95 protein-coding genes, 1 tRNA gene and 2 pseudogenes (2 of these 98 only partly in view) are annotated in these 115,343 nt (G+C 69.6%); 40 read left to right on the top strand and 58 right to left on the bottom strand.

Annotation, left to right across the window (positions count from 1 at the left end):
- Positions 1-917: the 5' portion of an McrB family protein gene (locus ASF28_RS21700; RefSeq protein ID WP_082476345.1), read on the bottom strand. It extends 901 nt beyond the left edge of the window; 917 of the gene's 1,818 nt are visible here — the first part of the coding sequence; the start codon lies at positions 915-917; its stop codon lies off the left edge, out of view.
- Positions 918-1,150: 233 nt separating this feature from the next.
- Here ASF28_RS21700 and ASF28_RS21695 point away from each other — a divergent pair.
- The 4 genes and pseudogenes from ASF28_RS21695 (at position 1,151) to ASF28_RS23285 (ending at position 3,155) form a co-directional block, all read left to right on the top strand.
- Positions 1,151-1,982: pseudogene (locus ASF28_RS21695) on the top strand (IS5 family transposase).
- Positions 1,983-2,077: 95 nt separating this feature from the next.
- The gene (locus ASF28_RS23295) at positions 2,078-2,290 is read left to right on the top strand and encodes a hypothetical protein (protein WP_244474943.1); all 213 of its coding nucleotides are present in this window, start codon (positions 2,078-2,080) and stop codon (positions 2,288-2,290) included.
- A gap of 21 nt (positions 2,291-2,311) precedes the next feature.
- A complete protein-coding gene (locus ASF28_RS23290) occupies positions 2,312-2,488 on the top strand; it encodes a hypothetical protein (protein ID WP_244474942.1) in 177 nt (58 codons plus the stop codon).
- 151 nt (positions 2,489-2,639) lie between these two features.
- Positions 2,640-3,155: a hypothetical protein gene (locus tag ASF28_RS23285; RefSeq protein ID WP_244474941.1), complete on the top strand. Its 516-nt coding sequence runs from the start codon at positions 2,640-2,642 to the stop codon at positions 3,153-3,155.
- A 403-nt stretch (positions 3,156-3,558) separates the two neighbouring features.
- Here ASF28_RS23285 and ASF28_RS22445 read toward each other — a convergent pair whose 3' ends face one another.
- The 7 genes from ASF28_RS22445 to ASF28_RS21690 form a co-directional block, all read right to left on the bottom strand.
- The gene (locus ASF28_RS22445) at positions 3,559-3,765 is read right to left on the bottom strand and encodes a hypothetical protein (RefSeq protein ID WP_157085457.1); all 207 of its coding nucleotides are present in this window, start codon (positions 3,763-3,765) and stop codon (positions 3,559-3,561) included.
- A 59-nt stretch (positions 3,766-3,824) separates the two neighbouring features.
- On the bottom strand, positions 3,825-4,040 hold the full coding sequence (locus ASF28_RS22440) for a hypothetical protein (protein WP_157085455.1): 216 nt from the start codon (positions 4,038-4,040) through the stop codon (positions 3,825-3,827).
- A 290-nt stretch (positions 4,041-4,330) separates the two neighbouring features.
- Positions 4,331-4,407, bottom strand: a tRNA-Arg gene (locus ASF28_RS09985).
- A 163-nt stretch (positions 4,408-4,570) separates the two neighbouring features.
- On the bottom strand, positions 4,571-5,527 hold the full coding sequence (locus tag ASF28_RS09980; RefSeq protein WP_082476097.1) for an MBL fold metallo-hydrolase: 957 nt from the start codon (positions 5,525-5,527) through the stop codon (positions 4,571-4,573).
- A 175-nt stretch (positions 5,528-5,702) separates the two neighbouring features.
- Positions 5,703-6,959 carry a L,D-transpeptidase family protein gene (locus tag ASF28_RS09975; protein WP_082476096.1) on the bottom strand — a complete coding sequence of 419 codons (1,257 nt, stop codon included), beginning with the start codon at positions 6,957-6,959 and terminating at the stop codon, positions 5,703-5,705.
- A 110-nt stretch (positions 6,960-7,069) separates the two neighbouring features.
- Positions 7,070-9,622 carry an ABC transporter transmembrane domain-containing protein gene (locus tag ASF28_RS09970; protein ID WP_056090904.1) on the bottom strand — a complete coding sequence of 851 codons (2,553 nt, stop codon included), beginning with the start codon at positions 9,620-9,622 and terminating at the stop codon, positions 7,070-7,072.
- A gap of 303 nt (positions 9,623-9,925) precedes the next feature.
- Positions 9,926-12,679 (bottom strand): hybrid sensor histidine kinase/response regulator, encoded by a 2,754-nt coding sequence (locus ASF28_RS21690; protein ID WP_082476095.1) that lies wholly within the window; start codon positions 12,677-12,679, stop codon positions 9,926-9,928.
- A gap of 855 nt (positions 12,680-13,534) precedes the next feature.
- On the opposite strand from ASF28_RS21690, the gene ASF28_RS09960 reads away from it, so the two are divergent.
- Both ASF28_RS09960 and ASF28_RS09955 read left to right on the top strand, forming a co-directional pair.
- On the top strand, positions 13,535-14,350 hold the full coding sequence (locus ASF28_RS09960; protein ID WP_056090902.1) for a class II glutamine amidotransferase: 816 nt from the start codon (positions 13,535-13,537) through the stop codon (positions 14,348-14,350).
- Positions 14,351-14,485: 135 nt separating this feature from the next.
- Positions 14,486-15,220: a NepR family anti-sigma factor gene (locus tag ASF28_RS09955; protein WP_056090900.1), complete on the top strand. Its 735-nt coding sequence runs from the start codon at positions 14,486-14,488 to the stop codon at positions 15,218-15,220.
- 364 nt (positions 15,221-15,584) lie between these two features.
- Here the strand turns inward: ASF28_RS09955 and ASF28_RS09950 are convergent, their stop codons facing one another.
- On the bottom strand, positions 15,585-15,878 hold the full coding sequence (locus tag ASF28_RS09950; protein WP_056090898.1) for a hypothetical protein: 294 nt from the start codon (positions 15,876-15,878) through the stop codon (positions 15,585-15,587).
- 304 nt (positions 15,879-16,182) lie between these two features.
- Between ASF28_RS09950 and ASF28_RS09945 the strand changes: the two genes are divergently transcribed.
- Both ASF28_RS09945 and ASF28_RS09940 read left to right on the top strand, forming a co-directional pair.
- Positions 16,183-16,593, top strand: coding sequence for a DUF1236 domain-containing protein (locus tag ASF28_RS09945; RefSeq protein WP_056090891.1), 411 nt, complete (start codon positions 16,183-16,185; stop codon positions 16,591-16,593).
- Positions 16,594-16,746: 153 nt separating this feature from the next.
- Positions 16,747-17,013, top strand: coding sequence for a hypothetical protein (locus ASF28_RS09940; protein ID WP_082476094.1), 267 nt, complete (start codon positions 16,747-16,749; stop codon positions 17,011-17,013).
- Here ASF28_RS09940 and mscL read toward each other — a convergent pair whose 3' ends face one another.
- The 7 genes from mscL to ASF28_RS09915 form a co-directional block, all read right to left on the bottom strand.
- The gene (mscL, locus tag ASF28_RS09935) at positions 17,014-17,436 is read right to left on the bottom strand and encodes a large conductance mechanosensitive channel protein MscL (RefSeq protein WP_056090887.1); all 423 of its coding nucleotides are present in this window, start codon (positions 17,434-17,436) and stop codon (positions 17,014-17,016) included.
- A 70-nt stretch (positions 17,437-17,506) separates the two neighbouring features.
- Complete coding sequence (gene pssA / locus ASF28_RS09930) at positions 17,507-18,379, bottom strand: CDP-diacylglycerol--serine O-phosphatidyltransferase (RefSeq protein WP_056091559.1); 873 nt, start codon at positions 18,377-18,379, stop codon at positions 17,507-17,509.
- 10 nt (positions 18,380-18,389) lie between these two features.
- Positions 18,390-19,100 (bottom strand): phosphatidylserine decarboxylase, encoded by a 711-nt coding sequence (locus ASF28_RS09925; RefSeq protein WP_056090885.1) that lies wholly within the window; start codon positions 19,098-19,100, stop codon positions 18,390-18,392.
- An 804-nt stretch (positions 19,101-19,904) separates the two neighbouring features.
- Entirely contained in the window at positions 19,905-21,530 is a 1,626-nt protein-coding gene (locus ASF28_RS21680) for a DUF2326 domain-containing protein (protein WP_200912652.1), read from the bottom strand.
- A gap of 224 nt (positions 21,531-21,754) precedes the next feature.
- Positions 21,755-22,714, bottom strand: coding sequence for an SMEK domain-containing protein (locus ASF28_RS21670; RefSeq protein WP_082476091.1), 960 nt, complete (start codon positions 22,712-22,714; stop codon positions 21,755-21,757).
- 378 nt (positions 22,715-23,092) lie between these two features.
- Entirely contained in the window at positions 23,093-24,982 is a 1,890-nt protein-coding gene (locus tag ASF28_RS09920) for an ABCB family ABC transporter ATP-binding protein/permease (protein ID WP_056090881.1), read from the bottom strand.
- Between the two features lie 175 nt (positions 24,983-25,157).
- Positions 25,158-26,669 carry a LysM peptidoglycan-binding domain-containing protein gene (locus ASF28_RS09915; RefSeq protein ID WP_056090879.1) on the bottom strand — a complete coding sequence of 504 codons (1,512 nt, stop codon included), beginning with the start codon at positions 26,667-26,669 and terminating at the stop codon, positions 25,158-25,160.
- A gap of 221 nt (positions 26,670-26,890) precedes the next feature.
- Between ASF28_RS09915 and ASF28_RS09910 the strand changes: the two genes are divergently transcribed.
- The gene (locus ASF28_RS09910; protein WP_056090877.1) at positions 26,891-27,493 is read left to right on the top strand and encodes a TIGR00730 family Rossman fold protein; all 603 of its coding nucleotides are present in this window, start codon (positions 26,891-26,893) and stop codon (positions 27,491-27,493) included.
- 59 nt (positions 27,494-27,552) lie between these two features.
- On the opposite strand, the gene cysS is transcribed toward ASF28_RS09910, so the two are convergent.
- A complete protein-coding gene (gene cysS / locus ASF28_RS09905) occupies positions 27,553-28,929 on the bottom strand; it encodes a cysteine--tRNA ligase (RefSeq protein WP_056090875.1) in 1,377 nt (458 codons plus the stop codon).
- Positions 28,930-29,250: 321 nt separating this feature from the next.
- On the opposite strand from cysS, the gene ASF28_RS09900 reads away from it, so the two are divergent.
- Complete coding sequence (locus tag ASF28_RS09900) at positions 29,251-29,610, top strand: hypothetical protein (protein WP_056090872.1); 360 nt, start codon at positions 29,251-29,253, stop codon at positions 29,608-29,610.
- Positions 29,611-29,677: 67 nt separating this feature from the next.
- Here the strand turns inward: ASF28_RS09900 and ASF28_RS09895 are convergent, their stop codons facing one another.
- Complete coding sequence (locus ASF28_RS09895) at positions 29,678-30,205, bottom strand: CreA family protein (protein ID WP_056090871.1); 528 nt, start codon at positions 30,203-30,205, stop codon at positions 29,678-29,680.
- A gap of 141 nt (positions 30,206-30,346) precedes the next feature.
- Here ASF28_RS09895 and ASF28_RS09890 point away from each other — a divergent pair, with 141 nt between their 5' ends.
- The 3 genes from ASF28_RS09890 to ASF28_RS09880 all read left to right on the top strand — a co-directional run bounded on the left by ASF28_RS09890 (position 30,347) and on the right by ASF28_RS09880 (position 35,029).
- Positions 30,347-31,378, top strand: coding sequence for a DUF2865 domain-containing protein (locus tag ASF28_RS09890; protein ID WP_056090866.1), 1,032 nt, complete (start codon positions 30,347-30,349; stop codon positions 31,376-31,378).
- A gap of 107 nt (positions 31,379-31,485) precedes the next feature.
- On the top strand, positions 31,486-33,573 hold the full coding sequence (locus ASF28_RS09885; protein ID WP_056090859.1) for an OmpA family protein: 2,088 nt from the start codon (positions 31,486-31,488) through the stop codon (positions 33,571-33,573).
- A 241-nt stretch (positions 33,574-33,814) separates the two neighbouring features.
- Positions 33,815-35,029 (top strand): MFS transporter, encoded by a 1,215-nt coding sequence (locus ASF28_RS09880; protein ID WP_056090857.1) that lies wholly within the window; start codon positions 33,815-33,817, stop codon positions 35,027-35,029.
- Positions 35,030-35,061: 32 nt separating this feature from the next.
- Here the strand turns inward: ASF28_RS09880 and lpdA are convergent, their stop codons facing one another.
- The 8 genes from lpdA to gloB all read right to left on the bottom strand — a co-directional run bounded on the left by lpdA (position 35,062) and on the right by gloB (position 46,287).
- Complete coding sequence (lpdA, locus tag ASF28_RS09875) at positions 35,062-36,462, bottom strand: dihydrolipoyl dehydrogenase (protein ID WP_056090854.1); 1,401 nt, start codon at positions 36,460-36,462, stop codon at positions 35,062-35,064.
- 113 nt (positions 36,463-36,575) lie between these two features.
- Complete coding sequence (gene odhB, locus ASF28_RS09870) at positions 36,576-37,889, bottom strand: 2-oxoglutarate dehydrogenase complex dihydrolipoyllysine-residue succinyltransferase (RefSeq protein WP_056090851.1); 1,314 nt, start codon at positions 37,887-37,889, stop codon at positions 36,576-36,578.
- Between the two features lie 65 nt (positions 37,890-37,954).
- Positions 37,955-40,927 (bottom strand): 2-oxoglutarate dehydrogenase E1 component, encoded by a 2,973-nt coding sequence (locus tag ASF28_RS09865; RefSeq protein WP_056090849.1) that lies wholly within the window; start codon positions 40,925-40,927, stop codon positions 37,955-37,957.
- Between the two features lie 180 nt (positions 40,928-41,107).
- Positions 41,108-41,992 carry a succinate--CoA ligase subunit alpha gene (gene sucD, locus ASF28_RS09860; RefSeq protein WP_056090846.1) on the bottom strand — a complete coding sequence of 295 codons (885 nt, stop codon included), beginning with the start codon at positions 41,990-41,992 and terminating at the stop codon, positions 41,108-41,110.
- 8 nt (positions 41,993-42,000) lie between these two features.
- On the bottom strand, positions 42,001-43,197 hold the full coding sequence (sucC, locus tag ASF28_RS09855; protein WP_056090843.1) for an ADP-forming succinate--CoA ligase subunit beta: 1,197 nt from the start codon (positions 43,195-43,197) through the stop codon (positions 42,001-42,003).
- Positions 43,198-43,296: 99 nt separating this feature from the next.
- On the bottom strand, positions 43,297-44,259 hold the full coding sequence (mdh, locus tag ASF28_RS09850) for a malate dehydrogenase (RefSeq protein WP_056090840.1): 963 nt from the start codon (positions 44,257-44,259) through the stop codon (positions 43,297-43,299).
- A gap of 372 nt (positions 44,260-44,631) precedes the next feature.
- On the bottom strand, positions 44,632-45,213 hold the full coding sequence (locus ASF28_RS09845) for a TetR family transcriptional regulator (RefSeq protein ID WP_056091556.1): 582 nt from the start codon (positions 45,211-45,213) through the stop codon (positions 44,632-44,634).
- A gap of 294 nt (positions 45,214-45,507) precedes the next feature.
- Positions 45,508-46,287, bottom strand: a complete 780-nt coding sequence (gene gloB, locus ASF28_RS09840) for a hydroxyacylglutathione hydrolase (RefSeq protein WP_056090838.1) — start codon at positions 46,285-46,287, stop codon at positions 45,508-45,510.
- Positions 46,288-46,482: 195 nt separating this feature from the next.
- Between gloB and ASF28_RS09835 the strand changes: the two genes are divergently transcribed.
- The 6 genes from ASF28_RS09835 to ASF28_RS09810 all read left to right on the top strand — a co-directional run bounded on the left by ASF28_RS09835 (position 46,483) and on the right by ASF28_RS09810 (position 51,345).
- Positions 46,483-47,217, top strand: a complete 735-nt coding sequence (locus tag ASF28_RS09835) for a class I SAM-dependent methyltransferase (RefSeq protein ID WP_056090835.1) — start codon at positions 46,483-46,485, stop codon at positions 47,215-47,217.
- A gap of 3 nt (positions 47,218-47,220) precedes the next feature.
- Complete coding sequence (locus ASF28_RS09830; protein WP_056090833.1) at positions 47,221-47,904, top strand: MarC family protein; 684 nt, start codon at positions 47,221-47,223, stop codon at positions 47,902-47,904.
- A 79-nt stretch (positions 47,905-47,983) separates the two neighbouring features.
- Complete coding sequence (gene dapB, locus ASF28_RS09825) at positions 47,984-48,781, top strand: 4-hydroxy-tetrahydrodipicolinate reductase (protein ID WP_056090830.1); 798 nt, start codon at positions 47,984-47,986, stop codon at positions 48,779-48,781.
- Between the two features lie 181 nt (positions 48,782-48,962).
- Entirely contained in the window at positions 48,963-49,601 is a 639-nt protein-coding gene (locus tag ASF28_RS09820; RefSeq protein ID WP_056090820.1) for a 2,3-bisphosphoglycerate-dependent phosphoglycerate mutase, read from the top strand.
- On the top strand, positions 49,601-50,284 hold the full coding sequence (locus ASF28_RS09815; protein ID WP_056090817.1) for an alpha-ketoglutarate-dependent dioxygenase AlkB: 684 nt from the start codon (positions 49,601-49,603) through the stop codon (positions 50,282-50,284). Before ASF28_RS09820 ends, ASF28_RS09815 begins: the two co-directional genes overlap by 1 nt.
- A gap of 101 nt (positions 50,285-50,385) precedes the next feature.
- Positions 50,386-51,345 (top strand): hypothetical protein, encoded by a 960-nt coding sequence (locus ASF28_RS09810; RefSeq protein ID WP_056090815.1) that lies wholly within the window; start codon positions 50,386-50,388, stop codon positions 51,343-51,345.
- An 81-nt stretch (positions 51,346-51,426) separates the two neighbouring features.
- Here ASF28_RS09810 and grpE read toward each other — a convergent pair whose 3' ends face one another.
- Positions 51,427-52,014 carry a nucleotide exchange factor GrpE gene (gene grpE / locus ASF28_RS09805; protein WP_056090812.1) on the bottom strand — a complete coding sequence of 196 codons (588 nt, stop codon included), beginning with the start codon at positions 52,012-52,014 and terminating at the stop codon, positions 51,427-51,429.
- Between the two features lie 103 nt (positions 52,015-52,117).
- Positions 52,118-54,907, bottom strand: a complete 2,790-nt coding sequence (locus tag ASF28_RS09800; RefSeq protein ID WP_056090809.1) for a [protein-PII] uridylyltransferase — start codon at positions 54,905-54,907, stop codon at positions 52,118-52,120.
- Positions 54,908-55,164: 257 nt separating this feature from the next.
- Here ASF28_RS09800 and ASF28_RS09795 point away from each other — a divergent pair, with 257 nt between their 5' ends.
- Positions 55,165-55,674: an OsmC family protein gene (locus ASF28_RS09795; protein ID WP_056090806.1), complete on the top strand. Its 510-nt coding sequence runs from the start codon at positions 55,165-55,167 to the stop codon at positions 55,672-55,674.
- A gap of 65 nt (positions 55,675-55,739) precedes the next feature.
- Positions 55,740-57,284 (top strand): cation:proton antiporter, encoded by a 1,545-nt coding sequence (locus ASF28_RS09790; RefSeq protein ID WP_056090805.1) that lies wholly within the window; start codon positions 55,740-55,742, stop codon positions 57,282-57,284.
- A 3-nt stretch (positions 57,285-57,287) separates the two neighbouring features.
- Here the strand turns inward: ASF28_RS09790 and gshB are convergent, their stop codons facing one another.
- Together gshB and ASF28_RS09780 are read right to left on the bottom strand one after the other, a co-directional pair.
- Complete coding sequence (gene gshB, locus ASF28_RS09785; RefSeq protein WP_056090802.1) at positions 57,288-58,244, bottom strand: glutathione synthase; 957 nt, start codon at positions 58,242-58,244, stop codon at positions 57,288-57,290.
- Between the two features lie 49 nt (positions 58,245-58,293).
- On the bottom strand, positions 58,294-58,569 hold the full coding sequence (locus ASF28_RS09780; RefSeq protein ID WP_056090799.1) for a hypothetical protein: 276 nt from the start codon (positions 58,567-58,569) through the stop codon (positions 58,294-58,296).
- 474 nt (positions 58,570-59,043) lie between these two features.
- Here ASF28_RS09780 and ASF28_RS22970 point away from each other — a divergent pair, with 474 nt between their 5' ends.
- Positions 59,044-59,271, top strand: a complete 228-nt coding sequence (locus ASF28_RS22970) for a hypothetical protein (RefSeq protein ID WP_056090796.1) — start codon at positions 59,044-59,046, stop codon at positions 59,269-59,271.
- Positions 59,272-59,311: 40 nt separating this feature from the next.
- The gene (locus ASF28_RS09770) at positions 59,312-60,127 is read left to right on the top strand and encodes a hypothetical protein (protein ID WP_056090793.1); all 816 of its coding nucleotides are present in this window, start codon (positions 59,312-59,314) and stop codon (positions 60,125-60,127) included.
- Between the two features lie 41 nt (positions 60,128-60,168).
- Here the strand turns inward: ASF28_RS09770 and ASF28_RS09765 are convergent, their stop codons facing one another.
- Genes ASF28_RS09765 through ASF28_RS09755 form a run of 3 tightly spaced genes read right to left on the bottom strand, consistent with a single transcriptional unit; the run spans position 60,169 to position 63,682 of the window.
- Positions 60,169-60,765, bottom strand: coding sequence for a DUF1254 domain-containing protein (locus ASF28_RS09765; protein WP_056091553.1), 597 nt, complete (start codon positions 60,763-60,765; stop codon positions 60,169-60,171).
- Entirely contained in the window at positions 60,762-61,457 is a 696-nt protein-coding gene (locus ASF28_RS09760; protein ID WP_082476089.1) for a DUF1214 domain-containing protein, read from the bottom strand. Before ASF28_RS09760 ends, ASF28_RS09765 begins: the two co-directional genes overlap by 4 nt.
- 17 nt (positions 61,458-61,474) lie before the next feature.
- Positions 61,475-63,682 (bottom strand): transglycosylase domain-containing protein, encoded by a 2,208-nt coding sequence (locus tag ASF28_RS09755; protein WP_056090789.1) that lies wholly within the window; start codon positions 63,680-63,682, stop codon positions 61,475-61,477.
- Positions 63,683-63,939: 257 nt separating this feature from the next.
- Here ASF28_RS09755 and ASF28_RS09750 point away from each other — a divergent pair, with 257 nt between their 5' ends.
- Positions 63,940-64,455, top strand: coding sequence for a YcgN family cysteine cluster protein (locus ASF28_RS09750; RefSeq protein ID WP_056090786.1), 516 nt, complete (start codon positions 63,940-63,942; stop codon positions 64,453-64,455).
- A gap of 13 nt (positions 64,456-64,468) precedes the next feature.
- Here the strand turns inward: ASF28_RS09750 and ASF28_RS09745 are convergent, their stop codons facing one another.
- From ASF28_RS09745 to ASF28_RS09735, 3 genes are all read right to left on the bottom strand, one after another.
- Positions 64,469-65,287 (bottom strand): creatininase family protein, encoded by an 819-nt coding sequence (locus ASF28_RS09745; protein ID WP_056090783.1) that lies wholly within the window; start codon positions 65,285-65,287, stop codon positions 64,469-64,471.
- A gap of 259 nt (positions 65,288-65,546) precedes the next feature.
- On the bottom strand, positions 65,547-65,951 hold the full coding sequence (locus ASF28_RS09740) for a CsbD family protein (protein WP_056090781.1): 405 nt from the start codon (positions 65,949-65,951) through the stop codon (positions 65,547-65,549).
- 96 nt (positions 65,952-66,047) lie between these two features.
- Entirely contained in the window at positions 66,048-66,260 is a 213-nt protein-coding gene (locus tag ASF28_RS09735) for a CsbD family protein (protein WP_056090778.1), read from the bottom strand.
- Between the two features lie 320 nt (positions 66,261-66,580).
- On the opposite strand from ASF28_RS09735, the pseudogene ASF28_RS23280 reads away from it, so the two are divergent.
- The 5 genes and pseudogenes from ASF28_RS23280 to ASF28_RS09715 form a co-directional block, all read left to right on the top strand.
- Positions 66,581-67,447: pseudogene (locus tag ASF28_RS23280) on the top strand (MFS transporter); the annotation flags it as partial.
- A 1-nt stretch (position 67,448) separates the two neighbouring features.
- Positions 67,449-67,895: MFS transporter (locus tag ASF28_RS23275; protein ID WP_244474940.1), on the top strand; the 447-nt coding region annotated here is incomplete at its 5' end.
- Between the two features lie 4 nt (positions 67,896-67,899).
- Complete coding sequence (locus ASF28_RS09725) at positions 67,900-68,664, top strand: fumarylacetoacetate hydrolase family protein (RefSeq protein WP_056090774.1); 765 nt, start codon at positions 67,900-67,902, stop codon at positions 68,662-68,664.
- Between the two features lie 34 nt (positions 68,665-68,698).
- Entirely contained in the window at positions 68,699-69,709 is a 1,011-nt protein-coding gene (locus tag ASF28_RS09720; RefSeq protein WP_056090771.1) for a ketopantoate reductase family protein, read from the top strand.
- Between the two features lie 30 nt (positions 69,710-69,739).
- Positions 69,740-71,272 (top strand): acyl--CoA ligase, encoded by a 1,533-nt coding sequence (locus ASF28_RS09715; RefSeq protein WP_056090768.1) that lies wholly within the window; start codon positions 69,740-69,742, stop codon positions 71,270-71,272.
- A gap of 471 nt (positions 71,273-71,743) precedes the next feature.
- Here the strand turns inward: ASF28_RS09715 and ASF28_RS09710 are convergent, their stop codons facing one another.
- From ASF28_RS09710 to ASF28_RS09685, 6 genes are all read right to left on the bottom strand, one after another.
- Positions 71,744-72,901: a sensor histidine kinase gene (locus ASF28_RS09710; protein WP_056090766.1), complete on the bottom strand. Its 1,158-nt coding sequence runs from the start codon at positions 72,899-72,901 to the stop codon at positions 71,744-71,746.
- 144 nt (positions 72,902-73,045) lie between these two features.
- Positions 73,046-74,965: a KUP/HAK/KT family potassium transporter gene (locus ASF28_RS09705; protein ID WP_082476088.1), complete on the bottom strand. Its 1,920-nt coding sequence runs from the start codon at positions 74,963-74,965 to the stop codon at positions 73,046-73,048.
- Between the two features lie 116 nt (positions 74,966-75,081).
- On the bottom strand, positions 75,082-75,768 hold the full coding sequence (bioD, locus tag ASF28_RS09700) for a dethiobiotin synthase (protein WP_056090763.1): 687 nt from the start codon (positions 75,766-75,768) through the stop codon (positions 75,082-75,084).
- 47 nt (positions 75,769-75,815) lie between these two features.
- Entirely contained in the window at positions 75,816-76,589 is a 774-nt protein-coding gene (locus ASF28_RS09695) for a ferredoxin--NADP reductase (RefSeq protein WP_056090760.1), read from the bottom strand.
- Positions 76,590-76,996: 407 nt separating this feature from the next.
- On the bottom strand, positions 76,997-78,613 hold the full coding sequence (locus ASF28_RS09690; protein ID WP_082476087.1) for a methyl-accepting chemotaxis protein: 1,617 nt from the start codon (positions 78,611-78,613) through the stop codon (positions 76,997-76,999).
- 251 nt (positions 78,614-78,864) lie between these two features.
- The gene (locus tag ASF28_RS09685) at positions 78,865-79,815 is read right to left on the bottom strand and encodes a ring-cleaving dioxygenase (protein WP_056090757.1); all 951 of its coding nucleotides are present in this window, start codon (positions 79,813-79,815) and stop codon (positions 78,865-78,867) included.
- Between the two features lie 136 nt (positions 79,816-79,951).
- On the opposite strand from ASF28_RS09685, the gene ASF28_RS09680 reads away from it, so the two are divergent.
- Positions 79,952-80,575: an FMN-dependent NADH-azoreductase gene (locus tag ASF28_RS09680; RefSeq protein ID WP_056090754.1), complete on the top strand. Its 624-nt coding sequence runs from the start codon at positions 79,952-79,954 to the stop codon at positions 80,573-80,575.
- A gap of 218 nt (positions 80,576-80,793) precedes the next feature.
- Here the strand turns inward: ASF28_RS09680 and ASF28_RS09675 are convergent, their stop codons facing one another.
- From ASF28_RS09675 to ileS, 6 genes are all read right to left on the bottom strand, one after another.
- Positions 80,794-81,405: a HupE/UreJ family protein gene (locus tag ASF28_RS09675; RefSeq protein ID WP_056090751.1), complete on the bottom strand. Its 612-nt coding sequence runs from the start codon at positions 81,403-81,405 to the stop codon at positions 80,794-80,796.
- 902 nt (positions 81,406-82,307) lie between these two features.
- Positions 82,308-83,603, bottom strand: a complete 1,296-nt coding sequence (locus ASF28_RS09670; RefSeq protein WP_082476086.1) for a M16 family metallopeptidase — start codon at positions 83,601-83,603, stop codon at positions 82,308-82,310.
- A 74-nt stretch (positions 83,604-83,677) separates the two neighbouring features.
- On the bottom strand, positions 83,678-85,054 hold the full coding sequence (locus tag ASF28_RS09665; RefSeq protein ID WP_056090747.1) for a M16 family metallopeptidase: 1,377 nt from the start codon (positions 85,052-85,054) through the stop codon (positions 83,678-83,680).
- A 127-nt stretch (positions 85,055-85,181) separates the two neighbouring features.
- On the bottom strand, positions 85,182-85,850 hold the full coding sequence (locus tag ASF28_RS09660) for a hypothetical protein (protein WP_056090744.1): 669 nt from the start codon (positions 85,848-85,850) through the stop codon (positions 85,182-85,184).
- Between the two features lie 210 nt (positions 85,851-86,060).
- The gene (lspA, locus tag ASF28_RS09655) at positions 86,061-86,555 is read right to left on the bottom strand and encodes a signal peptidase II (protein WP_056090741.1); all 495 of its coding nucleotides are present in this window, start codon (positions 86,553-86,555) and stop codon (positions 86,061-86,063) included.
- Between the two features lie 91 nt (positions 86,556-86,646).
- Positions 86,647-89,622 carry an isoleucine--tRNA ligase gene (gene ileS / locus ASF28_RS09650; RefSeq protein ID WP_056090739.1) on the bottom strand — a complete coding sequence of 992 codons (2,976 nt, stop codon included), beginning with the start codon at positions 89,620-89,622 and terminating at the stop codon, positions 86,647-86,649.
- A 323-nt stretch (positions 89,623-89,945) separates the two neighbouring features.
- Here ileS and ASF28_RS09645 point away from each other — a divergent pair, with 323 nt between their 5' ends.
- Positions 89,946-90,206: a hypothetical protein gene (locus ASF28_RS09645; protein WP_056090737.1), complete on the top strand. Its 261-nt coding sequence runs from the start codon at positions 89,946-89,948 to the stop codon at positions 90,204-90,206.
- On the opposite strand, the gene ASF28_RS09640 is transcribed toward ASF28_RS09645, so the two are convergent.
- On the bottom strand, positions 90,197-91,087 hold the full coding sequence (locus ASF28_RS09640) for a DMT family transporter (RefSeq protein WP_056090735.1): 891 nt from the start codon (positions 91,085-91,087) through the stop codon (positions 90,197-90,199). The genes ASF28_RS09645 and ASF28_RS09640 overlap by 10 nt on opposite strands.
- A gap of 837 nt (positions 91,088-91,924) precedes the next feature.
- Positions 91,925-93,556, bottom strand: a complete 1,632-nt coding sequence (locus ASF28_RS09635) for an alpha-D-glucose phosphate-specific phosphoglucomutase (RefSeq protein ID WP_056090732.1) — start codon at positions 93,554-93,556, stop codon at positions 91,925-91,927.
- A 211-nt stretch (positions 93,557-93,767) separates the two neighbouring features.
- On the opposite strand from ASF28_RS09635, the gene ASF28_RS09630 reads away from it, so the two are divergent.
- Positions 93,768-97,049, top strand: a complete 3,282-nt coding sequence (locus ASF28_RS09630; RefSeq protein ID WP_082476085.1) for a DEAD/DEAH box helicase — start codon at positions 93,768-93,770, stop codon at positions 97,047-97,049.
- 946 nt (positions 97,050-97,995) lie between these two features.
- Positions 97,996-100,197, top strand: a complete 2,202-nt coding sequence (locus ASF28_RS09625; RefSeq protein ID WP_056090729.1) for a TonB-dependent siderophore receptor — start codon at positions 97,996-97,998, stop codon at positions 100,195-100,197.
- 822 nt (positions 100,198-101,019) lie between these two features.
- Here the strand turns inward: ASF28_RS09625 and ASF28_RS09620 are convergent.
- The 6 genes from ASF28_RS09620 to ASF28_RS09595 form a co-directional block, all read right to left on the bottom strand.
- Positions 101,020-101,319: a hypothetical protein gene (locus ASF28_RS09620; protein WP_056090726.1), complete on the bottom strand. Its 300-nt coding sequence runs from the start codon at positions 101,317-101,319 to the stop codon at positions 101,020-101,022.
- Positions 101,320-101,458: 139 nt separating this feature from the next.
- Positions 101,459-102,283 (bottom strand): 3-methyl-2-oxobutanoate hydroxymethyltransferase, encoded by an 825-nt coding sequence (gene panB / locus ASF28_RS09615; RefSeq protein ID WP_056090723.1) that lies wholly within the window; start codon positions 102,281-102,283, stop codon positions 101,459-101,461.
- Between the two features lie 344 nt (positions 102,284-102,627).
- Entirely contained in the window at positions 102,628-102,813 is a 186-nt protein-coding gene (locus tag ASF28_RS09610; protein ID WP_056090721.1) for a hypothetical protein, read from the bottom strand.
- 96 nt (positions 102,814-102,909) lie between these two features.
- Positions 102,910-103,497: a rhodanese-like domain-containing protein gene (locus tag ASF28_RS09605; RefSeq protein ID WP_056090719.1), complete on the bottom strand. Its 588-nt coding sequence runs from the start codon at positions 103,495-103,497 to the stop codon at positions 102,910-102,912.
- A gap of 13 nt (positions 103,498-103,510) precedes the next feature.
- Positions 103,511-104,341 (bottom strand): quinoprotein dehydrogenase-associated SoxYZ-like carrier, encoded by an 831-nt coding sequence (locus tag ASF28_RS09600; RefSeq protein WP_056090717.1) that lies wholly within the window; start codon positions 104,339-104,341, stop codon positions 103,511-103,513.
- Positions 104,342-104,376: 35 nt separating this feature from the next.
- The gene (locus tag ASF28_RS09595; protein WP_056090714.1) at positions 104,377-105,342 is read right to left on the bottom strand and encodes a quinoprotein relay system zinc metallohydrolase 2; all 966 of its coding nucleotides are present in this window, start codon (positions 105,340-105,342) and stop codon (positions 104,377-104,379) included.
- Between the two features lie 118 nt (positions 105,343-105,460).
- Between ASF28_RS09595 and ASF28_RS09590 the strand changes: the two genes are divergently transcribed.
- Positions 105,461-106,048, top strand: a complete 588-nt coding sequence (locus ASF28_RS09590; RefSeq protein ID WP_056090711.1) for a TetR/AcrR family transcriptional regulator — start codon at positions 105,461-105,463, stop codon at positions 106,046-106,048.
- Between the two features lie 242 nt (positions 106,049-106,290).
- Positions 106,291-106,917, top strand: a complete 627-nt coding sequence (locus ASF28_RS22435; protein ID WP_157085453.1) for a sce7726 family protein — start codon at positions 106,291-106,293, stop codon at positions 106,915-106,917.
- Here the strand turns inward: ASF28_RS22435 and ASF28_RS23705 are convergent.
- Together ASF28_RS23705 and ASF28_RS21655 are read right to left on the bottom strand one after the other, a co-directional pair.
- Complete coding sequence (locus ASF28_RS23705) at positions 106,852-107,286, bottom strand: beta family protein (RefSeq protein ID WP_443189728.1); 435 nt, start codon at positions 107,284-107,286, stop codon at positions 106,852-106,854. The two genes, ASF28_RS22435 and ASF28_RS23705, sit on opposite strands and share 66 nt — an antisense overlap.
- A gap of 181 nt (positions 107,287-107,467) precedes the next feature.
- Positions 107,468-107,896, bottom strand: a complete 429-nt coding sequence (locus ASF28_RS21655; protein WP_082476083.1) for a beta family protein — start codon at positions 107,894-107,896, stop codon at positions 107,468-107,470.
- Positions 107,897-108,254: 358 nt separating this feature from the next.
- Here ASF28_RS21655 and ASF28_RS09585 point away from each other — a divergent pair, with 358 nt between their 5' ends.
- The 5 genes from ASF28_RS09585 to ASF28_RS09565 form a co-directional block, all read left to right on the top strand.
- A complete protein-coding gene (locus ASF28_RS09585) occupies positions 108,255-109,253 on the top strand; it encodes a CobW family GTP-binding protein (RefSeq protein ID WP_056090709.1) in 999 nt (332 codons plus the stop codon).
- A 150-nt stretch (positions 109,254-109,403) separates the two neighbouring features.
- Positions 109,404-109,769 carry a hypothetical protein gene (locus tag ASF28_RS09580; RefSeq protein WP_056090706.1) on the top strand — a complete coding sequence of 122 codons (366 nt, stop codon included), beginning with the start codon at positions 109,404-109,406 and terminating at the stop codon, positions 109,767-109,769.
- A 98-nt stretch (positions 109,770-109,867) separates the two neighbouring features.
- Positions 109,868-110,620, top strand: coding sequence for a ribonuclease HI (rnhA, locus tag ASF28_RS22430; RefSeq protein WP_056090702.1), 753 nt, complete (start codon positions 109,868-109,870; stop codon positions 110,618-110,620).
- A complete protein-coding gene (locus tag ASF28_RS22425; RefSeq protein WP_056090699.1) occupies positions 110,617-111,198 on the top strand; it encodes a DNA-3-methyladenine glycosylase in 582 nt (193 codons plus the stop codon). Before rnhA ends, ASF28_RS22425 begins: the two co-directional genes overlap by 4 nt.
- Positions 111,199-111,374: 176 nt before the next feature.
- On the top strand, positions 111,375-115,343 hold the 5' portion of the coding sequence (locus tag ASF28_RS09565; protein ID WP_056090696.1) for an NAD-glutamate dehydrogenase. 873 nt of this gene lie beyond the right edge of the window; only the first 3,969 of its 4,842 coding nucleotides appear in the window; its start codon is at positions 111,375-111,377; its stop codon lies off the right edge, out of view.

The following is a 115,343-nucleotide window of genomic DNA, read 5'->3' as shown; positions in this document are numbered from 1 at the left end:
CCATCGGCAAGTTGCCTTGCCTGATAAGTCTTCCCGGTTCCAGGAGGTCCAAAAAGAACTATTTGTTTTTTGATATGCAGCGCCTGGAGTTCGCTGATACTGTCGCTTTCTCCGTCTGCGTACCAACAAGCCCTGAGAGGCGGCCAGTAGAAATCCAGCTTCCTCTTAGGCAGATAACTTTCAAGGCGACCGCGAATGGCCTTAAGACAATCATCAACATGGCTGGGCTTTTCGCCTTCGATCAGACCGTCAAAAGCTGCAGCAATGCGCCCTTTGTGTCCTTCGCTTGCGATGCGCTCGTAATGATCTGGGAAAAGCAGGTACAGAATAATGTGCTTCAGTTGTGGTGGTCGACCAAATTCCTCGCGGTGTTGTTCCGCAAGTTTTTCGAGGATCTCGCGGACTGCAACATGGTCTTCTAGGAGTGCGGCTCGCTCTGCTGGGTCTCTGCCAATTATCTCGATCGCAGCACGGGTAAGGTATGTCAGCTCGTTCGGACGGCCGGTATTGTAGACGAGACCCGGATCACCGACGCCCGACCAAAACCCGCGGAATGCGGAAGAGCTGTCGTCTATGGCGATGTTTTTCCAGGAAGCCACCTCGCGTATCACGGCGAGCTTTCGCGCCCGAGAGACGCTAGTTGGGAATAAAAAATAAACGAGAAGAAGATCGCATGCGAGCCGTGTTACGTCTTCGCCGGCTTTTGCCAGTTGCTCTTTAAATTTTTGAGTGAAGTTCTTTTCAGATGAATAATCCGGAAGATCTATGAAAAATGTTTTGAAGCCGTTTAAAGTTTCAATTGTCCAGACGTTTTCGTTTGGCCATATTAGGGATTTATTGCCAGCCAAGCATTCCGATTTCCATTCTTTAGCTATTTCAAAAATTGAGGAGATATTCTGGTCCGCGTTTCGAGACATGAGTGGCCCTCCCCTAAATCCGACATGCGTATCCGTGTGTTATTCGTTCGGTTAGACAAAAAGCGATATGTCGGCACGGAACTTCGACTTTCGCCTCGCAAAGCTGTTGCCTACTAACCTAGGGTGAAGGAGGTAAAACCGCGTTTTATAATGGGCAGAACAGCTTAGCTATTGGGTAAGCGGCGAGCATCGCGGGCGTTGGGAGAGTGTTTGACGCTCACCCAGGAACCCCGATGTGGACGCCCGCCGCCCGCGCCGAGCTTGCGCGCGAAAGCCTGCCTTACGCAACCAATCTCAGCGATGCCGAGTGGGCGGTGCTTGCGCCGCTTCTGCCTGCGCCGTCCAGCACAGGCCGCCCGTGGCGCCGGCCACTGCGCGCAGTCTTTGACGGCATGCTGTTCGTGCTGCGGACAGGATGCGCGTGGCGGCAGCTGCCGCTGGACTTCCCGCCGTGGAGCACGGTGCATCGCTGGTTCTTGCGCCTCTCGCAGACAGGCGTGTTCGAGCACCTCGCCCGTGCCCTCACGATGGCTGACCGTGAGCGGGTCGGACGTGAGGCCTGGCCCGACCGGCTGCGTCGTCGATGTGCAAGCTGCCCGCTCGGGTGGCGTGGGGGTGGCCGGCAAGTGCGGTTACGATCCGGCCCGACGGGTCGTCGGGCGCAAACGCCACGCGCTGACGGATACGGACGGCCGCCTGCTCGTGGCCGGGGTCTCACCCGCTGACCTGCACGACAGCCACGGCGCGATTGCCCTGCTTTGAGCCTCGCGCGGACCGTTCCCCTTCTTGGCCCACTGCTTTGCCGACCGTGCCTATCGAGGCGAGGGCGCTGGCGTGGCCACGACCATCACGGTCGAGATCGTCGAACCCAAGGAGGGCCAGAAAGGCTTTGCAGTGCAGCCCAGGCGGTGGGTTGTCGAGCGTAGCTTCGGCTGGATCGCCCGCTGCCGTAGGTTGGCTCGCGACCACGAGGCTACCCCGTCCTCTGCGCTCGCCTTCTTCGTCCTCGCAGCAGCCATGATCCTCGTCAGACGGATTGTCCGAGCCTTATCAAACAGGGTCTAAACTCGACTCTGGCCAATTTGATGGACGGTTGAGGGATGGAGTGACGAAGCGGGCACGACGGGTAGGTTCGCGTCGTCCCGAGTAAGAAACACCTGATGCCTGATCTGCCCGCTCGCTTCGCCCACCTCATCCTGGCGTTCGCGCCGCTGTTCGTCCATCGCTCGTGGCGATACGCTCAGGTTCTACTGATCGGCGAGATCCTCACCCCCGGTCGGCGCACGGTGACCAGCGTCCTGCGGATCATGGGCCGCGCGCAGGAGCGACGGTTCGTGAACGTCCACCGCATCCTCAACCGCGCCGCGTGGTAACCGCGCACTGGCAGCCGCATCTTGCTCGGACTTCTCATCGATGCCTTCGTGCCGCACGGCCCCGTGGTGCTCGGGCTCGACGATACGATCGAGCTCCGCTGCGGCAAGCGGATCATGGCCAAGGGCATCTACCGCGATCCGGTTAGCTCGTCGGACAGCCCTTTCGTCAAGGCGAGCGGGCTGCGCTGGATGAGCTGATGTTGCTCACCCCAGTCCCCTGGGCCGAGCGGATCTGGGCGCTGCCATTCCTCACTACGCTGGTGCCGTCCGAACGTGCTGCCGCGAACGGGGCCGCTGGCACAAGCCACTGCTTGATGTCGGGCGGCAACGCGTCCTCCAGACCCGACGCTTGCTGCTGGAGCGCGACCACGTGGTGGTGGGCGACGGCGGATTCTCGACCTTGCTGTTCCTCGACGCCATGCGCCGCGGCGGCATTACGGCAATCACCCGGCTGCGGCTCGATGCGGCGCTATTCGAGGCCGCCCCGCCGCGGCCGCCCGGCACGATCGGACGCCCGCGGACCAAGGGAGCGCGGCTGCCTACGCTCGCCGCGGCCCTCACGGCCAAGGACACGCGCTGGCGCCGGCTCACGGTGCCGGGCTGGTACGGATCAGGCACGCGGGTGATCGAGATCGCCTCGGCGACTGCGGTGTGGCGGCACGGCGGCCTGCCCGTCGTGCCGATCCGCTGGGTGCTCGTCCGCGATCCCGAGGCGCGCTTCGCACCTCAGGTCCTGCTCTGCACCGACCTCGACCGCGTGCCCGCGCAGATCGTATCCTGGTTCGTGCACCGCTGGAGCGTCGAGGTCACTTTCCAGGAAACCCGCGCTCATCTCGGCGTCGAGACGAGAGCGGCAGTGGTCTGACACAGCGATTGCCCGCACCACCCCCTGCCTGCTCGCCCTGTTCTCGATTGTTACGCTGCTGGCCACACGGCTCTCGGCTCGCCAGTGGCGACGCGTTGCCTCCGCCACGTGGTACCCAAAACCGCGACCGACTTTTGCCGATGCCCTGGCTGCCGTGCGTCACGCGATCTAGCGCGAGCAAGGTTCTGCGACATCACCGCGCCGACACCCTCAAACAAAACCGCGCTTCCGCTTACCAGCACCTTGGGCCTATGCCCTCTGCCACGCAGTATGAATGGCCAAAGTCGAGCTAACGCGGCAGATGCCGTGACTGCCATTCGCTTTCCGCCTTGATGATACTTATCGCCTCGAGGTGCAGCACGTCGAGCGAAGTGGCATCGGCTGCCAACCTAACGTCAGGCGGTCAGCGCCAGTTGACGGTGTACTCAATCTTTTTTGGCTGCACGCGCAGGATGGTGAGCGTGCGTCCTTCCAGCGTTACAGACTGACCCTCCTGCACGGCGACCGGAATTGCAGGAGTTACCTGGGAGTAGCCTTGCGGAGTGTGCGGCTCAATAACCGAATAGCTCTGCGTGGTGGCGCTCTCGGAAACGGGGGTGGCACCAACCATGCCGGTCACCGTCGTCGTCTGCGTGTTCGGGATGACGATCGGCGCGCGTCATCGTCGTCTCATTGGTCTCGATAGGATAATTTTTTGCGGATCAGGGTCGCTTTTTTGGCCTGGCTGCTGGCGTACTGCGCGGTGACGCGGCCGGCGTTGGTAGTGCGCCCGAAAATGTCTGCATTCCCGAACACGTTCGGCAGGGATTTCGCCACCTCTAAGTCCATCAGCGTGTCGCCCGGCCTCGCCGACAACGGCTGACCCGGTGGTGATGAGCTGAGCATTTTCTTGGACCGGATTACGGGCCGCTAGCCCACCCTCTACCATGACCACCAAGGCCATGCGCATCGTCAGGCTATTCCCCCTTTTTGGGGAATTTCTGCCGTACGCTGACCAGACCTACCAATGTAAGATTGACGATGGCATAGCGATTTTACCTAGGGACGGCGTTTCGGTCACACAGACGTGATAGCCAATTCCCACTCAAGACTCTCCGCGGCTTCCCATGTGCTTCCCAATCGCACAATTTGGGAAGCAAGGATGCAGGATTTTTCAGCTAAGTTATTGAAAGGAATGGCGCGCCCGAAAGGATTCGAACCTCTGACCCCCAGATTCGTAGTCTGGTGCTCTATCCAGCTGAGCTACGGGCGCGTGCCGGGCCGGTGGGTCTCGAAGGAGACGTGCCGGCCGCGAGCCGGTGTTTAGAAGCTCCGTTTCCGGCTGGCAACCCCCTCCGGACAAGTTTTGCGGGCAAAGGGATCGGCGGGCGCGGACGGGGCGAAACGGGGCTGCCGGGCCCCCGCGGGACGCCGCGTCAGGGGAAGGCCAGGGCGGCGGCGGGCTGCGCGCGGGCGCGGGTGTCCACCGGGTTCGGGCGGGGCGGGAGGACGATCTCCTGGCGCTCGCGGGCGATGAAGCTCGTGGGCATGGCCGCCTGCATCTCGGCCTCCATCCGGCGCAGGGTGTCGTCGGTGTGGCAGGGATGGAGGTGGATGATGCCCAGGGCCTCGACGCCGGCGGCGCGGGCGAGCTCCATGCCCTTCTGCCAGGTCGAGTGGCCCCAGCCCCGGCACACGGGATACTCGCCCTCGGTGAACATGCCGTCGTAGATCATGAGGTCGGCGCCGCGCACGAACTCCCGCAGGGCCGGGTCGGGCCACGGATCGGAATGCTCGATGTCGCTGATCACGCACAGGCGCCGGCCGGCATGGTCGAAGCGGTAGCCCACGGACCCTTGCGGATGGTTGAGCAGGATGGTGTCGACCCGGGCGCCGTCGGCGAAGGTCAGGGTCTCGCCGGCGCGGAAGCCGTGATGGGCGAGGCGGCACGGCAGGATGTCGAGGCTGACGGGGAACAGGGGCGGCGCGAACAGCCGGTCGAGGGCGGGGCCGGCGCTCTCCCCGTCGAGGTTGCCGCACCAGGTGTTGATGGTGCGCTCCGGATCGAGCACCACCGGCTTGAAGAACGGCAGGCCGGCGGTGTGGTCGATGTGCAGGTGGCTGAACAGGAGGTCGATGTCGCGGGGGAGCGCGTCCCGGTGGTGCCGGCCGCAGGCGTTGAGGCCCGAGCCCGCATCGAGGAGGAACAGCCGCGTCCCGCAGCGGATCTCCAGGCACGGCGTGCTGCCGCCGAACTCGACGTAGTCCGGCCCGCTGACGGGGGTCGACCCGCGCACGCCCCAGAAGCGCAGGCTGAGGCCGTCGTCCGGCCGGGCCCGGCCGTCGTCGGCATGATCGAACCCGTTCGCGTGAAGCCCGTTCGCAAGTGACATCGTCTTACCAATTGCCCTGATCCGCCCGGGCCTCAGGGCCCCTCGCCGGCCCGCACGACGGCGTCGTCGCGCGGGGTGGCGGCCGATAGTGTGCCAGGATTGCAGTGGAACGAGTCTGAGGTAAGCAGCCCCCCGGACAACCGATGTGCGGGTTCGCACATGGTCACGACGGCCGTCAGCGCCGGGCGAGGCGCCCGGGACCGGTGAAACCCGCCGCGTCCTTGCCCGCCGCGTCCTTGCCCAGGACACCCTGGCCCGTGACGTCCTTGCCCGCGCCCCCCTGCGGCGCGAGCCCCTCGGGCACCGGCAGGGTGCCGGCGAGGCTGGCCCGCACCATGCGCGGCAGGGTGTCGGCGTAGGCGGTGAGCAGGGGCCCGAACCGCCCCGCCTCGGCCGGCCGCGACAGGTTGGCCGAGCGGGCGAAGGCGGTGCGCAGGGCCGGGCCGAGCCAGCGCGACCACACGGACTCGGCGACGACGACGCGGGGGCGCGCCGGGATCGTCACCACCTCCAGGCCGGCATAGGCCAGGGCCTCGGGCCGGCTGACCTCGCCCAGGGACCCGCCCCGCGCGGCGTGCGCCGCCCAGAACGCGTGCTGGCCGCCATCGGAATAGGTGGTGCGCACGGCCGCACTCCCGTCCTCCACCGCCTGGGCGATGCGGGCCTCCTCGTCGGCCCGATGGGCGGCCACCCGAGCCTCGCGGACGGGGTCCCGGTCGGGGGCGAAGGCGTAGCGGCCGGCGACCACGCTCACGGCGGGCTCCTCGCCCAGGGCCTCGAACCGGTCGGACCCGGCTTTGAGCTGGCGCCAGAACTCGATGTTGGGGTCGGTGCGGTGGCGGGCCATGTTCTGGGCTGTCATCCGGAACGGGTAGGACTGGAACTGGAACGCCGCCTGGCCGCCGGCGAAGGCCTCGCGGGCGATGGCGTAGATCTCGCCCACCACGGCGTCGGTCATGGCGAAGCAGCCCATGGACGAGCACACGCCGTGGACCATCACGGCCGAGCCGGTGGAGCCGTGGGCGCGGTCGTAGGCGTTGGGATAGCCGACGTCGAAGGAGAGGTAGTAGCTCGAATTCGGGTTCATCTGGCGCTGGGGCACCGTGTAGAACCCCTCCGGGGTCTGGCGGTCGCCGGTCTTGCGCTTGGGGCCGAGCTGCCCCGACCAGCGGCAGATGGGAAACGTCTTGACGAGGACGAAGCGGCCGCCCGCGGCGCGCTTCCACACCTCGATCTCGCTCTCCTTCTTATAGGCGCGGAACAGCACCGGGGCCTGGGCCGTGGTGCCCTTGGCCTGCATCAGCCCCAGGGTCGCGGCCGGTATCGGCGCGAACGCCTTGCCGGTGGCGGCGTCGGCGGGCGCGATGGCGCCACCCGCCAGGAGCGCGGCCAGGAGCGCGGCCAGGAGGAACGGTCGAAGGGGTGAGACCATGCGCGGCCCGAGGATGGAGCGACCCGTCCGGCGCGTCCGCCGTGCGATGCAATCGGTCCGGCTTATCGCATCCCATTGGGGCGGCAATAGGGGGATTTTTTTGGGGTCCCCTACTCCGCCACCACGGTATTCCGCTCCACCCGCAGCACCGCGTCGAACGGTGCCGCCCCGTCGAGGATCGCGGCGTCGGGCAGGCAGACGATGAGACCGCGGCCGGTGCGGGCGGCGCGGAGGGCCGCGAGGCGGGGGCGGATCTCCTCGGGCTTGCGGTCTTCGAGGGCGATGGCGACCACGGCGATGTCGGGGCGGCGCACGAGGCAGCGGGCGAGGTCGATGGCGATGCGCTCGCGCGGGCCGATGGCGTTCTCGCCGAGACTGGCGCCGCCGCCGCCCATCCCGGGCTCGACCCGGCTGTCGAGGCCGAGGCGGTAGACCGTGGGCTCCAGGCCCTCGTCGGCCAGCACCCGGCGCACCAGGGCGCGCACCCGCGCCTCGGCCCCGGCCTCCTCGCCGTTGATGCGGCCGAACAAAATGTTCTCCTCCAGGCTGGCGGCGGCCGTGAGGGTGGCGGGATCGTAGAACTCGATGCTGTCGCGGAGCGAGGGCGGCATCAGCCGGGCGAAGGAGTGGCGGGCGGCGACGATCCGGTCCTCGAAGGCGGCGTCGACGAGGCCGAAGCGGTGGCGGGTCTCGCTGTAGCGCAGGGCCAGGCCGATGAGGCGCTTGCGGTCGCGCTGGCCCGCCGGGCCGCGGCGCCAGCCCTTGGCCTCGGGCATGCGGGCGACGAGGTCCTCGAAGAAGCCGCGCTCGGAGGCCGGGAACAGGGAGAACGCGTCGAACAGGGAATGGTCGTCGGGGAGGTCGGCGAAGATCTCCACGAGGCTGCGGGCCACCTGCAGGCCGACCTGCGCCAGGGGCCGGGCCAGATCCTCGGCCTCCAGCACGGCGCGGAGATACGGATGGGCGGCGATGCGCTCCGGCGCGAAGGCCGGGCCCACGGCCTCGCCGAACAGAATGTTCTCGCCCACCGTGGCCTGGTGGTTGTAGCGGGCCGGATCGAACGGCTCGACGAGGCGGCCGGCCTTGTCGGCGGCCAGCGCCGCGCGCACGGCGTCGCGGGCGGCGACCACGGCGCGGGCGACGGCGGGTTCGGCGCCCGGATCGACGGTGCCCTCGAGGCCGCGGGCGTACACGATGGCGTCAAGGCCCGTGAGGGCGAGGATCGACCGGAGGTCGTCGGGCTCGCCCTGGGCCGCGTGGAGATGCGCCGCGCCGTACAGGATGTTCTGGCGCAGGGACCCCTCGACGAGGATGGCCTCGGCGCCGGCCAGCGCGATGCGGCGGGCCCGCTCCTCGGGCGCGAAGGCGCGCAGATCCGTTCCGCCGTAGGTGACGGACCCGGCCGTGGGTTCGAGCTGGCCGGCCAGGAGGGCGGCGAGCGCCCGCCCGCCGCCGCCGCGCTCGCCCAGGATGGCGACGTGGCCCGGCATGGCGAGGGCGACGTCGACCTGGGCGAGGCGCTCGCCCGTGACCGGGTCGTAGGCGCCGACCCCGTGGGCGTGGAGGGCCCCGGATTCGGGGAAGGCCGCGATCCGCGCCGGGCGGGGCGGGGTGCGGGCCTCCAGGGCCGGCAGGGCGTGGGCGATGGCGTGAAAGGTCGCCAGCAGGTCGCGGTGGACGGTGTGCAGGTGCAGGGCGACGGCGAGCGCCACCACCGCGAGGGCGAAGCCGCCGCCCGCCGCCACCAGGGCGCCGGGGGCGACGGGCGCCCCGTCGCCCCCGCGCCACAGGGCGACGGCGACGACGATGGCGGGCAGGAGGATGCCCAGCGCCAGGGAGGGGGCGCGGGCATAGGCCAGGGCCGATTCCGAGCGCTCCAGGGCCGTGCGGGCGGCCTGGCCCTTGGCGGCGAGGCGGGCGCGCTCGAAGGGGCCGGCCCCGTGGGCGCGCACGGCCGGCATCCGGCGGATGAGGTCGGCCAGCGCCCGCTCGAAGGTGGCGCCCGAGCGCAGGCGCAGGGCCGTGCGGGCCCGCATCCGCCGCTGGATCAGGGCGCGGGCGAGGCCGGCGGCCAGGAGCCCCACGGCCACGGCGGGCACGAGGCGCGGCGCCGCCAGCCAGGCGAGGCCGAGGGCCAGGAGGGCGGAGCCGAGGGCCATGGCGGGCACGAGGAGGCCGAGGCCGAACAGGGTGTCGATGCGGGCGAGCAGGTCGCCGAGGGCCTGGGCCAGGGCGCGGGCGTCGTCGCGGGCGGCGGGGGGGGCGCGCAGGATGGCGTCGGTGACGCGGGCGTTGAGGCGCACCACCGTGCGGCTCTGGGCGAGGAAGCACAGGCGGGCGACGCCCCAGCCGAGGGCCGCCGAGGCCAGGGCCGCGCCCGAGAGCACCGCGAGGGCGAGGCGCACCCGCTCGGCCGGCCCGAGGAGCCAGCCCGCGAACAGCACGGACGGGCCGGTTCCGGCCGGACGCCACGGCAGGCTCGCGGCCACGTGCAGGAAGGCGGCCGCGCCGTGATCGGGGGCCACCAGCACGCCGACGAGGTCGCGCAGGCACAGGAGGGCGATGAGGGCGAGGGGGCCGCCGAGCCCGAGGGTCAACGCGATGGCGAGGGCGTGCTCGGCCGGCGCGGATCGCCAGGTGAAGACGATCGGCTCGCGGTCCATCGGCATCCTTCGCGTCCGCCCCGCGCCGCGGGGCCGTCGGGCGGGCTTAGAGGATCGCGGCGGACGGCGAAAGCGCGGCGGCGCACGCGGCCTCGGGCGCCAGAGCTGCCCGATCGGTTCGGTTGCTTGTGCGTCTCGCTGATGGACGCGGTGAAGCGCGGGTCCCCTCTCCTGGAAGGAGAGGGACAGGGTGAGGTGTGTGACCTTTTCGGAGATGTCCCACACCTCACCCCAACCCTCTCCTTCCAGGAGAGGGGGCACCAGTGCGACCACTCGATTCGAAGTGATCAAGCGAAGGCGGCCTCAGGGGGCCGCGATGAGGTCCTTGATGCGCGCGGCCAGGGTCTCCAGGACGAACGGCTTAGTGAGGACCTGCATGCCGGGGCGGAGGTAGCCGTTCCCCAGCACCGCGTTCTCGGCGTAGCCGGTGATGAACAGCACCTTGAGGTCGGGCCGCCGCTCGCGGGCGGCGTCGGCCATCTGGCGCCCGTTCATGCCGCCCGGCAGCCCCACATCGGTCACGAGCAGATCGATGCGGACGTCGGAGTGCAGCACCTTGAGGCCGGCGAGGCTGTCGGCGGCCTCGATGGCGGTGTAGCCGAGATCCTCCAGCACCTCGGTGACCAGCATCCGCACGGAGGGCTCGTCGTCGACGATGAGCACGGTCTCGCCCTGCCCGGCCCGGCGGACCTCCGCCAGCTTCCGGGTGACGTCGTCGGCGTCGGCCTCGCCGTCGTGGCGCGGCAGGTAGAGGCACACCGTCGTCCCCGCGCCGACCTCGGAATAGATCCGGACCTGCCCGCCGGACTGGCGCGCGAAGCCGTAGACCATCGACAGGCCGAGCCCGGTGCCCTCCCCCGTGGGCTTGGTGGTGAAGAACGGCTCGAACACCTTGCCCACGAGGTCCGGGGCCATGCCGGTGCCGGTGTCGGTGACGCAGACGCTGAGATACTGGCCCGCCGGCATGTCGTGGCGCCGGGCGCCGGATTCGTCGATCCAGGTGTTGGCGGTCTCGATGGTGATGCGGCCGCCGTCCGGCATGGCGTCGCGGGCGTTGATGCACAGGTTCAGCAGGGCGTTCTCGAGCTGGCCCGAATCGATCAGGGCCGGCCACAGGCCCGCGAGGCCGACGACCTCGAGGTGGACGGCGGGCCCGACCGTGCGCCGGACCAGCTCCTCCATGCCCCGGATCAGGCGGTCCACGTCCGTGGGCTTGGGGTCGAGGGTCTGGCGCCGGGAGAAGGCGAGCAGGCGGTGGGTCAGGGCGGCGGCGCGGCGGGCGGCGCCCTGCGCCACGGTCATGTAGCGGTCGAGGTCGCCCAGGCGCCCCTGGATCATCCGGGTCTGCATCAGTTCGAGGGACCCCGAGATGCCGGCGAGCAGATTGTTGAAATCGTGGGCGAGGCCGCCGGTGAGCTGGCCCACGGCCTCCATCTTCTGGGATTGGCGCAGGGCTTCCTCGGTCAGGCGCAAAGCCTCGGCCTGGTGCTTGACCGCGGTGACGTCGCGGACCGAGGCGTAGATCAGGCCGTCGCGGGGCACCGCGTTCCAGGACAGCCACACGGCGTGGCCGTCCCTGTGGCGGTAGCGGTTCTCGAAGGTGAGCTGGGCCTCGCCGCGGGCCAGGCCGCGCGCCGCCTCCAGGGTGACGGCGACGTCGTCGGGATGCACGAACTCGAGGAACGGCCGCGCCTTCAACTCGGCGTCGCTCCAGCCCAGGGTCCGGGGCCAGGCCGGGTTGAGGCTGACGAAGTGGCCGTCGAAATTGGCGACGCAGAGCAGGTCGGAGGACGCCTGCCAGACCTGGTCGCGCTCCGCCGTGCGGGCGGCGACCTGGCGTTCGAGGTCGGCCTCGGTCTGCTTGCGCGCGGTCACGTCCTGCACGAACACGTGGATGCCGTCGACGCGGCCGTCGGCGGCCCGGCGGGGCAGGTAGCGGATCTCGGCGACCCGGGGGCGTCCGTCGCGGTGCGGCCAATCCAGCTCGAAGGTTACCGCCTCGCCCGCCAGGGCCCGCTCCATGAACGGCCGCCGCGCCGCGTAGGCCTCCGGCCCGAGGAGGTCGCGCACGTCCTGGCCGACGATCCGGTCGGCGGGCACGGCGAACCAGTCGTCGTAGGCCCGGTTGGCGAAGCGGTAGACGTGGTCGGCGCCGATGAAGGCGATGAGGACCGGCAGGGCGTCGGTGACGAGGCGCAGCTCGCGTTCGCCGGCCTCCGCCCGCGCCTCCATGGTCCGCCGGTCGGTGATGTCGGAGAAGAAGATGGCGACGCGGTGGGACGCGGGGTCGCCGTTACGCAGGGCCCGCACGTCGAACCAGCGCCCGAACACGTCGGCGTAATGCTCGAAATGCGCGGGCTCGCCGGTGAGCGCCACCCGCCCGTAGGTGTCGAACCAGTGCCGCTCCAGGCCGGGCGCGAACTGGCTGACCCACTGGCCGGCGACGTCGGCCCCCGTCTGCCGGACGAAGGCGGGATTGGCCTCGACGATGCGGTAGTCGACGGCGCGGTCCCCCTCGAACTTCATCTCGACGATGCAGAACCCGACCTCGATGCTCTCGAACAGGGTCCGGTAGCGCGCCTCGTTCTCCCGCAGGGCCGCCTCCGCGAGGGTGCGCTCGGTGACGTCGTGCCCCTCCACGAAGATGCCGCTGACCGCCCCGTGGGCGTCGGTGATGGGCTGGTAGACGAAATCGAGGTAGCGCGCGTTGACGGGGCCGCCCGGCACGGCCTGGACGTCGTAGCGGGCCGCCGTGGCCCAGTGCGGCCGGCCGGAGCGAAACACCCCGTCGAGCAGATCGACGTAGCCCTGGGCGGCGGCATCCGGCAGGGCCTGCGCCACGGTGCGGCCGATGACGGCGCGGTGGTCGATGGCCCGCTGATAGGCGGCGTTGGTCAGGGCGAAGCGATGCTCGGGACCGGACAGGAGGGCGATGAAGCTCGGGGCCTGCTCGAACATCTCGGCGAGGGAGGCCGACTGGGCGCGCAGGCGGCGGACCTCCGCTTCGAGCTCTTCGCGCGACAGGGTCTTTGGATCGGGACGGGGCGCGGCGGTCATGGCAGCGGACCTAGCGCGGGATTGTGGTACGGGCGAGGAGAATCGGGTTTCGGGAGAGGGGTCTCGAAGGATCGGCCTTGAAGGATTTCATTGCTCCGGTGCCGGGCGCGCCCCTCCTCCCCCTTGCGGAGAGGAGCCGGAGGGGGGGCGAGCGACCGGCACCGTCCACGATGGACCCCCATGTGTGGCGCCCGCGATTCGCAGAGGCAAGCGGCGCCACCCCTGCCCCTGCCCCCTCCCCGCAAGGGCAGGGCGATCGCAGATGAGGGTCGCGGTCTGAAGCCGCCGCCGAAGGGGCTGTCGACGAAGCGCCGCCCCCCGTGCGCATCCCCTCGCCCCGCCTGCGGGGAGAGGGACGCGTCTCCCCCCTGCCGGGGAGCGCGTCGAGGCGGCAGCCGAAGGTGAGGGGGCGAATCCGTGTGAGACACGTCCGGAATCGCCCCCTCACCGTCGCTGCGGCTTCGCCTGCGCTCGCCGCAGGCACGACAGGGTGCCTACGGCCCTCTCCCCGCAGGCGGGGAGAGGGGGATGCGCGCAGACGCTCTGCACGAAGGGGCAACGGCCGGCCCAAACGCATGCACCCCGCTGCGATCGCCCTCTCCTTCCAGGAGAGGGGACCCGCGCTGCCGGCCCGATGGGTGAATGCGGTAGCCCGGCAGGAGACGGGGCCGGTCGCGTCTCATCTGCGATCGCCCTGCCGCAAGGGGGAGGGCGATCCGAAGCGCTTCGTCCGGCCGCCGGGACGCGCCGCCCGGCCCCTGCGCGGTTCCGCTTTTGCCCATCATGCACTAGACCCAGCAACCCGTCCGGTCCTCCGCCCGGTCCAACTCGCCCCTGAAGAAGCGCCCGCCCCCCATGTGCGAACTGCTCGGCATGAGCGCGAACGTGCCCACCGACATCCGGTTCTCCTTCGCCGCCCTGGCGCGGCGCGGCGGCGAGACCGGTCCGCATGCCGACGGCTGGGGCATCTCGTTCTACGAGGGACGGGGCGCCCGCGCCTTCCACGAGCCGGAGCCGAGCGCGCAGTCGGAGCTCGCAAGACTCCTGCGCCGCACGCCGATCAAGAGCCGCATCGTCATCGCCCACGTGCGCAAGGCCAACCGCGGCCGGGTGAACCTCGAGAACACCCACCCGTTCAGCCGGGAATTGTGGGGCCGGCGCTGGACCTTCGCGCACAATGGCCAGCTCAAGGGCGTGAAGAGGTGGCCCCTGACCTGGTTCAAGCCCGTGGGCTCCACGGACAGCGAGCACGCCTTCTGCTGGATGCTCGACCAGTTGCAGCAGCGCTGGCCCGACCTGCCGAGCCCGGCCCGCCTCGACCGCGCCGTGGCCGACCTCTGCGCCGAGCTCCACGCCTTGGGCGTGTTCAACATGCTGCTGTCCGACAGCCGCACCCTCTACGCCCATTGCGGCAAGCGCCTGTGCTACCTCACCCGGTGCGCGCCCTTCGGCACCGCCACCCTGGTGGACGAGGATTGGCGCGTCGATTTCGCCCAGGAGACGGGCACCGACGACGTGGTGACGGTGATCGCCACCAAGGCCCTCACCCGCGACGAGTGCTGGACCGACGTCGAGCGCGGCCACGTGCTGTCGCTGCGCGACGGCGCCGTGCGCATCCTCAAGCCCGACGGCCGGGCGTCCGCGCGGGCGCCGTCCCCCTGCGGCTGTTGATGCCGGGGATCGCGCAACCCTGACGGTTGCGGGCCGGGATGCGTGGCCGGGCGGGATGCGCTACAACGCGTTCAAACGACGGGCCCCGCGCGCAGCGGCGTGCCGCCCTCCCCCGCGATCAGAACACGACGAGCCATGACCCGCGACGCGACCGACACTGCCGCCGACCTCGACGCCCCGGCGGATGCCCGCCCGAACCTGTCGTCCAACATCCGGACGCATCTCGGCGATCACCTGCGCACAGTCTACGACCGCCTGCCCACGGACGAGCAGCCGAGCCGCTTCGCCGAACTCATCGAGAAGCTCGAAGCGGCCCTGAAGGCCCGCGGCGAGGCCATCGAGCCCGAGTTCCGCAACGGCCTCCTGGCCGCCGTGCCGTCCTTGCGCGCCTTCGCCCTGTCGCTCACGAGCAACCCGGCCCGCTCCGACGACCTCGTGCAGGACACCCTGCTCAAGGGCTGGCAGCACCGCGCCCGGTTCCAGCCCGGCACCAACCTCAACGCGTGGCTGTTCACCATCCTGCGCAACATCTTCTACTCGGACCACCGCAAGCGCGTGCGCGAGGTCGAGGACCAGGACGGCTCCTACGCCGCCCGCCTCGCCACCGCCCCGCACCAGGGCGACCGCCTCGACGTGGAAGACCTGCAGACGGCGCTGGCCAAGCTGCCGCCCGACCAGCGCGAGGCCCTGGTGCTCGTCGGCGCCGAGGGCGTCTCCTACGAGGAGGCCGCCGCCATCATGGGCTGCAAGGTCGGCACGGTGAAGAGCCGCGTCAGCCGCGCCCGCGGGCGCCTCGCCGAACTTTTGGGCTACGACGAGGAAGACCTGTCGTCGGACCGGCTGATCCAGTCGGCGATGCCGAAGGACTGAAGCGGGCGCGTTGTCCCGTCCCGCGTCCGGGTGGTCGCGGAGGGCGGGTCGACCGCGCGCCGTTCGTCCGTCGTGCGGAGCGCTGGCGCGCACCCCCCTCTCCCCGCTCGCGGGGAGAGGGCCGCAGGCACCCCGTCGTGCCTGCGGCGAGCGAAGGCGAAGCCGCAGCGACGGTGAGGGGGCTGCGTCGGAGGAGTCTCATCCGGATTCGCCCCCCCACCGTCGGCTGCCGCCTCGCCGCGCTCCCCGGCAAGGGGGAGACGCGTCCCTCTCCCCGCAGGCGGGGCGAGGGGATGCGCGCCAAACGGTCGGTTTTCCTCGAACGTCGCGATTCGCGCCTAAAACTCCCGCGCGCCCCAACCCCCTAGTTCCGCGCGCCCTGCGATGCGCCGATGCCGCCGAGACCGATGCCGGTGTTGGCGCTGCGGCCGGAGCCGCCGCCCATGTTCCCCATGCCGCCGTAGAGGCTGCTGACGCCCTGGCCGCGCAGGAGGCCGGTGGGATCGCGGCGCGCCTCGGACCGGGGGATCTCGATGGTCTGCTGCGGCGCGCGGTAGGTCGGCGCCTGCTTGAGGGCGTTCCACGTCCGCGACTGGGCGAGGGCGGCGCCGGTGCCGAGGATCTGGGCGGCGGCGAGGGCGACGACGAGGTGCTTCATGATGCTCTTCTGTGCGAGTGGACTATAATTTAATCAACGTCCCGCACGGACTGCATAATCCCTGGGCTTACGTGCCCTTCCGAAAGGCATTGTGCCCTTTCTCACATCATCGACGGGAGCGGGGATGAGGGCCGGCCCCGCTTCGGTCGGAGCGTCCCGGCCCCGTCCCCGGGCCCTGCGCCCCCGGCCCTGCGCCGCCGGCCGCGGGTTTTTCGGCATCCCTTTGCGGGGGTCGCACGTTGAGGCCCCGAACCCGGCAGCGCTTCACAGCGACGCGGGACACTTCAACCGGGAGACTCGAACCATGACCCTCAAGACCCTTCTGGCCGTCTCGGCCCTCGCCCTCAGCCTGCCGATGGCCGCGCAGGCCCAGGGCCTCGTCCGCGGCGCCGAGCGCGGCGCGCAGGACGGCGCCGATGCGGCCGGTCCCCTCGGCGCCATCGTGGGCGGCGCCGTCGGCGCGGCCACCGGCACGGTGGGCGGCATCCTCGGCGTCGACGACCGTCCGCGCTTCCGCCAGTACGTCACCCGCGAGCGCCGCTCGTCCTACGCCTACGACGGCGATGTCCGCGTCGGCACCGTGCTGCCGAGCGCCGGCGTGACCTATTACGACGTGCCGGACGAGTACAACGCCCGCGACTCGCGCTACACCATCGTCAACGAGCGCCCGGTCCTGGTCGACCGCAGCCGCCGCATCGTCGAAGTCATCGACTGAGATCGGGACTGACGTCGCGCCGCCTCCGAAACTGAGAAAGCCCCCGGCGACGGGGGCTTTTTCTTGTGGCGCGGGCGATGATTTGTCGAAGGCGGCGCAACACTTGCCCCGTCCGGATCGTTGCCCAGTCTTCAGCACGACGGGAGATTCACCGTGAGCGACCACCCCCTGCCCGACGCGGCCCTGCCGGAGCCGGTGCGCGACCACCTCGGCCAGCAGCTGCGCTCGGTCTTCACCACGGACGAGGCCGTGCCGGAATACCTCGGCGATCCGGTGACGCCGGCGGCGTTCGGGCCCCAGCTCAAGCGCCTCGAAGTCCGCCTGAAGACCCACGAGGAGGGCACCGGCGCCGTCGAATCGGCCCTCGACGGCCTCGTCGAGGACCTGACGGGCAAGCCCCCGACCGGGATGGCCCCCTGATCAGACCGCCGGCTTCGTCGCCAGGAGGTCGCGGATCTCCGTGAGGATCTTCACGTCGGCCGGCACCTCGGGAGCGGGCTTGGCCTCCTCGCGGCTGACGAGGCGGTTCATGGCCCGGATCACCAGGAACAGCACGAAGGCGACGATCATGAAGTTGATCGCCACCGTGAGGAACTGGCCGTAGCCGATCACCGCGCCCTGCTTCTTGGCATCGGCATAGGCGGCGCCCTTCTGCACGCTCGACGACAGGGCGATGTAGTAGTTCGAAAAGTCGAGGCCGCCCGTGATCGCCCCGATCATCGGCATGAACACGTCCTGCACCGCCGAGGTGACGATGGCGCCGAAGGCCGCGCCGATGATCACGCCGACGGCGAGATCGACCACGTTGCCGCGCAGGGCGAATTTTTTGAATTCTTCGAGCATCGTGCGTCCCCGCGCGTGATTCTTCGCGCGAAGACTACGGGATGCTGTTGCACCGCGACAGGCGCGGCGCTCAGCTGTCCACGGCGCGATCGCGCTCGGAGCTGCCGGGATCGCGGTCGTCGTCGGGGGCCGGCAGGCTCGCGGCCGCCCGCGCCTCGGCCCTGGCCCGGCGGCGGTACTGCGCCGCGCCGATGGGCAGGGTGACGAGGTAGCCGAGACTGAGCGCCACCATGGCCTCGAACGGGAACGAGATCAGCAGGCCGAAGCCGGCGACCCCCACGAGGAAGATCGGCAGCACGGCCTCCCGCGGCACCCGCTTGCCCACGGTCTTGCCGGAGAAGGTCGGCACCGTGGAGACCACGAGCAGGGCGATGCACAGCATGTAGCCGAGGACCACCGGGGCGGCCCAGCGCTCCAGGGGCAGGCCGAGGAAGTGCAGGTAGAGCGGCAGCAGCACCGTGAGCGCCCCCGCCGGCGCCGGCATGCCGACGAAAAAGTCTTTCTTCCAGGCCGGGCGGTTGGGGTCGTCCAGCATGGCGTTGAAGCGGGCCAGACGCAGGGCCATGGCGATGGCGAAGATGAGGGCGACGATCCAGCCCACGGAGCGCAGCTCCTTCAGGGCGAAGCCGTAGAGGATCAGGGCCGGGGCGCAGCCGAAATTGACGAAGTCGGCGAGGGAATCGAGCTCGGCCCCGAAGCGCGAGGTGCCCTTCAGCATCCGGGCCACGCGCCCGTCGATGCCGTCGAGGAAGGCGGCGGCCACGATGGCGATGACGGCGGGCTCGAACTTGCCCTCGAAGGCGAGGCGGATGGACGTGAGCCCGAGGCACAGGGCCATCAGGGTGATCATGTTCGGCGCGATCATCCGGAACGGCACCGGCTTGAACCGGCGCGGCCGCGGCTCGTTGGCGTCGGGGGCGAAGGGCGGGAACAGGTCGTCCATGCTCATCCCCTCAGATGCGCCGGAACGTGCGCTCGGGTCCACCCGCCAGATCCGCCAGGACGGTCTCGCCCGCCACGGCCTTCTGGCCCAGCCCGACGAGGACGCGGGTGCCCACGGGCAGGTAGACGTCGACCCGCGAGCCGAAGCGGATGAGGCCGAAGCGCTCGCCGACGTTGAGGGTGTCGTTGGCATGGACCCAGCCGACGATGCGGCGCGCCACCAGCCCGGCGATCTGCACCACGCCGATGCGCAAGGGGGCGCCCGCGTGGGTCGTCTCCATGACGAGGCCGTTGCGCTCGTTGTCGTCGCTGGCCTTGTCGAGCTCGGCGTTGAGGAACAGGCCCGGCGTGTAGTGGATCTGGCCGATGCGGCCGGTCACCGGCACGCGGTTCACGTGGCAGTCGAACACGTTCATGAACACCGAGATGCGCAGCATCGGCTCCTGCGGCAGGTCGAGCTCCGGCGGCGGCAGCACCGTGGAGATGAGGTTCACCCGCCCATCGGCCGGCGACACCACGAGGCCGTCGCCCACGGGGGTGACGCGCTCGGGATCGCGAAAGAAGTAGCAGACCCACAGGGTGAGGATCAGGAAGATCCAGCCGAGGGACTGGGCGAAGTACCCGCCGATCACCGTCAGCACGATGCCGATGAGGATGAACGGATAGCCCTCCTTGTGGATCGGCACGAGGGTTCGGCGAATCGTCTCGAGGAGGTCGGACATGCGGTCTTTCAGATCGTGGCCCGGCACGGGCGCGAACGGGAATCCGGACTCCGCGCGATGGCAGGGCGGGGGGCGCGCGTCAACCTTTGGGGGGTTTTGGCGGCGGGCGGCGACGCCCCCTCGCGGACGCACCCCCTTTCCCGGACGCCTGCAACGCAGTGGAAGGCGATCCGGGACCCAGCACACGAAGGGCCGCGCAGCGGCGCGACCGTCAGCACGGTTGCGGAAGCCGGACGCTGCGCGCCTTTTCGCGCTGGGTCCCGGGTCGCCTTCCGCTGGCGCTCCATGCGCCCGGGACAGGGGCGCTTGAACGCAGGCAGGTGCCCGTGAATCCACCCCTTGTCTTCATCCTGGAGGTGCCGGCGTGCAGCGCTGGCCTCGCAGGAGTGCTCCAGCGCGGCGCTCGATTCTTGGAGGGCTCCTTCGAGGCCGCTGGGCGGCACCTTAGGATGAGGAGGCGGGTGTGGAGGCACTGGGTGCAAGACGGCCCGTCGTTCCGGGGCGCCCGAGGCGAACCCGGATCCCAGAGCCACCCGACACTGCTAAACCTTACGGAACCGATGGTTCTGGTTCCAGGGTTCCGCTATACGGCGCCAGGATGACGGCGTGGCGGGAAATCCTATTGTGGCTGCCAATCAGAATAATTAGCCTCAAGCTTACAAATGAGCGCAGAAATTACGATACAAATCCAAGATTATATCTACAAATTATATCATTTTATTACTTCACCTCCTGATAATGACTTTTCAAAAATCTCTTTTTCTTAGTAAAAGAAGCTACAATGCTTTTTTCGAGCTCGTAAAACTAAAACTCGTCCTGGTAGTGTTCGATACGATCTAAATTTATTGTCAGTATGTATTGCTGTTCGTCATCAAATCTTGCTCGCGTAAGGATAAACTCCAAATTTCTTTGTAGCGTATCGTCATCGACATCAAAAATGTTATCGTGAATAAGTATACCCGGATGTCGATATTTCGTGTAAACGTTCAATAACAACGCTATATCATAGATGAAAACTTTCTCTCTTTCAACACTATGACTACCGTCGTCATCAATTCGTAGAATTATATCAACAACATGTTTCTTGGCGGTTACACTCACCCCAAACGACGCATTTCTGTTGCCCTGAATGAAATAATGAATTGCAATGATACTCCTCTGAAATGATTCCAGCTGCTCAGAAACAGCCAAGATACTTGCGCGAAGCAAGAGATTTTCCGCCTCGATTTGAGACTTTTTATCTTGACGCTCAATCAGCAACGCGTCGTAGCGACCTAAAAAACTTTTTAGCTGGCCAAGTTCATCGCTTTTAGCTTGGAACGAGGCGTATGTCTGCCGAAGGTTACTTAGATGTCCTTCTTGATCAAGTACTGACATTAATGTGGCATACCGATTATCTAACTCAGAAAGCTGGCTGTTCAGCTTCCGAATCTCCACATTGATAATTTTTCTTTTTTCTTGCAGTAAATAGTGCTGAAAATTTTCAATCTTGGACTTGAAAGAAATCACCTCGTTGAGATCGCGGACGATGCTAGTGCCAAGACCGGCTCGAAGCTGATCGTAGAAATCACGTATCTCGTCAGTATCTACAATAGCCTCCAATGCAATCGGCTCCAATTTTTTGGAACGCGTTACTAGCACGTCCTTACGAAGGCGAAACTCAGAACATTGGTCTTCGATTTCGAGGATTTCATCCTTCACAATATCGTACGCCTCAGCGTTTTTTAAAGAATCAATGCCCCTTCGGATGGTCTCAACCTCACCGTCCAGTGCATTGAGATCAGTGCGGGCCTCTTCAAGATTTTTTTGTCGAACTAGCTTCACGCTATCTTTAATTCGCGCCCTCTCAACGGCTATCAAATCTATCTCTTTCTGAATACCCTTGATAGAACGATAAATTTCAATATTTATGCCTAATAACATTAGATGAGGGGCGTAGTTATCTGGAATACGGGCGTTGGTATCAAAACAGGCCACGAGTGACTTGAACTCGGATCGTTCGTCGCGGATCAACGGACCTAGAATCTCTCGGAATCCGACTCTGAAGCTTTGATCGGGAAAGAGCTTTCCCGTAAGAAAGTCGGTCGCATCCTTGACTTTGGTGTAGACTCTTTCGTGACCGTCTACCACAATACGCGGCTGCTCTGCGGCCTCAAGGGATCTTTTAATAATGCAGGCAACCCCATGAATCTCAAGCTCAACACAAATAAAAATAGATGGATCTAAGACTTGTTCCGGGATTTTTGCGACCCGGCTTTCTGATTTTCGTTTTAGAAGCGCAAAGCTTACAAACTCAATACAAAGCGATTTACCAACGCCGTTATTTTTTGAACTAGTTTCATCGCTTTCGCCCAAGATAACATTGACCCCCGGCATGAAGGTGATCGGATCTATGAAGGCTGGCTCAGTGTAAAGACGTTTAATCAACATCGCGCACTATCAGGTATGGCTCTTCGAAATCAATTAGCCCCAATGCGTAAAGAAATATTATGCCATGGAAAAATGAGTTCCATGCAAACCAGCTCTCGTGCTTGAAATGGTTGACGACATCGAAAATGCTGATCTGGCCCTCACCTGATAGGTTCAGATAGCGCGCAATCTCGAAGCCTACTATTGCTGGAGCTTTGTCGAGAGCTTCATCCTTGAGAAAGATACTAGGCATCGGACATCAGCTTATTGGGAAAAATATTGCACGCGATCAGCTGATTAATAAGATAATATCGAATAGCGCCTTCATCAAACCCTACAGCACTAGTTCCCATCATCCGAAGAATTTTTTTTGTCAGTAAATCAAGGGCAGTTTTCGGATTACCTCGAACCTCTGTTAGAATTTTATCGCTCCACACCATCAGGTAAACCTGAAGCTTACGCACACGTACATGACCGAGGTCAGAATGCCGGTCAACTTCGGCTAATGCGCGTCCGTACAGTTCGTGCAGTTCGACATATTGTCTCTGTAGGAACCCTGCATGGTTAGCAAACCGGTCGCGAACCTTTCCAGTGGGATCAGGGTCTTCTCGGAGGTTGCCGATAGAGGTTCCTTCCTCTGTAACGCTAAGAACTTCAATAAGTCGGATTAGAGTAGATACTTCGTTTGACTGCCTAGGTTCCGCTATGGTCAATTCGTCGAAAAGAAAATCCCGGCATAGTTCGATTTTTTTCAGCGAAAGATTGGAAATTTTTCTAATAATTTCTGGTATGTCCCAAACATCATCTATCAGAGACATACTGAAAACACCGCTACCGCCTAAAATTCTTTGTCTGTATTTTTGTTTTTCGCCAATTATGATGACGATCAAGCGATCGTATAGTTTGTCGAGTCGACTAGAAACAAATCCGTTGTGAGTATGCTTGATTTTAGCAATTTCTGACGTAGAGGTTACTTGAATCGCTATTCGTCCGCCCCTATCACCGAGGTCAATAGCACGCGCATTTCTCTCAATAATATTAATGCTCTCAAGCGTGTATCCTAAAGCTAGGTTTAAGAAATCGCGGAAAAATATCTCTGCGTGAATATTAATATCTTGGAGATTGAGCCCATTGAGATGCCCGACGGATATCTGCAAATGCGTCAAGTAATGCGAAACGTCTTCTAAAAGGCGCTGGCGATTCATGACAAGGACAACCTACCCTTCAATAAATCCAATATCTTTAATTTTAGAAAGACCCATAACCAACTTTAGACTAGATGCTTTGCACTAGCATATATTCTTAAATTTTATTTTTGAATAATATCTGTTGTCTGCATGCCTGATTAACTTCTTATCATTGGGATATGCACCGCCTTTAGACACTTTTCCCACCTCAGCAGACATGAACAAATTACCCAAGCGAACGCTAAGGATAACTACCGCGATTTGAAATTTTTTACAAACAATAAGGCCTTGATGTTCAGGCCATCATGCCGCCCAAAAATCGGCTCCATGAATCAATCTTTGACTTCAAAGTCGCTGGATCGGCTCGGGTGAGCGCTCAGTAGGAAATCGCGTGCTTTAGGCCGTAAGCTCCATCAGACGCTCCCCATCCACCCCCTGCAACACCGCCAAAGCCGCATCAGCCTCCCGCTGCCGGCTCCACAGGCTCGCATAAACCCCACCGGCATCCAGCAACCCCTGGTGCGTCCCCCGCTCCACAATCACGCCCTTGTCCAACACCAGAATCTCGTCGGCGTTGACCACCGTCGAGAGGCGGTGGGCGATGACGAGGGTGGTGCGGCCGCGGGACACCTTGTCGAGGGCGTCCTGGATTTCGCGTTCGGTGAAGCTGTCGAGGGCCGAGGTCGCCTCGTCGAGGACGAGGATCGGGGGCCCTTTCAGGATGGTGCGGGCGATGGCGACGCGCTGCTTCTCGCCGCCGGAGAGTTTCAGGCCGCGCTCGCCCACGGGGGTGTCGTAGCCCTCGGGCAGGGCGGAGACGAAGCGGTCGATCTGGGCCAGGGACGCGGCCTCGCGCACTTGCGCGTCCGTCGCATCCCAGCAGCCGTACCGGATGTTGTACCCGATGGTGTCGTTGAACAGCACCGTGTCCTGCGGGACCATGCCGATGGCGGCCCGGAGCGAGCTCTGGGTGACGGCGGCGATGTCCTGGCCGTCGACGCGGATGCGCCCGCCCTGCGGCTCGTAGAACCGGAACAGCAGGCGCGACAGGGTCGACTTGCCGGCGCCCGAGGGGCCGACGATGGCCACCGTCTTCCCCGCCGGCACGGTGAAGGAGACGCCGCGTAGGATCGGCCGGGCGGGATCGTAGGCGAAGCGCACGTCCCGGAACTCCACCGTGCCTCCCTGGGCCTTCAGCGCCGTCGCGTCCGGCCGGTCGGCGATCTCGGGGTTGCGGTGGAGGATGAGGAACATGTCGTCGATGTCGATGAGCGCCTGTTTGATCTCGCGGTAGATCATGCCCATGAAGTTGAGGGGCATCGACAGCTGGATCAGCATGGTGTTGACGAGGACGAACCCGCCGATGGTGGTGCGCCCGGCCATGATGTCTCTCGCTGCGAGCCACATCACCACCGTCATGCCGATGGTGAAGATCACCGCCTGGCCGGCGTTGAGGACGGCGAGGGAGACGTAGGTCTGCGTCGAGGCCTTTTCGTACTTGGCCATGGAGGCGTCGTAGCGCTCGGCCTCGCGGCGTTCGGCGCCAAAGTACTTCACGGTCTCGAAGTTCAGGAGGGAATCCACCGCCTTGGTGTTGGCGTCGGTGTCGGAGGCGTTCATGCGGCGGCGGATCTCGATGCGCCACTGCGTCGCCTTCCAGGTGAAGCCGAGATAGGCCGCCACCATCAGGAACACGACCGCCGAGTAGATCCAGTCGAACTCGTAGGCGAGCACGCCGATGACGAGGACGAACTCGACGATGGTGGGCACCAGGGTGAGCACCATCAATCGCGACAGCTCCTCGATGCCGCCGCGGCCGCGCTCCAGCACCCGGGTCAGGCCGCCGGTCTTGCGCTCGAGGTGGAAGCGCAGGGACAGGCGGTGCATGTGCTCGAAGGTCTGCAGGGCCAGGCGCCGGACGGCGTGCATCGCCACCTTGGCAAACAGCCCGTCGCGGACCTGGGTCAGCCCGGCCATGGCCACCCGCGACAGGCCGTAGAGTCCGATGAGCACCATGGGGGCGGCGAGCAGTCCCGTCGGGATCGCGTCGCCGGCCTTGCGGTCGGTCATCGCCACCAGGGCGTCCGTCGCCCACTTGAAGGTGAACGGGGTCACCATGGTGACGAACTTCGCCACGATGAGCAGGCCGAACGCGAGGAACACCCGCCGCTGCAGGTCGGGCCGGCCGTACGGCCAGAGGTAGGGCCACAGGCGGCGATAGGTGGCGACGAGGCCGGGGCGCGCGGGCGGCGTGCCGCCCGGCGCTTGCGCGGGATCGGGTGTCATGGATTTCTGCGTCTCGGTGGCTGCGGTTTGGAACCGATATAAGCGCGCGCCGGTCCGCTGACAGCCGCGCACCGGCGCGGGGCGGCCCCGCGTCGGCGCGCGGGGCGGGTGCGCCGGTCCGGAACGGCGGGTTTTCCGGCGCGCGCCGGTCCGCGCCGCCGCAGGCGGAACGGGCTCAGCCGCGCTCGGCGCCCGTCACCGCCGCCGTGCCGGCGGCCGGAACCACGAAGATCTGGCCCGGATAGATCCGGTCCGGGTTGCGGATCTGCGGCTGGTTGGCGTCGTAGATCACCGTGTAGCGGGTGCCGCTGCCGTAGACGCGCCGGCTGATCTGCCACAGGCTGTCGCCCCGCACGATCCGCGCCGTGCCGATCTCGGGCACGAACACCGTGCGGGGCGCCTCCTCCGGAGCCGGCTTCGGGTCGGGCGGGGTTTTGGTTTCAACGCTGATCCTGGGTTCGGGAGCTTTGGCTTCGGCGTCGGGCCGGGGCCCCGGACCCGTCATCGCCGGCATGGGAAGGGTGGACCCGGTCCGGGGCGGATCGGCCTTAAACGGCTGAGGCAGAAGGGCGATTTTCTCCGGAGGGTTCGGCGGAACGGGCGCGGCGGAGGCGACGGGCGCGGGTTTCGCCGCAGGGGGCCGGGCCGCGGCCGGCTTCGCGGCCGGGACCGTGAAGGCGACCTCCGAGCGGGTCTTGACCTTGCCGGAGACGGGATCGACCTGGTCGACGCGGATGGCGTAGGCCCCCGGCCGGACCCCGCGCCCGATGGTGAAGGCGACGCGCCCGTCGGCCCCGGCGCTGCCCGGCGCCACCAGGGTGTCGTTGAGGTAGAGCCGCACCGTCGCCCCGGGCTGGGCCTGGCTGGTGACGTAGAGCCGCCCGCCCTCCTCCGCCTCGACGCTGACGATCTTCACCGGCGTCCCCTCCGGCGTCTCGGACGGTCGGGCAGCGGCCTTCGCCGGCGGCTTCGGGTCCGCCTTGGTCGAGCTCGCCTGAGCGGCGGTCCGGGGGTCGGCGGCGGCCTGCGCCGGGGCGACCGGATCGGGCTGCGACAGCACCACCGTGGGCCTGTCGGGGGAGGTCAGGGCGATGAGGGGCTTGGCGTCGCGGCTCTGGGCCACCACCACCGCCACGCTCTCCCGGGAGACGAGGGAGCGGCCGTCGGCCCCCGTGGAGCGCAGGGTGATCTCAACGCTGCCGGGGGACAGGGCAGGCGGCACGATGGCGAACTGGCCGGACGGGTCGACGAGCACACGGGCAATCGGCTCGTTGTCGCGCAGCATCTCGACGGTGGTGTTGGGTGCAGCCCGGCCCGCGATGACGGTCTCGCCCGAGGGCTCGACGCGGATGATGTCGAAGGTCGGCGCGGACGCCTCCGCGGCGGCCGGCGGCGCCCCGCTCCCCGGTGCGCTGGTCCCCGGCGCCACGGGATCGTCCCCCGACGGCAGGGCGGACATCTGCCCCGGCCCCGGCGGCCGGTCCGACCGGGGCTTTCCCGGCGCGCCGGAACTCCCCTCCCCGCGGCTCGGGGCCGACTCGGTGGCGGGGGCCACGGTCCGGCCCTCCGGCGCGCCGAATCCGTGCTTGAACAACTCGCTCGCGCCGTAGAGGGTGACGACGAGGGTGAAGCCGCCCAGAAGCCCCACGCCGGCGAGGAAGATGCTCCGTCGCAACTCCGCCTTCATGACGCACCACTCCCTCATCCACCGCCCGGGCGGCGGAACCGCAGTCGAAACCCGACCTGCCCTGTCGATCAATCGGCCTTTGACGGCGACATATTAACGAACATGACCGGAACACCAAACACCGATGGCCGTCCGACGGCCGGATCTCCCATAAAATCAGCACTTTGGCCCGTGGACACGGCCCGTGGTCCGCGCGGCCGGTCCCGGAAGGGAGGCGGCGCATGGCTCCGGTGAGAACCGTCTGCGTCTATTGCGGCTCGGGCTTCGGCGGCGACCCCGCCTTCACCGCGGCGGCCGAGACCCTGGGCAAGGCCCTGGCGCAAGCCGGCCTCGGCCTCGTCTACGGCGGCGGCAATGTCGGGCTGATGGGCACGGTGGCCCGCGCCGTCCTCGAGAATGGCGGCCACGTCACCGGCATCATCCCGAGCTTCCTGAAGTCGCGCGAGCGCATGCTCGACGAGATCCAGGAGACCATCGTCGTCGAGGACATGCACACCCGCAAGCGCCTGATGTTCGAGCGCTCCGACGCCTTCGTGGCCCTGCCGGGCGGCATCGGCACCCTGGAGGAACTGGTGGAGCAGCTCACCTGGGCGCAGCTCGGCCAGCACAGGAAGCCGATCCTGCTGCTCTCCGTGGCCGATTTCTGGACGCCCCTGCTGACGCTCCTCGACCACATGCGGGCCCAGGGCTTCATCCGCGAGGGGCTCGATCTGAGCTACCTCGTGGCCCACGAGGCCGAGGCCGTGGTCGGGCTCCTGCGCGACGCGGCGGCCGACACGCCCCCCTCCCCCGAGGCCGAGGCGTTCGTAACCGAGCGGCTGTGATGTCACACTAGCCGATCAGGGGGGGGCGGACGACGTTCGGATAAGACTAGAGGGGGCGATCACGGCGCCACGCTCCAGGTGGTGCCGTCCTTGCCGTCCTTGACCGCGACGCCCATCGCCAGGAGTTCGTCGCGGACGCGGTCGGAGGCGGCCCAGTCCTTGGCGGCGCGGGCCGCGCGGCGGGCCTCGATCAGGGCCTCGACCCGGGATACGTCAACACCGGCGGCCCGGATGCTGCCCTCCTCGCGGGCCGACCGGGTCTCGCCGAGGAGGCCCATGAGGTTGGCGCCGGCCTTGAGGCTTCCGGGATCGTCGAGGCGGTGGAGTTCGGCCAGCGCCGAGGCGGTGTTGAGGTCGTCGCTCAGGGGTTCGAGCACCCCGGCCGGGATCGTGCCGGCGGGCGCATCGCCGACGATCCCGTACCAGCGCTCCAGGGTCCGGCTCGCCTCTTCCAGGCCCCGCAGCGTCCAGTCGATGGGCTGGCGATAATGCGTCTTGAGCATGGCGAGGCGAGCCACCTCGCCGGGCCAGTCCTTGAGCACATCGCGGATGGTGATGAAGTTGCCGAGCGACTTCGACATCTTCTCCCCCTCCACCTGCAGGAAGCCGTTGTGGAGCCAGACATTGGCCATCACGTCGGTGGAAAAGCAGCAGCGCGACTGGGCGACCTCGTTCTCGTGGTGGGGGAAGATGAGGTCGATGCCGCCGGCATGGATGTCGAAGGTCTGCCCGAGGTGCTTCCACGACATGGCGGAGCACTCGATGTGCCAGCCGGGGCGTCCGGGTTCGGCGAGGCCGCAGGGCGAGGGCCAGGACGGCTCGCCGGGCTTCGAGGGCTTCCACAGGACGAAGTCGAGGGGCGAGCGCTTGTAGGGGGCGACCTCGACGCGGGCGCCGGCTTCCATCTCGTCGAGGGGCCGCTTCGACAGGCCGCCGTAATCGGGCATGGACGGCACGTCGAACAGGACGTGGCCCGCCGCCACGTAGGCGTGGCCGGCGGCCACCAGCCCCTCGATGATGGCGATCATCTCGGCGATGTGGTCGGTGGCGCGCGGCTCGACGAACCGGGGCCGGGCCCCCGCCACGTTGACGTCCTCGGGCATCAGCACGCCGAGGCGGCGGATGTCGTGGTGGAAGCCGGCCAGCGTCCCATCGGTGAGTTCGCGGATGGTGATGCCGCGCGCCGCCGCGCGGGCGTTGATCTTGTCGTCCACGTCGGTGACGTTGCGGGCGTAGGTGACGTGCGCCGGACCGTAGAGGTGGCGCAGGAGCCGGAACAGCAGGTCGAAGACGATGATCGGGCGGGCGTTGCCGATATGGGCCGCGTCGTAGACCGTCGGCCCGCAGGCATACATCCGGACATGGCTCGGATCGATCGGCGCGAACACGGCCTTCTGCCGGGTCAGCGTGTTGTAGAGCCGCAACATCGGGGCCATGAAACCGTCCCTCGTCCCTCGGGCGGGCCGCGTGCGCCGCGAGCCTCGACCGCCCCTAGCGCCTTGGTTTTCCGCCACTTCCCGGCGTCGGTACTCCGCCGCGACCGACCCGTCCAATGGGTGGGCGGCCGCGCTGCACGGGCCGCCTGTTGCGCGAAGGCGACGGTTCCGCCGGCCGTCCTGGGCTAACCCGAATCCATGAGCAATTCGAGAACAGCGCCGCTCCGCCGCCTATCGAAAGCGATCCGCGGCGGAAAGGGTTTGTTTACCCGAACCCTTGAGATTTCCCCGAACCCGAATCCCTCCATCGAGGCTTTGCCCATGCGCCGCCCGGCCGCCGAAATCGGCGCTCTCCTCGCCCTCGCCCTGATCTCGTCGGCTGCGCTCGCGGGGGGCGACGGCGAGAGCCCCGCCAGGACCTCGCTGCAGGCCAAGACCGTGCCGCAGGTGGAGAAGACCTTCCTGATTCCGGCCGGCGAAGGCTACGGCGTCGGCGATTGCCTGACCAACGGCGAGAGCAGCTGCGGCCAGGTGGTGGCCAACGCCTGGTGCGAGGCCCAGGGCTTCGCCGCGGCCGGCTCGTTCGGCGTCGCTGCCCAGGACGAGTACACCGGTGCGATCCCCGCGGTCCCGGTGATCAAGCAGGCCGAGCGCCCGATCCGCATCACCTGCCAGGATTGATCGCCGGACTTGATCTTCAGGACCGATCGCCCCGATCGATCCTGGCCGGATGCGCGTCCGAGGCCGCCTACTTCTTCAACGCGTCGGCGCATTTCGGCGGGGGTTCGGTCCCCCACGGCATCAAGGGCACGGCCGAGGTGGAGTTCTTGGGCGAGCCCTGGATCACCTTGTCCGAATAGACCATGTAGATCAGCGTGTTACGCTTGGCGTCGCAGCCGCGCACGATCTGCATGGACTTGAAGATCAGCGACCGGCGCTCGCTGAACACCACCTCGCCCTGGCCGAGCTTGTCCTTGAACTGCACGGGGCCGACCTGACGGCAGGCGAGGGAGATGTCCGAGACGTCCTCGGCGAGCCCCAGGGTGCCCTTGATGCCACCCTTCTCGGGCTGGGTGTACCAGCACGCCACACCGGCCACGGCGGGATCGTCGATCCCGTAGACCACGAGCTTGTCGTTGGGGGTGAGCGGACGCCAGACCGTGGATTTGTCGAAGATCCGGTCGGCGTCCTCGGCCCTGGCCGGCGCGGCGCCCGCGAGCGCCGCCGCGACGACGGCCACGGCCATCGTTCCCCCTGTGAGACCCCGAAGCCACATCGTCATGCATTCCCCCCCAACTCGGCTGGGGCGCATGTGGGAAGGCTGTCGCCTCCGCGCGAGGGCAGGTACAAAACTTCCGCTTCGCCGCCGCGCCGATTCCCGGAGTCGGCAAGGTTCCACTCCCGATCCTGTCAGGTCATGCCGCTGATCCTCCCCAAGATCCGCACGCTCGTCCGGGCGTTCGCCGTGACCCTCGTCACCGTCGGGACGATGGGGGCCGTGCGGGCGCAAGCCACCGACGCCTGCCTGCGCTACCGCTCGGAACTCGCCAACCTGTCCGACGGGGCGAACACCGCCCGCGCGCTCCAGAACGAGATCGGCCGCCTCAACGCCTATTACCGCACCCTGAATTGCGAGGGCGGCCGGTTCCTGTTCTTCGACTCGCGGCCGCCGCAATGCGGAGCCGTGGAGCAGCGCATCCGCGCCCTCAACGCCGGGTACGGCGCCGAGAACGGGGAGGTCACGGCCGCGCGCCGCCGGCAGCTCACGGCGGCCGTGGCCTCCGCCTGCACGGACCCGGCGAGCCGCGTGGCGCTCAACGCCCTGGACGGAACGCCGCGCGAGCCGCGGGCCCGGGGCGGCGGCCAGGTGGTGTGCGTGCGGACCTGCGACGGCGCCTACTTCCCCATGGCCAACCTGCCCGACGGGCGCGAGGGCGCCGACGACCTGTGCCAGGCCCTGTGCCCGGGTGCCGAGGCGGCCGCCTACTCGATGCCCTACGGCGACGACGCCCTGAAGCACGCCGCGACGCTCCGTGGGTCGAAGGCCTACGTGTCGCTCGCCAACGCCTTCCGGTTCCGCACGACGTTCACCCCGAACTGCTCGTGCAAGCGCGAAGGTCAGAGCTGGGCCCAGTCCCTGGTCAAGGCCGAGAGCATGCTGGTGCGCCACAAGGGCGATATCTTCGTCACGCCGATGCAGGCCGAGGCCCTGTCGCGACCGAAGGTGCGCCTCACCCTCGTCGGGCGGGCCGACAAGACCGCGGCGGTCCTGGCCGCCGACGCGGCGAACCGCACGGGCCTCGTGACCACGGAGACCGGCGCCGTGGCGGAGCACGCCGCCATCGAGGCCGCGCCCGCCGCGGCCGCGGGCGAGGAGCGCCAGCCCGTCCGGATCATCGCGCCGAACCTGTTCTCGGTTCAGGGCCAGACCCGCACCGGAACCCCCTGACGGATCGGACAACCGGCCCCGTGCCGGAGACCGGAACCGGGCGAAACGGGAACCATCCGGCCCCAATCCTGTTCCGAAGGCCTCAGCCACGACCGTGAGTGCCTTCCATGCGGCCCATCCGCCTGCTCCTCCTCACCGGCACGATCCTGCCGGCCCTCGCCCTGTCCGGGCCCTCCCGGGCCGAACCGGACCGGGCGGCGGGCGGGACGATCCAGTTGGCGCAGGGCGGGCCCGGGGACGAGGGACCGCGCGGCGGTTCCCCCGCCCGCGAGCGGCCCGAGCGCCAGGAGAGACCCGAGCGTCAGGACAGGCCCGAGCGTCAGGAGCGGCCGGAGCCGCGGCAGGACCGACCGGCGGCCCCCAGGCCGGAAAGGCCCGAGCCCCGGCAGGAGCGACCGGAGCCCCGTCAGGAACGCCCCGAGCCGAGACAGGAGCGCGAGCGGGCCGCGCCGCGCCAGGAGCGCGGCGATCCCCGGGACGAGCGTGGCCCGGCGGAACGTCCGGTCCCTCGTCAGGATCGTCAGGAGCGTCCCGACCGGCAGGAGCGCCCTGATCGTCAGGAGCGCCCCAGCCGACAGGAGCAGCAGAGCCCGCCGGCGGCGCGGGAGCGTGTGCCCGAGGCGGCTCCGGTGCGTCCGGCCGAGCCGAACCGCCGCGCGCCCGGTACGGAACACGAGCGTCCGAACGCGCCCGAATCCGGGCGGCGCGGTCCCGATGCTGCCCCGACCGAGCGGGCGGCTCCCCCGTCACCGACCCGGCCGACCCCGCCCGCGGCCGCCGATCCGCGGGTTCCCAACGCAGCCCAGCCCGCGAGGCCGACGCAGCCGGCCGATCCCCGGGCCACTCAGCCGCCGACGGAACCGGCTGCGCCGAAGGTTGCGCCGCAGCCCGCGCCCGACGGCACGCCCCCGGTCGCGCCGAACGCCCGACCCGGCGTGCCGGGGCGCCCGTTCACCCCACCCGGTGCGCCGGGCGCCGACGACCGCAATGCCGCCCCCGGCGCCGAGCGCCCGGACGGACGGGGACCCGGCGGGTCGCCGGACCGGACCGACCCGCGCGGCAATCGCGACGACGGACTGCGCGACCGGGGTCCGCGGGACCAGGAACCGCGCGATCAGGGACTGCGCGAACGCTCTCCGCGTGACGAGTCCTCGCGCGGTGACGATCGGCGCGAGGACCGCGAGCGCCGCGACGCGTTCGAGCGCGCCGGTCCGCGCACCGGCTTCAACGCCCCGGGTCGGCCCGGCTACGTCCCCGGCGGGTTCCGCGACGACGACGAGACCCGCGACTTCGACCGCGTCCGCCGCGACCGCCGCGAGTTCCAGGAGGATGGCCGGACCTATATCCGCGAGCCGGGCCGCATCATCGTGCGCGACCGCGACAACTATTTCATCCGCCACGACGAGAACGAGCGTTTTCGCGATCTGGGGCGCGGCGGCTATCGCAGCGAACGGCGCGGCGGCGATACGATCACGTATCTCGACCGGCCCGGCGGCGAGCAGATCGTCACCATCGTCGACGACGACGGCCGGCTCGTGCGCCGCTCGCGCCGGTTCCGCGATGGCCGCGAGGTCGTGATCATCGACAACGCCTTCGGCGGCGGCGCGCGGCGGCCGATCTACGACGACGTGGTCGACCTGCCGCCGCCGGACATCCGCATCCCGCGCAACCGCTACGTGGTTGATTACGACGGCGCCGACGAGGGCGCCGTCTACGAGGCTCTCTCGGCCCCGCCCGTGGTGGCGGTGGACCGGCGCTACACCCTGGACCAGGTTCGCTACAGCCCCCAGCTGCGGGCCCGGATGCGCAGCATCGACATCGATACGATCACCTTCGACACGGGCTCGTTCACGGTGACGCCGGATCAGGCCGCGCGCCTGTCCACCATGGCGGCGGCGATCAACCGGGCGATCAAGGCCAATCCGCAGGAGGTGTTCCTCATCGAGGGCTACACCGATGCCGTCGGCTCCGACGTCGACAACCTGTCCCTGTCGGACCGCAGGGCCCAGTCCGTGGCCACCGTCCTGAGCCAGAACTTCAGCGTTCCGCCGGAGAATCTGACCACGCAGGGCTACGGCGAGCAGTCCCTCAAGGTGAACACCCAGAACGCCTCGCGCGAGAACCGCCGGGTCACGGTCCGCCGCATCACCCCGCTGATCCAGCAGCAGGGGGAAGCCGCTCCGCCGCCGCGCTGAGCCTCCCGACCGGTCGGGATTGGAGAGATGCCGCCGGGGCAGTCAGATGCCTGATGCCCCGGCGCACCATCTTTGAGAGAAGAACGACGTTTGGCCCGCCGGATGGGTCCGAGGGCGACCCGAAAGCAGTGTCCGGCCTCTCCACCCCGCCCTATATCCCGCTCGCGCACGGGTGATCCGGGGCGACGTCCGGAGACGGCCCGTCGATGGGCCGTCGCGCCGATCCGAATGGGGAGCCGGCATGGACGAGACGCAACCCCGGTTGATCGAGGCGGGAACGCCGGCCTTCCGCCGCACCACCCTGGCGCTCGCGGCGGCCGGATTTTCCACCTTCGCCGTGCTCTACGGCGTGCAGCCCCTGATGCCGGTCTTCGCCGAGGAATTCCACGTCTCGCCGGCCGAAAGCAGCCTCGCCCTCTCCCTGCCCTGCGCCATGCTGGCCATCGCGCTGCTGGTGGTGAGCCCCCTCTCCGAGGTGTGGGGACGCAAGCCGATCATGGTCGCGTCCCTGTTCGCCTCGGCGGTGCTCACCATCGTGGCGGTGCTGGTTCCGAGCTGGCACGGCTTCCTCGCCCTGCGGGCCCTGACGGGGCTCGCGGCCAGCGGCCTGCCGGCGGTGGCGATGGCCTATCTCAGCGAGGAGATGCACGGGCGCGCCATCGGCCTGTCCATGGGGCTGCTCATCGGCGGCAACGCGCTCGGGGGCATGATCGGGCGGCTGGTCGCCGGGATCATCGCCGACCATGCCTCCTGGCGCTGGGGCCTCGGCACCATCGGCGTCCTGGCCCTGCTCGCGGCCATCGCGTTCCTCTTCAGCCTGCCGGATTCGCAGCGCTTCACCGCCAACCGCATGCGCTGGCGCGAGGTGCCCGGGACCTTCGGCCAGCACTTTCGCGATCCGGGCCTACCGTGGCTGTTCGCCGAGGCATTCCTGCTTATGGGCGGCTTCGTGAGCGTCTACAACTACATCGGCTTTCGCCTGCTCGATCCGCCGTTCGACCTCAGTCAGACCGCCATCGGGGCGATCTTCGTGGTCTACCTGTTCGGAACGTTCTCGTCGGCGCTCACGGGCGAGATCGCGAGCCGGCTCGGGCGCCGCAAGGTGCTGTGGCTCGCCATCCTGCTCGGGCTGGTCGGCATCACCTTGACCCTGTCGAGCCAGCTCTGGCTCATCATCCTCGGCATCGTCGTGGTCACGGTGAGCTTCTTCGGGGCCCATTCCGTAGCGAGCAGCTGGATCGGGCGCCGGGCCCTGCGCGACCGGGCCCAGGCCTCGTCGGTGTACCTGTGCCTGTACTATCTCGGCTCGTCGGTCCTCGGCACGGCGGGCGGCTGGTTCTTCGCCCATTCGGGCTGGATCGGCGTGGTGGTGTTCTTCGCGAGCCTCTACGGGCTGGCCCTCGCCATCGCGCTGCGCCTCTCGCGCCTGCCGCCCCTGGTGCCGACGGAATCCTGAGGCGGGCCCGCATCCGCGGGCCCGTCACCGGTTCAGATGTGGATCGCGCGCTTCGCCACCGCCAGGGCCGCTTCCTTGACCGCCTCGGTGAGGGTCGGGTGGGCGTGGCAGGTGCGCGCGACGTCCTCCGCGCTCGCCCCGAACTCCATCGCCACGGCCACTTCGGCGATGAGGTTGCCCGCATCCGCACCGACGATGTGGACACCGAGCACCCGGTCGGTGGTGGCATCGGCCAGGATCTTCACGAAGCCGTCCGTGGTGTGGTTGACCTTGGCGCGGCCGTTGGCGGTGAAGGGGAATTTTCCGCTGTTGTAGGCGATGCCGTCCTTCTTCAACTCCTCTTCGGTCTTCCCCACCGAGGCCACCTCCGGGTAGGTGTAGACGACGTTCGGGATCACCCCGTAATTGACGTGACCCGACTGGCCGGCGAGCAATTCGGCCACGGCCACGCCCTCGTCCTCGGCCTTGTGGGCCAGCATCGGCCCGCTGATCACGTCGCCGATGGCGTAGATGCCGGTGACGTTGGTGGCGTAGTGGCTGTCCGTCTGGATGCGGCCCTTGTTGTCGAGGCCGACGCCCACGGTCTCGAGTCCGAGCCCTTCGGTGTAGGGCACCCGGCCGATGGCCACGAGCACCACGTCGGCGGCAAGCGTCTCGGCCGCGCCGCCGGCGGCGGGCTCCACCGTGACGGTGGCGGCCCCGTCCGCGACCGCGACGCCCGTGACCTTCGACGAGAGTTTGAACTGCACGCCCTGCTTGCCGAGGATGCGCTGGAACTGCTTGCCGACCTCGCCGTCCATGCCGGGCAGGATGCGGTCGAGATACTCGACCACGGTGACCTCGGAGCCGAGGCGGCGCCAGACCGAGCCGAGTTCGAGGCCAATGACGCCGGCGCCGATGATGAGGAGCTTCTTGGGCACCGCCTGCAGTTCGAGGGCGCCCGTGGAGGAGACCACGATGGTCTCGTCGATGGTGACGCCGGGGAGCTTCGTCACGTCCGAGCCCGTGGCGATGACCACGTTCTTGGTTTCCAGGAGCTGGTTGCCGCCATCCTCCGACAGCACCTCGACGCGGCCGGCACCGGCCAGACGCGCGGTGCCGCGGTAGCTATCGATGCCGTTCTTCTTGAGCAGGAACTCGACGCCCTTGGTGTTGCCGTCGACGCCGTCCTGCTTGAACGCCATCATCTTGGGAAGATCGAGCTCGGGCGCGTTCACGATCACGCCCATGTCGGCGAAGTGCTTGCCCGCTTCCTCGAACGCCTCGGAGGCGTGCAGCAGGGCCTTGGAGGGAATGCAGCCGACGTTGAGGCAGGTGCCGCCATGGGTCGCCCGCTTCTCCACCACGGCGGTCTTGAGGCCGAGCTGGGCCGCCCGGATGGCGCAGACATAGCCGCCGGGGCCGGTGCCGATGACGACGAGATCATAGGACATGGGATTGTGACTCGCTGAAGTGGGCGGCGGGTCATGCCCCACCATCGGATACGAAGCGCACGGAAGCGTCCGGCCGCATGGATCGCGGCCGGCGGACGGTTAGCTGCCGGGCCTTAAAGGTCGAGCACGAGGCGTGCCGGATCCTCCAGCGCCTCCTTGACGCGCACGAGGAAGGTCACGGCCTCCTTCCCGTCGACGATGCGGTGATCGTAGGACAGGGCGAGGTACATCATCGGACGCGCCTCGATCTTGCCGTTGCGGACCACCGGGCGCTCCTCGATGCGGTGCATGCCGAGGATGCCGGATTGCGGCGCGTTGAGGATCGGGGTCGACATCAGCGACCCGTAGATGCCCCCGTTGGTGATGGTGAAGGTGCCGCCCTGCATCTCGTCGATGGAGAGCTTGCCGTCGCGGGCCTTCTTGCCGAAGCCGGAGATGGTCTTCTCGATGCCGGCGATCGACAGGTCGTCGGCGTTGCGGACCACGGGGACCACGAGGCCCTTGTCGGTGCCGACGGCGATGCCGATGTGGTAGTAGTTCTTGTAGACGAGGTCCTGCCCGTCGATTTCGGCATTGACCGCCGGCACGTCCTTGAGGGCGCCGATCACCGCCTTGGTGAAGAAGCCCATGAAGCCGAGCTTGGTCCCGTGCTTCTTCTCGAAGATGTCCTTGTACTGGCTCCGCATGGCCATCACGGCCGACATGTCGACGTCGTTGAACGTCGTCAGCATCGCGGCGGTGTCCTGCGCGTCCTTGAGACGGCGGGCGATGGTCTGACGCAGCTTGGTCATGCGCACGCGCTCCTCGCGCGCCGCGTCGTCGGGCTTCGACGGCGCGCGCGGGGCGGCGGGCTTGGCCTCCTTGGCGGGCGCGGGCGCCGGTGCCGACGGCCCCTTCGCCTTGGCCTCCAGCATGTCGCCCTTGGTGACGCGGCCGTCCTTGCCCGAGCCGTTCAGGGTCGCCGGATCGATGCCGGATTCCCGCGCCATCTTGGAGACGGCCGGGCCGTTGTCGCCGGATTCCCGGGCCTGGGCCGGAGCGCCGTCGCCATGGTTGCCGTAGCCGGCCGACGAACCCTCGGCCGGGGCCTCGGCGGGCTTCTGCTCGGCCTTGTCCTCGGCGGGCGCCTCCGAGCGGGTCTCGGCCTTCTGCTCGGTCTTCTTCGGCGCCGCCGCCTTGGCACCGCCGGTGGCCTCGACGATGGACCCCAGCAGCGCCCCCGGCTCCACGGTCTCGCCGTCCTTGACCAGGATCTCGCCGAGCTCGCCCGCGGCCGGCGCGTTGACCTCGAGGGTGACCTTGTCGGTCTCGAGTTCCACCAGGGGCTCGTCGGCCGCCACCGTGTCGCCCGGCTTCTTGAACCAGCGGCCGATGGTGGCCTCGCTCACGGATTCGCCGAGGGTCGGGACGAGGATGTCGGTTGCCATGGTGTGTGTCCGCCTGGATTATCGGGCGCGCCGGTGCGCGGTCAGATCGGGAATGCCGTGCGGCGTCAGACCGCCAGCGCCTCGTTGAGGAAGGCCTGGAGCTGGGCCTGGTGCTTCGAGAGCAGGCCCACTGCCGTGGAGGCCGAGGCCGGGCGGCCGACGTAGCGGGCACGCTTGACCGAGGACTGGGCCTGGCCGAGCACCCATTCGAGGTAGGGTTCGACGAAGGCCCAGGGGCCCATGTTCTTCGGCTCCTCCTGGCACCACACCACCTCGGCGTTGCGGAAGCGGGACATCTCGCCGGCCAACGCCTTGAGGGGGAACGGGTAGAGCTGCTCGACGCGCAGGATGTAGACGTCGTTGAGGCCGCGCTTCTCGCGCTCGTCGTAGAGGTCGTAATAGACCTTGCCGGAGCACAGGACGACGCGACGGATCTTGTCGTCCTTGGCGAGCTTGGTGGCGTCGTCCTCGCGCTCGGCATCGTCCCACAGCACGCGGTGGAAGCTCGATCCCTCCGCCATCATGTCGATGCCCGACACCGCCCGCTTGTGGCGCAGGAGCGACTTCGGCGTCATCAGGATCAGCGGCTTGCGGAACTCGCGGTTGAGCTGGCGCCGCAGGATGTGGAAGTAGTTCGACGGCGTGGTGCAGTTGGCCACCTGCATGTTGTCCTCGGCGCACATCTGCAGGAAGCGTTCCAGGCGGGCCGAGGAATGCTCCGGGCCCTGGCCCTCGTAGCCGTGGGGCAGCAGCAGGGTCAGGCCGGACATGCGCAGCCACTTGCGCTCGCCGGACGAGATGAACTGGTCGATGACCACCTGGGCGCCGTTGGCGAAGTCGCCGAACTGCGCCTCCCACAGCACCAGGGCGTTGGGCTCGGCCGCCGAGTAGCCGTACTCGAACCCGAGCACCGCCTCTTCCGAGAGCATCGAGTTGATGACCTCGAGGCTGGCCTGTCCCTCGCGGATGGAGTTGAGCGAGGTGTAGCGCTGCTCGTTCTCCTGATCGATCACCACGGCGTGGCGCTGGGAGAAGGTGCCGCGCTCGACGTCCTGGCCCGAGAGGCGGACCCGGTGGCCCTCCAGCAGCAGGGAGCCGAAGGCGAGGGCCTCGGCCGTCGCCCAGTCGATGCCCTGGCCGCTCTCCACCGCCTTGGCGCGGTTGTCGAAGAAGCGCTGGATCGTGCGGTGCAGGTGGAAGCCGGGCGGCGGCGTGGTGATGCGCTGGGCGATCTCGCGCAGGATCTCCGCCGGCACGCCGGTCTTGCCCCGGCGCGGATCGTCGACATCCTCGCGCACGGCCTTGAAGCCGGACCAGCGCCCGTCGAGCCAGTCGGCCTTGTTGGACTTGTAGTTGCCGGCCACCTCGAGCTCGCCGTCGAGGATCGCGCGGAACTCGGCCTTGCGGGTGTCGAGCTGCTCCTGGGACAGGACGCCCTCGGCGACGAGCTTCTTGCCGTAGGTCTCGAGGGCCGTCGGGTGCTTGCGGATGCGCTGGTACATCTTCGGCTGGGTGAAGGCCGGCTCGTCGCCCTCGTTGTGGCCGAAGCGGCGGTAGCACAGCATGTCGATGACGACGGGCTTGCCGAACTTCTGCCGGTACTCGATGGCGATCTTGGCCGCGAACGTCACGGCCTCGGGGTCGTCGCCGTTGCAGTGGAAGATCGGGGCTTCCACCATCTTGGCGACATCGGACGGATAGGGCGAGGACCGCGAGAAGCGCGGATCGGTGGTGAAGCCGATCTGGTTGTTGATGATGAAGTGGATCGACCCGCCCGTGCGGTGTCCCTTCAGGCCGGACAGGCCGAGGCACTCGGCGACCACGCCCTGGCCGGCGAAGGCGGCGTCGCCGTGGATCAGGAGCGGCACGACGCTGGTTCGGTGGACATGCGGATTGGCGCGCTGGTCCTGCTTGGCGCGCACCTTGCCGAGCACCACCGGGTCGACGATCTCGAGGTGGGACGGGTTGGCGGTGAGCGACAGGTGGACGTTGTTGCCGTCGAAGGCGCGGTCCGAGGACGCGCCGAGGTGGTACTTCACGTCGCCCGAGCCCTCGACCTCGGCCGGGCTCGCCGAGCCGCCCTTGAACTCGTTGAAGATCGCCCGGAAGGGCTTCGCCATCACGTTGGAGAGCACGTTGAGGCGGCCGCGATGGGCCATGCCGAGCACGATCTCGTGGGCGCCGAGCGCCCCGCCGCGCTTGATGATCTGCTCCAGCGCCGGGATCATCGCCTCGGAGCCGTCGAGGCCGAAGCGCTTGGTGCCGGTGTACTTGAGGTCGAGGAACTTCTCGAACCCCTCCGCCTCGATGAGCTTGTTCAGGATCGCGCGCTTGCCCTCGGGGGTGAAGGTGATCTCCTTGCCCTTGCCCTCGATGCGCTCCTGGATCCACGCCTTCTCCTCCGGGTTGGAGATGTGCATGAACTCGACGCCGAGCGTCTGGCAGTAGGTGCGCTCCAGGATCTCGACGATCTCGCGGATGGTCGAGAATTCGAGGCCGAGGACGTTGTCGAGGAAGATCGGGCGGTCCCAGTCCTTTTCCTCGAAGCCGTAATGCTGCGGGTGCAGTTCCTCGTGGTCGCCGCGCGGGGCGAGGCCGAGGGGATCGAGCTTGGCGTGGAGGTGGCCGCGCATGCGGTAGGCGCGGATCAGCATGATCGCGCGCACGGAATCCTTGGTCGCCTGCTCGACGGAGATGCCGGGGGCCGACGCCACCACGGCGCCCTTGGCCGGCGCCGACGCGGTGTCCGACTTGGCGCGGATCTTCTCGCCCATGGCCTTCTCGACGGTGGCCCAGTTGCCGTCCAGCGCCGACACGATCTCGCCGTTGGCGTGGACCGGCCAGTTCGGCTTCTGCCACGAGGCGCCGGCGGCGTTCTTCTCGGCGGCGCCCTTGTCCTCGTTCAGGGAGCGGAAGAAGTCCTGCCACTCCGGGTCGACGGAGTTCGGATCGCGGGCATGGGCCGCCTGCAGTTCCTCGATGTAGGCGGCGTTTCCGCCGTAGAGGAACGAGGTTTCGAGCGCGTCCTGGCGTGCCATCGTTCAGTCATCCCACCGCTTGGCTCGCGGCCCCCCCGTCCGGGGCGACCGCCGCCCGATCCGGCGCCGGGCGCCAGGGATCGGATTTGGAAAGTCGGACGCGGGGACCGCGTCCGTCGGGTCTCATATGGGCGCCCGAGCCTGAATGCGGCGCAACGCAGGCCCGCGCGCCCGTGATCCTCAGCCCTTGAGGACGTCGACGAGGGTGCTGCCGAGGCGCGCCGGCGAGGGCGAGACCCGGATGCCGGCCGCTTCCATGGCGGCGATCTTGTCATCGGCGCCGCCCTTGCCGCCGGAGATGATGGCGCCGGCGTGCCCCATGCGGCGGCCCGGAGGCGCCGTGCGGCCGGCGATGAAGCCGACCATGGGCTTGCGTCGGCCGCGCCTGGCCTCGTCGGCGATGAACTGCGCCGCCTCTTCCTCGGCCGAACCGCCGATCTCGCCGATCATCACGATGGACTCGGTCCGGTCGTCGGCCAGGAACAGTTCGAGCATGGAGATGAACTCCGTGCCCTTCACCGGATCGCCGCCGATGCCCACCGCCGTGGTCTGGCCGAGACCCGCCTGGGTGGTCTGGAACACGGCCTCGTAGGTGAGGGTGCCGGAGCGCGAGACGATGCCCACCGAGCCCGGCTTGAAGATGTTGGCCGGCATGATGCCGATCTTGCATTCGCCGGCGGTGACGATGCCGGGGCAGTTCGGGCCGACGAGGCGCGACTTCGACCCCTCGAGGGAGCGCTTCACCCGCACCATGTCGAGGACCGGAATGCCCTCGGTGATGCAGACGATCAGCGGAATTTCCGCCGCGATGGCCTCGCAGATGGCGTCGGCGGCACCGGGCGGCGGCACGTAGACCACGGAGGCGTCGGCGCCCGTGGCGTCGCGGGCCTCGGCCACCGTATCGAAGACCGGCAGGCCGAGATGGATGGCGCCGCCTTTGCCCGGCGAAGTGCCGCCGACCATCTTGGTGCCGTAGGCGATGGCCTGCTCGGAGTGGAAGGTCCCGTTCTTGCCGGTGAAGCCCTGGCAGATGACCTTGGTGTTCGCGTCGATCAGGATGGACATGGGTACTCTCAGCCCTTCTTCACGGCGGCGACGATCTTCTGCGCGGCGTCGTCGAGGTCGTCGGCGGAGATCACGTTGAGGCCGGAATTCCGGATGATCTCCTTGCCCTTCTCGACGTTGGTGCCTTCGAGCCGCACCACCAGGGGCACTTCGAGGCCCACCGCCTTCACCGCCGCGATCACGCCGTTGGCGATGACGTCGCACTTCATGATGCCGCCGAAGATGTTGACCAGGATGCCCTTCACCTGCGGATCGGCGGTGATGATCTTGAAGGCCGCCGTGACCTTCTCCTCGCTCGCGCCGCCGCCGACATCGAGGAAGTTCGCTGGCTCCTCGCCGTAGAGCTTGATGATGTCCAGGGTCGCCATGGCGAGGCCGGCGCCGTTGACCATGCAGCCGATGGTGCCGTCGAGCGCGATGTAGGCCAGATCGTACTTGGAGGCCTCGATCTCCTTGGCGTCCTCTTCCGTCTCGTCGCGGAGCGCGACGATGTCGGGGTGGCGGTAGAGGGCGTTCGAATCGAAGGAGATCTTGGCGTCGAGGCACTTGAGGTGGCCGTCGCCCGTGAGCACCAGGGGGTTGATCTCCAGCATGCTCATGTCCTTGGCGGTGAACGCCGTGTAGAGCTTGGTGGTGAGTTCGCCGGCTTCCTTGGCCTGCGGGCCGGTGAGGCCGAGGGCCTTGGCGACGGCGCGGCCGTGATGGGGCATCACGCCGGTGGCGGGGTCCACCGAGAAGGTGACGATCTTCTCAGGGGTCTCGTGCGCCACCGTCTCGATGTCCATGCCGCCTTCCGTCGAGACGACGAAGGCGACCTGTCCGGTCTCGCGGTCCACCAGCATGGAAAGGTAGAACTCGGCCTCGATCTGGGCGCCGTCCTCGATGTAGAGGCGGTTCACCTGCTTGCCGGCCTCGCCGGTCTGGATCGTGACCAGGGTCTGGCCCAGCATCTCGCCGGCGAACTGCTTGACCTCGTCCAGGGACTTGGTGACGCGCACGCCGCCCTTGGCGCCCTCGGGCGCGCCCTTGAAGGTGCCCTTGCCGCGCCCGCCGGCATGGATCTGCGACTTCACCACCCAGACCGGGCCGCCGAGTTCACGCGCCGCGGCCTCGGCCTCCTCGGCCTTGAAGATCGGCACGCCGCGCGAGACGGGCAGGCCGAACTCCTTGAGAACCGCCTTGGCCTGGTATTCGTGGATGTTCATGCCAAACTCCTCCCTCGTCCCGGCCGGGCCGGGCCTCCCAGTTTCCGTGGGGCTTCGTTCGGACGGACCGCCTGCGCGGTCCGCCGTCGAGCCTCCGTCTTAGGCGAGCGCCGGGTTGATGGTCTTGCAGGCCTCGATCAGGCCCTTCACGGCGCCCACGGACTTGTCGAACATCGCCTTCTCGTCGTCGTTGAAGGTGACTTCGAGGATGCGCTCGACGCCGTTCGCGCCGATGACGATGGGAACGCCGACATACATGCCGTCGATGCCGTACTCGCCGTTGAGGTAGGCGGCGCAGGGGAGCACCCGGCGCTTGTCGCGCAGGTAGCTCTCGGCCATGGCGATGGCGGAGGCGGCCGGGGCGTAGAAGGCCGAGCCGGTCTTCAGCAGGTTGACGATCTCGCCGCCCCCTTTACGGGTGCGCTCGACCATGGCGTCGAGCTTACCTTGCGTGGTCCAGCCGAGCTTGACCAGATCGGTCAGCGGCACGCCGGCCACGGTGGAGTAGCGCACCAGCGGCACCATGTCGTCGCCGTGGCCGCCGAGCACGAAGGCGGTGACGTCCTCGACCGAAACCTTGAACTCGTCGGCGAGGAAGTGGCGGAACCGCGCCGAGTCGAGCACGCCGGCCATGCCGACGACCTTGTTGGTGGGCAATCCCGAAAACTTCTGCAGGGCCCACACCATCGCGTCGAGGGGATTGGTGATGCAGATCACGAAGGCGTCGGGCGCGTGCTGCTTGATGCCGGTGCCCACGGCCTCCATCACCTTGAGGTTGATGCCGATGAGGTCGTCGCGGCTCATGCCGGGCTTGCGCGGCACGCCGGCCGTGACGATCACCACGTCGGCACCGGCGATGCCGGCATAGTCGCTCGCGCCCGAATAGGCGGCGTCGAAGCCGTCGACGGGGGCGGATTCGGCGATGTCGAGGGCCTTACCCTGGGGCACGCCGTCGACAATATCGAACAGGACGACGTCGCCGAGTTCCTTCAACCCGGCCAGATGCGCGAGGGTGCCACCGATCTGTCCGGCGCCGATGAGCGCGATCTTGCTGCGTGCCATGGGTAAAACGAGCCTCCGGTGATCGGGTTAGCGGTGCGGTGTTCCGCTGGTGTGACGGTGCGCCCCGGGTGTCGGCGAGGTCGCGCCGCCGAACTGTCCTGTGTCGAATCTTGGGTCGAACCTTGGTCGGCCGAACCCTCTCGGGTCGACCCTTCGCGGGTGGTGTGTGCGTTGCGGCGGTGTGTGGCGGAAAAGGCCCACGTCTTCAACCGAGGATGGATCGGCCCTGCAGGGTTCGGGCCAGGCCAGACCTTGCGGCGCTTCGGCGCGGCAGGGGCGAAAACATAAGGCGGCGAAGGCCTTAAGCCGATCGACGACCGCACGGACGGCTGAAATCCCGCCGGTGACAGAGGAATCGTTCTGTCACGGAGGTCAGAGCGCCCCCGTCCGGAGTACCCGCTGGATGGCGAGAATCACGGCCCCGAGGCGGGCCTCGATGAGGTCCCCCGGCAGGTCGGCATCGTGCTGGATCGCCAGCGGATGGGTGAAGCGGTAGCTCGCATCGAAGATGTAGGCGATGGCCCGTTCGCGATCGCGCGCCACGAACGCACCCGTCGCCATGCCTTCCTCCACCACCCGCTCGACGAGGCCGCGCAGGCGGACCCGGTGGCGCCGGGCGATGGGCCTTGCGCCCACGGCGGCGTCGAGGTGGACGGAGAACAGGTTCGGTTCGTTGGCCAGGGTCGATCGCTGCGCCGAGGCGAGGGCCGAGAGCAGGCGCTCGATCTTGTCGTCGGCGGGGTCGGGCGCATCGGCGATGCGGGCGAGTTCCGCTTCCACGTCGCGCAGCCAGCGGCCGGCCACGGCGTCGAGGAGGGCGTCCTTCGACGGGAAGTAGCGGTAGACGTTGGCGTGGGTCATGCCGGCCTCCGCCGCCACGGCCACCACCGTCACCCGCTTGGGGCCGAGGCGGCGCAGGTGCTCGGTGGCCACGGCGAGGAGCCGCGCATCCACGGCGATGGGCGCGGCGCGCGGCGCGGCGCGGCCGGCACGGTTGGCCGAGGAGCGATCGGAGGATGGCTTCCGGGGTCCGTCGTCGAGGCTATGGCCCTCGGAATCGTTGACCGCGGCAAGGCCGTTCCCAAAGACGAAGGGCGGGCCGGGAGGCTGCATCGTTCGGGAACACCGGCCATGGCTGGAGGAGGGGCGGACCTCCCTGTCAAATCGCCAGCGTCGATCACCACGACGTGTACGTCTGCGAGGCCCAGCGTCTCGCAAATGCGAGACGCTGTCCCGCCCTTTAGCGGGTCAGAACTTATTCTTCCAGGCCCTCAATGCAGTAAACACGTGCACCGCCTCGGTTCCGGGGCTGAGATTCACTGCTCGTGCCAGGGCCGGCTCGCCGGCGCGCAGGAACGGATTGGTCGCCCGCTCGTCACCCAGGGTTGTGGGAACGAGGAAGCGGCCCTCGGCTTTCGCCCGCTCGGCCTCGTCCATCCGCGCCGCCAGCCGCGCGTTGTCGGGCTCGGCGGCCCGGGCGAAGCGGGCATTGGACAGGACGTAGTCGTGCCCGCTGTAGACCCGGGTATCGTCGGGCAGGCCGTCGAAGCGGGCGAGCGAATGCCACAGCACCTCCGGCTCGGCCTCCATCACCCGGCCGCAGCCCAGGGTGAACAGGGTGTCGCCGGCGAACACCAGGCCGGCCGCCTCGAACCAGTAGGTGACGTGGTCGGCGCAGTGCCCCGGGGTCTCCCACACCGCGGCCGACAGCGATCCGACCCGTACCACGTCGCCCTCGGACACGGCGACGTCGACCTCCGGGACGGCCGAACCCGCCTTGGCCGGCGCCGTGACCCTGGCGCCCGTCCGGCGCTTCACCTCGGCGATGCCCTCGATGTGATCCGTGTGCCGATGGGTCACGAGGATGTCGGTCAGGGTCCAGCCGGCCGCGTCGAGGGCCGCGAGGACGGGCGCGGCCTCCGGCACGTCGATGGCGGCGCAGGCGCCCGTCTCGGGGTCGTGCAGGAGCACGCCGATATTGTCGCTGCGGCAAAGGAAGGTCCGGATCTCCGGTCGGGAAGCGGGCATGGCGTTGTCCTCGACGTTCTCGGCGTTGCAATCCGATGTCGGCGGGGAACCGGGCCGGGCGACCTCCGGTTCCGGCGCGGAGGCGCGGCGGGGTTTGCGGGATCGGGGTTGCCGCAGGCGGCGCGGGCCCCCATTGATGCGGGAGCGCCCTCGCCGTTCCCCCGGACAGGTGCGCCGGCCCGCCGGACCCCCGCCATGCGCCTCGACGTCACCGACCTGCGCGCCTTCTACGCCAGTCCGCTCGGCGGGGTGACGCACCGCATCGTCGCCCGCGCGATCCACGGCTTCCTCGGCTCGGTCTCGGGCCTGCGGGTTCTGGGGCTCGGCTACGCCACGCCCTATCTCGGGCCCGTCCACGTCATCGCCGAGCGGACGCTGGCCTTCATGCCGGCGACGCAGGGCGTGGTGAACTGGCCCGGCAGCGGACGCTCGTGCTCGGCCCTCGCCGACCCGACGATGATGCCCCTGCCCGAGGCCGCCGTCGACCGGGTGATCCTGGTCCACGCCCTAGAATCCGTCGAGAGCCCCACGGAGCTGCTCCAGGACGTCTGGCGGGTGCTGACGCCGGGGGGCCGGATGATCCTGGTGGTGCCCAACCGCCGGGGCGTCTGGGCCCGGCGCGACGCGACCCCCTTCGGCCACGGCCAGCCCTACAGCCGCTCGCAGCTCGCCCGGCTCATGCGCACCACCCAGTTCTCGCCCGAGGGCTGGGCCGAGGCCCTGTACATGCCGCCGGTGCAGAGCCGCGTCTGGCTGCAGACGGCCGGGGCCTGGGAGCGCCTCGGCACCGGCCTGTCCCTGCCCTTCGCCGGGCTGCACGTGGTGGATGCGACCAAGCAGCTCTACCGGCCCGTCGCCGTCCGGCGGGTCCGGCGCGCGACCCGCCTCGCCCCGGCCCGCGCCCTGGTGCCGGCCCCCTCCCCCGGCTGACCGATGCTGTCCCTCTTCGCCCCCGAGGCCGCCCTGCAGAGCTTCGTGCTCGCCCTGTCGAGCCTGTTCTCCATCGTGAACCCCATCGGCTCGGCGCTGATCTTCGCCCAGGTCACGGCGCAGAACTCCCACGCGGAGCGGGTGGAACTGTCGAAGCGCATCGGCTTCTACGCGGCGCTGATCATGCTCTCGGCCCTGTGGGCCGGGGCGCCGATCCTCAACTTCTTCGGCGTGTCCCTGGCGGCGCTCCGCATCGCCGGAGGCCTCGTGGTGGCGGCCTCGGCCTGGACCCTGCTGACGGCGCCGGAGGCGCGCGAGGCGCGCAAGCACGCGGAAGCGCAGGGGAGCACGCCCGACAACCTCGCCGAACTCGCGTTCTTCCCCCTCACCCTTCCGTTCACCACCGGCCCCGGCACCATCGCGGTGGCCATCGCGCTGGGCTCGAACCGTCCGGCGCCGGGCCCGGACCGGATCGGCTTCTACATCGGCATGTCGCTCGCGGCGCTGGCCATCGCGGTGATCGTGCGCTTCGTCTACGGCTCGGCCGACCGGGTGGTGATGTTCATCGGCCCCGTGGGCGCACGGGTGCTCGGACGCCTGTTCGCCTTCCTGCTCCTGTGCGTCGGCACGCAGATCACCGTGAACGGCGTCACCGACGTGCTGGGGCCGTTGCTGCCCCCGCGGTGAGCGGGACCGCGCTCGTCCTTGGCAGCCTTCACCCGAGGCTGTACCGCACGGGGCGGAATTCATTCGGAAAGGGCACGGAATGCGGCTCGTGGTGGTCGGCGCCGGCGGGCGCATGGGGCGGATGCTGATCCGCGCGGTGGCGGAAGCCGAGGGCTGCACCCTGTCGGGCGCCATCGAGCGAGAGGGCGCCCCGGTGCTGGGCCAGGATGCCGGCGTGCTCGCCGGCCTCGCGCCCCTCGGCGTCGCCGTCACCGACGACCCCCTGCCGGTCTTTGCCGCCGCCGAGGGCGTCCTGGACTTCACGACGCCGGCCGCCACCACGTTCTTCGCCGAACTCGCCGCGCAAGCCCGCATCGTCCACGTGGTCGGCACGACGGGCCTGGAAGCGGCGGACCTGCAGAAACTCGCGGCGGCCGCCCATCACGCCCGCATCGTGCGCTCGGGCAACATGTCGCTCGGCGTCAACCTCCTGGCCGGCCTCGTGCGCAAGGTCGCGGCGGCGTTGGGCGAGGAGTTCGACATCGAGATCGTCGAGATGCATCACCGCATGAAGGTCGACGCGCCCTCCGGCACCGCCCTGCTGCTGGGCGAGGCGGCGGCGGAGGGGCGCGGCGTGGCGCTGGCCGACACGAGGGTCTCGACCCGCGACGGCCATACGGGCGCGCGCCGGCCCGGCGACATCGGCTTCGCCACCCTGCGCGGCGGCACGGTGGTGGGCGACCACAGCGTCGTCTTCGCCGGCGCGGGCGAGCGCCTGACGCTGAGTCACCACGCCGAGGACCGGGGCATCTTCGCCCGCGGCGCCGTGCGTGCGGCGCAATGGGCGTTCGACCGCCCGCCGGGTCTCTACGGCATGGCCGACGTCCTCGGCCTCTGATAAGGGCCTGCCGGCCAAAGGCTTGTTGTCCGAGGGTTTGCCGGCCAAAGGCTTGCCGGCCAGGGACTTGCTGTCCGAGGGTTTGCCGTCATTGCCCGTTCAGCTACGGGCGCCCACATACCCGACCGGTCCAGCCTTTTGCTGCACCGCACCAAAACTGGATTCAGGGGATCGATTCGCGATGGAGCGCCTGCTTGTCCTCGCTCGCCACGGCCAGAGCGAATGGAATCTCAAGAAGCTGTTCACGGGCTGGCGCGATCCGGAACTGACGGAGCTCGGCATCGCCGAGGCCCGGACCGCCGGCCGCTGGCTCGGCCAGCAGGGCCACCGGTTCGACGTCGCCTTCACCTCGAACCTGCGCCGCGCCCAGCGCACCTGCGCGCTGATGCTGGAGGAGATGGGCCAGCCCGAGGTCGAGACCATCCGCTCGGAGGCCCTCAACGAGCGCGATTACGGCGACCTGTCGGGCCTGAACAAGGACGATGCCCGCGAGCGCTGGGGCGACGCCCAGGTGCACCAGTGGCGCCGCTCCTACGACATCCCGCCCCCCGGCGGCGAGAGCCTCAAGGACACCGCCGCGCGGGTCCTGCCCTACTACATCCAGACCATCCTGCCCCGGGTCATGGCCGGCGAGCGCGTCCTCGTGGCCGCCCACGGCAATTCCCTGCGCGCCCTCGTCATGGTCCTCGACGGCATGACCACGAAGACCATCGCCAGCCTGGAGATCGCCACCGGCATCCCCCTGGTCTACCACCTCAAGGCCGACACCACGGTGGAGAGCAAGTCGGTCCTGGAGCGCGACATCGACCACGACGTGTGATGGCGCCACCCGTCGAACGCGTTTCAGTCGAACTGATGCCGGGGCTGATCCTCCACCCCGGCTGGCTCGACGGGCCTGCGCGCACGCGCCTGGCGGCGGACCTCGCCGCGGGCTTCTCGGTTGCGCCGCCCTACCGGCCGCGGATGCCGCGCACGGGGCGGCCGTTCTCCGTGACCATGACCAATTGCGGCCCCCTCGGCTGGGTCTCCGATATCGCCGGCTACCGCTACCAGGCCCACCACCCCGAGACCGGGGCGCCGTGGCCGGCGATTCCCGAGCTCGCCCTGCGCGCCTGGGACGACCTCTCCGGCTATCCGGCCCCGCCCGAGGCAGCCCTCGTCAACCTCTACGCCGCCGACGCGCGCATGGGCCTGCACCAGGACCGCGACGAGGCCACCCTCGACGCCCCCGTCCTGTCCCTGTCGCTGGGGGCCTCCGCCCTGTTCCGCTACGGCGGCACGAGCCGGAGCGACCCGACGCGCTCGGTCCGCCTGCACGCGGGCGACGCCCTCGTCATGGGCGGGGCCGCCCGCCTCGTCCATCACGGCATCGACCGCATCCTGCCGCGCCCACCCGATCTCCTCGGCGCCGGCGAGGCCATGCCGGCGTTCCTGCCGCCGGACGGGCGATGCAACCTCACCCTGCGCCGCGTGACGCGGCCCGAGCCGTCGCCGACGGCTTGACACGGGCGGGGCTGGGGCCGACCCATCGCCATGGGCCCCGTCCGGCGTCGGACGGGACCGAGGCCCGGCGCGAGACCGGGCCCTTGCGGAGAAACGACCCGATGCGTCTGCGTAGCCTCGCCCGCCCCGTCACGATCCTGGCCCTCCTCCTCGGCCTGACGCAGGCGGGCCGCGCGGCCGACCCGGTGTTTCCGCCGAGCTCCCGCTTCGGCTTCCAGCCACCGCCGGACATGGTCTCGTCGAAGCGGTTCTCTGGGTTCGAGCGGGTCGAGGGCGGCGCCACGGTCTCGGTGGTCGAACTGCCGCCCAACGCCTTCGCCGAACTGGAGCAGAGCTTCACCGACGCGAACCTGAAGCAGCAGGGCTTCGTCGTGTCCAACCGTCAGGCGATCAAGGTCGCGGGCGACGTCGATGCGGTGCTGTTCACCGGCGAGCAGCCGGCGGCCGATCCGAGCGCCGGCCCGTCGATCAAGAAGTGGATGCTGCTCGTCGGCGATCCCACGGTGACGGGCATCATCATCGCCCAGACCACCCCCGACGCCGAGACCGACGAGAGCATGGTCGCCATGCTCACCGGCATCCACATCCGCCCCGAACTCACCCTCGATCAGCAGGTCGCCGCCCTGCCGTTCCGGATCGGCACCCCGGCCGGATTCCGGCCCGTGCGGGTGCTGGCCGGCAATTCCGTCCTGATGACGCAGGGCCCCAAGGACCAGATGCTCGGCCTCGAACAGCCGATCCTGGTGCTGGCCCAGGCGGTCCAGCCCCCGCCCCAGCCCGAGCAGCGCGAAGCCTTCGCCCGCACGGCCCTGGCCTCGAACCAGACCATGAAGGACTTCATCGTCGAGCGCTCGCAGAGCTATCGCCAGAAGGGCGTCGACTGGCACGAGATCGTGGCGCGGGCGACGGACATCGCCTCGAGCACGCCGGTGGTGATCTCGCAGACCATCCGGTTCGCCCCCGACGGGTACCTGCGCGCCGTCGGCGTCGTGCGGGCCGACCACCGCGAGGGCGTCCTCGCGCACTTTCGTGAGGTCGTGGACAGCGTGCAGCTGAAGTAGCGCCCGAAACGCCGAAGGGCGGCGGGCCCTTTTGGCCCGCCGCCCTTCGATGTCGGGTCGCTTCCGCGGAAGCGGCTGCCCTCAGGCCGCGTCGGCCGGATTGGCGGCCTTCGGCCCACCCTTGGCGACGCCGACGAGGGCCGGGCGCAGGGTGCGGTCGCCGATGACGTAGCCCGACTGCATCACCTGGACGACGGTGCCGCTCGGCACCTCGGCATCGGGCACCTCGAACATCGCCTGGTGGCGGTTCGGGTCGAAGCGCTGGCCCTTCGGATCGATGGACTTGACGCCGTGGCGCTCCAGGGTCTTGCCGAGGTCGCGCTCGGTCAGCTCGATCCCGTCGAGGAGCGCCTTGAACGCGCCGGTGGCTTGCGTGCGCTCGGCCTCGGGCACGCTCTCGAGGGCGCGCCGGATGTTGTCGGCGGCGTTGAGCATGTCGCGGGCGAAGTTGGTGACGGCGTAGGTGCGGGCATCCGCGACCTCGCGCTCCGTGCGCCGGCGCAGGTTCTCCATCTCGGCCAGGGTTCGCAGGACGCGGTCCTTGAACTCGTCGCGCTCGGCCACGAGGGCGGCGAGGGCCGGGGCCTCCGGGGCGCCGTCCTGCGTCGGTTCGGCCTGCGCCGTCGCGTCGGTCTCGACCGTGGGGTCGTTCTCCATGCTGTTCGCCATCGTCACTTTTCGTCGGATCGGGGTTGCCGGGGATTGGCGCTGATATCAGGCGCGGGGCCCGTGAAATCAAGCACGGGCCACGGTCAGGCTTCGCGCGGCACGCTCACGCCTCGCGGGGCGGGGGGGATTCGAGCAGGGCGTCGAGTCCCTCCGCCCGCATGGCGGCGACGTCGCTGGCGAACACCTCCATCACGGCGGCGCGGATCGCCACCTGCCGGTCGGGCTGGGTCACCCGCGTGCCGGTGAGGTCGGTGACGTAGAACACGTCCACGGCGCGCTCGCCGAAGGTCGCCACGTGGGCCGAGGTGATGTTGAGGCTGAGCCGCCCCAGGGCCGCCGTCAGTTCGTAGAGCAGGCCCGGCCGGTCGAGGCCGGTGATCTCGATGACCGTCTCGCGGCTCGACAGGGCGTTGTCGATGGACATGTCGGGGGGCACGAGGAAGGTCGGCGTGCGCTTGTCCGGCGGATGCCGGTCGGCCACGAGGTCGGCGATGCGGATCTCCCCGCGCAGGGCCCGCTCGATGGCGGTGGTGATGCGCTTGGCCCGGCGCAGCTCGTCCTCGTCCCGCTCGAACGCCCGCGACAGCAGGATCGAATCGAGGGCGAAGCCGTCCGTGGTGGTGAAGATCTGCGCGTCGACGATGTTGCCGCCGAGGGCCGCACAGGCCCCGGTGACGATGGCGAGGAGCCGCGGGTGGTCGGGCGAGTAGATCGTCAGCTCGGTGATGCCGCGGACGGGGTCGGTCTCGTCGGCGGTGGCGACGGTGCGCCCCTCCGCCGTGAGGGTCTTGAGGAAGCCCGCATGCTTGAACTGGCGGGTGGCGTCGACCTTGAGCCAGTAGGCCTGGTTGTGGCGCCCCGCATAGGCGTCGAAGACGTCGGATTCCCAGTCGGCGAGCTGTTCGCGCAGGCCCATCTGGATCATCCGGACCCGGTCCGTGCGGGCGATCTCGGAATGGCCGCCGGAGAGCACCACCTCGGTCTCGTCGTAGAGGGTGCGCAGCAGGGTGCCCTTCCAGGCGGTCCACACCCCCGGCCCCACGGCGCGGATGTCGGCGACGGTGAGGATCATCAGGAGCTTGAGGCGCTCCAGGGTCTGGACGATGCCGGCGAACTTCTCGATGGTCTTGGGGTCGGACAGGTCGCGGCTCTGGGCCGTCATGGACATGAGCAGGTGGTGCTCCACCAGCCAGGCCACCGTCTCGGTCTCGGCGGGCTTGAGGCCGAAGCGCGGCCCGAGCTTCTCGGAGATGGCCGCCCCCGCGATGGAGTGGTCCTCCGGCCGGCCCTTGGCGATGTCGTGCAGGAGCACGGCCACGAACAGGGCCCGCCGGTTGGAGATCGAGTCGATGAGGCGGGCCGCCAGGGGATGGTCCTCCTCCGTCCGCCCGGACTCGATGGCCGTCAGCACGCCGAGGGCGCGCAGCAGGTGCTCGTCCACGGTGAAGTGATGGTACATGTTGAACTGCATCATCGCGACGATGCGGCCGAAATCCGGGATGAACCGGCCGAGCACCCCGGCCTCGTTCATCAGCCGCAGGATGGTCTCGGGCGAGTTCTTCGAGGTCAGGATGTCGAGGAACAGCCGGTTGGCCTCCTCGTCGGACCGGAGCGAATGGCCGATGAGGCGCAGGGAGCGGTTGGCCACCCGCGTCGCGTCCGGGTGGATCGGCAGGTTGTGACGGTCGGCGAGCCAGAACAGCCGGATCAGGTTCACCGGGTCCTTCACGAAGACGTCGCCGTCGCGCAGGTTGATCCGGCCGTGGTCGTCGACGAAATCCTCCGCCTCGATGGCGGTGGCGCGGAAGCGATCGCGAAAGCGGCCGATCCAGCGGTCGAGGACCGGGGTGCGCTTGGCGTGGCGGGCCTCGAGGGCCGCGCACACGATGGCGGTGAGGTCGCCGACATCCTTGGCGATGAGGAAGTAGGCCTTCATGAAGCGCTCGACGCCCGACAGGCCGCCGCGCGGCTCGTAGCCGAAGCGCTCGGCCACCTTCGGCTGCAATCCGAACGACAGGCGCTCCTCGGAGCGGCCGGTGATGAAGTGCATGTGGCAGCGCACCCGCCACAGCAGTTCCTCGCAGCGCTCGAACACCCGGTACTCCTCGGGCGTGAACAGGCCGGCGGGGACGAGCTCACTCTGGTCGCGGACCCGGTAGGTGTATTTCGCGATCCAGAACAGGGTGTTGAGGTCGCGCAACCCCCCCTTGCCGTCCTTGACGTTGGGCTCGACGAGGTAGCGCGAGGCGCCGGCCTTGGTGACGCGCGCGTCGCGTTCGCGCAGCTTGGCCTCGACGAATTCGGGCGCCGTCCACATCACGAGCTCGGTATCGAACCGGGTGACGAGTTCCTCGTAGAGCGCCCGGGTTCCGAACAGGTAGCGCGCCTCCAGGAGCGAGGTCCGGATGGTCATGTCGGCCCGGCCCTCGCGCAGGCACTCCTCCACGGAGCGCGTGGCGTGGCCGACCTTCAGTTTCAGGTCCCACAGCACGTAGAGCATCGCCTCGACGACGCTCTCGGACCAGGCCGTCTGCTTGTAGGGCAGCAGGAACAGGAGATCGATGTCGGAGCCCGGCGCCATGGTGCCCCGGCCGTAGCCGCCGGTGGCGACCACGGCGAGCTGCTCGCCCGTGGACGGGTTGTCATTGGGATAGAGCCGCCAGACCACGGCGTCGTGGATGGTGCGGATCACCGCGTCCGTGAGGTTGCTCAGGCGCTGGGCGCAGGCGAGGCCGTCGCGCTCCGCGATGAGCCGGGCCTCGGCATCGGCCCGGCCGAGCTCCATCACCCGCCGCAGCTCCGGCACGAGGACGGCCCGCAGGCGCGTCGCCTCCCGGGCGTCGCGGTCGAGTTTCTCGAGGACATCGGCGAGGGCGGCAACGGCGTCGAACATAGTCAACCCCGTTAGCATGTTGGCGGATCGGCGCCAGGGGCCTCGCGGAGGCCGGGCGCGGGGCGCGGGATCGCCCGGCACCGGGGCGCGGGGCGGTTCCGGGCCGGAAATCGGCCCCCTTCGGCCGAATGCACGGCCAAACCGTGCCGATCGCCGCGTGCGGAGCCGCGGAGTCCCGCGTTCCCCCGATCTGGCCGCCATCGCACGAAGGCGTTAGGTTCGGGACCAACCCCCATAAAACACACGAGGAAACGCCCATGGACTCGCAGGCTCTGCGCTCGCTCCAGGCTCCGCTGAAGGACCAGTATCGTGCGACCCCCGACTCCGCGCTGGTGACCCTGCGCGCCCGGGGCAGCCTCGACGACACGTCCATCGCCTGCAAGGTCGAGACCGGCCGGGCCCTGGCGGTCGCGGGCCTGCACCCGGCCACGGGCGGGTCCGGCGCCGAGCTCTGCTCCGGCGACATGCTGCTGGAGGCCCTCGTCGCCTGCGCCGGCGTCACCCTGAAGGCGGTGGCGACCGCCCTGGAGATCGAGCTTCGCGCCGGCACCGTCAGCGCCGAGGGCGACCTCGACTTCCGGGGCACGCTCGGCGTCGACAAGGGAGCGCCCGTGGGCTTCCGGGCGATCCGCCTCGCCTTCGCCCTCGACACCGACGCGCCCCAGGACAAGCTCGACCAGCTCCTGAAGCTGACGGAGCGCTACTGCGTGGTGTTCCAGACCCTGAACCACAAGCCGGACCTGTCGGTCTCGACGACGCGGGGCTGACCGGCGGGACTAACCGGCGGGGGAGATCTGCGTTTCGGGCGCGCCGGCCCTATCTCCCCTTCCACATGATGATTTTTCAGTGGATCGTCGGCGTCCTGTTCGGCGCCGTCCTGTTGGCCGCCCTCGCCCGGCGCGTGGGGGCACCGTATCCGGTGTTCCTCGCCCTCGGCGGCATCGCCCTGGCCTTCATCCCGGCGGTGCCCAACCTCGTCCTCGACCCGGAACTGGCGCTCGCCCTGTTCCTCGCCCCCGTCCTGCTGGATGCCGGCTACGCCACCTCCCTCCGGGACCTGCGCACCCACTGGCGCCCCATCGCCGGCCTGGCGCTCGGCGCCGTGGTGGCCTCGACCCTGGCCGTGGCGTTCGTGGCGAAGCTCCTCGTTCCCGACATGCCCATCGCGGCCGCCATCGTGCTCGGCGCCATCGTCGCCCCGCCCGACGCCGTGGCGGCGCTGTCGGTGCTGCGCCACGTCGAACTGCCGCACCGCCTCACCACGATCCTGCGCGGCGAGAGCCTGCTCAACGACGCCGGCTCCCTGCTGATCTACCGCCTCGGCGTCACGGCCGCCGTCACCGGCACCTTCTCCCTCGCCGAGATCGGCCCGGCCTTCCTCATCGGCATCCTCGGCAGCGTCGTCGTCGGCCCGATCCTGGCCTTCGCCTACACCCGGGCCATGCGGCCGGTCACCGACGCGCCGAGCGTCATCGTCCTGCAGTTCGTCGCCGCCTTCGGCATCTGGATCGGGGCCGAGCACGTCCACCTGTCGGGGGTGCTGACCGTGGTCACCTTCGCCATCACGGCCGCGCGGCTCACGGCGGGGCGCACGCCGCCGCGCACCCGCATCGTCTCCTACGCCGTGTGGGACACGGCGGTGTTCGTCCTCAACGTGCTCGCCTTCGTGCTCATCGGCCTGCAGATCGGCCCGATCCTGGAACGGCTGACCCGGGAGCAGCAGATCTCCTACGCCCTGGTGGGCGCGGCGGTGTTCCTCACCGTGGTGGTGGTCCGCATCGTCTGGGTGCTGTCGGCCAACCATTTTTCACGGTTGGGCGCCGAGGGCGAAACCAGCGACGACAGCGGTCCGGGTGCAGCGACGGCGGTGGCCTGGGCCGGCATGCGCGGCATCGTCACCATCGCGACGGCGCTCGCCCTGCCCGAGGGCGATCCGGGGTTTCCCTACCGCGACCTCATCGTGCTCACGGCCTTCTGCGTCATCATCGGCACCCTCACGGTCCAGGGCCTGACCCTGCGCCCGCTGCTCGGCCGCCTCGGCCTCAAGGACGACGATCCCGTCGGCCGCGAGATCGGATACGGCCGCACGCAGGCCTACGGCGCGGCGCTCCACAGTCTCGAGGGCGAGACCGGCGCCCATGTCGACGCCCTGCGGGAGGAATTCCGCGCGGCCCTCGATCAGGCCGACCGGCAAGCGGACGGGTTCGCCTCCGAGACCCTTCCCGCCGACGCCGCCCGGCGCGGCACCATCGAGGCCGCCCGCGACCGGGTGCTGGCCCTGCGCCGCTCCGGCGAGATCGGCGACGACGCCTACTACGTCCTGGAGGAGGAGTTCGACTGGGCCGAACTCAACGCGACGCCCCGCGCCGAGCGGTGAGGTTCAGGCGGAAAGCACCGTGCTGACCCGGGCCTCGATGGCATCCCACACGGACACCGCGAGGTCGGGACCGCCCAGGCGCTTGATGGCCCGGATGCCCGTGGGCGAGGTCACGTTGATCTCGGTGAGGTTGCCGTCGATGACGTCGATGCCGACGAGGATCAGGCCGCGCCGCCGCAGCTCCGGGCCGATGGTCGCGCAGATCTCCAGTTCGCGCGGCGTCAGATCGGACGCCGCGGCAGCGCCGCCCCGCACCATGTTCGAGCGGATGTCGTTGAGGGCCGGCACCCGGTTGATGGCGCCGAGGGGCTCGCCGTCGACGAGGATGATGCGCTTGTCGCCCTCGGTGATCCGGGGAAGGAAGCGCTGCACCACCCACTGCTCGCGGAACGTCACCGAGAACAGGTCGAACATCGAGCCGAAATTCGCGTCTTCCGGCAGCACCCGGAACACCGCCGCGCCGCCGTGGCCGTGGAGCGGCTTCATCACGATGGCGCCGTGCTCGGCCCGGAAAGCCTCGATCTCCGCCTTGTCGCGGGTGATGAGGGTCGGCGGCATCAGGGTGGGGAAGTCGAGGACGAACAGCTTTTCCGGCGCGTTGCGGACCTCGGCCGGATTGTTCACCACCAGGGTCGAAGCCGGCAGCCGCTCCAGCATGTGGGTGGCGGTGATGTAGGCCATGTCGAAGGGCGGGTCCTGGCGCATGAGCACCACCTCCGCCTGCGACAGGTCCAGGCGCTCGGGCGCGCCGAGGGTGGCGTGCGCGCCCTCGACGTCCTGAACGGTCAGGGCCTCCACCCGCGCCGTCACCCGGCCGTTCTGCAGGGACAGCCGGTCGGGGGTGTAGTGCAGGAGCCGGTGCCCCCGCGCCTGCGCTTCGAGCAGCAGGGCGAAGGTGGTGTCACCGGCGATGCGGATCGCCCGGATGGAATCCATCTGGACGGCGACGGTCAGGGCCATGGCTCTCAAGCCTCCATCTTCGAAAATCGGTCGAGAGCCGTCCCGGACGCTACTTCTTGCCGCCGGTGCGCTTGTCGTAATCGCCGATGGCGGCCTTGCACTCGGGCGACAGGCGGGGCCGGTTGCGATCCATGCAGGTCTCGGCATCCTTGCTGTTGGGATCGACGCCGGCGCAGAGGCGGAAATAGTCGTTGGCGCAGCCGAGCTGCAGGCCCTGGTCCTCGCGCTGGGCCTGGGCCGGACCGGCCGCCAGCATCAGAAGAGCGAAGGGCGCGATCTTCAGGGCCGTCGAGAGGCTCAAGGGTCGTGACGTCATCACGCGCATCCTGCGGTGTCCTTCGTTCTGGGAAGATGGGATGGGGCATATCGGGCAGCCCCGGCGGTTAGCAAGCGCGCGAAAGCCCACGCTTGTTCCCGCGACCTTCGGGCCGCACGCCGGCCCCCTCCCGGTGGCGCCCACAAAAAACCCCGCTCGCGCGAGCGAGCGGGGCCGAGTTCAAGGGAGGGATTGCCCGCCATGGGCGAGGGATTTCAGGCAATCCCCGCGCCAGAGATTTCCCGGCCGGCGTGACACATTCGCAACGCCGGGCGGCCCCCCTCGGCGGAGGGCCGCCCCGAGGGGCCCGGGCGCGCCCCGCATCGTCCGTTGGCAACAATCCGTTAACCACCCCGTGATGATCTCGCCGACATCACCGCCACCGGACGGCCCCCGAGGGGACCGGTCCCCGCGGGGGAGACGGCGCCGGGTCACGTGGGTGAGCGGGTCCGGGACGCACACAATGGGACGGGATCGCAGCCGATGAACCTCGACAGGTCACCAAATACGGGAGGTCCCACGCGTCCGACGGCCACCGTCGTGACCTTCCCGGCGGCGGGCCGCCGCCGCTTCCGCCGCGCCGACGACGCGGCACCGGACCCGCGCGGGGCGATCCTGCTGTTCACCGGCATCCGCTACGAGCGCATGGCGGAACCGGAGAATCCGGCCGAGCCGGACAAGCGCGCCCCCCGCCTGCGGCGGCGCTCCTGATCCCGCCTCCGCGATCCCCTTCCGACGACCGGACACGACGATGCCGCGACCGGCCGCCACCGCCCGCACGACCTTCCCGACGGCCGCGGTCCTGGCCGCGCTCCTGGTGCTCACCGCCGGCTGCGCGCAGCAGGGCGATTTCGGCCGCCCGAAGCCGGGGGCCTGGAACGGCCTGATCGAGACCACCGGCACCCTGGCGGCGCGCGAGCGCGGCGAGCCGGCCTCGGCCTTTCCCTTCACGGACGACGAAGCCACCCTGCGCGACCGGGCCTGGCGCTTCCTCATGCCCGCGGGCGGACGCGACGCCTTCACGGACATCCTGGCCAACCTCACCCGCAGCCGCGTGCTGCCGGCCGCCTGGCGCCCCGACGCGCCGGAGGCCTACTTCTCCGCCCTCATGGACGGCCCGTTCCGCTCGCCCGTGTCGCGCTATCACCGCCTGTCGGAGGATATCGGCGCGGATGCGCGCCTGCTGCCGGTCTTCGCCGCCACCGCCGCGCGGGTGTTCCAGGCGGATGCCCTGCGCCTGCGCAGCCTGTCCTTCGCCCGGACCGTCGACGACCGCGATGCGCGCCACGCCGCCATGCGGGTGACCGAGAACCGCTGCCTCGTCGCCTGGGTCGGGTTCGAGACGGACCGGCGCCTCGCGCGCTACCGCTACGCCCTCGACCACCTCCTCGTCGCCGTCCCCTCGCCGGAGGCGGCCCTCGTCGAGCGCGTCCTGCGGGCCCTGGCGGAGCGCCGGCCGATCCTCGCGGCCCTGGTCCCGCCCGAAGCGGAGGGCCGCTGCGATTCCGCGGCGGAGGCCGCGATGGACGCGGCCATCACGATCCGGCCCATCGTCGCCAAGAACTGAATCTCCGAAGGCGCGCGGCGCCCGGACCCGGTCGATCCCGCTCAGCCGCCCGCCTTGTCCTCGGCCGGCAGGTCCACGGTGCAGGACACGGCCTGGACCGCCGTGTTGGCGGCGGGCCGCTGGCTCGGCAGGGCGGCGATCACCCGGACCACCACGTAGCCCCTGAGGTCGGGGGCGACGATGCGGACGTCGCGGCTGACGTCGTTCTCGTCGGCGTTGGCGAGGGCCTCGTCGTACTGGGCGCGGGTCAGCACCACGAGGTCGAGGGCGCCGCGCACGGCGGCCTGGTCGGTGACGGCGTAGAAGGCCCCGCGCCGGCCGTGCACCGCCAGGGACAGCATCAGCGGGCCGGTGCGGGCCGAGACCCGCATGGGACCGTCGGCGAGGTCGTAGGCGCAGATGCCCACCGCCACCGCCGGATCGGGGATGGGCAGCCAGGCTTCGGGCGGCGCCGGGCCGTCGCCGGTGACCAGGGTATAGACCGGCATGGCGTGATCGAGGCCCTCGCCCGTGCGGGCGCGCGACAGGGCGTCGGTCTCCGACAGGCGCGGGATCAGGAGGACCACGCCGATATGGACGAGGCCCGCCAGGACGAGGCCCGCCAGGGTGGCGAGGAGGAAGCGGCCCCGGGGCGTCATGCGGCGCATCCCGTGCGGGTGACGGCCGGCAGGGCGGCGCGGTCGAGGGTGCCGGCGCTCGCGGCCACGGGGGTGTCGTAGAGGCGCAGCGCCAGGCGCACGGGGCCGCTCGCCCGCGGCATCGGCAGCCAGTTGCCGGCCTGGACCTCGGGCGAGAGGGTGATGACGAAGCGGCCGTCGCGCTCGCGCAGGGTCTCCGTCGAGGTGTAGCCCTCGCGCACGATGGTGCGCTCGGGATCGCGCGGGCCGCGCCCGGCCACCGTCACCGTCCAGGCCCGGGCCGGCGGGGTGATGCCCGCGATGGTGTAGGTGCAGGTGGCGTCGAGGGCCTGGCCCTCGTCGTCCTGGGCGGCGGTGAGCAGCATGCCCTCGCCGATGGCAAGGGGGATCTCGCCCCGGCGGGCGTTCACCGCCCGCGCGTAGGGGTCGGCCCCGACGGAGCCGGTGCGCGGCCACGCCGTCCAGGCCCCGACGGCGACGCCGCCGAACGGGTATCCGCCCCGCGTGGCGTAATCGGCGGTGGCCAGCCCGATCCCCGCCCCGAGCGCCAGGGCGTAGAGGACGAGGCTGACGGTGGAGGCCCGGCGCACGGCCTCGCGCGCGGCGCCGGCGAGCCGCGCGGCGGCGGTCCGCGCACCCGCACCGGTCTCTCCCCGCGTTTCCGCGGGCGCGGCCCTGTCGGCGGCTCTCATACGTCCAACGCCTTGGCTCACGGGGTGGCGATGCGGCCGGCGGTGCCGGTCCCGTCGGCCACGTCGCCGGCCGGGCGCGGGGCCGTGCCGCTGGCCTCGACGGTGCGGAACAGGCCGTTGACGCCGCCGATGACCTCGAAGGAGCGCCGCGACAGCTTTCCGGCGGCGCTCGCCGCCGGGTTGACCGGGGCGGCGGCCGGGGTCTGGGCCACGGCGCGGCCGACCTCCTTCAGGCCCGGCATGGCTTTCAGCTCGATGCCCTGGTGGGCGGTCTCCATCACGTCGTGCCAGGCCATGGCCGGGAGCGAGCCGCCCGTCATCTTGTTGGTGGAGGTGTGGTCGTCGTTGCCGAACCAGACGGAGCCGACGTAGTTGCCGGTGTAGGCGACGAACCAGGCGTCGCGGTAGGCGTTCGTGGTGCCGGACTTGCCCGCGACCTTGATGCCCTCGAGCTGGGCACGCTTGCCGGTGCCCTCCTCCACCACCTTGGTGAGCATGTAGTTCATGTCGGCGACCACCTGGGTCGAGAGCACCTGCTCGACCCGCTCGTCGGCGTGGCGGTAGATCACCTCGCCGGACGAGTTCTTCACCTCCATGGCGGCGTAGGGCTTGGCCTTGCGCCCGCCATTGGCGAACACCGCGTAGGCGGCGGCCTGGTCGATGACGTTGACCTCGGCCGAGCCGATGGGCAGCGACGGCGTGTCGGCGAGCGGCGTGGTGATGCCCATGCGGTGGGCCGTGTCGACGATCTTGTCGCGCCCTGCCTTGGCCGCGCGGGCCTCGTGGGAGATGCCCATGGCCTTGCCGAGCGCGATGGAGATCTGGATCGGGATCGTGTTGATGGATTTGGCCACCGCCACCGTGAGGGTCGTCGCGCCCGAGAACGAGCGGCCGTAATTCTGCGGGCACCAGTTGCCGATGCAGACCGGGCGGTCGACCACGCGGGTGTCGGGCCGGTACAGGCCGGAGGTGAGGCCGGCGGCGTAGACGTAGGGCTTGAACGAGGAGCCGGGCTGGCGCAGGGCGTCGGTGGCGCGGTTGAACTGGCTCTCGCCGTAATCGGCGCCGCCCACCATGGCCCGCAGGGCGCCGTCGGGATCGAGGATCACCATGGCGGCCTCGTCGACCTCGTACTGGTCGCCGTAGCGGCGCAGGGTGTTCTGGATCACCTCGTCGGCGCGCTTCTGGATGGTGAGGTCGAGGGGCGTCTTGACCGTCAGCACGCGGTCGCTGCGGAAGCGGCCCGCATCGGCCATGCCCTTGATCTCGCCGAACGCCCAGTCGAGGTAGTAATCCGCCGTGATGTCGCGGGTGCGGGTCACCGGCGTCGCGGGATTGCGCAGGGCCGTCTGGATCTGGCCTTCCGTGACGAAGCCGGCCTCGACCATGTTGTGCAGGACGTCGACGGCGCGGGAGCGGGCCGCCGGCAGGTTGACGTGGGGCGCGTACTTCGTCGGCGCCTTGAACAGGCCGGCGAGCATGGCGGCCTCGGCGAGGGAGATGTCCTTGAGCGGCTTGCCGAAATAATAGTCGGCCGCCGCCACCGCGCCGAAGGTGCCGCCGCCCATGTAGGCCCGGTCGAGGTAGAGCTTCAGGATCTCGTTCTTGGTGAGGTGGCTCTCCAGCCACAGGGCCAGGAACGCCTCGTTGACCTTGCGCTCGAGGGAGCGCTCGTTGGTGAGGAACAGGTTCTTGGCGAGCTGCTGCGTGATCGACGAGCCGCCCTGGGTGTTGCCGCCGCCGCGCGAGTTCGAGACCAGGGCGCGCAGGGTGCCGATGGGGTCGATGCCCCAATGCTCGTAGAAGCGCCGGTCCTCCGTCGAGACCAGGGCCTTGATCATGATGTCGGGAAAGTCGTCGAGCTTGAGCGAATCGTCGTGCTTGATCCCGCGCCGGCCGACCTCGTTGCCGTAGCGGTCGAGGAAGGTGACGGCCAGATCCTGAGCCTTCAGCCAATTGTCGCTGGTCTGGTTGAAGGCGGGCTGGGCGAGCATCAGCATCACGATGGCGCCGCCGGTGCCGAGGGTCACCGCCTCGCTGGTCAGGTCGAGGGCGCCGCGCTTCCAGCCGCGCACGGAAAACACGTTCATGCGCTCCTGGAAGCGCTCGTAGGTCTCCCCGGCGGAGCGACCGCTGTCGTAGAGGCCCGCGTTCACCCAGGCGTCGAAGGCCAGGGCCGCGCGCTTGATCCGGGTCGTCAGGGAAGTGGCGTTGGGCAGGCGCACGATCTGTTCTTCATGTCCCTGGAGGGCGACCCGACCCGGCCCGCGCCGCGGCGTTCACTGTATCAAGCTCCGCGCCGGTTCGCGACAGCGTCGGATACCACGGGCAACGCGCCCGGCGCCCCGCGCGGCGGATTAAGATCATATTAACCTTGACGCCGGAATGGGGCGCGCCGGTGGCGCTTGCCCATCGGCGCGCCTTGCGGCAAGGGGAAGGTTCGCCCGTCCCATCGCTCCATACCTTAGACCGGGGTTCCCGAATGCGGGATCGCACGGCCGCACGCCCGTCCGGGCCGCCGGCCACCACCGAACCGTTCTGGCGCACCAAGAGCCTGGACGCCATGTCGCCGTCCGAATGGGAGAGCCTGTGCGACGGCTGCGGCCGCTGCTGCCTGCTCAAGCTCGAGGACGAGGACACCGGCGAGGTCTACCACACGGATGTGGGCTGCACCCTGCTCGACGGGCACGGCTGCCATTGCCGCGACTATCCGCGCCGCCAGAAGCGGGTGCCCGACTGCGTGCGCCTGACGCCGGAGGCCGTGCGCACGATCCCGTGGCTGCCGCCGACCTGCGGCTACCGCCTCGTCCGCGACGGGCAGGACCTGCCCGACTGGCATCCGCTGGTCAGCGGCCGGGCCGCAAGCGTCCACGAGGCCGGCATCTCCATCCGGGGCCGGGTCTCGGGCAACGAGGAGGAGTTCACCGCCGACGAACTCCTGGACCGCATCGTGACCTGGCCGGCCCGCATCCCCGCCACGGAGGACCCCGAGGACTGAGGCCTCGACGGCGTCAGGGCGACAGGGAAAACCGATCGACGTCGCGCAGGAGATCGCGAAAGGCGCGGGCGCCGTGGTCGAGGGCGGCGTGTCCCGCCTCGGCGGTCCCGAGGCGGGCGTCGCCGATGGCCCCGGCCGGGTTGAGGTCGCCGGCCTTCCAGGCGAAGGCGGCGGGGCGCCCGGCGCGCAGGTGCGTGAAGTCGCGCTCCATCGCCAGGGTCCGGGGGGTGAAGTCGGCGATCCGGTCGGTCCGCACCTGCTCGGGGCGGAGCGCCAGCATCAGGGCGGTCTCGACGCCGCCGCCGTGGATGCCGTGCCGGATCTCGGCCTCGGGAAACAGGCCCTCGGGATAGCCGAAGCGGTTCCAGGCGGTGGTGACCGCGACCATGCCGAAGTGCGCGCGCAGGTCCGCCGCCACGAGGTCGATGAGGCCGCTGTTACCGCCATGCGAGGTGACGAGGACGAGCTTGCGGCAGCCGGCCCGGTGGAGTCCGGCGCCGATCTCGCCCCAGGCGGCCAGCGCCGTCGCGGCGGTGAGGCTCAGGGTCCCGGGGAAGGCGTCGTGCTCGTCGGATTTGCCGACCCCCTGCACCGGCAGGACGAGGACGTCGAGGTCGTCGGCCGGCAAGGCCCCGTCATCCCGCAAGGCATGGTCGTCCCACAAGGCCATGAGCCGGGCGAGGTAGCCTTCGGCGATGTCGACATCCGTGGAGAGGGGCAGGTGCGGGCCGTGCTGCTCGATGGCCGCCACGGGCAGCACGGCGACGGCCCGGCGCATGTCCCGGTCCCGGAGGTCATCGGTGGTGAGGTCGGACCATCGACGGATGGGCATCTGGCCTGTCTCCAACGGGGCCGGGCTCGACCGGGCGGATTTCCGCGAAAACCGCCTCCGACCCCGCGACCCGCCCGTCGGCAGCACCTCTCCTATCGGTGAGACCCGCCCCGTCGGCAAGCCCCGCTGCGGTCGGCAAGCCCCGCTCCGGTCGGTAAGCCCCGCTCAAGGCGGCGAGCCCCGCTCCGATTGACGAAGCCGGCTTGGGAGGGCCCGCCGGGTTTCGCCGGGGCGATCGAGCGGGCGCCCGGAGACCGACTCAGCGCGTCCGGCGCATGAGCCAGCCGGTGGCGAAGGCGGCCGCGGCGACGACCAGGAGCGTCGTGCCCCGGTTGTCATCGGCCCGCGCCGCCACGTCCCGGCCGCGCCGGACGGCCTCGTCGCGATAGCCGCGCCCGCGCCGGCGCAGGTCCTCGGCGCGATCCCGGACGTCGCCCGCGATGGCCCGGCCCCGGGTGCGGGCCCCGTCGACGAATTCGGTCCCGTCGCGGTGAAGGTCGTCCGCCGTCTCGCGGGCGCGGCCGTAGCCGTGCTGGAGCGTCCCGGCGACCTGATCCACGGCCCCGTCGATCTGCTGGCGCGGACGGCCGGTGACGGCGCCCAAGGCGGTGCGGCCCCGGCCGCGCAGGGTGCGCAGGCCACCCTCGAACTGATCCCTGTTCATCCTGAAACCTCGCTCGTTCTCCCTCCGGCGACGGACCGGATCTTCCGTCGCCCCGAACTCCGTGCGGCCCTTCCCGGCCGCCCCGAGGGCGTGGGGTCAGATCTTCTTCACGGCATCGGCCGCGCCCTGGGCCGCGTTCTTGATGCCGTCCTTCGCGTCGCCGAAGGTCTTCTGGGCCTCGCCCTTCAGTTCCTGGGCCTTGCCCTCGGCCTGGAGCTTCTCGTTGCCCGTGACGGACCCGACGCCCTGCTTGATGTTGCCGACGGCCTCGTTGGCCAGACCCTTGATCTTGTCCGTCGTGCTGCTCATGGAACGCTCCGAAATTGGGCGCGCGGTCGCGTGCGGCGACCCCCGCCATTGGCCGAGCGAAACGGGGCGGGGCCGGGGAATGTTCCGCCGCGCGGTCCGGCCACCCAGCCCTTTGCTGCGCCGCACGGTCATCTTGCTGCGTTGCAAGAAGAGCGGGCGGAGGAGCATGAACAGGGACCGGCGCTTAAAATTTTTTCTGCCTATGTCCCAAATTTTTCGCAGATGAGAGCAGGCCAAGGCCACGGCAAAGCTGCTTGAATTCAAAATAATTGCGGCTAGAACCGGCGGGCATTACCAAAAGTTGACTCAAGGACAACGCCATGACCGCGCGCACTGCTGCGCCCGTCCCCGGTGGGACCATCGACGCCGCCCCGGCCACGGTCGCCGCGCCTCCGTTCGGCCGCTGGGGCCAGCTCGTCATCGGCGTCATCTGCATGGTGATGATCGCCAACCTGCAGTACGGCTGGACGTTCTTCGTCCCCGACATCCAGAAGAAGTTCGGCTTCGACCGCGCCGCCATCCAGTGGGCCTTCACCCTGTTCGTCCTGTTCGGGGTCATCAACTCCTATGCCGAGACCCTCAACATGTTCTACCTCGGCCAGGTGGTGGCCGGCATCGGCGCCGGCGCCGTCTACGGCACCTGCGTCGGCTCCGCCCTCAAGTGGTTCCCGGACAAGCGCGGTCTCGCCGCCGGCATCACCGCGGCGGGCTTCGGCGCCGGCTCGGCGCTGACCGTCGCCCCGATCCAGTGGATGATCGCCGAGAACGGCTTCCAGGCCGCGTTCTTCAACTTCGGCATCGGCCAGGGCATCATCGTCATGGTGCTGTCGGTGTTCCTGGTCTCCCCGAAGAAGGGGCAGGTCGCCGAGGCCGCGGGCAATGCCAGCGTCGCCCAGACCCGGCGCAACTTCACCCCCGGCGAGGTCGCGCGCCAGCCGATCTTCTGGCTCATGTACTTCATGTTCGTCATCGTCGGCGCCGGCGGTCTGATGATCACCGCCAACCTCAAGCCCATCGCCGCCGATATCGGCGTCGACAAGGTCCCGGTCACGATCATGGGCCTCACCATGGTGGCGATCACGTTTGCCGCCACCATCGACCGCGTCCTCAACGGCCTGACCCGCCCGTTCTTCGGCTGGGTCTCGGACAAGATCGGCCGCGAGAACACCATGTTCATCGCCTTCGCCNGCCACCATCGACCGCGTCCTCAACGGCCTGACCCGCCCGTTCTTCGGCTGGGTCTCGGACAAGATCGGCCGCGAGAACACCATGTTCATCGCCTTCGCCATGGAAGGTTTCGGCATCTACATGCTCTACCTCTGGGGTCACGATCCCCTGTGGTTCGTGCTGCTGTCGGGCTTCGTGTTCTTCGCCTGGGGTGAGATCTACTCCCTGTTCCCCTCGACCTGCACCGACACCTTCGGCACCAAGTTCGCCGCCACCAATGCGGGCCTGCTCTACACGGCAAAAGGCACCGCCGCCCTGCTGGTCCCCGCGGCCAACTACCTGCAGCAGAGTTCGGCGAGCTGGGACGGGGTGTTCCTCGTCGCCGCCGGCGCCAACATCCTCGCCTCGATCCTGGCCATCGCCGTGCTGAAGCCCTGGCGGGCCCGGTACATCGCCCGGAACGCCTGAGACCATGGCCCGCTGGCTGCGCTACACGCATGACGGCCGGGGCGGCTTCGGCCGCCTCGACGGGGACGGCATCGCCGTCCACGACGGCGACCTCTTCGCCGATCCGACGCCCACGGGCGAGACCCTGCCGCTCGCGGCCGTCACCCTCGACATCCCGTGCCGGCCGGGCAAGCTCATCGCCCTGTGGAACAATTTTCACGCGGCGGCGGAGAAGCAGGGGCTCGACCGGCCGCAGGCCCCGCTGTTCTTCGTCAAGCCGCCCAACACCTACCGGGCGGGCGGCGAGACCGTGACGATCCCGGACGGCCTCGGCCGCATCCTGTTCGAGGGCGAGCTCGGCATCGTCATCGGCCGGCGCGGCCGCGACCTCACGCCCGAGGCGGCGGCCGGGCACATCTTCGGCTACACCTGCGTGAACGACGTCACGGCGCTGGAAGTGCTGAAGGCCGATCCGAGCTTCGTGCAATGGACCCGGTCGAAGGGTTTCGACGGGTTCGGCCCGTTCGGCCCGGTCATCGCCACGGGCCTCGACCCGGACGCGCTCTCCGTCGCCGTGCGGGTCAACGGACGCGAGCGCCAGCGCTATCCCCTGGCCGACATGATCTTCAAGCCGCACGAGATCGTCGCCCTGGTCTCGCAGGGCATGACCCTGGAGCCCGGCGACCTCATCGCCTGCGGCACCTCCAACGGAGCCGGCCCGATTCCGAAGGGGGCCACCGTCGAGGTGGACATCGACGGCATCGGAATCCTGTCGAACGCGTTCGCGTGACGGGCCTGACGCACAGACATCAGAGGACAGCCACATGAGCATCGCCATCGTCGGCGCCGGCGCCATCGGCGGATTTTTGGGCGTACGCCTCGCCAATGCGGGCGAAGCCGTCACCTTCATCGCGCGCGGCGCCAACCTCGACGCCATCCGCACCAACGGCATGCGCCTGATCGAGGAGGACGGCTCCGAGATCCACGTGAAGAATCTCCGCGCCACCAAGTCCATGGAAGAGGCCGGCGTGCACGACATCGTGCTGCTGACCGTGAAGGCCCACCAGGTCGGGCCCATCGCCGCCGACCTGCACCACCTCATCGGACCCGACACCATGGTGGTGACCATGCAGAACGGCATTCCGTGGTGGTATTTCTCGGGTGGCCACGGCGGCGACCTGACCGGCACCCACCTGGAGACCGCCGATCCGGGCGGGCTCATCGCAAAACACCTCGACCCGAAGCACGTCATCGGCTCAGTGGTGTATCCGGCCGCCGTGCTCACGGAACCCGGCGTGGTGCAGGTGGTGGAGGGCCACCGCTTCGGCCTGGGCGAACTCGACGGCACCATGAGCCCGCGCGTCCAGTCCCTGGCCCAGCGCCTGATCAAGGCGGGGTTCCGCGCGCCCGTGACCTCGGACATCCGGGCGGAGATCTGGCTCAAGCTGTGGGGCAACCTCAGCTTCAACCCGATCTCGGCCCTCAGCCACGCCACCCTCGTGGACATCTGCCAGTTCCCCGAGACCCGGGCGCTCGCCGCCGACATGATGCGCGAAGCCCAGGAGATCGCGGGCAAGCTCGGGGTCACGTTCAAGCTCGGCATCGAGAAGCGCATCGCCGGGGCCGAGAAGGTCGGCGCCCACAAGACCTCGATGCTGCAGGACGTCGAGGCCGGCCGGCCCATCGAGCTCGAAGCCCTCGTCGGCTCGATCATCGAGCTCGGGCGCCTCACCGACACCCCGACCCCGCATATCGGCACCGTCTACGCCCTGATGCGCCTCCTGTCCCAGAGCCTGGACCGGGCACAGGGACGCCTCTCCATCACGGCCGCCTGAATTTTTCGAGATTTTTCAAGGACACCTTCCATGGCCGAGAACGCCACCACCCTCCACGGCCTGATCCGGGCCGGCGCCGACGAGGCCACCGCCCTGTCGAGCCCCGGCGGCGTGCCCCTGACCTTCGGACGGTTGCGGGCGCTCACGGAGCGGACCATCGCGGACCTCAACCGGCAGGGCATCGGCCGGGGCGACCGCGTCGGCATCGTCCTCGACAACGGCCCCGAGATGGCCGCCGCCTTCATCGCCGTGGCGGCGGGCGCCACCTCGGCCCCCCTCAACCCGAGCTACAAGGCCGACGAGTTCACGTTCTACCTGAACGACCTCAACGCCCGGCTGCTCATCGTCGCCGAAGGCTCCGAGACCCCGGCCGTGGCCGTGGCGGAAAAGCTCGGCGTGCCGGTGGTGCGCCTGCGGCCGACCCCCGGGGAGGGCGCCGGCTCCTTCACCCTGGCGTTCCCGGGCGAGGCGGCCGCGCCCGCCGCCAACGGCGGCCCGGCGGAGCCCGACGACATCGCCCTCGTGCTCCACACCTCGGGCACGACCTCGCGCCCCAAGATCGTGCCCCTGAAGCAGTCGAACGTCTGCGCCTCGGCCCGCAACATCCGGCAGGCGGTGGCGTTCACGGCGGGGGATCGCGGCCTCAACATCATGCCGCTGTTCCACATCCACGGCCTCATCGCCGGCATCCTGGCGCCGCTGTCGGCCGGCGGTCAGGTGTCGTGCACGCCGGGCTTCAACGCCCTGAAGTTCTTCGGCTGGATGGGTGAGGTCCGCCCGACCTGGTACACGGCGGTGCCGACCATGCACCAGGCCATCCTCGGCCGGGCCAACCGCAACAAGGAGGTCATCGAGGCCAATCCCCTGCGGTTCATCCGCTCGTCCTCGTCCTCCATGCCGCCGCAGGTGATGAAGGAGATCGAGGACGTGTTCGGCGCGCCCCTGATCGAGGCCTACGGCATGACCGAGGCCGCCCACCAGATGGCCTCGAACCCCCTGCCCCCGAAGCCCCACTACGCCGGCTCGGTCGGCCTCGCCGCCGGCCCCGAGATCGCCATCGTCGACGACGAGGGCGAGCCGCTCCCCGTGGGCGAGATCGGCGAGATCGTCATCCGCGGCGACAACGTGATGGCGGGCTACGAGAACAACGACAAGGCCAATGCCGAGGCCTTCACCAAGCAGGGCTGGTTCCGCACGGGCGACCAGGGCTCGCTCTCCCCGGAGGGCTACCTGTCGCTCACCGGCCGCCTCAAGGAGATCATCAACCGGGGCGGCGAAAAGATCTCGCCGCGCGAGGTCGACGAGATCCTCATGGACCACCCGGCGGTGTCGCAATGCGTCACCTTCGCCATGCCCCACGACAAGCTCGGCGAAGACGTCGCGGCGGCCATCGTCCTGCGCGAGGGCCAGACCCTGGTGGAGAAGGACCTGCGCAGCTTCGCCCTGGAGCGGCTGGCCGCCTTCAAGGTGCCGGCCAAGATCCTCATCCTCGACGAGATCCCCAAGGGCGCCACGGGCAAGCTCCAGCGCATCGGCTTGGCGCAGAAGCTCGGCCTGGTCTGAGGCGGTTTCCGGCCGATCGGTTCGGTCCGCCGTACCGATCGCCGGGGACGCAGGGCATCGCGGGTCCCCTCCCCTCGAAGGCAGGGCGATGGCAGATGAACCGCGACGGCCCCCCTCTCCTGTTTGGGCTACCGGCTTCACACAACTACGAGTGGGCCGATTCCAAGCAGCGGCAGGCATCCGGATGCGGGCGGGAGGCGCACCGGGGCTCCCTCTCCTGAAAGGAGAGGGTTGGGGTGAGGTGTGTGAACTTTCCGGATAAGTCCCACACCTCACCCTGTCCCTCTCCTTCCAGGAGAGGGGACCTGCGCTGCCCGCGCGTTGGGGGAATGCCGTCACCCGGACGGAGACGGGGCCGGTCGCGGTTCATCTGCGATCGCCCTGCCTGAAAGGAGAGGGGGCCGGTCGCGACCGCTCGATCCGGCGTGATCACCGGATCTGGCATGGCGCAGGGACGCGCCCGGCAAAACCTCAGCCGGCGGCGTCGGGTGGGACGATCAGCAGGGAAAAGTGCGCGCCGGGGCGATCCGTGGCGACGGTGAGCGAGCCGCCGAGCTGGCGGGCGAGGCTGTTGACGATGCGCATGCCGAGGCTCGCGCGGCGCGGCGCGGCGGGATCGAACCCCTCCGGCAGGCCGACGCCGTCGTCGCAGACCGTGAGGCGCAAGCCGCCCTCCGCCGCCCGGGCCGTCACCCGGATCTCGCCGGCGCCGTCCGGATAGGCGTACTTGATGGCGTTGGTCACGAGTTCGTTGACGAACAGGCCGAGGGGGATCGCGAGGTCGGCGGGGATGTTCACCGTCTGCGCCCGGCAGACGAGGCCGTGGGCCGGCGCGCTCTCCTGCAGCTTGGCGCACAGGGCCTCGAGGAAGCCGGCGACGTCGATGGCCTCGAGGCTCGGCTGGCGCCAGAGCTGGTCGTGGACCTGGGCCACGGCCTCGACCCGGGTGCGGGCATCGGCGAGGGCCGCCTTGACGTCCTCGTTGTCGGAGCCCCGGGCCTGGAGCCCGAGGAAGCCGGCCACCACCGCGAGGCTGTTCTTCACCCGGTGGCTCATCTCCCGGGACAGCAGCTCCTGGCGCTCCACGGCGGCCTTGAGCCGGGCCTCGGCGCGCTGGCGCTCGATGGCGCCGCCGACGAGGTTGGCGAAGCCCTGCATGAAGGCGATGTCCGCCTCCTCGAACTGGCCCTCGCGGGTGTCGTCCACCTCCAGCACGCCGTAATTGCCGTCGCGGTTGGCGATGAGCACGTTGATGGCCCGGCGGATGCCGTGGTCGGCCATGAGCTTCGGGGTTCGGAACCGTGTCTCGTCCTGCAGGTGATTCGAGATCACCGGCCGCCCGGTCTTGAGGGCGTAGCCCGCCGGCGAGGCGAGATCGGCCCCGACGACGGCCGTGCCGACGGCATCGGCGTTCCAGCCGACACCGGCGCAGACGAGGAGGCAATCCTGATGCGGCTTGTACTCCAGCGCCTTGCAGAACTCGGCCTCCATGCCCTCGGCGCAGAGCTCGGTGGCGCGCTGGAGCAGGGGCAGCAGCTCGGTGGCCCGCAGGGCCTCGACGCCGAAATCGGACAGGATCGCCTGCTGGCGCAGGCGGATCGCCAGGGCCTTGGGGGCGAGTTCGGGCATACGCTTGGGATTCCGTGGGTCGGCGTGGCACTCGGGCTCCTTCTTGCGGCGCCCGGCGGCGGCTCGCAAGTGCGCGGCGTCTCACGACGGCGCGGTGCCACGCCCGCCGCGGCGCCGCGCGTCCGCCGATTCGGGGTCCGGGGCTCAGATCTCGATCTCGGTGCCGACCTCCACGAGCTGGCGCGTCGGCACGCAGAAATGCGCGCCGGTGCGCTCGGCGTTGCGCAGGAGGAAGGCGAACAGCCCCTCCCGCCAGTCGGCCATGCCGCGGTCGTCGCTCTTCGGGATGATGGTCTCGTGGCCGATGAAGATCGTGAGATCGTCGAGCCATTCCGACGGGAGCTTGCCGGCCTGGACGGCGCAGGCCAGCCCCTCGGGGATCGAGGCATCCTCCATGAAGCCGTAGCGCAGGGTGAGCCGGGTGATGTCGGGCGTCACGGCCGAGACCTCGGCGCGGTGCTCGCGCGGCACCACGGGCGCTTCCTCGTAGAAGGCGGTGACGATGAGGATGCGCTTGTGCAGGGCGTGGCTGCGCTCGACGAAGCGCGACAGGTGGAGCGGGATGCCGGAGGTCGCCGAGGACAGGAAGGCGGCGCGGCCCGGCAGGGTCAGGGGCGGGTCACGGCGCAGCTGCGCCAGGAACTCGTCTTCCGGCTGGCGCAGGCCGACCCGCGCCGCCTCCACCAGCCCGGTGCCCTTGCGCCAGGTCAGCATCAGGAACGCCACCAGCCCGGCGAGCAGGAGCGGAAACCAGCCGCCCTCGAACAGCTTCACGCTGTTGGCCCCGAGGAAGACGAGGTCGATGGCGAGGAAGAACCCGTTGAGCGCGAAGACCGCCACGGGGTTGTAGCCCCATTTCAGCGCCACCAGGGCGGCCAGCAGGGTGGTGATGGCCATGAGCGACGACACGGCGATGCCGTAGGCGCCGGCCAGCGCGTCGGAGGTTCCGAAGATGAGCACGGCGCTCACCGTGGCGGCGGCGAGGAGCCAGTTCACCACCGGCACGTAGATCTGCCCGCGCTCGTGACGCGCCGTGTGGACCACCCGCATGGGCGGCAGGAACCCGAGCTGGATCGACTGCTGGGTCAGCGAGAACGCGCCCGAGATGATCGCCTGCGAGGCGATGACGGTGGCGAGGGTCGCCAGACCGATGAGCGGGTAATGCGCCCAGTCGGGGCTGAGCCGGTAGAACGGGTTCTCGATGGCGTCGGGCTCGGCGAGCAGCAGGGCGCCCTGCCCGAAATAGTGGATCACCAGGGCCGGCAGCACGGGGCCGAACCACGAGACGCGGATCGGCCCGGCGCCGAAATGCCCGAGATCGGCGTACATCGCCTCGCCGCCGGTCACCGCCAGGAAGGCGGCGCCCAGCATGGCGAAGCTGACGTGCCAGCCGGCATGGAGCAGGAAATCCACGGCGCGCAGGGGGTTCACCGCCCCGAGGATCTGCGGGGCGTGGACGATGCCGCCGAGGCCCATCAGGGCCAGGACGACGAACCAGACCAGCATCACCGGCCCGAAGATGCGCCCGATGAAGGCGACGCCCTTGCTCTGGACCAGGAACAGCCCGACCAGGATCGCCAGGGTGATGGGCACGACGAAGCGCGACAGGCCGGGGGCATCGACCTTCAGGCCCTCCACCGCGCTCAGGACCGAGATGGCCGGGGTGATGGCCCCGTCGCCGTAGAGCAGCGCCGCGCCGACGAGGCCGACCACGAGGAGCACCGCCTGCCACGAGCCGGGCTTGGCGTGGCGGGCGCCGAGCAGCGCCAGCATGGCGACGATGCCGCCCTCGCCCCGGTTGTCGGCGCGCAGGATCAGCACGGCGTACTTGATGGAGACGATGAGGATCAGCGCCCACAGGATCAGCGACACCGCGCCGGTGACGGCGATGGGCGTCGGCGGGGCGCCGGCACTCGCCGCCCGCACGGCCTCCTTGAAGGCGTAGAGCGGGCTGGTGCCGATATCGCCGTAGACGATGCCGAGGGCGCCGATGAGCACGGCCGGGCGCGCGAGGCCCCGCCCGGTCCGGATCTGATCTTGGGACCGAGGCTGATCTTGGGACAAGGATTGATCTCCGGCCGGGCGCCTCGGCGACGCTTCTTCCGCGACGAGGTAGGGGATCACGGGCCCGCGTCCAGGGATGAAAGGCGGCGCAGGAACGTGCCGGACGCGGCCGGTCCTCAGGCCTCCGCCCGGATCAGGGTGGCGAGATCGTCCGGGCAGGCGCCGCCGCGCGCGATCGCGTGGACCGGGACGGCGACGTGGCGGCGGATGGCGGCGGCCACGGTTTCGAGGGGCGTCGGCGCGTCCGCGCTCTCGCAGACCACGAGGCCGCGCAGGGGAACCCCGCGATGGCGCAGGGTCTCGGCTGCCGTCAGGGCGTGGCTGATGGCGCCGAGATAGGAGCCGGAGACGAGGAGCGCCGGCACGGCCAGGGCCTCGAGCCAGTCGAGGCCGGTGTGCTCGGCGGTGACCGGGCTCATGAGTCCGCCGACGCCCTCGATGAGCAGGGTGGCGCCCGGCGGCGCCGCGGCGATCTCGGCCCGGCAAAAGGCGACGAGGTCGGCGAGCGCCAGGGTGCGGCCCTCGCGGGCGGCGGCGAGATCGGGGGCGAGGGGGGCGCGGAAGCGCCAGGGCGAGCAGGCGGCGACGCTGTCCTCCGTCACGGCGAGCCCCTGCGCCGCCAGCAGGATCGCCGTGTCGCTGAGGGCAAACGCGGGGTCCGCCACGGCCGGCACGCCGCTGGCGACGGGTTTCAGGGTGCGGACCGCGTGCCCCTGCGCCCGCAGGCGGCGCGTCAGGGCGGCGGTGACGTAGGTCTTGCCGATCTCGGTCCCGGCGCCGGCGATGAAGACGGTGCCGCTCACGTCTCGACCCGGCTCACGTCTCGACGCAGCTCACTTCTCGACGCGGCTCATTTCTCGACGAACGCCTTCTCGATGACGTAGTGGCCGGCCTCGCCGTGGTTGCCCTCGACGTAGCCGCCGCTGGTCAGCAATTCGCGGGTGTCGCGGATCATGTCCGGGCTGCCGCACAGCATGAAGCGGTCGTTCTCCACCGACATCATCGGCAGGCCGATATCCGCGAACAGCTTGCCGGAGGTCATCAGGTCGGTGATCCGGCCGCGGTTGCGGAACGGCTCGCGGGTCACGGTGGGATAGTAGATCAGGCCGGCGGAGATCACCTCGCCGAGGAATTCGTGGTTCGGCAGGGCTTCCGTGATGGTCTCGCCGTAGGCGAGTTCCTGCACCTGCCGGCAGCCGTGGACGAGCACGACCTTCTCGAAGCGCTCGTAGGTCTCCGGGTCCTTGATGATCGACATGAACGGGGCGAGCCCCGTGCCGGTGCCGAGCAGGTAGAGATTCTTGCCCGGCATCAGGTTGTCGAGCACCAGGGTGCCGGTGGGCTTCTTGCCGACCATGATCGGGTCGCCGACCTTGAGGTGCTGGAGCTTGGAGGTCAGGGGCCCGTTGGCGACCTTGATGGAGAAGAACTCGAGCTCTTCCTCGTAATTGGCCGAGACCACCGAATAGGCGCGCAGGAGCGGGCGGCCCTCCACCTCGATGCCGATCATCACGAACTCGCCGTTGCGGAAGCGGAACGCGGGATCGCGGGTGGTGCGGAAGGAGAACAGGGTGTCCGTCCAGTGGTGGACGGAGAGCACGCGCTCCTCGTTGAACTTACTCATCGCCGGGTCCGTCTCAAACTCTTCGTGCGCGTCTTGGCCGTCAGCGGGGTCTTTTCGCACCTGCGGCACGCCCGTCAAGGCATAGCAGGCGCGCACGCGGAAAAAGCCCCAACTGTCTGGAATCGCTCTTGTGTCTGGAATCACTCCTGGGGCCGTGCCCGAGGGGCGGGTCGGCCTCCGCGTCATCGCAGAGCCCTCCCGGGGGCAGCGCCGCGGCCGGCGATCCGGATACGCGCCGATCGCGCCCCGCGACGATCCGGGGCGAGGCGCGGCGGGGGAGGTTTCCCGAAGGCCCCGTGCCGTCCCGCGTGAGATCATAGGCCGCACCGACCGCCGCAGGGCTGCATGGGCGGACACGGCGTCACGACCGTACCGGGTTCGAAGGGACCGGGCACGGTCGTCGGGCGTCAGGCGGCCCGGACCGTATGGAGGAACTTCTGGACCTCCCCGCTCAGCCGTTCGGCCTGCCGCGCGAGTTCCGACGAGGCGGTGAACACCTGGCTCGCGCCGGCTCCGGTTTCCTGGGCCGCCCGGGCGACGCCGGTGATGTTGGCGCTGACCTCGCCCGTTCCGATCGAGGCCTGCGTCACCGAGCCGGCGATCTCCCGGGTCGCGGCATCCTGCTGTGCGACGGAGGCGGCGATGACGGAGGCCGTCTCGTCGATCCCCTGGATCGTCGAGGAAATCCCGTCGATGGCGCTGGCCGCCTGACGGGTCGAGGACTGGATCGCCGTGATCTTCGCGGAGATTTCCGTCGTCGCCTTGGCCGTCTGGTTGGCGAGTTCCTTCACCTCCGACGCGACCACGGCGAAGCCGCGTCCCGCCTCGCCGGCCCGCGCCGCCTCGATCGTCGCGTTGAGGGCGAGGAGATTCGTCTGACCGGCGAGATTGGAGATCAGGTTCACGACATCGCCGATGCTGGAGGCGACCTCGCGGAGTTCCGCCACCGCCAGCGCGGTCTGCTCCGCCTCGCGGACGGCGGCGGCGGTCATGTCCGCCGAGCGGGCGACCTGGCGGCCGATCTCCGCCACAGAGGTCCCGAGCTCTTCCGCCGAACCCGCCACGGACGCGACGTTGGCCGAGGCTTCCTCCGCGGCCGCCAGGACGGCGCTCGACTGCGCCGCCGTTTCCTCCGCGGACGCCGTCAGCTGCGAGGCGGTGGCCTGCATCTCGGTGGCGGCAGCCGACACCATGCTGACGATCCCGCCGACCGCCGCCTCGAACTCGTCGGCCAGGACACGCATGCCGGCCTTGCGCTCGGTCTCCGTCCGGAGACGCAGGTGTTCGGTCTCCGCCTCGAGGGCGCGGTTGCGGATCATGCCGTCCTTGAAGACCTGGACCGCCGCCGCCATGGCGCCGAGCTCGTCCCGACGGGTCTGGTCCGGGATCGCGGCCTCGGTGTCGCCCCGGGCCAGGCGGTTCATGGCGTCCGTCATCCCGCGTATCGGGCGGGCGACCATCATCAGGGAGAAGAGACCCGACCCGCCCTGAATCAGGATCGCCACCAGGCCGATCACGAGTCCCAGCAGGGTGGCGGTCTCCACGGCCCCCGTCGACGACCGACGGGCTTCGTCGGTGAAATGCTGGGCATTGGCGAGGGACTGGTCGATGGCGACCATCACCCTTTTGCGGGCGGCCATCCGCTCGGCCGCGACGGCAGCCAGGGCGGCCTCGTCGGCTCTCTTGCGCCCCTGGTCGAAGGTGATGGTGTTCGCCGTCCTGACGGCGAGGTCCGTGAACTGCTCCAGGGCGGCGTCGATCTCCTTGAGGACATCGGGTTTCATCGCGATGCGGATCGGTGTCTTGAGCCCCTCCCGCGCCGACACGAAGCTCGTCCGAATCCGGTCGACGGCCTCCCCGTGGAGCTTCTCCGTGTCGGCCAGGCGCGCGTCGCGGAAAGCGATCTGGCTCTGAGCCAGGAGGAGCTGCGCGTTCTTGATCCCGTCGAGGATCGTCTGTTCGCGACCGACGGCCTCCATCGAATGGGTAATCCGCTGGTTGCCGAGCCATTGATTGGCGACCATTCCCATCGCCAGAACGATCCCAACACTCGAGAGAACGCCTAACTTCTTCGCGATCGACAATCTCAACATGATTCAGCCCGATCTCCAGCATGATGGGAGGCGCGGGCGGCGGCATCGCTCGTCCCGACTGAAGACTTTATCGTCCTCATCGTCGGTATATCAAAGACGGATTAAAAACCCCTTAAATACAGACCCGTGCCGCGTGACTCCTATAGTTATAAGACTCATTGAAGATTTGATAAATTCGAAGGTCAGAGCGGTTTCAGCCCCGCCTCGATCTCGGCGCGGCGGCCTTCGAGGAACGGCGGCAGGGCGAGGTGCTGCCCCAGGGTCTCCAGGGGCTCGTCGGCGGTGAAGCCGGGGCCGTCCGTGGCGATCTCGAACAGGATGCCGTTGGGCTCGCGGAAGTACAGGCTCTGGAAGTAGAACCGGTCGATGGGGCCGCTCGTCGGCATGCGCTTCGCCTTGAGGCGATCGGCCCAGGCCGCGTAGTCCGCGTCGGGGATGCGGAAGGCGACGTGGTGGACGGCCCCCGCCCCCTGGCGGGCCGGCGGCCCGTCGGGCTGCGACAGGAGGTGGAGCTCGGCGGCCGGGCCCCCCTCTCCCGGCTTTCCCTGCCCCATGCGCCAGACCCGGACCGCGCCCTCCGGCAGGTCGTAGGTGCGGTCGTGGCGCATGCCCAGGACCTCGGTCAGCACCGCCTCCGTCCGCTCCACCTGCGCCACGGCGAGGCGGATCGGCCCGAGGCCGCGGATCTGGTGCTCGGCCGGCACGGGGCTGCCCGCCCAGGGATGGGCCGGACCGGCGCCGCCATCGTCGACGAGCATGAAGCGCTGGCCCTCGGCATCCTCGAAGTCGAGGCTGAGGCGGCCGTCGCGCTCGACCGGACCCGCATGGGCGACGCCCTCCCGGGCGAGGTGCTCCCGCCACCAGTCGATGGCCCCGGCGCCCGCCACGCGCAGGCCCGTGCGGGTGATGCTGTTGGTGCCGCGCCGCTCCAGGGGCGCCGGCCAGTCGAAGAACGTCACGTCCGTGCCGGGCGAGGCGAGGCCGTCGGCGTAGAACAGGTGGTAGGCCGAGACGTCGTCCTGGTTCACCGTCTTCTTCACCAGCCGCAGGCCGAGGGTGCGGGTGTAGAACGCCGCGTTGTCGGGGGCCCGCGCCGTGATGGCGGTGAGGTGGTGGATTCCGGTGAGGTGCATCGGGCGGTTCCGGCCTGTGACGCCATGGGGATGGACGTCAGATGGGGGCGGCGCCCGGGAATGACAAAGCCGTGCGCCCCCTGGCCCGGCGCGCCCGTCGCGATAGGTCGGAGGCGTCCCCCACCCGGAGCCATCGATGCCGCACCTTCTCTACGTCGAAGCCTCGCCCCGCAAGGACCGCTCCGCCTCCATCGCGGTGGCGCACGCCTTCCTCGACGCCTGGACGGCCCGCCACCCGGACGGCACCATCGACACCCTGGACGTGTGGAACACCGACCTGCCCGAGTTCGACGGCGAGGCCCTGGCCGGCAAGTACGCGGCGCTCGCGGGCGAGGCCCCGAGCCCGGCCCAGGACGAGGCGTGGACCACGATCCGCGCCCTCGCCGGGCGCTTCCAGGCCGCCGACCTCATGGTGTTCGGCGTGCCCATGTGGAACTACACGATCCCGTACCGGCTCAAGCACCTGTTCGATCTCGTGTCGCAGAAGGACCTGCTGTTCAGCTTCGACGAGCGCGGCCAGAACGGCCTGCTCACCGCGAAAGCCGTGGTGATCAACGCCCGCGGCGTCGCCATCGGGGCAGATTTCCCGGCGGAGATCTACGACCACCAGTCGACCTACATGGCGACCTGGCTGCGCATGGTCGGCATCACGCACGTGCATCAGATCCTGGTGGAGAAGGGCCTGATGGGCGCCGACCTCGACCGGGAGTCGCGGGCGAGGGGCCGGGCCGAGGCCGAGGCCCTGGCGGCGACCCTATAAGACTAACTCCACTTGATCGCTTCGGATCGAGTGATCGCACCAGGGCTCCCTCTCCTGGAAGGAGAGGGTTGGGGTGAGGTGTGGGACCTATTCGGAGAGTTCGCACACCTCACCCTGTCCCTCTCCTTTCAGGAGAGGGGACCCGTGCTGCCCTCTGTCTTTCAGCAGTCGGCCGATTCGACCGAACGGATCGGTCAAAACGCGCACAAGACTTGGCGTCAGAACGCGCCGGCGAGGAGGCCGAGGCCGGCGGCGGCGAGGGCCGCCCCGGCGACCCGCAGGGCCGGGCCCGTCGTGCGGTGCGCCGCCGCGAGGCCGAGGCCGAGGCCGGCGGCGTGCAGGAGCGCGGTGGCGGCGAGGAAGCCGAGGCCGTAGGCGAGGCCCGAGGCGGCGCCCGGCATCTCGGCACCGTGGGCGAGGCCGTGGAACACCGCGAAGGCGCCGACGAGGCCCATGGCCCCGGCCACGGGCGGTACGGCGCCGAGGGCCAGGACGGCCCCGAGGACGACGACGGACAGGGCGATGCCAGTCTCGACATGGGGCAAGGTCAGGCCGGCGGCCCCGGCCGCGCCGCCGAGTGCCATCATGGCGAGGAAGGACGCCGGCACGAGAAGCAGCGCCCGCCCGCCGATCCGCGCCGCGATGAGCCCCACGGCCACCATGGCGAGGACGTGGTCGAGGCCACCGAGGGGGTGGAGGAAGCCCTGGGCCAGGCCCCCGGCCAAGCCCCCGGCCTCATGGCCCGGATGGGCCCAGGCGGGCGTGGCGATCACGAGTGCGAGGGGCAGGATCGCCGCGCGGGCGAGGAGCGTCGGCAGGGCAGAGGGCATCCGGATGTCCCGAGAGCGGTGGCAGGCGGCGGCACTGTAGCAACCGCCATGCCCCGGGGGCACCCCCGGACGAGGTCCTACCAAACGTGGTCGATGGCTCGGGATCGATTGGTTGCTACCGGCTCACGCTCTTTCCCGGCGGGGCGATCGCAGATGAACCGCGCCCGGCCCCCTCTCCTGTTTGGGAGAGGGTTGGGGTGAGGGTCGTGGACTCTCCGAAAAGTTCGCACACCTCACCCCAGCCCTCTCCTTCCAGGCTACCGGATTCACACAACTGCGAATGGGCCGATTCCATGCAGCGGCAAGCATCCGGATGCGGGCGGGAGGCGCACCGGGGCTCCCTCTCCTGGAAGGAGAGGGTTGGGGTGAGGTGTGTAGACTTTCCGAAAAGGTCCCACACCTCACCCTGTCCCTCTCCTTCCAGGAGAGGGGACCCGTGCTACCCGCGAGATGTGTGAATGCCGTAGCCTTCCAGGCAGGGCGATCGCAGAGGATGGCCGCGGTCTGAAGCCGCCGCAGAAGGGGCTGTTGAAGAAGCGGAGGCCCCGGTGCGCATCCCCTCGCCCCGCCTGCGGGGAGAGGGACGCGCCTCCCCCCTGCCGGGGAGCGCGTCGAGGCGGCAGCCGAGGGTGAGGGGGCGAATCCGTGTGAGACTCGTCCGGAATCGCCCCCTCACCGTCGCTGCGGCTCCGCCTGCGCTCGCCGCAGGCACGACGGGGTGCCTGCGGCCCTCTCCCCGCAGGCGGGGAGAGGGGGATGCGCACCTGCGTTCTGCACGAAGGGGCAAGGGCCGACCCAACGCATGCACCCATCTGCGCTTCCCCCGCCTTCCGGGAGACGGGATCCGCGATTCACCACCTCCTGAGCGCCCCGCAAGAGGGAGCGAGCGCGCAGGCACCGGATCAGAAACCCGTGGGCCGGCCGGCGGCCACGACGAGCATTTTTCCGTCGGCGAAGGTGCGGGCGCCGGCGCGGCGGATGTCGGCCTGGGTGACGTTGGCGACGAGGTTGTTGCGCCGGGCGATGTAGTCCATGCCGAGGCCCTCGAAGGCAATCTGGGCGAGCTGGTGGGCGATCTTCGTCGAGGTGTCGAAGCCGAGCGCATAGGAGCCGGTGAGGTAGTCCTTGGCCTTCTGCAGTTCCTCGTCGGACGGACCCTCGGCGATGAGGCGGCCGATCTCATCGCCGATGACCGAGAGGGCCTCGCCAACGCGCTCGTTCTTGGTGGCGGTGTAGCCCCAGGTCATGGCCGAGGCGCGGTGGCTGACCAGGGACGTGCCCACCGAATAGGCGAGGCCGCGCTTCTCGCGCACCTCCTGGAACAGGCGCGAGGTGAAGGAGCCGCCGCCGAGGATGTGGTTGAGCACGTAGGCCGGGATGAAGTCGGGGTCGCGCCACGGCACGCCGCCCATGCCGAAGCGCAGGACCGATTGCGGCACGTCGATATCGACGACGTGGCGGTGGCCGAGGTTCTGAACCTGCGTCTGCGGCACCGCCGTGAGGGGGGCGGCGAGGTCGAGGCGGCCGAAGGCGCGCTCGAGGGCGTCGGCGAGGCGGGCGGCGTCGATGGCGCCCACGGCCGCGACCTTGACGGCGCCGCGGCCGACGAGCTTGCGGTGCATGGCCACGAGGTCGTCGCGGGTGATGGCGGCGATGCTCTCGGGCGTGCCCGACGACGGCCGGGCGTAGGGATGGCCGGCATAGGCCTCGGCGAAGAAGCGGCGCGAGGCCATCACGCCGGGGTCGTTCTGCTGGTAGCGCAGGCCCGCCAGGGTCTGGGCCCGCACCCGCTCGATGGCGTCGGGGTCGAGGCGGGGCTTGGCAAGGGCCAGCGCCAGGAGGTCGATGGCCTCGTCGGCGTGCTTGACCAGCATCTTGAGGGAGCCGCCCAGGGCATCGGCGCCGGCGTGGAACGACAGCTCGATGGCGCGGGCGGCCAGGCGCTCCTGGAACGCGTCGGAGACCAGATCCCCGGCGCCCTCGTCGAGGAGGCGGGCCAGCATCTGGGCGACGCCGGCCTTGCCTTCGGGGTCCTGCGCCGCGCCGCCCTCGAAGGTGAAGGCCAGGGCGATGAGGGGCACCACCTGGGATTCGACGTGCCAGGCCTCGATGCCGGCGGCGGTGGCGACGGGCACGGCCTGCGTCGGCGAATTGGCCGGGCGGTTGGCGGTGTCGACCAGTTGGGGAGCCATGGTCATGGGAACCTCGTTGTTCTGGGCCGGGCCCGGCGCGCGCGTCGCGCCACGGCCCCGAAATCCGGGCGGAGCGCCTATCAGGCGTCGGCGTCGCGGGATTTGGTGAGATAGCCGGTGACGGAGCGCTGCGGGACGAGGTAGCGCTCGGCCACGGCCGCCAGGCGCGCCTGGGTCACGCCCTCGATGTCGGACGGCCAGCGCCGCACCTCCTCGATGGTCTCGCCGATGGCCAGCGCCGAGCCGTAGATGCGGGCGAGCGACGACTGGCTGTCCGACGAATAGACCGTCTCGGCGACGAGGCGGGTTTTGGCCCGCTCGATGGCCTCGGCGTTCAGGGCCTCGGACGGCGCCCGGCGCAGGACCCGGTCGACCTCTTCCTCCAGCTTCTCCAGGCTGATCCCCTCGGCCGGGATCGCGTAGACGGAGAAGCGGGTGTCGTCGATGGCTGAGCCCATGTACCAGGCGCCGGCATTCACGGCGACGCCGAGCTCCATGACCAGCTTGCGGTAGAGGTACGAGGTCGAGCCCCCGCCCATCACCTCGGCCAGGAGTTCGAGGGCGTGGCACTCGCCGTCGCGCGCGGTGATGCAGGACGGCGTCAGGTAGAGCCGCTGCAGGGTCGGCTGCTCGACCTTGGGGTCGGCCACCGCGAGGCGACGCAGGGCCTTCGGCTCGGGCTCCCGGGCCCGCACCCGCACGGGGCGGGCGCCCTGGGGGGTGACGCGGCCGTAGGTGGCGTCGGCCATGCGGCGGACGTCGTCGGGGGTCACGTCACCAGCCACCACCAGGATGGCGTTCTCGGGGGTGTAGAAGCGCTTGTAGTAGTCGAGGGCGTGGGTGCGGTTCAGGTCCTCGATCTCGTGCATCCAGCCGATGATCGGCGTGCCGTAGGGGTGGTGCACGAACAGGGAGGCGGCCATGGCCTCGGAGAGCTGGGCGGAGGGGTCGGTCTCGACCCGCATGCGGCGCTCCTCCAGCACCACGTCGCGCTCGGGCGCCACCACGGCGTCGTCGAGGACGAGGCCGGTCATGCGGTCGGCCTCGAATTCCATCATGGTCTGGAGATGGTCGCGGGCCACCCGCTGGAAATAGGCGGTGTAGTCGTAGCTCGTGAACGCGTTCTCCTGGCCGCCGAGGCCTGAGACCGCCTTCGAGAAGGCGCCGACGGGGTGCCGCTCGGTGCCCTTGAACATGAGGTGCTCGAGGAAGTGGGCGATGCCGGACTGGCCCTGAGGGTCGTCGGCCGAGCCGTTGCGGTACCACACCATGTGGGTGACTACGGGCGCCCGGTGATCCGGCACCACGACCACGTCGAGGCCGTTGTCGAGGGTGAAGGCACCGACATCGGGACCACCGGCCTCGGAACGCCCGAACGGGGCGGATTCGGCGCGGCCGGCGCTGGCATGGCGGCGTGTGGGACCGAGAAGCGGAACGTCCTTCCGGAACAGATGCATCGAAGAGCTTTCCTTCAGCGTTCGGCCCGCGCGGGACCGTCCGTCTCGTTGAGCGTCACACGGAGGTCCGGCACCCGCCGCAACGGCCGGGCCAAACGCGTGAACCGGCCGGAGGCCGGCGAAGACTTCAGTTCCGGTTGCGGATATAGGCACCCGGATCGGCTTCCTCGCGCTCGCGCGAGGGATTGTTGACGGGGTCGCCGTTCGACTTGGCGACCTTGCGGGGCGGCTTGCGGTAGCCGGTGGGCGGATCGGTCAGCACGTCGCGGTCGGGCTCCACCAGGGACGGCTCGACCACCGCGTCGGAGCGCAGGCCGAAGGGGTTCGACCAGAACGAGTTGCGGTCGGCGGTCTCGCCCTCGGGACGGCCCGGCTCCGTGCGCACCTGCGCGTCGGCCCGGCGTCCGCCCCGCATCTCGTCGATGGACAGGGTCATGTTGTTGTCGTCCATGCGCCCCTGGGCGCCGCGGACGATGGGCTTGCGGGCCTCGACGCGCTCGCGCTCGCGCTGGGCGATCTCCGGGTCCTTCGGCCATTGCGGCGAGGCCTCGGCCTTGCGCGGCGGCGGCAGGGCCTTGCCATCGAATTTCGGCGGCATCACCAGGGGGGCGCGCTCGCGGTAGGTGATGGCCGGCTTCTCCGGCTCGATGAGGCCGATGTTGCTCAGCGCGTCGCGCATGAACACGCCCTGCTGGGCCTGGGCGGCGCCAGGGCCGGCGAGGATGCCCGCGCCTGCGAGAAGGCCCGTCACCAAGGTGCCCGTCACGGAGTAGAGGAACCCACGTTGTCCGATCATGCCGCCCCCGATGCCCGTCCGGTCGTCGCGCCCGGTCCCGGGCTCGAATGGTCGCGTTCGAGACGCGGTCCTGATCCGGCTTCGAACGCCTGACCCCGGTTTCGGGCGATCGTATGGCGCCTTGGCCGCAGGGCGCCAGTGTCGGGCCGACAACGATCCCGGATGTGGTTTACGCATCACACGTCCGGACTGAGGGGGACGGCCGGCGATTCAGGCCTGCGGCGTGGTGGCCTTGCCACGCAGGTCCGGCAGCAGGCTGTCGAGGACGAGGCCGACGACGCCCGCGACGATGGCGGCGTCGGCGACGTTGAACACGTACCAGGACCAGCTGCGCCAGTGCAGGTGCACGAAGTCGAACACCGCGCCATACGCCGCCCGGTCGATGGCGTTGCCGATGGCGCCGCCGGCGACGAGGCCGAGGGAGACGGCGAGCAGCCGCGTCGGCACGCGCCACATCCACGCCACGAGGCCGGCGGCCGCCAGCACCGAGACGGCGACGAGGACCCAGCGCCCGACCCCGCCCTCCTGCTGGAACAGGCCGTAGGACACGCCCCGGTTCCACACCACGAGGAACTCGGCGAACGGCGCCACGGGCCAGGGCTGGGTCAGGACGAGGTCGGTGCCGAAATAGAGCCAGAGCTTCGACGCCTGATCGAGGACCAGGGTGGCGAGCAGGCCGGCGAGGCCGAGGCGGAAGGGAGTCATCGGATCGTTCGCATGGCGGTACGGGTGGCTCCGGCGTTCCCCTCCCCGCAAGGGGGAGGGGAGGCTCACACCGACGTGGGGGGAGTCGGCCTCACGCGACGGCACCGTGGGCGGCGTCCCACTCGCGCAGGGCCCGGGCGTCGCGGGGGGTGACGTCGGGATAGGCCGGGTCCGCGCCGACATCGGTGGTGACCCGCCAGGACCGGGCGCATTTGCGCCCCTCCGCCGGGGCCGGGACCACGGCGACGCCGCGGACGTCGTCGAGGCGGAAGGCGTCCGCCGGACCCTCGCCGGATTCGATGCGGATCGCGGAGGTGATGCACACCTCGGCAAAATCGATCCCGTCGAGGGCGGCCAGCAGATCCGCGTCGGCGATGGACACCACCGGCGCCGCCTCCAGGCTCGCGCCGATGCGCTTGGCGGCCCGCTCGATCTCGAGGGCGCCGGTGACGACCCGGCGGACTTTTCGGACGTTCTGCCAGCGCGCGGCCAGGGCCGCGTCGCGCCAGGCGGCGGGCGTTTCCGGCAGGGTCTGCAGGTGCACCGATCCGGTCTCCGACGGATAGCGGTCGAGCCAGGCTTCCTCCGCCGTGAAGGCGAGGACGGGGCTGAGCCAGATCGTCACCCGGCGGAAGGTCTCGTCGATGACCTGCAGGGCGGCCCGGCGGGTCGGCGACGAGATCGGATCGCAGTAGAGCGCGTCCTTGCGCACGTCGAAGTAGAACGCCGAGAGGTCGCCGGTCATGAAGCCGTTGAGCAGGGCCACGACGCGCTTGAGGTCGAAGGTCGCGTAGGCCTCGCGGATCTCGCCATCGAGCTCCGACAGGCGGTGCCGGATCAGGCGCTCGAGCTCGGGCAGCTCCGCGTGCGGGATTTCGGGGCCGGGCTCGAAATGCGCTAGCGAGCCGAGCATCCAGCGGAGCGAGTTGCGCAGCTTGCGGTAGGTCTCCGCGAAGGTCTTGATGATCTCCGGGCCGATGCGGAGGTCGTCGGTGTAGTCGGAAGCGGCGACCCACAGGCGCAGGATGTCGGCGCCCGAATCCTTGATGATGTTCTGGGGTGCTACGACGTTGCCCTTGGATTTGGACATCTTCAGGCCCTTGGGGTCGAGGACGAACCCGTGGGTGAGGACGATGTCGTAGGGGGCCCGCCCCCGCGTCCCGCTCGACTCCAGCAACGACGACTGGAACCAGCCGCGATGCTGGTCGGAGCCTTCGAGGTACATCACCGTGTCGGCGCCGCCGTCGCGCTTGCGCACGACGCCGGACAGGCCCGGGAACTGCTCCGCGTCGTCGAGGACGAAGGCGTGGGTCGAGCCGGAATCGAACCAGACGTCGAGGACGTCCGTGACCTTTTCGTACTCGGCCGGATCGTGGTCGGGCGCCAGGAAGCGGGCGCCGTCCGCATCGGTGAACCAGGCATCGGCACCTTCCGCCTGGAAAGCCTCGGCGATGCGGGCGTTAACGCCCTCGTCGCGCAGGACCTCGTGGGTGCCGCGCTTCACGAACACCGTGATGGGCACGCCCCAGGCGCGCTGGCGCGACACCACCCAGTCGGGGCGGTTGCCGACCATGCCGTTGATGCGGTTTTTTCCCTGGGGCGGCACCCACTGGGTGTCGTCGATGGCCTGGAGCGCCGTCTCGCGCAGGGTACGGTTACCCAGCGACTCCACCGGCCGGTCCATGGCGATGAACCATTGCGGCGTATTGCGAAAAATCACCGGCTTCTTCGAGCGCCAGGAATGCGGATAGCTGTGCTTGAGGGTGCCGCGCGCCACCAGGGTGCCGGCCTCGGTCAGGGCCGCGATGATCGCCTTGTTGGCGTCGCCCTTCTCGCCCTTGTGGTTAAGAACGAGTTTTCCCGTGAAACCGGGCGCGTCCCCGGTGAGCGCGCCGTCGGCGTCCACGGTGTAGGGGATGCGGGTGTCGATGCCGCGGTCCGTGAGTGCCCGGCCGTTGGCCATCCAGACCTCGAAATCCTCGCGGCCATGGCCCGGCGCCGTGTGGACGAAGCCGGTGCCAGCTTCGTCGGTGACGTGGTCGCCGTCGAGGAGGGGGACGGGGAAGTCGTAGCCGGGGACGTGGCCGGCCAGGGGATGCGCCAGGGTCAGACCGGCGAGTTCGGCCGGGGTCACGTCGCGCAGGCGCTCGAAGCCCTCGACGCGGGCGGCGGCGAAGACCGAGGCCGCGAGGGTGTCGGCGAGGAGATAGCTGTCGCCGACCTTGGCCCAGTTCTCGTCGGCCGCGGCGGTCACCCGGTACAGGCCGTAGGCGACGCGCTTCGAGTAGGCCACGGCGCGGTTGCCCGGCATGGTCCAGGGCGTGGTGGTCCAGATCACCACGCGGGCCGCGGCCAGGTCCCCGGCCGCACCGGCGGTGGGCCGGAACGCCGCGAAGATGGTGTCGCTGACGACGTCCTCGTACTCGACCTCGGCCTCGGCCAAAGCCGTCTTCTCGACCACGGACCACATCACCGGCTTCGAGCCGCGATAGAGCTGGCCCGACGTCGCGAATTTCATGAGTTCGCGGGCGATGGTGGCTTCGGCCGGGAACGTCATGGTGGCGTAGGGGTGGTCCCAGTCGCCGGTGACGCCGAGGCGCTTGAATTCGGCGCGCTGGGTGTCGAGCCACTGGCCGGCGAAGGCGCGGCATTCCTGGCGGAATTCGAGGACGGGCACGTCGTCCTTGTTGCGGCCCTTGGCGCGGTACTGTTCCTCGATCTTCCACTCGATGGGCAGGCCGTGGCAGTCCCAGCCCGGCACGTAGTTGGCGTCGAAGCCGAGCGCCCCCTGGGCCCGGACGATGCAGTCCTTGAGGATCTTGTTCAGCGCCGTGCCGATGTGGATGTTGCCGTTGGCGTAGGGGGGGCCGTCGTGCAGCACGAACTTGGCCCGGCCAGCGGCCTGCGCCCGGATCCGGCCGTAGAGGTCGGTGGCGGCCCAGCGCTCCAGCAGCACGGGCTCGCGCACGGGGAGACCGGCCCGCATGGGGAAGTCGGTCTGCGGCAGGAACAGGGTTTTCGAGTAGTCGCGGGCCGGCGCGGCGGCGGACTCTGTGGGATCGCTCATGGGTCTCTGTCGGTCTGGGCGCTTCAAGCGGGGGCGGTCCGTGGGGACCGGCGGCGGAAGGGGCAATCGCGTGCCCTCCCGGCCCCCGCCGAGGCGCACGCCGCGGCGGCCCTCAGACGGAGGCCGGGCCTGTAATTCGCAGGCGGCCGGGGCGCAGGTCCGGGCCGCGCGGATCGGCATCAGCGCACATGCGCCGGCTTCTAGCAGCGCCGGATGCGGGAGACCAGCGAGCTTTCGCGGGACACCGCCCCGGGGACCTTTTCCAAGCTCGGCCGTTGATAAGACCCGCCGAGAGGCGATTTCAACACCAGGAGAGACCCGCCATGAGAAACGCTCTGCTCGCCGCCACCCTCGTCCTGTCGGCCTTCGCCGTGTCCGGCGCCGCCGAGGCCCAGGGGCTTCCGGGCGGCGTCCGCCGCGGTGCGGCCGAGGGCGACCGGGTCGCCGGTCCCGTGGGCGGCATCGTCGGCGGGGCGGTCGGCGGCGCCGTCGGCACGGTGAACGGGGCGCTCGGCATCGATCCGGGCCGGCGCGCCTACCGCACCCGGCTCAAGTCGCGCCGGCACCACCGCCATCACCGCTGAGGCGCACGCCGCCCTCGCCGGTCCTGCGTGAGCAGGTAGAGCCCCGAGCCCACGACGATGGACGCGCCGAGAAGCGTCCATCGGTTCGGCACGTCGCCGAAGACGCCGTAGCCGAGGATCACCGACCACAGGAGCTGGGTGTAGATGAAGGGCGCCAGGACGTTGGCCGGGGCACGGGCATGGGCCAGCACCAGGAGCCAGTGCCCGAGGGTGCCGAACAGGCCGACCCCGACGAGGAGCGCCCAGGCGAGCCAGGTCGCCGGCGTGGTCCAGATCCACGGCAGCAGGGGCGTCATCAGGGCGAGGCCGGCCAGCCCCGAATAGACCATGGTGGTGGCCGTGGAATCGAGGGCCGCGAGTTTTCGCGTGGTGAGGATGTAGAGGGCGTAGCACAGCATGTTGCCGAGGCTGAGCAGCACCGCCGGCTGCACCGGCCCGACGCCGGGCCGGACGATGACGAGGACGCCGAGGAAGCCGATGCCGATGGCGACGAGCCGCCGGGGCGAGGTCCATTCCCCCAGGACCGGCCCGGCCAGCAGGGCCACGGCCAGGGGCGCGGCGAACTGGATCGACAGGGTCTCGGCGAGCTGGAGGTGGCGTAATGCTAAAAAGTTCAGGGCGGTGGAGCCGAACAGCAGCAGGGAGCGCAGGATCTGCAGCCACAGGCGGTTGGTGCGCATCACCCCCGGCGAGGTCACGGGGTTGATGACGAGGGAGATCGCCACGACGCTGACGGCGTAGCGCATGAAGGTGGTGAGCAGGGGATCGACGCCGAGGCGCGCCAGGCTTTTCGCCGACGCGTCGAGGCAGGCGAAGAACGCCAGGGTCCCGCACATGAGCGCGATGCCGACCCGCCGCCGCGCCGCTTCCTGATCCGTCATACCAACTCCGGTTGATCACTTCGGATCGAGCGGCCGCGACGGGCCCCCTCTCCTGTCCAGTTACCGGATTCACACAATTGCGAACGAGCCGATTCCATGTTGCAGCAGGCATCCGGATGCGGGCGGAAGGCGCACCGTGGCTCCCTCTCCTTCCAGGCAGGGCGATCGCAGAGGATGGTCGCGGTCTGAAGCCGCCGCCGAAGGGCGTCGTCGAACAAGCGGAGTTACCGGTGCGCATCCCCTCGCCCCGCCTGCGGGGAGAGGGACGCGTCTCCCCCCTGCCGGGGAGCGCGTCGAGGCGGCAGCCGAAGGTGAGGGGGCGAATTCGGAAGAGGCTCCTCCGACGCAGCCCCCTCACCTTCGCTCCGGCTCCGCCTCCGCTCGCCGCAGGCACGACGGGGTGCCTGCGGCCCTCTCCCCGCAGGCGGGGAGAGGGGGACGCGCGCAGACGCTCTGCGCGAACGGGCAAGGGCCGGCCCAAACGCATGCACCCCTCTGCCATCGCCCTGCCTTCCAGGCTACCGGATTCACACATCCGCCCGGCGGCTGATATCGAGAGCCACAATGAGCCGGCATCGAGCGCGACAGGCCTCCTCTCCTGGAAGGAGAGGGTTGGGGTGAGGTGTGGGACCTATTCGGACAATTCGCACACCTCACCCTGTCCCTCTCCTTCCAGGAGAGGGGACCCGCGCTGCCCTTGAGATGTGTGAATGCCGTAGCTTCCAGGAGAGGGGGCCCGCGCCAGGAGAGGAGGGGACCCGCATCGCACCGCGTCACCGAACGGGTCGGGATAGGGCCCGCGGGCACGGCTGGCATGGCCATGCCCGGCGGGGCCGGTCAGGTCACGACGCTGGGCGCGTCGCGGCCCGTCAGACGGGCGATGTCGGCGATGGTCCCGGCGGCGGCCACGGCCGAGGCCAGGACCTCGGCCACGGGCCGGTCGAGGCGGCCGGAGGCGGGTTCGAAGCGCTCGACATAGACCCGCAGGGTGGCCCCCGCCGTGCCGGTGCCCGACAGGCGGTAGACCACCCGGGCATCCTCGGCGAAGCCGATGCGCACGCCCTGCTGGGCGGTGACGGAGCCGTCGACGGGATCGACGTAGCGGAAGTCGTCCGCCGTCGCGACGGTGAGGTCGCCGAAACGCTGCCCCGGCAGGCTGTCGAGCTTGGCCCGCAGCCCCTCCATCAGCGCCTTGGCGGCGTCGGAATCGATCTCCTCGTAATCGTGGCGGGTGTAGTAGTCGCGCCCGAAGCGGGCCCAGTGCGCGTGGACGAGGTCGCGGGCGGGCTCGCCCGTGGCGGCGAGTACGTTGAGCCACAGGAGCACGGCCCAGAGCCCGTCCTTTTCGCGCACGTGGTTGGAGCCGGTGCCGGCGCTTTCCTCGCCGCACAGGGTGATGAGCCCGGCATCCAGCAGGGTGCCGAAGAACTTCCAGCCCGTGGGCGTCTCGTAGGCGGGGATGCCGAGCGACACCGCGACCCGGTCCACGGCCCGGCTCGTCGGCATAGAGCGGGCGACGCCCGCGAGGCCGGCCGCGTAGCCCGGCGCCCGGTGGGCGTGGGCGGCCAGGATCGCGAGGCTGTCGCTCGGGGTCACGAACAGGCCCGGCGCCACGATCATGTTGCGGTCGCCGTCGCCGTCGGAGGCCGCGCCGAAATCGGGGGCGTCGGGGCCGAGCATGAGGTCGTAGAGGTCGTGGCAATGGACCGGGTTCGGATCGGGGTGGTGGCCGCCGAAATCCGGCTTCGGCGTGCCGTTGACCACGGTGCCGGGCGCGGCGCCGAGTTCGCCCTCGAGGATGGCGTGGGCGTAGGGGCCCGTCACCGCGCTCATGGCGTCGAAGCGCATGCGGAAGCCGCCGGCGAACAGGGCGCGGATCGCGTCGAAATCCACCAGCGTCCGCATGAGCTCGGCGTAGTCGGCCACGGGATCGAGGATGGACACGCGCATGTCGCCGATGCGGGCCTCGCCGACGGCGTCGAGGTCGAGGTCGGGCACGTCCGTGATGCGGTATTCGGCGATGGCCAGGGTCCGGGCGAAGATCGCCGCGGTGACGTCCTCCGGGGCCGGGCCGCCGTTGGCGGTGTTGAACTTGATGCCGAAATCGCCGTCCGGCCCGCCGGGATTGTGGCTCGCCGACAGGACGAGGCCGCCCAGGGCGCCGTATTTGCGGATGACGCAGGAGGCGGCGGGCGTCGAGAGCAGGCCGCCCTGCCCCACGAGGACGCGGGCGAAGCCGTTGGCCGCCGCCATCTTCAGGGCGGTCTGCACCACCTCGCGGTTGAAGAAGCGGCCGTCGCCGCCGATCACCAGGGTGGCGCCGGCGCGCTCGGGAATCGCGTCGAAGATCGCCTGGACGAAGTTCTCGACGTAGCGCGGCTGGCGGAACACCGCGACCTTCTTGCGCAGGCCGGAGGTGCCGGGCTTCTGGTCGGGGAACGGCGTCGTCGCCACGGTCTTGGCCGTCATCGTGCTCACATCTCCGCGCCGGCCTCGGGACCGGATCGGGCATGAGCTTAAAGCCCAACCGTTCCCGAGTTCAAAGGCCCTGCGGCACCATCACGCAAACGGGTCCGCAGCCTGCGGCAAACAGGGGACAACCCGATTCGGCCGGGAGCCCGGCGCGGGCCGGCGCGTTCCTCCAGCCCAAGCAAGACCAACAGGGCGGGACGCATCCTAGATGGCAAAACGCAGGACGAAGACCGCCGCCGTTCCCCACGAAACGGACGCTCCCCTCGTGCCCACGGGCGCCCTGGCGGTGGCCCTCCTCGACCGCGAAGCCGATGCCCGCCCCCTCGTCCACGTCGCCCGCGAGCGCCACCGCCTCGGGGCGCTGGCCGACATCCTGCGGGCCCTGGCGCCGGAGCGCAGCGTCGCCATCTACCCCGAGTGGGATTGCCTGCCGTTCGACCGGGCCTCGCCGTCGCGGGGCGTCATGGGGGCCCGCACGGGGGTCCTGCGCTGGCTCACCGATGCGGACAACCTGCCGGACATCGTCCTCACCACCGCCCCGGCCCTGATCCAGCGGGTGCCGCCGCCCGAGACCTGGGCCGACGCCCACATGGCGATCCGCGTCGGCGACCGCCTCGACCCGCAGGCGCTGACCGCGGAGCTCCAGCGCCTCGGCTACATCGTCGACGACCGGGTCGACGAGCCCGGCGAGGTCGCCGTGCGCGGCCGCACCGTCGAGGTGTTTCCCGCCGCCGCCGCGCGGCCGTGCCGGATCGAGCACGACGAGGCCCGCGTCACCGCGATCCGCGCCTACGATCCCGTGTCGCAGCGCTCCCTCGCCGAGGTGGACGTCCTCGTCATCGATTCCGCCACGGAGATCGTGCTGCCGCGCGACACCGACACGGCCCTGCGCCCGTTCACCGGCCAGGAGCACGCCCTGCCCCGCCTCTATCCGCGCCTCGTGACTCCCCTGGACTACGTGCCCGGCGCCCGCCTCGTGGTCGAGGCCGGGGCCGACGAACGGGCGGCCGCCTTCTTCGAGCAGATCGCGGAGGGCCGCGAGGGCGCCGGCCGCGCCGCCCCCCTGCCCTACGAACTCTACCTCGGCCCCGACGAATGGGCCGCCCTCCAGGGCGAGCGCCCCGTCGCCACGGCCTCGGCCAAGGACGCGGATTCCGTCGCCCTGCCGGCCTTCGTGCGCAAGGCCCGCCCCGGCCCGGCCTTCGCCGAAGCGTTGCGCGGCCACGTCGCGGCCGGCGAGCGCGTGCTGCTCACGGGGCCGGCCGAGGCCCTGCCCCGCCTCGTGCGCGCCGCCGAGAAGGCCCTGTCGCGCAAGGCGCGCACGGTGAAGGACTGGGCTACGGCGATGCGCGCCCCGGCCGGCGACCTCCTCGTCCTGGCCGCCCCCATGGAGGCCGGGTTCCGGGTGCCCGACCAGGGCATCGCCGTCATCGCGGCCGCCGACCTGTTCGGCAGCAAGGCCGCGGCCGCAAGCGGCGGCCAAGCCGCGATCCTGCCCATGGGCGAGGTCGACCTGCGCGTCGGCGACGTCGCCGTCGACCGCGACCACGGCCTGTGCGTGTTCGAGGGCCTGGAGCCCGTCGCCGTGGGCGAGGGCACGGAGGACGCCCTGCGGCTGCGGTTCGCCAACGACGCCGTGCTGATGGTGCCCGTGAGCCAGGCCGACCGGATCTGGCGCTACGGCTCCGAGCCCGATTCCGTCACCCTCGACCGCCTCGACGGCGGCTCGTGGGGGCGCCGGCGCCTGGAGACCGAGGCCACCCTCGCCAAGGCGGCGCGGCAGATGCTGACGGACGCCGAGGCGCGCGGCGCCGTGCGGGCCCCCGTCCTCGCGCCGGCGACCCGCGAGATGGAGCGCTTCGCCGCCGGTTTCGGCTTCAACCTCACGGCCGATCAGGCCAGCGCCGTCGATGGAGCGCTCGCCGACCTCGCCTCCGGCCGGCCCATGGACCGCCTCGTCTGCGGCGATGTCGGGTTCGGCAAGACGGAGGTGGCCCTGCGCGCCGTGGCCGCCGCCTTGTTTTCAGGCAAGCAGGTCGCCGTGGTGGCGCCCACCACCGTCCTGGTGCGCCAGCATGTCCAGACGTTCCAGCGCCGGTTCGCCCGCTTCGGCATCGAAGTCGCCCACCTCTCGCGCCTCGTCTCCCCGGCGGAGGCCAAGCGGGTCAAGGCGGGACTGGCCGACGGCTCCATCCGCCTCGTCGTCGGCACCCAGGGGCTGGCCGCCAAGGGGGTGACCTTCGCCGATCTCGGCCTCATGGTCATCGACGAGGAGCAGCGCTTCGGGGCCAAGCTGAAGCAGGGCCTGCGCCGGGCCGCCGGCGACGGCCACGTGATGACGCTCACCGCCACCCCGATTCCCCGCACCCTGCAATCGGCCCTGGTCGGCCTGCAGTCGCTCAGCGTCATCGCGACCCCGCCGAGCGTGCGCCAGCCGATCCGCACGGTGATCATGCCGTTCGACGACGGCGCCGTGCGCGCCGCGCTGATGCGCGAGCACCGCCGCGGCGGCCAGAGCTTCGTCGTCTGTCCCCGCGTCGAGGACATCGCCCCCATGGCGAAGCGACTTTCCGCCCTCGTGCCCGAACTCACGACGATGATCGCCCACGGCGACCTCAAGGCGGCCGAGATGGACGACGTCATGGTGCGCTTCGCTGACGGCGCGGGCGACGTGCTCCTCGCCACCACCATCATCGAGAGCGGCCTCGACGTGCCCCGCGCCAACACCATGCTGGTGTGGGAGGCCGAGCGCTTCGGGCTGGCCCAGCTCCACCAGCTGCGCGGCCGGGTCGGGCGCGGCCAGCGCCGGGGCGTGACCTATCTCCTCAGCCGCCCCGAAAAACCCCTGGCGCCGGCCACGGAGAAGCGCCTGCGCACCCTGGAGGCCCTCGACCGCCTCGGGGCGGGCTTCGCCATCTCCGCCCGCGACCTCGACCTGCGCGGGGCCGGCGACCTCGTCGGCGAGAACCAAGCCGGCCACGTCAAGCTCATTGGCCTCGGCCTCTACCAGCACCTGCTCCAGCTCGCCCTGCGGGCGGCCAAGGGCGAGCCCGCCGACGACTGGACCCCGGAAATCCGCCTCGGCCTCGCCGGCAGCGTGCCCGCCGACTACGTGCCGGAGCCCGAACTGCGCCTGAGCCTGTACACGAGGCTCCTGCGCCTGCGCTCCCTCGAAGAGGTCGAGGCCCTGCGCGGCGAGGTCGAGGACCGCTTCGGCCCCCTGCCCGAGGCGGTGGCCGACCTCGTCACCCTCGCCCGCCTGCGGGTGGGCTGCTGCGCCCTCGGGATCGCGCGCCTCAACGGCGGCCCCCAGGGCTTGGCGGCCGACCTCCACCCCGAGGCCCCCGCCCTCCTGGTGCCGGTCGCCGACGACCTCGTGCGCAAGGACCGCCGCGTCCTCCTGCGGCGCGGCAGCGACTGCCCGGCCGAGCGCGGCCGCCTCGCCATCGAACTCCTGGAGCGCCTCGGCGACGCCCGCCGACGCGGCTGACCGGAACGCCCGGCGGCCCAGCCTGCCCCGCCGGGCCCTTCGCCATGTCCCAGGGCCAATCGCGTTCGTGCAGAGCGTCTGCGCGCATCCCCCTCTCCCCGCCTGCGGGGCGAGGGCCGGGGTGAGGGTCATGGACTCTCCGAATAAGTCCCACACCTCACCCTGTCCCTCTCCTTCCATGCAGGGCGATCGCATAGGGCGTTTGGGGCGTTGGGACCTCCCGCAACGCTTTGTCATCCCGGGGCCGCGCAGCGGAACCCGGGACCCAGAAACACCGGTTTTGCAGGGTGTTGCGCTGTCGGCGGCTCTGGATTCCGGGTTCGCCTGCGGCGCCCCGGAATGACACCGGCGGTCCTATGCGATCGCCCTGCCTTCCAGGAGAGGGGACCCGCACTGTCCGCGCGTTAGGAGATGCCGTCACCCGGACGGAGACGGGGCCGGTCGCGGTTCATCCGCGATCGCCCTGCCCGTGTGGGGAGGGGTTGAGCGTGGGGGTGGTTGGGTGACCCTGGGGCTTCGGAGGCCAGCGGAGCCACCTCCAACTCCTCCCCGCGAGGGGGAGGAGAGCCGCGTCGAGACGAAATGTGTGGATCCGGCAGCCTCCCAGAAGAGGAAGCCGGCCGTGACGGTTCGAAGCGCCGCGCTTCGCGGTGCGGGCGCCCGAAAAACGCATCGGCGATCACCCCGCTCCTGGCCCGAAATCTTCTCAACCCGGAGTTGTCCTGCCCCGAAATCTTGCCTCGCGGCCGAGGTCTCCTGTGCCCGAGCGGCCACGGTCGTCGACAGACCGTCGGGATGCCCTTGCGTGCACCCGCGGTGGCGGCTACCGATCGCCTAAAGCTGTTTCATTACAGTAGTTTACGATAATTCTAAACAGCGCCTCGCGCCGACCTTTGCATGCCCGTGCGGGGTTGCGGTCGCGTGCCTGCGCGACGGAGATTCCGCCATGTCCGCTTCCTCCATGGGATGCCTGCCCCCCGCCCGCCGTGCCCTCGCCGGCGTCTCCCTCCTGGTCCTGGCCGGCACGGGCGCGGCCCAGGCCCAGCAGGGCGCCGTCACCCTGGAGACCCTGAGCGTCGAGGGCAGCGGCGCCGGCGTCGTCGGGGGCGGCGGCGCACCCGGCCGGAGCCAGCCCGAGACGGCGCGGGGCCCGGTGCCCGGCTACGTCGCCAGCCGCAGCGCCACGGCGACGAAGACCGACACGCCGCTCATCCGCACCCCGCAATCCATCAGCGTCATCGGCGCCCAGCAGATCGAGGCGCAGCGCTCGCAGACGGTTTCCGAGGCCGTGCGCTACACGCCGGGCATCTACGCCAACCAGTTCGGCCCCGACACCCGCCTCGACTGGTTCCTCATCCGCGGCTTCTCGGCCACGGAGACCGGCCTGTTCCGCGACGGGCTGCAGCTGTTCCAGACCTCGTTCGCGAACTTCCGCGTCGATCCGTTCGGCGCCGAGCGCATCGAGGTCCTGCGCGGGCCGGCCGCGACCCTGTTCGGCGGCTCGCCGGTGGGCGGCCTCGTCAACGTCGTGTCGAAGCGCCCGACGACGGAGCCGTTCCGCTACGTCGAACTCGGCGGCGGCTCGTTCAACCAGCGCTACGCCGCCTTCGACGTCGGCGGCCCGGCAGACAGTTCCGGCCACTGGTTCTACCGCCTGACGGGCAAGCTGCAGAACAGCGACGCTCAGGTCCAGTTCGCGCCGGAGGACCGCTACTACATCGCGCCTTCGTTCACCTATAAGCCGGACGGGGCCACCACCTTCACGGTGCTGACGAGCTTCCAGCGCGACGAGACCGGCGGAGCGGGCCAGTTCCTGCCCTATTCCGGCACCGTGCGCCCCAACGCGTCCGGCCTGCGCATCGACCGCAAGCTCAACGCCAGCGATCCCCTGGTGGACAGCTACACCCGCAACCAGGCCAACCTCGGCTACGAGTTCGAGCACCATGTCGACGACGTCTGGACCGTGCGCCAGAACTTCCGCTTTTCGTTCACGGAGGTCCGTGACTCCCGCTACGTCGGCAACGGCTACGCCAACGCCAGCGAGACCGAGCTCGCCCGCTACGGCTTCCTGACCACGCCGCGCGCCGGCCTGTTCGCCGTCGACAACCAGGCCCAGGCCCGGTTCAACGACGGAAACTTCGGCCACACCGTGCTCATGGGCGTCGACTACAAGCGCTACAGCCTGTCGGACAACCAGGCGACGACTTTCCCGGTCCCGGGGCTCAACATCCTGTCGCCGCGCTACTTCCAGACCGCCGCGAACCCCCTGCCCTACCGCGTGGTCAACCAGCAGCTCCAGCAGACCGGCCTGTACCTTCAGGATCAGGTCGCCCTCACCGACCGCCTGACCTTCCTCATCGGCGGCCGCCAGGACTTCGTCAGCAACGTCGTCCAGGACCGGCTGGTGCTGGCCAACTCCACGGTGCGGGACGAGGCCGCCTTCACCGGCCGCCTCGGGCTGATCTACAACTTCGACAACGGCCTCGCGCCCTACGTCACCTACGGCACCTCGTTCAACCCGACGGCGGGCGTCGACGCCAGCAACCGGCCGTTCAAGTCCGACAGGGGCGAGCAGATCGAGGTCGGCGCCAAGCTGCAGCCGGTGGGCTGGAACACCTTCTTCACCGTGGCGGCCTTCGACCTCGTGCGCTCCAACGTGCTGACGCCGAACCCGGACAACGTCTTCACCAACCTGCAGCTCGGCGCCGTGCGCTCGCGCGGCTTCGAGGCGTCGGCCACGGCCAGCCTCGCCGAGGGGCTCAATCTCATCGCGTCCTATACGATCTACGGCCTGCGCACGATCGAGGGCACGAATCTCGACCTCGGCCGGGTGCCCGTGGGCATCCCCGAGACCTTCGCCTCGCTCTGGGCCGACTACACGATCCCCGTCGGGGACTTCAAAGGCTTCGGCTTCGGCGGCGGCGTGAACTACGTCGGACGCTCCTACGCCGACGTCGCCAACACCCTCGTGGTGCCCGAATACGTCACCTTCGACGCGGTGGTGCATTACGAGCGCGACGGCTGGCGCGCGGCGGTCAACCTCCAGAACGCCGGCGACAAGCGCTTCGTCGCCTCGTGCTCGAGCGTCAACGCCTGCTTCTACGGCACCCAGCGCCGGATCACCGCCAGCCTCGGCTACCGCTGGTGATCCCTGTTCCGTCGATCGCTTCGGCTGGGCCGATCTCGTGCGGAGACGGGGCAGCTGACGGCATCCGGATACGGGCGTGAGGCCCACGGGTGCGCCCTCTCCTGGAAGGAGAGGGCTGGGGTGAGGTGTGGGACCTTTTCGGATAGTTCGCACACCTCACCCTGTCCCTCTCCTTCCAGGAGAGGGGACCCGCGCTGCCCGCGAGATGTGTGAACGCCGTAGCCTGGAAGGCAGGGCGATCGCAGAGGGGTGCATGCGCTCGGGTCGGCCCTTGCCCGTTCGCACAGAGCGTCTGCGCGCATCCCCCTCTCCCCGCCTGCGGGGTGAGGGCCGCAGGCACCCCGTCGTGCCTGCGGCGAGCGCAGGCGAAGCCGAAGCGATGGTGAGGGGGCGATTCCGGAAGAGTCTCATCCGGATTCGCCCCCTCACCGTCGGCTGCCGCCTCGACGCGCTCCCCGCCAGGGGGGAGACGCGTCCCTCGAGTCTCATCCGGATTCGCCCCCTCACCGTCGGCTGCCGCCTCGACGCGCTCCCCGCCAGGGGGGAGACGCGTCCCTCTCCCCGCAGGCGGGGCGAGGGGATGCGCACCAGGGGCGGCGCTTCGTCGACAGCCCTTTCGGCAGCGGCTTCAGACCGCGACCATCATCTGCGATCGCCCTGCCTGGAAGGAGAGGGGACCCGCGATTTGCCTCGTCCTTCGGCGATTCGCACGGGGGACCGAACTGATTCAGCGGAAGCCGTATGAGGCGCGGGGCAAGCCTTCGCCCCGCGCGCCGCCTTCGTGCGACAGGGCGCTGAACGGCGACGGCCGCCTCGAAAAAATCATTCGCAGACGCGGACGCGGCGGATGTGCTCGTCGCCGTAGGCATCGATGTAGCCGCGGCGCTCCATGTGGCAGACCTCTTCCTCGACGTAGACCGGGCGCGGCTCGCGGTAGACCGGGCGGCCGGGGTAGTAGCCGTTGTTCTGCGACGACGCGATGGCGCCGCCGATGGCGAGGCCGCCGAGGACGCCCAGGGCCGCCGCGCCGCCGGGGCCGATGCCGTCGCGGGCCTGCGCCCCGGGCGCCATCGTGACGAGGAGGCTGCCGGCCATCGCCGCGCCGAGGAGGGTCCGCTTCATGACGTCGTGTCCTTCGATTCTCGAAACCGGGCTTCAGGTTCGAATCTGGACACCGAACGGTTGATGAATGGTAAGCGGGCGACGCCCGGCCGGGGCCGACCCCGTGCGGCGGCGCACCGGGCCACGCCGGCGGGCAGGATCACGCCGGCGGATAGGTGTGCTCGTCGGCCGGAAAGCGGCCGGCGCGGACTTCCTCGGCATAGGCCGCCACGGCGCCCTCGATCTGGGTGCGCAGGGCGCCGAACTGCTTGACGAATTTCGGGACGCGGTCGCTGAGACCCAGCATGTCCTCGAGGACGAGGATCTGGCCGTCGCAGGCCGTGCTGGCGCCGATGCCGATGGTGGCCGCCGCGATGCCCGGCGCCGTGGCGATGGCCCGGGCCACGGGCTCGACGATGCCCTCCATGACGATGGCGAAGGCGCCGGCCTCGCTGATGGCGCGGGCATCGGCGAGGAGGCGCGCCTCGCCGTCGGCCTCGCGGCCCTGCACCTTGAAGCCCCCCATGGTGTTCACGGACTGGGGGGTCAGGCCGATATGGCCCATGACGGGGATGCCGCGCTCGACCAGGAAGGCCACGGTGTCGGCGAACTTGGCGCCGCCCTCCATCTTGATGGCGCCGGCCCCGGTCTCCTTGAGGACGCGGGCGGCGTTGAGGAAGGCCTGCTCGCGGCTCGCCTCGTAGGAGCCGAACGGCATGTCCACGACGATGAGGGCGCGCGACGTGCCCCGGATCACCGCCTGGGCCTGGACGATCATCATCTCCAGGGTCACCGGCAGGGTCGATTCCATGCCGTGCATCACCATGCCGAGGGAATCGCCCACGAGGATGAAGTCGCAATGCGGATCGAGGATGCCGGCCGTGTGGGCGTGGTAGGCCGTCAGCGCGATGATCTTGACGCCCGCCGCCTTGCGCTTGGCGAGATCGACGGCACGGATGCGGCGCGACTGGACAACTTGGGACATCGGACTCCACCGGGCTCGTCGCACCCTTGCGGGCTCGTCGCACCCGTCGGACGGGCGCGCGTTGGGTGGGTCCCTCATACACCCGCGCGCGGCAAAGCGCGCGTCCCGGCGCAAACAAAGCGCGGGATCTGACAGATGTCGTCGTTCGGAGTTACTTGACTTGCACGGTGCCGCACCCGTTGCAGTGACGGCGATGGCGTCGCCGTCCGGCACTCTTCGGTGGGCGTTCCCTCCCTAGACTTGGGGCGCCGTGTGCGTGCCTTTCTTCCGCCACAACCCGGCCGGTGTCAACCGCGAACGCGCGCGCGCCGTGACATCGGGGCCGACTCGAAATCGGAAACGCCTCAATCCAGATCCATCGCGCGCTCGAACGCGGCGGCGCTCGATTCCTGGCCCTTCGGGTCGATCACGAGGATTTCCTTGAAGCCGCGCCGGGCCAGCTCCCAGGTCTTCTCCAGGGCCTGATCGGCGGTCCCGCACGCGAAGGTCGCGGCCCGTCCGAGGTGATCGTTCGCCTTGACCTTGTACAAGTCGGTCTCCTGTCTGTCCGGGACCGGCTATACGCCAGCCGGCGGCCGCGCGCGAGCGGCCCGGCCGGCGGCGGGATTTCGGGGCCCTCGGAGCCTTCAGCGCTGCGCCCCGGCGGCGGCCCGGCCGGCCCAGGCCGGGTCCTCCTTCACCACCGCCGTCTCGTGGCGCTCCTGCCAGCCCTCGAGGCCCGTGGGGAACCAGTGCACGCCGGTGTAGCCGGCCTGGACCAGGCGCTTGCCGGCGTTCCAGCTGCCCCAGCAATCGGGGTGGCAGAAGGTGACGATGGCCCGGGCCTTGTCGCCCCCCGTCAGCTCCGCCACGCGCTTGAGGAACAGGGCCTCGTGCGCGGGGTCGAGGGGGGCGCCACCGGCGCTCGGCATCCACACGGCACCCGGGATGCTGCGGTGGGCCGGGAGCCAGGGCTTGTCGGCGGCCATGCCGGCGGGGCGCCGGTCCGCCATCGCCACGTCGAGGAGCACGGGCTTGCCCTGCGCCACCACCCGGTCGAGGCCGTCGATGTCGAGGACCGCGGCGCCTTTGAGGGTGGGGGGCGTGTAGCCCTGCTGCGGGCCGGTGTGGAGGCCCTCGGGCTCGGGCACGTCGACGGGCGAATCGGCCGGCGCCGCCGCCATGGTCCCGAGGGCGAGGAGGGCGGCGGCGGCGAGGCGGGCGAGGGGGATCATGCGTCTCTCACCCTCAGTTGCTCGGGGCCGGCACGGGGAAGCTGTGCTCCCAGCGGCCGTCCTGGTTGTCCGAGGCCACCACCGTCACGGGCGCCTTGCCCTCGGGCAAAAACGCGAAGTTGATCACCGGGTTCGACGCAATCGAGATGTCGCCGTCCAGCGTCAGGATGTTGCGCCCGCCCTGCGCGACCACGACCTTCTGGATGTAGCGCGCCGGGGTGTAGTCCCGGGTGACCTGGTTCATCTGCATGCCGGAAAAGTTCGGGTGGCGGATCATCAGGGTCGCCTCCGTGGACTTGCCGGGGGCGGGCTCCCCCGAAAACTTCATCCGCATGTCGCCCATGCCCTTCATGGCCTCCTCGTCGCTCATGCCCATGGGGGCCGAGCATCCGCCCGACGCCTTCACGAACTTCGTCGTCTCGAACAGCCGGCCGTCCTTCATCCGCACCACGGCGTGGACGTTGGTGTAGTTGTTGACCCGGACCCGGAGCTTGATCTCGCCCGGATCGGCGGCGGGGCCGAAGGTGATGTTGGCGGCATAGGGCGACGGATTGTCGTCGATGATCAGGGACACGCCCGCCACCTTGTCCTTCTCCGGCATGGTCAGGGTGATGGGCACCAGGGCGGCGTCCAGCGCCCGCACCGGGGCCTCGACGGCCACCAGGGTCTCGGTGGGCTCCACGGTCTTGTCGCCGAAGATCGAGGTGCGGATTTCCTGCCAGCGGGCGAGGCGCTCGGCATCGGTGTCCGAGGCGCCGGCGGCGGCGGCGGGTCCGGCGAACAGGGCGGCGGCCGGGAGCGAAGCGGCGAGCGACAGGGCGAGGGCGGCGGTGAACGGCTTCATGGCGTGTCTCCTCTTGTGAACAACATGGGGCGGGATCACTCCCATTCGAGTTCCTTGAAGGCCTGGGTCACGTTGCGGCCGTGGTAGAGGTCGAACAGGGCCCACTTGTCGGCCTCGGACCGGCCGAGGGTGGCGACCGCCGTCTCGATGGGCATGTCGGAGGCCAGGGCCTTGCGGGTCTCGTCGCGCAGGGTGCCGAGGTAGCGGGTGAGGTCGGCCATGGCGGGGGCGAACGCCACCAGGGTCGGTCCGTGGCCCGGCACGGCTTTCTCCGCCCCCATGGCTTTGAGCACCTCCGCCTCCTTGAGCCAGCCGACGAGGCTGCCGTCGAGGGACGGGATGCGGGTGACGAACAGGAGGTCGGCGGGAAACAGGAGGCCGGAGGCCGAATCCCGCATGGAGAGGTCGCAGTTGGTGTGCGCCGCCCCGTGGGCGTGGAAGGTCAGGCGGCGCCCGCCGAGGTCGATTTCCGCGCCGTCCGCGACCTCCAGGGTCGGGTAGACCACCCGGCCGGCCTTCTCCGCCCCCAGGATCTCGACGAGGCGGGTGCGGTAATACTCGCCGCGCGCGTCGAGGGCCGCGCGCAGGGCGTGGTGGCCGATGAAGACCGGCTTGTCCGCTTCGAACGCCTCGGCCCCGAAGCAATGGTCCGGATGGACGTGGGTGAGCACCACGTGGCTGATGGGCTTGTCCGTGCGCGCTCGGATCTGCCCGCGCAGCCATCGCCCGTCGGCCAGACTCCCGCCGGATTCCGTCACCAGCACCGAGCGCTCGCCGACGATGAAGCCGATATTGGCGATGGCGTCGTCGTTGTCCGGCGTCGCCTCGGCGTCGGGTCCGCGCCGGACGAAGATGCCGGGGCCGACCTCGTCGAGGCCGAACCCCTCCGCCGAGCGCCCGAGGGTCGGCAGGCAGCACAGGCACAGGCCGCCGAACAGCGCTTCGCGCCGGCTCGACCGGACACCGCGCGCGCCGAAGCGCCAGCCATCATGGGCCGCCATACCGGACGTCCTCCGCTTGTTTTCTTGCCTACCATTTAGTAGGTAGATTTTCGCCGCCGTCAACGGCACAATTTCTTGATTGCGTCCTCCCCTCGCGTCCTCCGGGAATGCCCCCAGCATGAGAGACACCCGCGCGGAACTGCTGCTGCAGGCCGAGACCCTGGTCCGGAGCCGGGGCTATTCCGGCTTCAGCTACGGCGACCTCGCCGCCGTGGTGGGCCTCCGCAAGGCCAGCATCCACCACCATTTCCCAACGAAGGCCGACCTCGCCCTCGCGTTGGTCGCCGCCTACGATTCCCGCTACGACGCGGCCCTCGACGCCATCCTGGCGCAGGCGAACGCCGTGGCGCGGATCGAGGCCTATGGCCGGCTCTATCTCGGCGGCGTCGCGGACGATCTCGGCTGCCTCTGCGCCGTGCTGGCGGTGGAGCGCGACACCCTGCCCGAACCGCTCAGGGCCGCCATCGTCCGGTTCTTCGACAAGCACATCGCCTGGCTGGAGCGGGTGCTGGCCGACGGGCTCAGGGACGGCACCGTGCGGGCGGAGGTGATCCCCGCCGCCGCGGCCCGGCTGGTGGTGGCGACCCTGGAGGGCGCGCTTCTCCTGGAACGGGTGCTTGCCGGCACGACGGGATTTCGCGACACCCTCGGCGCCCTGTGCGACGCCCTGCGGCCGGCCCGCGCGGGCTTGGTGGTGAAAACCTGACGGCTGGCACCCACCTGAAGGGTCTGAGATGGGTGGAGGCTGTGTGGAAACGGGAGCGCGTTGCAAAGCCGTAGAACAAACCTCTACGTGGCAGTTAGGGGATGAGCGCGGCGTGCTTGTTTGAGGGATGCTGTGAACCCAATCAATCCCTTTAGTCTGGCGTGTGGGCCAACGGCCACAGTACGCCCCCCCTGAGTCGCGACGGCCCAGGGGGCATATCCATGGCTAGCAACTAAGATAAAATGATGCGAGATGTAGATGTCAGAGTTGCAATTCTTAACTGGCTGGGCTCTCGCCATGCCGGAGAAATCGACACGCGAATTGTAGAAGAAATGGGCATTTGGTCCGGCTCTGTCCGTGTTGATGTTGCCGTCATCAACGGTGAAATGCAAGGTTTCGAGATCAAGAGCGCACGCGATAATTTGAACCGCCTGCCCTTCCAAGCTGAAATTTACAGCCAAGTTTTTGATCGGGTTACGCTAGTAACTGCGCAGAATCACGCTGTTAAAGCAGAAATAATCATTCCGACTTGGTGGGGAATATCTCACGCTGTAGTTACCCGTGAATCTTCGGTAAAAATAGTTCCAAAACGCAAAGCTAAGTTAAACCCTTCTATCCAGCCGATTCAACTTGCGCGCCTATTATGGCGCGACGAAGCTATAATCGTCTTAGATCGGCATGGCCTTGCAAAAGGCTATCGCTCAAAATCATCTGATGTATTAGTTGATCGTCTAGCCACAGAGCTTCCTATTGGCGTCCTCAAGACTGAGGTTCGCTCGGTCTTGAAGACGCGCATTGGCTGGCTACGGAATCATATGCCGGGTGATTGCGATATGCCTATTGACGCCTATTGTGACCCAGTATCCTAGCCCTTGCGGACTTTTCCCAGCTGCGATTTGATCTATCTCATCATCGGCCCAGCAACCATTTAGATAATGCCTGATTGGATAGTTTTTTATATCACTGGCATGCGATCTTAACTGGATTGCTTGTAGCACACTGCCAACACCCTTCGTTCTTACGCCTTTGCAAATGAGAAACGAGTTTATAAGTGTATATCGTACATTGATCGGGAAGCCGTATCGGATACCGGACGGCGGTTCGGCAATCGGCGGCGTCGTATAGTCTCCGTAGTCAAGCCTGTAGGGCAATCCTGCATGGATATGCTGCCATATTATATATTCGCTGCGAGGAATAATGTGCAGGCCCTGACTAAGTGAAGAAAAGTTAGCCGGCATTGATGTTCCGGCAATGGTCACCGTTCTCCAGCTTACCCCCATATGCAAGTTAGCGAAAGCTGCCTGCGTTACCGATCCTCATCCTAATACAGTCGGCGCAGTGTCTTGCAGATCTACGATCAGATCGGTTTGGGCAAGCGATACGGGCCAGCCCTGAACCCAACTTGCTGCAGATGTAGCCTCATGCAGCTCTACGCGAAGCGCGATGCCGGTTGATAGGGTTTGAGTGATCAAATGGACTGCCTGCGCGTATCCAGACGGAACGCCTAGGCTCGTCGCTGGGATCAGCGCCACCCCCCCTGCTATGGGCAACCGACGCTATAGCTGCAATAGGATGAGAGCCATTAGCTGGGGTAGGGATGTCACTAGCATCCAAATAGAATGGCTGCGTTCCCCAGCAAGCTATGATTCTGTCAACAAATGCTACGGCGGCAAGGACCGCCGGTTTCTTTTTAGCAGCTTTTTTGTCTTTGTATTGTCCATTCATTAATATAATTAATGGATAAACATCGGATTTTTGGTTTTGTACAAGATGAGAAAGCGCGCCCTCCTCGCCCTCTTTCCAGCGTAAAATCGGAACGTAACGAAACTGCGGCAAGCGGGCCTCCATGATTCGCTCCGTTATACCTCGCAATTGGACGTTGCATTAGCCCCCTTTGGCGCATTCGCTTCATAAGGCCAAATGGCTGGGTGCCCCACGGTGTCCGCGGAGGGACCGCCCGCGTGAGCCTGTCACTTGCGGAGGCCAGCGGAGCCACCCCCACCCCTGCCCCCTCCCCGCAAGGGGGAGGGAGAAGCCCGTGCCGGATCGCGGCGATCGGCGATCTCGCCGATGGGTGACGCCAGGCGCCCGCAGAGGGGGTGTAACGCGCCAGCCAAGACCGAGCGGCCTTCCATCCCAAGGGGGTGATACAATATAACACCCCGACACCCGGCCGCGTTCGCCCGGAAACTCGAAAAGAGCCGCCATGTCCGACAGCCCGAACCCCGACAGCCCGAACCCCGCCTCCCAAAAAATCCCCGTGACCGTGCTCACGGGCTATCTCGGCGCCGGCAAGACCACGCTGCTCAACCGCATCCTCACGGAGAATCACGGCAAGCGCTACGCGGTGATCGTCAACGAGTTCGGCGAGATCGGCATCGACAACGACCTCGTCATCGGCGCCGACGAGGAAGTGTTCGAGATGAACAACGGCTGCGTCTGCTGCACCGTGCGCGGCGACCTCATCCGCATCATGGACGGGCTGGTGAAGCGGCGCGGCAAGTTCGACGCCATCATCGTCGAGACCACGGGCCTCGCCGACCCCGCCCCCGTGGCCCAGACCTTCTTCATCGACGAGGATGTCGGCGGCGCCGCCCGCCTCGACGCCGTGGTGACGGTGGCCGACGCCAAGTGGCTGACTGAGCGCCTCAAGGACGCCCCCGAGGCCAAGAACCAGATCGCCTTCGCGGACGTGATCCTGCTGAACAAGGCCGATCTGGTGGAGCCCGCCGACCTCGACCGCGTCGAGGGCCTGATCCGGTCGATCAACCCCTACGCCAAGGTCCACCGTACCAGCCGGTGCGACGTGCCCCTCGACCAGGTCCTCGACCGCAACGCCTTCGACCTGTCGCGCATCCTCGACATCGAGCCCGACTTCCTGGAAGAGGGCCACCATCACCACCACGACGACGAGATGCAGTCGGTCTCGGCCCGCATCGACGGCCCCGTCGACCCCGAAAAGTTCATGCCGTGGATCTCGACCCTGACCCAGGTCCAGGGGCCGGACATCCTGCGCTGCAAGGGCATCGTCGCGTTTCCGGACGAGCCCCAGCGCTTCGTGTTCCAGGGCGTCCACCAGATCCTCGACGGCGACCTCCAGGGTCCCTGGAAGGACGGCGAGGCGCGGGTATCGCGGGTGGTGTTCATCGGGCGCAAGCTCGACCCGGAGGCGATCCGCGCCGGCTTCTACGACTGCAAGGCCTGAGACCCGGCCCCGATTTGGTCACGGTGGGGCGCCACACGGCACCCATGAACCCGATGTCCCGCATCGGGACACGTCCGGCGACGCGCCCTCTTCGCGCCGCCTCGGCCCCCCGGGCGGACGTCGGCTGACCCCATCGGAGAGGTCCGAGCGATGAAGAAACGTGTTCTGGTTGCCCTCCTCGGCCTCCTCGCCCTCCCGGCGCCCGTGCAGGCCGCGAGCAACACCGTCATGGGCGTCGGCACGGGGGCGGTGGCCGGCGCCGTGGTCGGCGGTCCCATCGGGGCCGTGGTCGGCGCGGTGGTGGGCGGCGTCGTCGGTTCCAATTCCGAGCGCGCCCGGCCCCGCCGCGCCCGCCGGGCCAAGGTTTTTCGCACACGGCGGCAGGCGGCCCCCGCCCGGGTGCGGCCGGTGACCGTGGCCGAGCGGGGCGCCGAGGCCCGCCGGCCGGTGCCGGCCGCGACGGGGTCGGTGCCGGCGCCGCGGCCGCCCGCCACCACTTGGCAGAACCCGCGCTGAGCGAACCGCCCCGCGCGGGGGTGCCGGACCGGGGGCGGCCCGTGCTATGGGCGGCGCCCGAAGCCAGACGGCCTCCCCCGGACCCGAGTGCGACCCCCATGCGAACCATCGTCTACGCCGACGGCGGCTGCGACCCCAATCCCGGCCCCGGCGGCTGGGGCGTGGTGATCCAGGCCGAGACCGGGACCGTCGAGCTCTGCGGCGGCGACCGCTCCACCACCAACAACCGCATGGAGCTCACGGCGGCGATCAGCGCCCTCGCCCACTTCCCCGAGGGCGCCGCCATCGAGATGCGCTGCGACAGCCAGTACGTCATCAAGTCGGTGACGGAATGGATGAAGGGCTGGAAGGCCAAGGGCTGGCGCACCAGCACCGGCCCGGTCAAGAACGTCGACCTCATGCAGACCCTCGACACCCTGGCGGCCCGGCGCGACGTGCGCTGGACCTGGGTCCGCGGCCATACGGGCGAGGTCGGCAACGAGCGCGCCGACCGCCTCGCCGCCCAGGGGCGCCGGCAGGCCCTGGCGGCCCCCGCCGGTTCGGTCTCCGGGACGACCGCAACCACGATCCCGGCCGCGGCCGCGCCGATCGCGAGTTCGCCCGCCCCCGCCCGCCTCACCGGGACGGCGGCCCTCGCCGCCGCCATGGCGGCGCCCCCCCGCACCACGCCGATTCCCGTCGATCTGGCCCTCGGCCTCGACGTCGCCCGCGCCGCCAAGGCCGCCGGCCTGACGGCGCCGGCCTTCGTCGAGGCGGCGATCCGCGTCGCCCTCCACCTCGGCCCCGACGAATTTCTTCGCGCCCACGAAGCGGCCAAAGGCACGGCGGCCAAAGGTACCAAGTCCCCGTGACCGGACCGGCGCTGCCGGCGCGCTTCTTCGCCCGGCCGGCGGCCCTGGTCGCCCGGGAGCTCGTCGGCTGCGTCCTGACGGTCGACGGGGTCGGCGGTCCCATCGTCGAGACCGAGGCCTACGATCCGACCGACCCGGCCTCGCACACCTTCAACGGGCCGACCCGGCGCAACGCCAGCATGTTCGGCCCGGCCGGACACGCCTACGTCTACCGCTCCTACGGCCTGCACTGGTGCCTCAACCTCGTCTGCGAACCGGGCAGCGCCGTGCTCCTGCGCGCCCTCGAGCCGCGCCACGGGCCGGACCTGATGGCGGCGCGGCGCGGCCTCGACGATCCGTTCCGTCTCTGCGCCGGACCGGGCCGCCTGTGCCGGGCCCTGGCCGTGACGGACGCACAGGACGGCGTTCCACTGGACCGTGCGCCGTTCCGTCTGACCTCCGGCGCGCCGGATGGCGCCGTCGTCGCCGACCGCCGCATCGGCCTCACCCGCGGGGTCGAGACGCCCTGGCGCTTCCTCGTCGCGGGCTCGCCCTACGTCAGCCGGCCGGTCCGGCGCCCGCCCCGGCGGGGGGCCTGACACCGCGGCCCCACCGTCACGCGGGGGCATGCCGCGGCCGATTGAAACCGGTCCCCGACCCTGCGCATCATCCGCCGCACCCGGCCAGGATCGGCCCGGTTCATCGCAGCCCCACGGACGACCGCCTGTCATGCGGGCGTGCGAGGGTGGTTCGGTGCGCGAAAGGATCGAGGATCATGGGCAGCGAAGCAGCCACAGCCCTGGCCAGTGCCCGGGCGCGGTCGATCCGCGACGATCTCCTGGCGGCGGCGGCGGCCATCGTGGACGGGCGCGACGGCCCGGGGGGCTTCGTGCGCGACCTGTTCGGGCGCGCCTCGCCGGAGGATCTCGCGCCCTACACGCCCGAGGCCGTGGCCGACTTGGCGCTCGCCGCCCGCCGGCACCTGGCCGCGCCGCGCGATCCCGGTGCGCCGTGCGACCTGCGCCTCTCCGACCTGACGGTGGACCGCGACGGCCGGCCGCGCGAACTGACCGTGGTCGAGGTGGTCAACGACAACCGGCCGTTCCTCCTCGATTCGGCCCTCGCCGAACTCACCGGGCAGGGACTGACCCCGCTCCTCGTCGCCCACCCGATCCTCGGCGTGGAGCGCGACGGCGACGGCGCCCTCGTCCGCGTGGTCGGCGAGACCACGGCGGACGCCCACGGGGCCTTCGCCCGCGAGAGCTTCATCCACCTCCACCTCGACCGGCTCGATGCCGGCGAGGCCCGCGACCGCGTCGCGGCCGGTCTCGCGGCGGTGTTCCGCGATGTGGCCCGCGCCACCGACGACCACGACGCCATGGCCGAGCGCCTCGCCGCCCTGGCGCGGGACTACGCGACGGGACCGGCCTCCCTGCCCGAGGCCGAAATGCGGGAAGCCCACGCCTTCCTCGAATGGCTGCGCGACGGTCATTTCACCCTGCTGGGACTGCGCGAATACGACCTGACCGGCGGCGGCCACGCGGTGGTGCCCGAGGCCAACCTCGGGGTCCTGCGCGATCCCGCCGTGGAGGTCCTGCGGCGCGGGCGGACGCTCGCGGACGACACGCCCGAGATCCGCGCCTTCCTCGAAGAGCCCCAGGCGCTCCTCGTCACCAAGGCGAGCATCAAGTCGCGGGTCCACCGGGCGGCGCATCTCGACTACGTCGGAATCAAGCTGTTCTCGCGGGACGGCGGCCTTTCGGGGGAGGTCCGCCTCGTCGGCCTGTTCACGGCGGCGGCCTACACTGCCCTGGCCCGTGAAGTCCCCTACCTCCGCCGGAAGGTCGCGGCCGTCGTCGCCCGCGCCGATCTCGACCCGACGAGCCATGCCGGGCGCAGCCTCCTCAACGTGCTCGAAACCTATCCCCGGGACGATCTGTTTCAGATCGACCTCGACCGGCTCTACCGCTTCACCCTGGCCATCGGCAGCCTCGCCGAGGGGCCGCGCATCCGCGTCCTGTCCCGGCCCGACCGCTTCGGCCGCTTCGTCTCGCTCCTCGTCTACGTGCCGAAGGACCGCTACGATTCGCAGGTCCGCGCCCGCATCGGCCTCTACCTCGCCAAGGCGTATGGCGGCCGGTTCTCGGCATCCTATCCCGACTTCCCCGAAGGCCCCCTCGCCCGGACCCACTACATCATCGGCTTGCCCGAGGATGGAGCGGCCGAGCGCGATCCCGCCGCCCTGGAGGCCGGCATCGGCGCCCTGGTGCGGACCTGGGGCGACGATCTGCGCCTCGCGCTCTCCGAGGCGATGCCCGGCCGGCAGGCGCGGGCGCTGGCCGCCCGCTACACCGACGCGTTCTCGGCCGCCTACCGCGAAAACTTCGCGCCCGCCGTCGCCATCGGCGACATCGCCGTCCTCGAGGCCCTGAGCGAGGCGCGTCCCCGCGCCGTGGACATCGGCCGGCGCGACACCGACCCGGCCCACCAGATCCGCCTCAAGGTGTTTTCGCGGGGCGCCTCGCTCTCCCTGTCCGACCGGGTGCCGGCCCTGGAGAACCTCGGCTTCCGGGTCATCAACGAGCGGACCTACCGCATCCGGACCGGAGACGGGCCGGACGCCGCCCAGGTCTGGCTCCACGACATGCTCCTGGAGCGCGCCACGGGGGCCCCCATCGACCGGGACCGGCTGGAGGCGCCCCTGGAAGCCGCGCTCCTCGCCGTCGCGGCGGGCGATGCGGAATCCGACGGCTACAACCGTCTCGTGCTGGAGGCGGAGCTGGGCTGGCGCGACGTCGCTCTGCTGCGCGGCCTCGGGCGCTACCTGCGCCAGCTCCGGGTGCGCTACGGGCAGGACTACCTCGCCGCCACCCTGAGCCAGCATCCGGCCATCGCCACCCGGATCGTCGCCCTGTTCCACGCCCGCTTCGACCCGGCGGGACAGGACCACGCCGCCCGCGAAGCCGCCATCCGCGCCGAGATCGAGACGGCCCTGTCCGACGTCACCAGCCTCGACGAGGACCGCATCCTGCGCCGCTTCGTCAATCTCGTCGAAGCGGCCGTGCGCACCAACTTCTTCCAAACCCGCGACGACGGCGGGATGCGCGAGACCATCGCCTTCAAGTTCGCCTGCGCCAAGGTGAGCGGCATGCCCCTGCCGCGCCCGTTCTTCGAGATCTTCGTCTACGCACCGCGCCTGGAGGGGGTGCACCTGCGCTACGGCTACGTGGCGCGCGGCGGCCTGCGCTGGTCCGACCGGCCGGAGGATTTCCGCACCGAGATCCTGGGGCTGGTGAAGGCCCAGCAGGTCAAGAACGCCGTCATCGTGCCCGTCGGCGCCAAGGGCGGGTTCTTCCCCAAGCGCCTGCCGCCGGCTTCCGACCGCGAGGCCTGGCTGGCGGAGGGGACCGAGAGCTACCGCGTCTTCATCCGCACCCTGCTGGAGCTCACCGACAACATCGTCGACGATGCGATCCGGCCGCCCGCCGACACGGTGCGCCACGATTCCGACGATGCCTACCTCGTGGTGGCCGCCGACAAGGGCACGGCGACCTTCTCGGACATCGCCAACGCCCTCTCCCTGGAGCGCGGGCACTGGCTCGGCGACGCCTTCGCCTCGGGCGGCAGCCAAGGCTACGACCACAAGCGCATGGGCATCACCGCGCGCGGCGCCTGGGAAGCGGTCAAGCGCCATTTCCGCGAGATGGACGTCGACGTCCAGTCCGATCCGGTCACCGTCGTGGGCGTCGGCGACATGTCGGGCGACGTGTTCGGCAACGGCATGCTGCTGTCGCGAAGCCTCAGGCTGGTGGCGGCCTTCGATCACCGCGACATCTTCCTCGATCCCGCCCCCGATCCGGCCGCGAGCTTCGCCGAGCGCCGGCGCCTGTTCGACCTCGGACGCTCGAGCTGGCGCGACTACGACACCGCCCTGGTCTCGCCGGGCGGCGGCGTGTTCTCCCGCAGCCTGAAGACGATTCCCCTCTCGTCCGAGATCCAGGCCGTGCTGGGGTTCGAGCGCGCCGAGGCGACGCCGGCCGAGGTGATGCAGGCGATCCTGAAGGCGCCCGTCGACCTCCTGTGGTTCGGCGGCATCGGCACCTATGTCCGCGCCGGCTCCGAGACCGACGAGGACGCCGGCGACCGGGCCAACGACGCCGTGCGCATCACCGGCTCGATCCTGCGGGCCAAGGTGATCGGCGAAGGCGCCAATCTCGGCCTGACCCAGCGCGGGCGCATCGAGGCGGCACGCGCCGGGGTTCGCCTCAACACCGACGCCATCGACAATTCCGCCGGGGTGAACACCTCCGACGTCGAAGTGAACATCAAGATCGCCCTGATGACGCCCGAGCGCGACGGACGTCTCGATGCGCCCGCCCGCAACGCCCTGCTGGCGGCGATGACTGACGAGGTCGCCGCCCTCGTCCTGCGCAACAACGAGCTCCAGACCCTGGCCCTGTCCCTGGCGCTGCGCCGGGGGGTCGGCGAGACCGGTTTCGCGGTCCGCACCCTCCAGGCCCTGGAAGCGGAAGGCCGCCTCGACCGGACCGTGGAATTCCTGCCCGACGACGCCGCCATCGCCGAGCGCATGCGTCGGGGCGAGGGCCTGACGCGACCCGAATACGCCGTGGTCCTCGCCTACGCCAAGCTGTCGCTCTACGACGCGATCCTGGCCAGTCCCGTGCCCAACGACCCGTATTTCGACCGCGAGTTGCAGCGCTACTTCCCGCAGGCCCTGCGCACG

It is taken from the genome of Methylobacterium sp. Leaf99, from assembly GCF_001422375.1.
Taxonomy (GTDB): Bacteria; Pseudomonadota; Alphaproteobacteria; order Rhizobiales; family Beijerinckiaceae; genus Methylobacterium.
This window is presented reverse-complemented; position numbering and strand designations above follow the sequence as displayed.

Coding starts and splice junctions, on each gene's coding strand:
- ASF28_RS09800 (WP_056090809.1), bottom strand. CDS start 54,907: ATGTTCGACGCCGTTGCCGCCCTCGCCGATGTCCTCGAGAAACTCGAC.
- odhB (WP_056090851.1), bottom strand. CDS start 37,889: ATGGCAACCGACATCCTCGTCCCGACCCTCGGCGAATCCGTGAGCGAG.
- ASF28_RS09980 (WP_082476097.1), bottom strand. CDS start 5,527: ATGTCACTTGCGAACGGGCTTCACGCGAACGGGTTCGATCATGCCGAC.
- ASF28_RS09735 (WP_056090778.1), bottom strand. CDS start 66,260: ATGAGCAGCACGACGGACAAGATCAAGGGTCTGGCCAACGAGGCCGTC.
- ASF28_RS09675 (WP_056090751.1), bottom strand. CDS start 81,405: ATGCCCTCTGCCCTGCCGACGCTCCTCGCCCGCGCGGCGATCCTGCCC.
- ASF28_RS09695 (WP_056090760.1), bottom strand. CDS start 76,589: ATGAGTAAGTTCAACGAGGAGCGCGTGCTCTCCGTCCACCACTGGACG.
- ASF28_RS21670 (WP_082476091.1), bottom strand. CDS start 22,714: ATGAATCGCCAGCGCCTTTTAGAAGACGTTTCGCATTACTTGACGCAT.
- ASF28_RS09720 (WP_056090771.1), top strand. CDS start 68,699: ATGAGCATCGCCATCGTCGGCGCCGGCGCCATCGGCGGATTTTTGGGC.
- ASF28_RS09970 (WP_056090904.1), bottom strand. CDS start 9,622: ATGGACCGCGAGCCGATCGTCTTCACCTGGCGATCCGCGCCGGCCGAG.
- ASF28_RS09975 (WP_082476096.1), bottom strand. CDS start 6,959: ATGGTCTCACCCCTTCGACCGTTCCTCCTGGCCGCGCTCCTGGCCGCG.
- lpdA (WP_056090854.1), bottom strand. CDS start 36,462: ATGTCCTATGATCTCGTCGTCATCGGCACCGGCCCCGGCGGCTATGTC.
- gshB (WP_056090802.1), bottom strand. CDS start 58,244: ATGGCCCTGACCGTCGCCGTCCAGATGGATTCCATCCGGGCGATCCGC.
- ASF28_RS09595 (WP_056090714.1), bottom strand. CDS start 105,342: ATGGCGGCCCATGATGGCTGGCGCTTCGGCGCGCGCGGTGTCCGGTCG.
- ASF28_RS09880 (WP_056090857.1), top strand. CDS start 33,815: ATGGACGAGACGCAACCCCGGTTGATCGAGGCGGGAACGCCGGCCTTC.
- ASF28_RS09710 (WP_056090766.1), bottom strand. CDS start 72,901: ATGCCCGAACTCGCCCCCAAGGCCCTGGCGATCCGCCTGCGCCAGCAG.
- ASF28_RS23295 (WP_244474943.1), top strand. CDS start 2,078: ATGCCTGATCTGCCCGCTCGCTTCGCCCACCTCATCCTGGCGTTCGCG.
- ASF28_RS09790 (WP_056090805.1), top strand. CDS start 55,740: ATGATGATTTTTCAGTGGATCGTCGGCGTCCTGTTCGGCGCCGTCCTG.
- ASF28_RS09910 (WP_056090877.1), top strand. CDS start 26,891: ATGGCTCCGGTGAGAACCGTCTGCGTCTATTGCGGCTCGGGCTTCGGC.
- ASF28_RS09585 (WP_056090709.1), top strand. CDS start 108,255: ATGTCCGACAGCCCGAACCCCGACAGCCCGAACCCCGCCTCCCAAAAA.
- ASF28_RS09600 (WP_056090717.1), bottom strand. CDS start 104,341: ATGAAGCCGTTCACCGCCGCCCTCGCCCTGTCGCTCGCCGCTTCGCTC.
- ASF28_RS09635 (WP_056090732.1), bottom strand. CDS start 93,556: ATGACGGCCAAGACCGTGGCGACGACGCCGTTCCCCGACCAGAAGCCC.
- ASF28_RS22440 (WP_157085455.1), bottom strand. CDS start 4,040: ATGCTCAGCTCATCACCACCGGGTCAGCCGTTGTCGGCGAGGCCGGGC.
- ASF28_RS09900 (WP_056090872.1), top strand. CDS start 29,251: ATGCGCCGCCCGGCCGCCGAAATCGGCGCTCTCCTCGCCCTCGCCCTG.
- ASF28_RS09665 (WP_056090747.1), bottom strand. CDS start 85,054: ATGCATCTGTTCCGGAAGGACGTTCCGCTTCTCGGTCCCACACGCCGC.
- ASF28_RS09660 (WP_056090744.1), bottom strand. CDS start 85,850: ATGATCGGACAACGTGGGTTCCTCTACTCCGTGACGGGCACCTTGGTG.
- sucC (WP_056090843.1), bottom strand. CDS start 43,197: ATGAACATCCACGAATACCAGGCCAAGGCGGTTCTCAAGGAGTTCGGC.
- ASF28_RS09690 (WP_082476087.1), bottom strand. CDS start 78,613: ATGGTCGCCAATCAATGGCTCGGCAACCAGCGGATTACCCATTCGATG.
- ASF28_RS09680 (WP_056090754.1), top strand. CDS start 79,952: ATGCCGCACCTTCTCTACGTCGAAGCCTCGCCCCGCAAGGACCGCTCC.
- ASF28_RS09580 (WP_056090706.1), top strand. CDS start 109,404: ATGAAGAAACGTGTTCTGGTTGCCCTCCTCGGCCTCCTCGCCCTCCCG.
- ASF28_RS21690 (WP_082476095.1), bottom strand. CDS start 12,679: ATGACCGCCGCGCCCCGTCCCGATCCAAAGACCCTGTCGCGCGAAGAG.
- ASF28_RS09960 (WP_056090902.1), top strand. CDS start 13,535: ATGTGCGAACTGCTCGGCATGAGCGCGAACGTGCCCACCGACATCCGG.
- ASF28_RS09640 (WP_056090735.1), bottom strand. CDS start 91,087: ATGACGGATCAGGAAGCGGCGCGGCGGCGGGTCGGCATCGCGCTCATG.
- rnhA (WP_056090702.1), top strand. CDS start 109,868: ATGCGAACCATCGTCTACGCCGACGGCGGCTGCGACCCCAATCCCGGC.
- ASF28_RS09820 (WP_056090820.1), top strand. CDS start 48,963: ATGGAGCGCCTGCTTGTCCTCGCTCGCCACGGCCAGAGCGAATGGAAT.
- ASF28_RS09740 (WP_056090781.1), bottom strand. CDS start 65,951: ATGAACAGGGATCAGTTCGAGGGTGGCCTGCGCACCCTGCGCGGCCGG.
- cysS (WP_056090875.1), bottom strand. CDS start 28,929: ATGGCCCCGATGTTGCGGCTCTACAACACGCTGACCCGGCAGAAGGCC.
- dapB (WP_056090830.1), top strand. CDS start 47,984: ATGCGGCTCGTGGTGGTCGGCGCCGGCGGGCGCATGGGGCGGATGCTG.
- ASF28_RS09770 (WP_056090793.1), top strand. CDS start 59,312: ATGCCGCGACCGGCCGCCACCGCCCGCACGACCTTCCCGACGGCCGCG.
- pssA (WP_056091559.1), bottom strand. CDS start 18,379: ATGGACGACCTGTTCCCGCCCTTCGCCCCCGACGCCAACGAGCCGCGG.
- ASF28_RS22435 (WP_157085453.1), top strand. CDS start 106,291: ATGATGCGAGATGTAGATGTCAGAGTTGCAATTCTTAACTGGCTGGGC.
- ASF28_RS09950 (WP_056090898.1), bottom strand. CDS start 15,878: ATGAAGCACCTCGTCGTCGCCCTCGCCGCCGCCCAGATCCTCGGCACC.
- ASF28_RS09685 (WP_056090757.1), bottom strand. CDS start 79,815: ATGCACCTCACCGGAATCCACCACCTCACCGCCATCACGGCGCGGGCC.
- ASF28_RS09765 (WP_056091553.1), bottom strand. CDS start 60,765: ATGACGCCCCGGGGCCGCTTCCTCCTCGCCACCCTGGCGGGCCTCGTC.
- ASF28_RS21655 (WP_082476083.1), bottom strand. CDS start 107,896: ATGGAGGCCCGCTTGCCGCAGTTTCGTTACGTTCCGATTTTACGCTGG.
- ASF28_RS09920 (WP_056090881.1), bottom strand. CDS start 24,982: ATGACACCCGATCCCGCGCAAGCGCCGGGCGGCACGCCGCCCGCGCGC.
- gloB (WP_056090838.1), bottom strand. CDS start 46,287: ATGCCCGCTTCCCGACCGGAGATCCGGACCTTCCTTTGCCGCAGCGAC.
- ASF28_RS09760 (WP_082476089.1), bottom strand. CDS start 61,457: ATGAGAGCCGCCGACAGGGCCGCGCCCGCGGAAACGCGGGGAGAGACC.
- ASF28_RS09745 (WP_056090783.1), bottom strand. CDS start 65,287: ATGCCCATCCGTCGATGGTCCGACCTCACCACCGATGACCTCCGGGAC.
- ASF28_RS09955 (WP_056090900.1), top strand. CDS start 14,486: ATGACCCGCGACGCGACCGACACTGCCGCCGACCTCGACGCCCCGGCG.
- ASF28_RS09605 (WP_056090719.1), bottom strand. CDS start 103,497: ATGATCCCCCTCGCCCGCCTCGCCGCCGCCGCCCTCCTCGCCCTCGGG.
- ASF28_RS09750 (WP_056090786.1), top strand. CDS start 63,940: ATGCGGGATCGCACGGCCGCACGCCCGTCCGGGCCGCCGGCCACCACC.
- ASF28_RS09945 (WP_056090891.1), top strand. CDS start 16,183: ATGACCCTCAAGACCCTTCTGGCCGTCTCGGCCCTCGCCCTCAGCCTG.
- mscL (WP_056090887.1), bottom strand. CDS start 17,436: ATGCTCGAAGAATTCAAAAAATTCGCCCTGCGCGGCAACGTGGTCGAT.
- ASF28_RS09625 (WP_056090729.1), top strand. CDS start 97,996: ATGTCCGCTTCCTCCATGGGATGCCTGCCCCCCGCCCGCCGTGCCCTC.
- ASF28_RS09725 (WP_056090774.1), top strand. CDS start 67,900: ATGGCCCGCTGGCTGCGCTACACGCATGACGGCCGGGGCGGCTTCGGC.
- ASF28_RS21680 (WP_200912652.1), bottom strand. CDS start 21,530: ATGTTGATTAAACGTCTTTACACTGAGCCAGCCTTCATAGATCCGATC.
- ASF28_RS09620 (WP_056090726.1), bottom strand. CDS start 101,319: ATGAAGCGGACCCTCCTCGGCGCGGCGATGGCCGGCAGCCTCCTCGTC.
- ASF28_RS09830 (WP_056090833.1), top strand. CDS start 47,221: ATGCTGTCCCTCTTCGCCCCCGAGGCCGCCCTGCAGAGCTTCGTGCTC.
- ASF28_RS09895 (WP_056090871.1), bottom strand. CDS start 30,205: ATGTGGCTTCGGGGTCTCACAGGGGGAACGATGGCCGTGGCCGTCGTC.
- ASF28_RS09925 (WP_056090885.1), bottom strand. CDS start 19,100: ATGTCCGACCTCCTCGAGACGATTCGCCGAACCCTCGTGCCGATCCAC.
- ASF28_RS22970 (WP_056090796.1), top strand. CDS start 59,044: ATGAACCTCGACAGGTCACCAAATACGGGAGGTCCCACGCGTCCGACG.
- ASF28_RS09795 (WP_056090806.1), top strand. CDS start 55,165: ATGGACTCGCAGGCTCTGCGCTCGCTCCAGGCTCCGCTGAAGGACCAG.
- ASF28_RS09815 (WP_056090817.1), top strand. CDS start 49,601: ATGGCGCCACCCGTCGAACGCGTTTCAGTCGAACTGATGCCGGGGCTG.
- ASF28_RS09780 (WP_056090799.1), bottom strand. CDS start 58,569: ATGCGCGTGATGACGTCACGACCCTTGAGCCTCTCGACGGCCCTGAAG.
- ASF28_RS09810 (WP_056090815.1), top strand. CDS start 50,386: ATGCGTCTGCGTAGCCTCGCCCGCCCCGTCACGATCCTGGCCCTCCTC.
- mdh (WP_056090840.1), bottom strand. CDS start 44,259: ATGGCACGCAGCAAGATCGCGCTCATCGGCGCCGGACAGATCGGTGGC.
- ASF28_RS09630 (WP_082476085.1), top strand. CDS start 93,768: ATGGCAAAACGCAGGACGAAGACCGCCGCCGTTCCCCACGAAACGGAC.
- ASF28_RS09835 (WP_056090835.1), top strand. CDS start 46,483: ATGCGCCTCGACGTCACCGACCTGCGCGCCTTCTACGCCAGTCCGCTC.
- sucD (WP_056090846.1), bottom strand. CDS start 41,992: ATGTCCATCCTGATCGACGCGAACACCAAGGTCATCTGCCAGGGCTTC.
- ileS (WP_056090739.1), bottom strand. CDS start 89,622: ATGAGCGATCCCACAGAGTCCGCCGCCGCGCCGGCCCGCGACTACTCG.
- ASF28_RS23705 (WP_443189728.1), bottom strand. CDS start 107,286: ATGCCGGCTAACTTTTCTTCACTTAGTCAGGGCCTGCACATTATTCCT.
- ASF28_RS09670 (WP_082476086.1), bottom strand. CDS start 83,603: ATGACCATGGCTCCCCAACTGGTCGACACCGCCAACCGCCCGGCCAAT.
- lspA (WP_056090741.1), bottom strand. CDS start 86,555: ATGACTCCCTTCCGCCTCGGCCTCGCCGGCCTGCTCGCCACCCTGGTC.
- ASF28_RS09885 (WP_056090859.1), top strand. CDS start 31,486: ATGCGGCCCATCCGCCTGCTCCTCCTCACCGGCACGATCCTGCCGGCC.
- ASF28_RS09865 (WP_056090849.1), bottom strand. CDS start 40,927: ATGGCACGCCAGGACGCGCTCGAAACCTCGTTCCTCTACGGCGGAAAC.
- panB (WP_056090723.1), bottom strand. CDS start 102,283: ATGTCCCAAGTTGTCCAGTCGCGCCGCATCCGTGCCGTCGATCTCGCC.
- ASF28_RS09590 (WP_056090711.1), top strand. CDS start 105,461: ATGAGAGACACCCGCGCGGAACTGCTGCTGCAGGCCGAGACCCTGGTC.
- ASF28_RS22445 (WP_157085457.1), bottom strand. CDS start 3,765: ATGGTTGGTGCCACCCCCGTTTCCGAGAGCGCCACCACGCAGAGCTAT.
- ASF28_RS09645 (WP_056090737.1), top strand. CDS start 89,946: ATGAGAAACGCTCTGCTCGCCGCCACCCTCGTCCTGTCGGCCTTCGCC.
- ASF28_RS09890 (WP_056090866.1), top strand. CDS start 30,347: ATGCCGCTGATCCTCCCCAAGATCCGCACGCTCGTCCGGGCGTTCGCC.
- grpE (WP_056090812.1), bottom strand. CDS start 52,014: ATGGCGAACAGCATGGAGAACGACCCCACGGTCGAGACCGACGCGACG.
- ASF28_RS09915 (WP_056090879.1), bottom strand. CDS start 26,669: ATGAAGGCGGAGTTGCGACGGAGCATCTTCCTCGCCGGCGTGGGGCTT.
- ASF28_RS09715 (WP_056090768.1), top strand. CDS start 69,740: ATGGCCGAGAACGCCACCACCCTCCACGGCCTGATCCGGGCCGGCGCC.